Origin of the sequence: Pseudoalteromonas sp. UG3-2 (assembly GCF_037120705.1) — a bacterium.
GTDB lineage: Bacteria > Pseudomonadota > Gammaproteobacteria > Enterobacterales > Alteromonadaceae > Pseudoalteromonas.
Window position 1 is genome coordinate 173,015 of the sequence record NZ_JAWLJU010000001.1, and the last position, 115,343, is coordinate 288,357.

The window sequence follows — 115,343 nt, forward strand, 5'->3', positions numbered from 1 at the left end:
TATTGAGTGACTTGACGAATTAGCCACTTTTGCCACGCTTGTTTGGTGTTTACCTGCTCCAGTCGAGCCTCTATTTCCGACGCTAATAAGCTGTAAAACCTTCCTTCTTTTAACACTTTGGGGCTGCGGGAAAACGCATTCGCCACCGTGCTTTTAGGGTTAATATATAACTCATGCCAAAAAGTTAGGCCAAATAAGCTCAACCACAACGCGTTTTCGCCATGAACAGCCACATCACCTTGACGGCGATAATAATCCACCACCCCTTGCTCAGTATGGCCTTTAAAGGCTTCATCGATAACCAATGCTGGCCGGCTTGCCCGTAACATGTCGGTTAACAGTGAAGTGCGCTTTTTATGAAACTTTCGTTGATAAAAATCGCTGGCAAATAGCATCAAGGATTCATCATCGGGGCCATCTAGAATGTCTTCGAGCTGCTTTTGTACCCATTGATGTTGCCCTGCGCTATAGCGATGACGAATTAATGCTTCCCGTGCTTTGGGGTGCGGGCTTAACGCTAATAAAGCCTCGTAGTGCTCGGGCTCGTCTTTGCTGAGTTTAGCCAGTTTATAACTGTAATCAGCAAACAGTGACTGAGCATAGTGCCCCACAACCTCGGGGAAGTCACCTTTTAATAACTCGCCTTGCCAAGGAGCCAGCTGTGCTGCACTAATTTGTTTCAGCCCCTCGACCCGAGCAGCATAATGGTAGGCACTCTGAGCTTCGTCATACTCTTCAAAGTGAGCGTTTATACTTTGACTGTCGTCACGGGTCGCGAGTAATCCTAAATCGCGCATAGAAAATTGCGATAAGCTCCCGCCCAGTTTGCCAAAGAAAAGAAATAAGAAATAATCAAAGTCGCTTTGATGAGTGGCGCAATAATATCTGCCGGGTAATAGTTCAGGCTGCCATTGCCCTGCTTGTAGCTCTTTTGTCATGGCAGCAACCCATGCAGCCTTTTTAGCCGATAAATTGGGGCGTTCTTGCAGCTGAAAAGCAGTGCTTAATTCAACTAACTGTGTTTTGCTCAAACAATTTAGCAGCAAATCAATATTACTGGGTTTGGCAGGTGTTAATAGGCCCTTTTCTTCAAGCCGCCCTGCTAACGCTGGAATCTCTGCTAGCTCTGAATAGCTGAGCGAGCTAACATCTAAGAATGCCGTTTTACGGGAATAAAAGCGCACCAATAAACACAGCTCAGGCTCTGGTAATTGGCCATAGCGCTGCAACAATTCACGCTGCGATGGCTGCAACAAAGGCTGGCACACTTGATCAATGTAGCGGATCAATTCATTGAAGTGTTCGAGGTAATACTTTACCGGCAGTTGTTTTTTCAAAACAATCAATACACTGTTTAAATATACAGTTAATTTAACACAATCCGCTACCAATGCCAAACTGGTAAGTTTTGCGTACTTAGTCTACTTCAATATCCTTTTGCTTGTCAGTGACCTGCTGCAACCAAGTAGCCAGCTTTTCACGTAATTGCCCGGCGTTTAGCGGCTTAGCTAAATAGTCGTCCATGCCTGCCGCAAGACACTTTTCTTTATCTCCAGCCATGGCATTGGCGGTCATGGCAATAATAGGAACCTGTACATAAGCGCTTCCTGCCTTTCCAGCGCGTATGCACCGAGTGATTTCATAGCCATCCATTTGTGGCATCTGGCAGTCCATCAACACTAATTGAAAGGCTGGAGCTTGCTGCTGTTGCAAGCACTCTAATGCTTGCTGGCCGTTCTCGACAATGTGCAATTGCTCTAAGCCCATTTTTTTCAGCATACTTTGTGCAACCACTTGATTCACTTTATTGTCTTCTACGAGTAAAATTCGGGCATCTGGGAGGGATTCTTGGCGTTCGTCAGAGTGCCTCACTAGCTTTAAGTAGTGGCTGGTGATCAGGGGTTTGGCTTGTTTTAATATGGCACCGTCTTCAGCTAACACCGCTAAACCATCCAATAAATCTTTGCTGGTAACCGGCTTGGAGAAATAACCTGAAAAGCCCAATTTGGCATAGTAATTACCATCGCCTCTGGCCCCCATCGCCGTCATTAGGATCAATTTCATGGCGGCAAAACGTGGGTCTTGCTTAAGCTGTTTACCAAGCTCTTCACCCGTCATTTTAGGCAATGCCATGTTGATTAAAGCCATATGATATAACGGTTGCGATTGTTCATATCGCTGTTCGCACATAAATAACGCTTCACGGCCTGTGGCAGCCATAGTGACGTTGGCCCCCCATTGGCTTAGTTGCGCTTGCAAGCTAGACAAACTGGTTTGGTTATTATCGACAATCAGAATGTCTATCCCGCAGAGCGTATCATGGGCTACAGTGCCAAGCTCATTGTGGCTGCGCTCTAATTGGATGTGAAACTGAAATTCACTGCCTTTACCCAGCTCACTGTCGACATGAATGGACCCCGACATCAATTCACACAGCTGCCTTACAATGGCCAAGCCAAGGCCTGTACCACCATATTGCCGTGTAGTTGACGCATCAACCTGGGTAAAGCGCCTGAATAACATATCTAGCTTATCGCTGGGAATGCCAATCCCGGTTTCTGACACGCTACAATGCAACTGCACCTTGTCGCCGACGCGAGAAGTCCACGCACGCACTACAATCTCACCTTGTTGGGTAAATTTAACCGCATTACCTAATAAATTCGTTACCACTTGACGAATACGGCTAGGATCACCCACGACCATCGGCTCTTGCAGTGCCGTGCAATCCAGTATCAATTCTAACTTTTTCTCTTGTGCAGCCAACGCAAATGACTCCGTGACTTCTTCGAGTAAATCACGAAGATTAAAATCCAATGCCTCGAGCCGCAGTTTACCAGCCTCAATTTTAGAAAAATCTAAAATGTCGTTGATCAAACTTAGTAACGAATTTGCGCTGCTCATTGCCAAGCCAACCCGATGCTGTTGATGTGTGGTTAAGGCTTCATCTTGAAGTAAATGCAACATCCCTATTACGCCATTCATTGGCGTTCTGATCTCGTGGCTCATGGCAGTGAGAAATTCACTTTTTACTTTCAACGCTTGCTCAGCCTGCAGCTTGGCCTCTTGTAACTCATCTCGCGCAGCAATGGCCGCGGTAATATCTTGTTGGATCCCAACATACGCTTTAATCTGGTTATTTTTATCGAACACAGGGGACACTTGTAAGCTGTTCCAGAATGGTTCGCCTGAGCGCTTATAATTAAGCAGCTCTACTTTTACCGTTTTACACTCTTGAACGGCTGCACGGATTTTTTCCACTGCTGCTTGGTCGGTTTCTTCTCCTTGTAAAAAACGGCAATTGAGGCCAAGCATTTCATTGCCATATCCTGTTATTTTTTTAAAGGTATTGTTAACAAAAATCATCGGCAAGTCCGGTTTTTGCGCATCCGCAATGGTGATCCCAACGTTGGCACACTCAATCGCTTGCCCTAATAAGTCACTTTGTTCGATCGACTTTACTAAAGCTTCTTGCCGCAGTTTTTGCTCAGTAATATCTGACAATGAGCCCACAATGCGACTGGCCCTGCCTGCGGATAACGCAGCCGCTCCTTTAAGCCAATAATACCGATAACCGCTTTGCCATGTTTTTATTCGGCATTCAACACCAAAGGGTTCATCTTCGCTCATGTGGTAATCTAGAGTGCGCTGCAACGCCGCCATGTCCTCGGGGTGGACTCGCTCAAGTAAACTATTAATGTGAGGAGAAAACGCCTGTTGATTTTGCTGTTCAAAGCCCAACAAGGACTTGAAACGGTCGGAGTAAAACACCGTACCCTGCTGCAAATCCCAATCCCACAAGCCATCATCACTGCCATACATCGCCAATTTGAACCGCTCTTCACTTTGTTGTAACTGGGCTTGAGAAAGTTGTAGTTTTTTAAACGGGTTCAATAATAATTGCCGGCCAAACAGGTACAGCACTGCAAACGATAACAGCAAACCAATGCAAATTGCGCCAATCAAACTCCACACAAATGAAGCCACTTTGTCGTCCAGAAGTTGTTTGTGGACCTGATACTCCAGCGTCAGTCCCAAATCTGCAATCCTCTTTGTGGTCACAACTTGAAACTGCTGCGGATTGCTGACACTGGAGTAAGAAAACCAACGGTTTGCTATAGTTACAGCTTGTTCTGTATCATCAGCAGCTAGGCTTAAAAGGCTCATAAGCGTAGTAGAAAAGCGAGAGATTAGTACCCCTTCGGCAAAGCCATTATAATAAATGGGTACAGCTAAAATAAAGTTTTGGGCCATTTCACTGTTTTGTAAATCAATGGCATAGGGAATTTCCTCAGCTATGATTTTATTAAGCCAAGTAGGTTGGTTTAGCAAGATAGTCTCGTTCTCGAAGCTACTGAACACCACATCGCCCAGCACATTGATCACCAGCAATGGCTCCTCTTTACCAATCAACTTGACGTTTGCTAAGAAGTCTTGCAATTTGGCCGTTGACATTTCAGTACCCATGACGCCATTGACAACCGTTGGGTGCTTAGCCAAATCCACTAACACTTGTTTGTGGTTAACTAAAAACTGCGACAGGTTATTTGCCACTAATTGAGCTTGACCTGCATGGGTTTCGCTTATCAGGCGCTCAGCAGAGCTAGTGGCGCGCATACCCACGAATATGGCACTTAAAGTTAACGAGGCTATCAACGCCAAGAGTAAAAAGCTGTAAAAGGCGCGGCTACTGGATAAAAACGTATTTTTTTTCAAGGCCGCCCCTCAAAGCTAGGAGACAATGCCATACTGCCATCGGCTCGAAAACGCCCCATACACAAGTCGCTTGCCGCCAGTGCCTCGTGCGCAGACTGCTGCTCTGGTGACCAGCGAGTAAACGGAGTTTGATAGGTTTTAATTAACCCTATTATCGGCGTATCGAGTTGCTCAAGTTTGTTTTTCAACGCTTGGCGGATCTCTTTCATCGCTTTTTGTAAATCGACCTGCTGCAATGCGTTAATGAATAGTTTGCCAAGGTCGTATCCATGCACAAACCCAGGCTCAGCGACAATAAAGTTATTAATGGCAAATCGCTCAGGAAACAGCTGCTTGGCACGAGTAAACACCGCCTTTGCGTGCTCAGATAAAGGAGCGCTTTGAAATGAAAAACAACTTTGTACTACCGCCAAAGACACCTTATTGCGCAACAACTCACCAACTTGTTGGTGTAAATTTCCTGCGGTAACCCCCCAATGGCTAATAATAGGTAAACGCTTGTCTTCTGGCAGTGCAGCCATGGCTTTAACAATTTCAGCGCCTTCAATGGCATTGCCGACAAAAATAACGCATTGCGCCGGGCCATTGCTGATACTGTTGACGATTTGACCGGCTTGACTGCCTTTAATTGACCAGTTAAACCAGCTTATTGGCAAAATATTATTGGGCATTTGCTCACTGTAAGCATGATTAAGGGTTTTAAAATTAGACTCTCCCCACGCCGTTTGCTCCAATAACAAGTGTGGATGCTGACAATTATTATTGAGAGCGTAATCAATCAGTACTTTACCCACTTGGGTATCGTCTAGTGATAATCGAAATACCCAGTTATCGACACTGGGATAACGCGTAATGGATCCCCCAGCGGCCCAAGGGACTAACAGCAGAATGTTATTTCCATTAATAAAGTCGCGGTATTTAATATAAGGAGGGGAGTGCACTCCCCCAAGCACTGCCAATGCGGTTGGGTCGTCTAAAAATTGCTTCAGATTTAAGTAGCTGCGGTTGCTGTTGCCACGGTGATCGCGGATCACAAACTCTATTGCCACTTGGTTCACTTGATTATTCACTTCATCTAATGCCGTCAGAAAACCCATTCGCATAGCATGGGCTGACGCGCTTAGCGTTGAATAATCGGCATCGTGATAAATTCGCAATTCAGAGGGAGGTGACTGAGCAGCAAACAAGGGGCTGCAAAAACACAACAACAATAACAATCGTTTCATGCTGACCATACCAAGCAAACTTTTGCTTAACTGTAGTTGATTTATAACGTTTTTGCTTAATTTTTAGCTTCAATGAGCGAAGTGAAAGAGGTGGTCGATAATGCATTGACACAACCACCTCTTAGGCAAGGGTTAACCAGCTGGTGTGTGGTTTAACTGGCTTTGAATGTAATTCGGTAAGCCAATGAGTTTAATAAGATTTAAGTGTTGCTCTAACCAGTAAATGTGGTCCATTTCGGTATCATCTAGCAAGCTCTCTAGCATCTCGCGGGTAACATAATCTTGCTCTTGCTCACACACGGCAATGACTTTCTTCAAATGGTCTTTCACCACAATTTCTGCGGCCAAGTCATTTTCCAGCATTTGTTTTACGTCTTCACCAATGTGGATATCGGCTCGCGAAGCGGTGTCGGGGCTACCTTCTAAAAACAAAATGCGCTCGGTAATGCGCTTAGCATGATCCAGCTCTTCTTCATATTCATGAGAGAGCTTTTGATGGAGTTTTTCAAGCCCCCAGTCTTCATACATTTTTGCATGAGCTAAATACTGATCCATCGACGACAACTCAAGGGTCAGTTGTTTATTCAATAAATCGATAATGGTTTTATTACCTTGCATTCGTTACCCCTCAATTTGCGACTGCAAATAATTTTCTATGCCAGTGTTCTTAATCAAGAAGTGTTGCGTTTCTAACCAATCCACATAGTCTTCTTCGTACTCTAAAATAGACTCAAGTAGATCGCGGCTGACATAGTCTTGTTCGGTTTCACAAAGCGCAATGGCTTGGCGCAGTTGCGGTAGTTGTTCCAACTCGAAGGCCAAATCGCATGCCATCATTTCTTCGGTGTGTTCACCAATGCGCAGTTTTTCAAGGTGTTGTAAATTGGGAAGACCTTCGAGAAATAAGATGCGCTCAATTAAGTCATCGGCTTGCTTCATGTCCTTGATGGATTTTTTATAGGCTTTTTCGTTAAGCTCTTCTAAGCCCCAGTTTTTATACATTCTGGCGTGCAAGAAGAACTGATTAATCGACGTTAGCTCTAGCGTTAGCACTTGGTTCAGTGCTGTGATCACTTGCTTGTTACCCTGCATAGGGCCCCCTAAAGATTTCTAATGACGCTACTTAACCCTAGTTCATTATTGGCACTTCGCAAGAATAAATAAAAATAACAGTTTTCTTAATATACTCTTTTAAAATAAACAACTTATAAGAGTATTAAGAACAATTTTTATTACATTTAGGGTTTCTTATATAAGCCTGAGTCTAACCCGTTACTGTAGCTGCTTTTTTACGTCAATGCCTAAGCGTTTAGCCAGTCTCACTAGGTTTGCCCGATCCATTTGCAACGCTCTTGCTGCAGCAGACCAGTTGCAGTGATGGCTTTGCATAGTTTGGCTAATAAGTTGCTTTTGTAACTGCTCAACGGCAGCTTTCATGGAGCTTTGGGGACTGAGGGCAATACTCTGTGGTTTCTCTCCTGTACTGGCGGTTGCAGCGACAAAGGGTTCAAGGTGTTGCTGCTGAATTTCGATAATGTCCGCTTGCCACTGTTGGTGTTTGGCTTTTAAAGCCGCGCGACTAAGGTAATGCTCTAACTCCCGGACATTGCCCGGCCAATCATGCTGTAACAAATGATTTAACGCCGCTTTTGCCATCACCACCTGATTGACGTTGAGCCGGGTACGCAGGCGCTCTAAAAAATACCCCACCAGCAAGGGCACGTCGTCTAACCGCTGAGATAATGTCGGCAACAACAATGGATAGACACTTAAGCGATGAAATAAATCTGCACGAAACTTCCCCGCAGCAACCGCTCTTTGCAAATCACGATTGGTGGCAGCAACTACTCTGACATCAACCACATCCACCCTATCAGACCCTACAGCTTGCACTTCACCGCCTTGCAGAGCTCGCAATAACTTGCTTTGTAGATTGAGGCTTAACTCACCCACTTCGTCGAGGAATAGGGTGCCGCCGTTTGCCGCCATGAATTTACCTTGGCGGGCTTTATCAGCCCCAGTAAAAGCGCCTTTGGTATGACCAAACAGCTCACTTTCGGCAATGCTGTCGGGTAATGCGGCGCAGTTTACCTGTACAAAAGGAGACTTAGCACGTTGTGACAGTTCATGCACCCGCTTGGCTACCAACTCTTTGCCTGTCCCTGTGTCACCTTGGATCAATACGTTAAACTCTGAGTCAGCCACCATGGCTATTTCATTTTTCAACGCCAACATGACCGCACTCTCGCCAATTAAACGCTGCTGTTTAACGCTATTGTGTGGTCGTTGCGCTGTATTAGAGCGCAATTGCTGCTTCAGTGTAATGATCTGAATAAGCTGCTTACTGGCATGTTCCACAATGTGCTGTAGCGTTTGTAAGAATACCCTTGAGTAGGCAGCGAAATGCTGCGGCTGTAAACTATCAAAGGTCACGGCTAAGATGGAGTTGTCTGCCACCACTCTAAAGCCCATACAAGCATGAACGGGTAATCTATTCGATGCCGCCAACAACAGACCATCATAAGGATCTGGTAATTCACTGTCTGCGGCAAAGTGACACATTCCTTGAGCGTGCGTGATTGCCGCCAAACGCGGTTGTTCTGACAACATAAACTCACGGCCAATGGCATCCGAGCTCAAGCCATGACACGCGACAATCGCCAATGCATGTTCATTACCTTGTAGCACCGCAACAGCATCAGAATCAATACAGTTCGCTAAAGCGTGCAGTAACAACTCAGCAAAGGGCTTTACGTCCTCCCCCTCATAACAATGAAGCTGAGCCGACAAGGTAGTACTGAGCTCTAATAACTTCGATAACTCAACCCCATTCATGTCATTTTGACCTAATTATTAATTATAAACCTGAATAAGGTAGGTCATATTGACACAAAACTCAATATCAAATACTTAACCAATTGATTATTATAGATATAAAAACTGGCCTATTCTCTGCAATGTCTCGTTATCTATTCCTTTGAGTACATTGCCATGAGTCGTCTAAAACAACTACTGCAATACAGCAATATCACCTTAGTTTTATCGCTATTGCTGTTTATTGTTACTATACATATCAGTTACTTTAGTGCCGAGCACTATAACCTTGAAGTACAAATAACTGCTCATATCGCGACCATTGTCATCGCCGCGGTAGTGAAATTAGCTTACGTTAGTCGCTGTGTTTGCCTCTATCAACTTGGTATGGAGGTGCGCTAAGTGAGCTTGCTGCAATTACAAGAACCAAGCCGGCGCGTTTTTCAGTGGCGTTCTATTTCTACTTGGCCCCTCTTTATGCTGGCTTTTCGGCCGCTATTCTTATTGGCAGCTAGCCTCAGTGTAGTCAGTATTAGCGTATGGGCACTAATACTGACAGGTAACATCAGCTGGCGTGCCCCTTACCCTGCCACCTTTTGGCATGTCCATGAGATGTTGTTTGGGGTAGTCGCCGCCGTAGTCGCTGGCTTTTTACTGACCGCAGCCAAAAACTGGACACAACAACAGACTCTAAATGGCAAAGCATTGCTGTTGCTATGTTGCGTCTGGCTTGCTGCTCGCTTGAGTTTTTTTATCAATGATCTAGGGCTTACCTTCACCTTAGGCTTACAAATGCTGTTTTGGCTGCTGGTGATCATCAACTTAAGCCACGTCATTATTACCGCCCAGTCGCGCCATAATCGGGTGTTTATTTTTATTACCGCCCTAATTTGCAGCTGTAATGCCCTGTTTCTAATCTTATTGCGCAGCCAAGACTACCAATTAGTCAGTGATATCGCGCAATCGAGTTTAATGGCTTACCTATTGTTAATTGGCGTGGTTGGCGGCCGGGTTATTCCTTTCTTTATTGCTCGGGGGACGAATACACCACAAGCCCCTCGCTCACTGCGCCTTGACCGCAGTATTTTTATCGTCGCCCTAGCGGCTCTAGTAAGTTACCTCTGGCAAATGACAGGCGCTTCCCATTTTATTCTCAGTACTGTGTTAGCCATTTTAGCGCTGCTACACCTGAAAAGAGCCTGTGATTGGTTTAACCGCAAACTCATCAAGGTACCGTTATTATGGTCGTTGTATTTATCTTACCTGACTGTCGCTCTGGGTTTATTACTTCTTGCGTATAGCAACAGCTGGGCCAGCGAGCACGTAAAAAGTCACCTTCACCTTGTTGCCATTACAGGCATGGGATTGATGATTTTGGCGATGATGTCACGGGTTACTCTCGGCCACACCGGCCGCGCCCTAGAGACGGGCTTTGTCACTACTGTCGTTTATGGCTGTATTGCTACATCGGGCTTGCTTCGAGCCTTACTTGGGCATTTTATCAGCCCTCACCTTAGCTGGCTTTTAAGCGCCCTAGTTTGGGTTCTTGGTTTTGCCTTATTTCTTTATACCTACGCCCCAATGCTGCTGCAAAAACGCATTGATGGCCATGTCGGTTAAGTTAACTTATCTATTATTATCTGGAGAGATAGATGCTTTCAAATAACACCATTGCTTTGGTAAAACAAAGTGCCCCTCTGCTTGCCCAAGTGGGCCCTGAGATCACACAGCAGTTTTATCGCCGCCTGTTTTTCCATCACCCCGATCTCAAAGGAATTTTTAACCAATCTCATCAACAATCGGGCAAACAACCCTTGGCTTTATTTTCCGCGCTGGCGGCGTATGCACATTATATTGATGAGCCCGAGACACTAAAAACCGCGATCACTCGGATCAATCACAAACATGTCAGTTTGGGGATCGCACCTGAACACTACCCCATTGTTGGTCATCATTTAATCGCTACGCTTAAAGCTGAGTTTGGCGAACAATTTAGTCATGACATCGAGCAAGCGTGGCAAGCGGCTTACCAATACTTGGCGGACCTTTTCATTAGCGCGGAACACGGCCTATCAGAAACTGTTGCGCAGCAAACAGGGGGCTGGCAAGGTCAACGTGAATTTACCCTGATGGAGGTGGTTAACCACACCCCATCGGTAAAAAGCTTTTATCTCAAACCCAGCAACGAGGGTGCTTTGCCCAATTTCGCACCAGGTCAGTTTGTCTCTGTGTTTGTGCCTAAAGAGATCGCCGGCTTGCAGCAAATTCGTCAGTACTCTTTATCTGCAGCCGCGCAGCATGACTATCTACGTATTTCGGTAAAGCGCGATGGTCAAGTTTCGCAATACCTTCACACCCTAGAACCTGGTGCTCGTCTCTCCCTGTCAGCGCCAGCGGGCGATTTTACCCTCAACCTTAACAGTAAAGCTAAAGTGTATATTAGTGCTGGCGTTGGGATCACGCCGATGCTGAGTATGCTGGCCACACATAAAACACAACTCACCGATATACCAGCGGTGTTTCTTCACGCTAACCGTACTGCTGAAGAACTGGGTTTTGCTGATGAAATCCTTGCCGCTGGGCAGCAAATTAGCCAGTTTCAATACCAATATTGGCTGGACTCTGGTGGCGCAAATGCCATCCAAGGCACAATGGCATTAAGCTCAATGCGGCATCGTTTACCACTGCAACATGGTGAGTTTTACCTATGTGGTCCGGTTGGCTTTATGGCTGAAATTAAGGCACAACTTCTGGCCCTTGGCGTCAACCCAAGCCACATTTTTTATGAAGTATTCGGCCCCCACGAAAACCTGCCAAACTAGGCTAGTGCTCTATCGGCGGCAACCATTGCCGCCGCTTATTTTGTCGCGCAATAAAAATGGTTACTATAGTGGCCGTTACACTATTTATTTGGAAACCACAGTATGAGTCAGATTAATGCGATTTTAGTGGTGTGCATGGGCAATATATGCCGCTCACCGACCATGGAAGCGATTTTAAAAAAACGCCTTGCTGAAGCCGGTTTAGACGTTCGCGTTGAGTCGGCTGGCACCATTAGTTATCACCAAGGCAATCCACCTGACCCTCGCAGTGTGGCGGCAGGTACAGCTCGCGGTTACGATTTTAGCGCCATGCAAGCGCAACCTGTGAAGCCCAGCGACTTTGCTGAATTTGATTTGGTGCTGTGTGCCGATAACGCCAATTATCAAGACTTAGTAGCGCAATGCCCAGCGCACTATCAACACAAAATTCAGATGTTTTTAGATTATGGTGAAGCAGCTCAAGCTGAAGTGCCAGATCCCTACTATGGCGGTGAAAATGGCTTTGAACTGGTACTCGATTTAATCGAAGACGCCTGTGACGTTATCATCGACAAGATCCGCTTATCGACAAGGTAAAATTAACTTGTTGGATTATAAAGGGGTATCACTGTAAAAGAGTCTCAACCAAAATAGAGGCTCACTACATTGCTAAATTTAGACATCGAATTCCCCTTTGAACAGCTGGCGCAAGACATTCAGCGCGACGGGATCAGTATCCAAACCAACTTGGTCCCAGCCCATATCCTGTCTAAATTAAGTCAAAGGATCACCAACTTAAGCCAAGAAGATTTGAAGCAAGCGGGCATAGGTCGACTTCAAGAGCATGAAACCAATGCTAAAATCCGCCGTGATAAAATTCACTGGCTGGACAGCAATCATGAATTAGAGGCGGCTTGGCTGAATTACATGGATGAACTCAAAATCTTTCTGAATCGCCGCTTGTTTATGGGATTATTTAGCTATGAGAGCCACTTCGCCGTTTATCCTCCAGGCGCTTTTTATAAAAAGCACTTAGATGCCTTTAAAGGTAAAGCGAATCGCATTCTCACCATTGTACTGTATTTAAATCAAGATTGGTCGGCTGACAATGGCGGCGAATTGGTGGTGTATCAGCCACAAGACCAGCAACAGGTTTACACTAAAGTAGTGCCTAATTATGGCACTTTGGTGACCTTCCTCAGTGATGAGTTTCCCCATGAAGTGCTGGTTGCCAATCAAAAACGTTACTCGATTGCCGGTTGGTTTCGACTCAACACCAGCATTAATCATGCAATTGATCCACCTAAGTAGCTCGCGCAAGACTGCTGAAGTTTGTTTTGTAATACCTTAAGCGCTTACATTGTGAGGTGCATTACTATGGTTGGGTAACCGCACCTCAACACACAAGCCCTTACCTTTGCGATTAAACAAACTAATTTGACCATGATGAGCTTCCACTATCTCACGACACAGCGCCAAGCCTAAACCCGTGCCGCTGGACTTGGTGGAATAAAATGGGATCAGTGCATTGGCCATCACCGCATCGCTCATCCCTTCGCCGCGGTCCAGCACATGAATGATCACTTGGTTCCCTTGTTGCTTTGTCTTAAGCGCTATATCTTGGGCTGCAGAGCCTGATTCAACGGCATTTTTAATCAAGTTAATCAGCAATTGCTCAATTTGGGTTTCATCAGCCAAAAGTTGCTGCTGCTGTAATTCACAGCGAAACGACCACTGCTGCTGCAAATCATTGCAAAGCTTATGAAAATTGACGGCCTGTAACTTCGGCGATGGCAGCTTGGCAAACTTGCCATAGCCTTGAACGAATTCACTGAGATGTTTAATACGTTCTTCAATGGTGGCAAAAACTCGGCTTAATTTCGGCTCGGCCAAGCGCTCAGAGAGAATTTGGCCACTGTGCAACATGGATGAAATAGGACCTAAAGAGTTATTCAGTTCATGACTAATGATACGGATGACTTTTTTCCACACCTGCACTTCTTGGCGGCTCAATTCTCGTGTGAATTGTTTGAAAATATATAAGTGATGGTAGTGATTATTGAGTAGCAATTCACCATTGGCCAAATGCCACATGTGTGACTCGCCGCCCGCTGTTACCATGGAAGACAAGCCGTCAAGTCGTTTACTAGCCGCTTGTTTTAGCTCGCTCGACAGTGCATTAAGCAGTACCGAAAAACGCTCTCCTTCTAGACGATGCGGGTGATTAAAAAACGTTTTTGCACTGCTATTGGCAAATATCACGCGATCATTAGAATCGACTAACACCAGCACTTGAGGTGACGTTTCTAGCACCTTATCTAGCATTAGTTCACGTTGATATAACCACTGTTTTTCTTGCCTTAACTGCGCGGCAGTATCATTAAATAGCTGACAAAGCTGGCCCAGCTCATTGTCAGCTTGATAATGGATAGCGGTAGTAAATTCCCCGTCTTTAAAATTTAGTAAGCCAACTTCTAGAGCTTGCCATGCAGCTCTGCGTGAGCGTAACAGCAGCATTTGCATTACCAAAGCACAGACAAAGACAATCACGGCTGTCACTGCCACCCACATGGGTTCTGGTAATAAAAACCAAGCTGGAATAAAAGCGCTGAACACACTTAGCGCGAGCATGGATGCATTTTGTTTAAATGACAACATGGCTCACCTTAATACTCTATGCCAAATTTTTGCAGCCGCCGATACAAGGCTTGACGACTCATATTAAACTGCCTGGCAACCTTAGCAATAACGCCCATGTGGGTGCGCAGTGCGGCCTCAATTTCCGTCTTGCTGGGCTCTACACTGACTGCAGTATTGGTCTTCACCGACAGGCGTTCGCTGGTGTCTATGCCAAAATCGTGACTACTAAGCTCACCATTTGGATTTAGTACCGCGGCCCGTTTACAGGCATTTTCAAGTTCTCTGACATTGCCAGGCCAAGTGTACTCTAGCAACATCTTGCGGGCCTCGGCGCTGATGGTATGTTGTGGCAAAAAGTACTGAACTAAAGGCAGGATATCATCGCGACGCTGCGACAAAGGGGGCACCGCTAATTCAATCACATTTAAGCGATAGTATAGGTCTTCACGAAAGCGCCCTGCCGCAATGTCAGACGCTAAGTCGGCATTGGTCGCCGAGATCATTCTGACTTTCACCCGTTGTGTTTGCACGGAACCTAAGCGTTCAAATTCGCCACTTTGTAAAACACGCAATAACTTGGTTTGGCCAGACAAAGGTAAATTACCAATTTCATCTAAAAACAAGGTGCCATTATCTGCGGCTTCAAAGCGACCAATGCGCTGTTTGTTAGCTCCTGTGTAAGCCCCACTTTCGGCACCAAACAACTCGGCTTCTAACAGCTCACTAGGCAATGCGCCGGCATTAACCTTAACAAAAGCCTGCTCAGCAAGCGCAGAGTTGGCTTGCACGATTTCTGCGATTTTTTCCTTACCGCTGCCGTTCGGCCCGGTGATCAACACCGACACATCCGACTTGGCCACTTGCAGTGCCATATCAATGAGTCGCTGCATCGCAGCACTTTCATAGACCACGCCACATAACTGAGCTCCTTGGCTAAATGCCTTACGTTCTTGTTCTTTTTGCTGCAAAGTGGCAAGCCGTTGCTGTGCTTTCCCAAGCGCCACTAAGTTAGTCACACTGGTGATGAGCTTGGTATCATCCCATGGTTTTGCCAAATAATCGGCCGCCCCGGCTTTGACTAACTCAACCGCGGTTTCCAGCTCCGTCCACGCAGTGAGCAAGATGATCGGTAAATCGCCATTAATGGCTTTGAGTTGATGAAATAAACCAATGCCTTCTTCCCCCGACGTAGTATCAGCAGAAAAGTTCATGTCTTGGATCACCAAAGCAATGTCTTGATAAGACACTACTTTGATGGCCTCAAGGGGCGAGGCCGCCGTCACCACCTGAAAATCATGTAACTCCAACAGCAGTGATAATGAATCGAGCACCGCAGGGTTATCATCAACCAGTAAAATTTTATCCATCATTATTTATTTTTATATCCATTGCTGTGCAATAGTAGGATTCTAGCACAGCAATATACACCAATTAGACACTTCGGGTCGCAATACTGGGCGAAATATCCGCCGCTTTTCTTGCCGGGAAGTACGCCGCCAACAAGGTCAACAATATCAACCCCACCGCGGTGACCAAGACATAGCCAACCTCTAACGCCGGAACGGAATATAAGCGCATCAATTGCTGCCCTAAATAAAAAGTCGCCACACTACCAATCACTAGACCCACCAAGCACACCATGGTGTTTTCAACAATAAAATACCGCACAATAGCTGACTTTCTGGCCCCAAGCGCACGGCGAGTGCCAATTTGCTTGGTCCTTTTGCTAATATTAAATTGCGTCAAGCCAAAGATCCCAAGCGCCGTCACCACCACCAATGCGGTGATAAGCACAATTAACATTCTAAGCATCAGCAGGTCCTTAGCATTGTAGCGGGCTTTTTTCTCATCCAGCCCTTTTGTATCGGTTACCACGCGATTGGGATTTTCGCGTAATAATGCGGCCTCTACTTGCTTCATCACCTCTGCGCGCAGATGTGGCTCTGTTCTCACTAAAAATTGCTGTAGCTTCTCTGACTTAACCATGGGGAAGATAATAAAACGATCGGCATTACTGCTGCGCGGCCAAGAGTTGGTCATACGTTCAACAATCCCCACCACTTTTAGCGCCCCACCGCCATGGTAAATGGTCTCACCAAGCCCTTTATCAACACCAAACATTTCATCGGTAAAGGCTTTACTGGCTATCACCACATCGGGTTGCTTAGCGTATTCATCGGTGATCAACACGTCATTGGCAGTAAAATCGCGACCTGCAATAAGCTTAACACCTAGAGTATTAAGTGCCTGTTGATTACTACGCATATAGCCTGAGTTTACTGTTTTATTGTCTTCCTCTGGGGTTAAATTAAACCCTGAATTCCAACCGCCGCCAGACAAGGGAACGGAACTGACAACAACGGCATCAATAACGCCAGGTATACTTTTTAAAGTCTGTTCATCAGCGATTACCTGCTGGTTGGCATCATTACCTTGTGCAAACGATAAGGTGTTAAGCTTAAAAATGGCCTCTTCTGGATAACCGGTCGGCTTATTTAAATAGCTTACCCGCTCACTGACTATCGACAGCGAATTGCTGACAATCGCCAGGGTCAAGGCCAGTTGCAAAATCGCCAATATGGCACCTACTTTAGCGCGCAACAAAGCATTAAAAATCGGTTTTAGTTCCAACATCATTCACTCCTTATTGCACTTTTAAATAACTGGCAGGGGATGTTCTGCACACCACATAAGCCGGGTATAGGCCCGCTATGATGCAGGTTGTAATGGCAATCATGGGCGCTGCTAACAGCATACTCAGATCCATTGTGGCAATGCTTTGGTACAGGTGATTGGTAGCACGGATCCCCCAAAGCCCCAATTGTGCCAGCGCTATACCAACCACACCGCCAATTAAACCAAGTACGGCCACTTCGACAAGGTGCTGATAAAATACTTGCACTTTACTGGCGCCAAGGGCACGGCGTACCCCAACATCTGGCGCTCTTTTCAAGAATTTTGCTAGCAATAAGCCGAGAATATTGGCTAAACACACGGCCAAAAACATAAAGCTCAACCCTATCATCACCTTGTTGTCTTCACTGACCACGGCATTGTAGCTTAACCACTCATTGACGTTACGCAGGACCGCTTTCGGGGCATCGCTGTTAAAGCGCCCCAATGCTTGTTGCATTTCAATGTAGTTATTTAACTGGGTTTGTACTGCTTGTTTTTCGTTGTCACTGTTCAGCTCTACCCAAAATTGCGTCCACAGCAGTTCAGAATTCATCTTATCCTTGTAATTTTGAATATCTTCACGTTTCCAGCCATTGGTGTTGCCCCAAGTATCAATTTCATAAGCGCCGGCATGACTAAATGGAATAAAAATCCGCTCAGCATAGTCAAAAGCACCATTATTGAGGTCGTACATTTTTACTGTGGGCTGCCACTCTTTTGTCACTCCCACCACTTGATAACGCTGCTGAGCTAGGTAAATGTTCTCACCAACAACGTCGGTACGCGCAAACAGCTTTTGGGCAATGGTTTCATCTATCACCACCACTGGGGCGATGTTTTCAGCTTGCTCTTGACTCCAAGCATCACCGTGTAAAAACTGCAAAGCAAACATATTAAAAAACTCTCTGGTGGTGAGTCGCGTTTCTTGCAATAAAGGCGTCACTTTAGGGTCATTGATATGAACAGCAAAGCCCGACTTGAACATAGCGACTTTGTTCTCAACCTCTAAATTTTGATACAGGTTGCTGGCATCCTGAAAGGTCAGCTGGTAGGGAATATCATCGGAGGTGTGATAAGTATTGCCCTCATCCATGGTCTGTAATTGTACTGCATGTAATTGACTGCTCTTACTGGGAATGGGATCCGCAGACATCATATGATAAACCGATAAGCTCACCATAGTGACGCCAATGCCAATGGCAATCGCCAGCGTCATTAGCGCGGTCGCCAAAGGCGTTGCTTTGAGACTGCGCCAAGCTAAATCGAGATAATGGCGAAACATGATTTAGGCTCCTATTGGTGCTGTTTTATCGCTGTTAGGACTCCCTTGGTACAAGGTAAAGTCCGCTACTTGGCCATCCACAATCTGAATATTTCGTGGTGTTCGACGAGCAAGCTCGGGGTCGTGCGTCACCATCACAATGGTGGCGCCATCGCGATTAATTTGTTCAAGCAATTCCATCACTTGCCGTACCATGAGGCTGTCGAGATTACCGGTGGGCTCATCCGCAAGTAAAAAGCGCGGTTCGCCAGCCAATGCTCGAGCAATGGCCACACGCTGTTGTTGGCCTCCTGAAAGTTGCTGCGGCAGGTGTTTAGCACGGCCGGCCAATCCCACTTGTTCAAGACAGCGTTCAATGCGGCGCTTACGCTCCGCAGCCTTAATACCACGATATCGCAATGGCACTTCTACGTTCTCGTATAAGTTTAAATCAGGAATAAGGTTAAAACCTTGAAAGATAAAGCCAATTTTTTGATTTCTTAGGTCTGCACGTTGATTGTCATTGAGTTTACCAACATCAATGCCATCAAGCATGTAACGGCCACTGCTGTAGTTTTCCAACATGCCGGCAATGTTCAGAAACGTGGTTTTGCCAGAGCCAGATGGCCCAGTTACGGCAATAAACTCGCCTTCATTTACCTGTAAATTAAAGCCTTTTAAAGCATGGGTTTGCACCATTTCTGTTTGATAAACTTTGCCCACATTATTCATTTCTAACATATTGTTCTCACTTATTTTTATCTTAATAAAATACGAGGAGCACGCTCAAAGTCATCGTAGTTACTGATAATAATTTGATCGCCAGGCTGTAGCCCCGCAATGATTTCTACTTCACTGATACTGCTGGCTCCAGTGGTGATTTCTACCCGTTTTGCTACTTCACCCTCGAGCTTATAAGCAACGTGCCCACCAGCATTCATAAAGGCCCCTCGCCTGACTTTCAGGGTGTTGTCTTTGTGCTCTAATAAAATTCGTGCCGATAACCGCTGGTTTTGTCGTATCCCTGAAACCTGCTGATCTGAAAACCGAACTCGGGTAGTGACTTCGCGATTATTCACTTCCGGTGAAATGGCCGATAAACGTCCAGCAATGGTGTCGTTGCCTATTTTCAGTTCAACCGTCATGCCCAACCCTAATTCTTGGGCGTAACTTTCAGGTACCTGTAGCTCTGCCTCATAAGCACTTAAATCCACCAGCTTCATCAAACCTTCGTTAGCCGAAACCGAGGCTTTATGCTCAACCAATAAATTGCCCACAATCGCCGACACCGGTGCCACCACATTTAAGCTGGCAACCTTGCGTTGTAATTCCGCGACAATAAGCTGTTGCCGCTCAAGCTGGTTCGCCACTGATTTAAGCTCAAAAGCCAAGGTGTCTTTACCCAGAGCCACTTCTTGCTCGGCATGGGCATAATTCAACTTTGCCCGAGCTAAATCGTCCTGTGCTTCCTCTAAATCGATTTGACTGATGAGGTTTTTGGCAATGGAAAGCTGTGCTCGGCGGTCTTCTCGCTGTGCTGCTAACAGCTCTACTTTTGCCAGGTCTAAAGTACGATTGAGGGTCAGGTTTTGCCTTCTGACATCCAGCTTTTTCCCCTCCAATACCCCTTTTAAGCGCTCGAGTTCCGCTTGCTCTTGTTGTAAACGATTAGTCAGTGCGGGACTATCAACCGTCGCCAACACTTGGCCTTTAGTGACGCTGTCACCCGCTTTCACTTTAAGGGAAACATAGCCACTCTCGGGGCTGTATATTTGTGGTGCATTGGCAGCAACAATAATACCGGTTGCGGCGATGTCTCTTGTAAAGCTGCCACTGGCTACCTCTGCAATTTGTATACGCTCCTTAGCTACCGAATTTGTCGCTCCATGTTCATTTAACCACACATAAGCGAGTAACAATGCCGCACTCACGCTGATAATGAGCCAGACTAAAATGCGTCGCTTGCCTGTGTGCTGTGCTACTGGAGTATCTTGCGAACTGGTATCTTTTATCACAGTGTTTTACCTCCGCTGTAAAAGGCAAACAGCTCAAATACCGCGGCCACCATAAGGACCACACTTGGGGAAAGGAAAAAAATCAGTGTCAGCATGTTAGTATCCTGCAATTCGTTCATCTGGGATAAACAGATACCAGCTTGATGCCAACTTTTAACTTTATGATTTACTTGGTTTTTTGCAATTTAAGGTAAGAGATAAAGTGTCCGCGGACAGTTTTTCTGTCCGCTGCGTACAGTTTGATAGCAGTCGTTAACTTATTGGTATTTCAAGCACCGCTGTGGTGCCTTCACCTAAGCTTGAGCGAATATGCAAATCACCACCGTGTGCTTTAACAATATTAGTGGCCACAGTTAACCCTAAGCCAGCATGATTCCCTGCGGCTTTGGTGGTAAAGAAGGGGTCAAAGATACGGTGGATATCATCACTGGCAATCCCCGCACCACGGTCTCTAATGGTGATCTGTAAGTTATTGTTAGTGACCGCAGTGTGCAGCTCTACGGCTTGACGGTGGCGACCAAAGCTCTCTAGGGCATTTTGTAGTAAACAAAAAATGGCGTGCTCTAACAGTGCTGGAGCACACGTGAGCTCGACCGGCTGAATCTCATTACGCTTGATAAGCGTAGGGTCCACTCCGGCAAGCTGTAAGTTCATCAGTACCGCATCCAACACTTGACTGGCAAAATCCACCTGTTGAAATTGCGTTTGGTTGGTCTCAAAAAACACGCTCAACTCTTTAACAATGGCTTGGATCCGGTCTAGGCCAGTGTGCATTTCCGCCATTACGTCGTCGCTTTCACTGAGCGCCCAGTTTAATTGGTAACTTTGCTCTAACTGCGCCAACGCAGTAGCGCACTCTGGCGTTAAGCTTGGCTCATTGGCCATTTGTTGCCATGCCTTAGACAACTTAACCAAAGTGCCTTGGACAAATTCTAAATTGCCTTTTAAGTAGCCCAACGGATTGTTTATTTCGTGGGCCACTCCTGCCGCCAGTTGACCCACTGAAGCGAGCTTTTCTGACTGGATTAAGGCTTGTTGCTGTTGTTCTATACGTTGATAGGCGTCGCGCAAGGCTTGGTTGGAAGACTCTAGCTCTTGCGTACGTTGCTGTACCTTTTGTTCCAGACCATCGTTCAGTGCGCTGAGTTCTTGGCTCAGTGACTGCAGCCGCAAGATATCTTTATACGATCGCAAAGAACTGGTTAAGGTGGTGAACAAGCGCGACTTGGTGAGATCGGTTTTATGTTTATAATCATTGATGTCATAGCGTAGCATCAGTTCATGCTCTGGAATACTGCCAGGCTGACCCGTTCTCAGCACAATGCGGACTTTGCTGTTGCCGAGCTGCTCTCTAATGTATTGCACGCACTCAAGGCCCGCCTCTTCGGTTTCCATAATGACGTCGAGCAATATTAGAGCAATGTCCTCGCGTGCCGACATCATCTCAATGGCCTCAGCTTTACTGTATGCATGCAAAAGCTGCAATGGCCGCAACTCAAATCGGTAGCCGGCGAGCACCAATTTAGTGACCCCATGAATTTCAGGGTCGTCATCGACCACTAACACAACCCATGGCGGCACATTGGATTTTGGCTCGGCCTCTTGAGGCTCGCTTGGGCGCAGAAAAGACAGCGGTTGATTCATAGCAATGAGGCTCCTATCAATACTGCTCTAAGCATGGTACATAAGCATGGATTTACCAAACTTAGTAAGGCAATTATTGTAGGTTTTGCACGCTAACCTAAGACTTTTTCATGCGCCAAAAGAAATTATTGTGTTAATGCTGCTTTGTAATGTTTGCGGCATAAAGAGACGTACTTATCATTGCCTCCGATAACCACTTGATCGCCACTGGCAATCGCATTACCACGCTCATCGGTTCGCAGTACTCGGTTCGCTTTACGGCCACAATGACAAACGGTTTTTAATTCAATGAGTTTATCGGCCCAAGCCAACAAGTATTGTGATCCTTCGAACAGTTCACCGCGAAAGTCCGTGCGCAGTCCATAGCACAGTACTGGTATTTTAAGTTCATCAACGATGTCCGTTAATTGTTCCACTTGTGCCTTAGTTAAAAACTGACATTCATCCACTAACACGCAATCAAGCTTACTTTGCGTATGCTGAGCGGCCAGCATAGCTTTGACATCCGTTTGTGCATCAAACACATGGGCCTCTGCTTCAAGACCAATCCGTGAGGCCACTTTGCCCACTCCGGCGCGGTTATCTATCGCTGCGGTAATAATAAAGGGCTGCATACCGCGCTCTCTGTAATTGAAGGCGGACTGTAATAAAGTGGTTGATTTTCCAGCGTTCATTGCTGAGTAGTAAAAGTAGAGCTGAGCCATAGTGATTCATTGCGTAAAAAATTTCGCGCCAGTTTACTGGCAATCCAGTAAAAGGTCTACGGCGAAGATTGCTGCAATAAATAGGCTTGATACATTTGATCTAAATCGATTTGCTGGCTGGCTTGCCAAATCAGCCTGCTTGCGTCCTGATATTGACCATAAAACTGCCGCGAAAAGCTAACAAAACCATAGCTCACCTCTAATGGCGGATAAACCGCTTTGAGCTGTGCAAACGCTGGCGCAAGCTCAATAGCCATGTTACCTATTTGACATAAACCAACCGTAGCATCCAATAAACCTTGTTCCACTAACCGTATTGCTTGGGGTAATGAATCAGTATCTAATATAGAATAATTGCTAGGTAACAAGCCCTTGATTGCATAGCCACGAGGAATGGCTAGGCGCAACCTCTTATTGACGTTAAGTGGCGCATCAATTTGCTTGTGTTGCAATAAACAACTGCCGATGCGATTAACTGCGTATTGCTCTGCCAAACTGCCGTCGCTATTTTTTGGGTAAGCCATAAATGACTCCCGCTCTTGGCGATAGCTGGCCAAAACCGCATCCACCCGGCCTTGTTGTAACTCATGCAGGCAACGATTCCATGGCTTGCGGACATACTCAAACTTAACTTCGGGTACCAGAGCATCGATGGTTTGTATCAACTCAATACTGAGACCTGGGTTGCTTGCGGGGACCTTTAGTCCTGCACCATGAATAAAAGGCGGTGCGTCTTTGTCTTCATAACAAAAGCGAACCAGGGTGCCGGCCTGAACAGGGACGCAAACAGCTAACCATAATGTGACCAACAAATAGCGCACGCAACCTCCTAAGTTAGGTTATAGTCAGTATAACCTATTCACACCAACTTGCCCCCTCGTGCTGTAATAACCACTGTTTAGCGGCTAATCCACCAGCATATCCGGTTAATTTACCATTGGCCCCAATCACGCGATGACAAGGTACCACGATACTGAGCGGATTTTTACCATTAGCCGCTCCCACCGCTCGCACGGCTTTTGGTTTTCCCAGCTGTTGGGCTATCCAGCCGTAGCTTTGGGTCTCGCCAAAGGGAATGCAAGCAAGCAAGCGCCACACTTGCTGCTGAAATGGGGTGCCACTAACATCCAAGGATAAGTCAAATTGACGACGAGCGCCGCTAAAGTACTCACTTAATTGCTGCTGAGCGGCCAGTAAATGCATATTTTCCCCTTTAGGGTAGCGCTGTTTGGGATAAAAGCCCACATAACTTACCCCCAGCTCGGAAGCCTGAATAATCCACTGACCTGTGGGTGAGTCTAACGACGTTTCGAGATTCATAGTTGTTGCCATAATTGAAAGGTTAAGTACGAGCGAAATGGCGCACAGGCGTCAATATCAATTCCCTCAGGGGATTGCGCCATGGCCTTTTTCACCCCCAAATCACCACCTAGGTAAATATCAGGGTGGCTAAGACCACGCATTTTGGCGTAGTCAACGGTCCAAGGCCCTACGCCTTTGATTTGCAACCAAGTATCCAGCGGTTGATGCTCAACGCCTAGGTAGTAGCTGGCCAAGGCCCTCAGGGTATCTTTGCGTCGCTGTGGCATTTTAAAAAAGGCCAGATCACTGGCGGCAATGGTAGCAGGGCTTGGGAAATAGTAATTACCCCGACCGTCTTGCTCGCCGAGCTCATGAATAAGCGTTGTGAGCAAATTTTTTGCGGCAATGACACTGATCTGCTGCCCTAAAATAGCCCGTATTCCGGCTTCAAACTCATGCCATATTCCCGGCAGTCTAAGACCTTGTTGTAACGGCAGCGATGGCGCAGCACGGTGCAGATGAGACTCAATAAACTCGGTATCGGCACTGACATCCAGCACTCGGCGGATCTGTGCCAATAGACGATATAATTGACTGACGTCGGCGATTTCTACCGCTACTTTGAAGCGGTGCTGGCTTGGCTCTATCGTCGCAGTAAATCGGCCTTTGCTGCCCCCGAGCGTCACAGTGCGACCATAGCTGTTATCGCTTAGCCACTCCAATCCGGCAATAATCCGGCTACTTAAAAAACGCTGCATACTTTGCAAATTATAGGGCGGACGATAATACACGTAGACGGTAATGCTAGTTTGCGCCGTAGTGTTTTTGCGCAGTTGACTTGGGCTCAGTTGATAGGCTTTTAAAAACGCATCATTAAAGCGCCGCACCGAGTTAAAGCCGGCGGCAAATGCCACCGTGGTGATGTCTAAATTACTTTGTTGCAGCAACTGCTTGGCCAAATCGCACTGTTGGTATAAGGCGTATTGTTTTGGGCTGGTGCCAAGGTATTGGGCAAATACCTTATTTAAGTACCGAGTTGAGATCCCTAAGCGTGCTGCTAAATCGGCAGTAGAGTCCGTTAGTAAGGTACCTTCATCAATAAGCTTTTGCGCCCTTACCGCGGTCGTTTCGTTACCTAACCATGCATAACTGCCAGGGGCACTGTCTGGACGACAGCGAATACAAGGGCGGAAACCCGCTTGCGCCGCATTATGGGCATAACGGTAATATTCGACGTTTTGCTCTTTGGCCGCCGGAGCTGGACAAATAGGACGACAGTAGATCCCTGTGCTTTTGACTGCGACAAAAAATAGGCCATCGAACCTAGCATCACGGCTATGCCTGGCTTGTGAGCAGGTTTTAGCTGAATACATCATTCTTACTCTCAGTTGCTGTTGCCGTAAGCTTAAACAGCATCAGTAATACATACTAGCCACTTTTGGCACTGAATAGTACTTCTTTGTCAAAGCTATTAATGGTTAATTCACGCTGACACAGTTATCAGGCTCGCTTAGGGTTTGTGATAACTCAATGGTGGTGTGGGTTAAATCAAACTGCTGCTCTAGCCCCAACTTAATCGCATTCAATGTTACTTGCGATGGCGCGTCTATCACCTTAACCTGTGCCTCTAAAATAAGCTCATGCTCATTGAGCTGCCAGGCATGAATATGATGCACCGCTTTTACCTTTTCTTGTTGTTCAATAAACGCTTTTACGGCTTTAATATCAATGCTTTCAGGCGTGGCCTGCATCAGGATGGCAATGCTGCTTTTGCTCAGCGCCAGACCATGGTAAATGACGTATCCAGATATAATCACAGTGGCAATTAAGTCAACAACATACCATTGATATAAGATGATCAGAGTACCGGCAATGATCACCCCAACCGACGCCGCAGCATCCGATACGTTATGAATAAAGGCGGCGCGGATATTGAGACTGGTTTTAGCGCCGGCGGCATAGGTAATAAGCGCGGTGATGACATCGACTACCAGTGCTAAGCCCGCTAGCCACACAACAATCCAGCCATTAATGGGCTCAGGATTGATAAAACGAGCAACGGCTTCGCTGAGCAAATAAAAACCGATAATAATTAACGAAGCACTGTTAAGCAAAGCTCCTATTATTTCAGCGCGCTGATAGCCGTAAGTTAATTGCATTGAGGCTGGCTTTTTAGCAATTTTTTGCGCCACCAAAGCGATAACCAATGCCCCGGCATCACTTAAGTTATGCAAGGCATCTGCCACCAAAGACAAACTGCCAGAAAGTACGCCACCAATTACTTGCGCCACACTGAGTAAAACATTAACCAATACAGCCCAGCCCAAGTGATTACCATGATGGTGATGGTGTGAATGTGTCATTACCACTCCCGCGTTCATTAAAAAAACGTCTGCTTACTTTGTTAAGGCCCGCACGCCAAGTGTCACTGCCTTTAATTTGGCAACTTAGCGTGCGTTTGTCCACTAAGATGAGGTACTGTATTTAGGGCATAAATGATACAACGCCGGCAGCACAAATAACGTCAGCAACGTGGATGTCGCTAAGCCACCGATGATCACACTCGCCAATGGCTTTTGGATCTCTGCCCCCACTCCAGTGGCCATTAGCATTGGCAGCAGACCCAGGGCCGATGTCAGTGCCGTCATTAACACTGGCCGCAAACGCGATGTTGCCCCTGCGATAATGGCATCGTTGACAGTGCTTGTTTGCTGCAGCTGTTGGTTTATGCTTGCTACCAACACCACGCCATTGAGCACAGCGACACCAAATAAAGTAATAAAGCCAACCGAGCCCGGTACCGACAAATATTGCCCTGACCAATACAATGAAAACACACCACCCACCATTGCCAAGGGCACGTTCACTAATATCAATAACGCTTGCTTAAATGAGGCAAAGGCAAAGTAGAGTAACATAGCAATTAGCCCCAACGATGCTGGAACCACCAACAACAGGCGCTGCTGTGCCCGTTGCTGATTTTCATATTGACCGCCGATTTCTATGTTATAGCCTGGAGGTAAATCGGCTTTAGTGGCGATCAGGTTGCGAATATCGCTGACCACACTGCCCATGTCGCGATCACTGACATTGGCTTGTACCACCACACGACGCTGAACATCATCGCGTCTGATCTGCGGAGGCCCAGACTGATACTCCACTTCCGCCACGTCCTCTAAGCGCAGCCATGCCCCCGTCTTAGATTGCAAACGAATGGCCTTAATTGCCGCTTGGCTATTACGTTGCTGCTTGGCCAGCCTAACTACAATATCATAGCGCTCATTACCATTGATGATTTGCCCTGCCGTGGCACCGCCAATGCCCTGCTGAACAATCGCCATAATGTCATTGACCGCAAGACCATACCGTGACAAAGCTTGGCGCTTTGGCGTGATCACCAGCTGTGCTTCACCAGCGATTTGCTCCAGCTGTACCGCTGCGGTGCCCTCAACTTGTGACACCAGAGCCTCTATCTCACGCCCTTTATTGGCCAGTACTTTCAAGTCTGGGCCAAACAATTTTATTGCCAACTGTGCTTTTACGCCTGATAACAGTTCATCCACTCGGGTGGCGATGGGTTGAGAAAAATTGAACAACAGACCTGGAAATTGCGCCAGTTTGTCTTGCATTAGGTGCTGTAATGCTTCCCGGTTACTGGCGGATTGCCACTGTGAAGACGGCTTTAAACCAATATAAATTTCAATGTTGTTCACCGGCTCAGGATCGCCACCGACTTCGGCTCGTCCGATGCGACTCAGGGCGTATGTCACTTCAGGAAAACTCAGCAAAGTCTGTTCTAGCTTGGGGGCCAAGCTTAGCGCTGTGTCTAAACTTGCAGATGGAGCTAACGTTACCCGTAAGTTCAGCGTTCCTTCTTCCAGTTCTGGCACAAATTCAGTCCCCAGCTTATTAAAAACCCAACCTGAGGCCAGTACCACACTCAATACCGCTAGGTACAATAGCTTACGCTGTTGCAACACCCAGGGTAATGCGACGCGATAACCGCGCTCAATGCTGCTCACCACCGCGCTTGGCTTGAGGTTACTGCCATGGCGAAACATGATGCAGGCCAGCGCAGGTACCACCACAAGGGCGACTATCACTGCGGCCACCAAGGCCAACATAATACTGATCGCCATGGGTTGAAATAATTTCGCTTCCACACCAACAAAGCTAAACAAGGGCGTAAACACCAACAGAATAATAGCGGTTGCAAAAAATATCGGTTTCGCCACCTGTTTGGCCGCAGAGCGCACCACGGCTATTACCGAGTGTTGCTGCTGCGAACTTGTTTCTATGCGCTTACAAATATTTTCTACCATCACCACAGAGCCATCGACTAGCATACCAATGGCCACGGCAATGCCCCCCAATGACATCAAGTTGGCTGATATTCCCAGCCAAGTCATCATCATCAGCGCCATCGCGATGGCAATAGGAATAGAAATAAGCACTAAAAAGGTGGCGCTTAAATTCATAAGAAACAGTGCCAATATCACCACAATAAACACAAACGCCAAGCCCAGCGCCTCTGCGACCGTCATCACAGCTTGGTTGACTAAATCAGATTGATCATAAAATGGCTCGAAACTCACGCCAGGTGGTAATGCTTGATTTATCAGGCCGATGCGCTGCTGTAGGCTGTCAATCGTGGCTTTGGTATTGGCTCCCATGCGCTTCAATACAATGCCAGTAACCACTTCCCCCAAGGCGTTAACCTCGCCGCTGTCCAGTCGCTTGGTCATGGTCACCGCCCCTTGACGAATTTCCTGACCTAACTTGACCTTGCCAAGCTGAGATACGGTGATAACTGTGCCATCGACCGTTTTTACCGCCACGTTGGCAATTGCTTTTAACCCTTGCTCACCACTTGGAAACCATCCTGCGGCGCGGATCACTAATTGCTCTTGACCACGTTGTAAATACCAGCCGCCGACGTTTTGGTTATTGCGCTCAATTGCAGCCATCACTTGTTGCTGCGTCAAGCCATAAGCCAGTAGCTTATTACTATCGAGTAGCACTTGGTATTGGCGCACCGCGCCACCAAATGACAGCACTTCCGTGACGCCTTCTATGGGCATAATAAGTAACTTAACCACCCAGTCATTAAGGCTACGCAGCGTCATGGCATCATAGTTGGAGCCAGGTTCCGCTTTAAGCAAATACTGAAACACCTGACCTAAACCCGACGTATTGGGTCCCATCGTTGGCGTGCCAACATCTGGCGGAATTAACTCCTTGGCCGCTTGCAGGCGTTCAAACACCAACTGCCTAGCAAAATAGATATCGGTCCCTTCTGCGAACACTACCGTCACCCCAGACAACCCTGTTTTCGAAATAGAGCGAACCTGCTTTACACTTGGCAAGGCGTACATCACGGCCTCTATAGGATAGGTGATAAGTTGTTCTACTTCTTGCGCGGCTAGACCTGGCGCTTCGGTATTCACAGCCACTTGCACATTGGTGACATCTGGAAACGCATCTAGGTTGAGCTTTGGTATGGTGAATGCTGCCGCAGTCATCACCATGGCCAGTAGTATGAGCACTAGGTAGCGCTGTGAAATAGCAAAGTCAATGAGTCGTTGCAACATAGCTCCCCCTAATGATTGTGCGGATCAAAGCCGGACTTAGCTTGCTCAGAAGCGACGAAAAAGGCACCCGATGTCGCCACTTTTTCTCCGTCTTTAAGTCCTGAAACCGCCACCAGCTCGCCATAGGTTTGACCGAGCTCCACGGCTTTTGCCATAAACTCGCCGGGTTTATTTTCAACATAGACTTGCCATGTGCCATTATGCCCTTGCATTAAGGCGCTTTGGGGCAGCGCGATAACCGGCTTCTCGCTGGGCAGCAAAAACTGCACCGCCACAAACATACCGGCATGCAGCTGATCCTCGGGATTATCAACAATTAACCTTACCCGCCGCGTGCGCGTTACCGGGTCAATAGTGTGAGCAGCTTGCAGTACTTTTGCCTGGTAATGACCTTGGTTACTTTTTACTAGTGCTTCGGTGTCGGCACCCAATGCCAGCTGCGAGTCTGGTGGTAATTGCGCTTCAACCCAGAGTGTACTTTCATCGGTAATCGCCAATAACGTTTGGCCGGCTTTAATATGTTGCCCTTGAGAAAAGTCGTCCATGGTCACAATGCCGCTACGCTCAGCCACTAAGGTGTACTCGCCTAACTCATTCGCCGCTTTGCTGGTTATGGCGCTGATCTCTGTTTTGCTAACCCCTAACGCTCGCAATGTTGAATACGCGGCACTAAACCGCGCTCGAGCATGCGTTTTCGCCTCTTCACTTAAGGTCTCGGCACGCATTGCCTGCGCGCGTTGCCATTCGCTGGTAGCGATCAGGTAGTCTGCTTGAGCCTGTGCCATGGACTCTGAATAGAGTGTCACCAATGGCGTACCGACACTGACGTTTTCCCCCAGCGCAGTATGGCGTCTTACAACCACAGCGTCATTTCGCGGCGAAACTAGGTAGCTGGTAAACTCATTGGCTTTAAGTTCACCTGGTGCATAAATTTTACGCTTATGTGTTTGCGCCCGCACGCTTTTGACGGTGATGTTCGCCATGGCTATTTGGCTTGGGCTTAAATGGATAGTGGCTTTTTCATCGTGCTCTTGATGTTCAGAATGGTTTTCTGAGGCTAAGGCCAAATGACCAAAGCATAATGTTGTCAGTACAACACTTAAATAAATACGTTTCATCATCATTAATTCTTTTGCTTAACGACCAATAAGGGAGTTAGCGCACACAGAGGTTCCTTGCCATTCAAACATTGCAAGGGATTTACTTTGTGTCTAACCGATTGATTTAGCCACTGTCGTTATTACAGTGGCCATTTGTTCTAGCCTGTTACGGCTATGGCTTGGTTAAGCAATAGGAGGACGGTATTGCTGCTCAATATAATCAAGCAGTTGTTGCTCATCAGCGGGGTAACTCGGGGCGAGAGGTAAATAAGGCAATGCTGGACCTTGAGCTAACAAAATAAGGTTAAGGTGGCTGCCTGAGCAATGCCCACAGTGGTGACAATCTTGACTCGGGTGGTCATCGAATTGTGCCGTATTATCATTGGTATGATCGTGGCTTTGCTGTAAGTGACTCACATCAATTTGGTGAAAATCCGCGGCACTGGCGACCGTAGCAACAGTCTGGATAGACAAAAGCACAATCAGCATAAGTGTAAGTAACTTAGTCAACGCCATCCCCAGTGTATCTAAAAGTGAGCCATGCCAATTTAACAGTTTTATTGCTGCTGTCAACCGCCCTTATAGTACCGCCGACTGCAACCGTACAACAAGTCTTGATGGTAGCAAAATACAATAGCAACAATTGCTATTCTCCGTTCCTAAACACAACTTAAATGCGAATTATAATCAATCGGTAACAACTTGTTTTACTTAGATTTTTTCATTGACTCTAAAAATAAACGGGTTAGACTGTCGGCAGTTTTAACGTTTGAGGTAATACGCATGCAAGGTAAACAAAGAGTCATAGATGCATTCAATACATTGTTAGCCAACGAACTGGCGGCGGTCGATCAATACTTTATTCATTCACGCATGTATGAGGACTGGGGCCTAGACAAGCTATACCAACGCTTAGAGCACGAACGTGAAGAGGAAACCACACACGCAGATTGGCTGATAAAACGCATTCTATTTCTAGAAGGTGTGCCAAACATGACTAAGCGTCGTGACTTATTAATTGGCACAGACGTTAAATCAATGATGGAAAACGATCTTAAGTTAGAACTTGAGGTCGTTGAGTGTGTGAAAGAAGCCATTAGCATTTGCGAGCAAGAGCAAGATTATCAATCTCGCGCGGTGCTAGAAAAGTTGCTATTCGATACCGAAGAAGACCACGTTTATTGGCTTGAGCAGCAAATTCGTTTAATCGATTTAATTGGCGCACCAAACTACATTCAATCACAGCTATAAACCGAGAGAGTAAGTAATGAAAGGAAACCCAGAAGTTATCACCGCACTCAACTTGGTGCTAGCAAACGAATTAGTAGCAATCAATCAGTACTTTTTACATGCTCGCATGTTTAAAGATTTTGGCTTCAGCCAACTTGATAAAGCCGATTACAAAGTCTCAATTCAAAAAATGAAAAACGCCGATAGATTGATCGAGCGGATTTTGTTCCTTGAGGGTTTGCCGAATTTACAAGATCTTGGACGACTTCGTATTGGTGAAGATTGTGCTGAAATGATCGATTGCAATATGGCTCTAGAGCAAACATCGTTAACGCAGTTACAAGATGCCATTGCCCTGTGCGAACAGAAGCAGGACTACATCAGTCGTGAAGCGTTGAAAAATATCCAAGACATGCAAGAAGAACAAATTGACTGGCTGGAGACACAGCAGCATCTGATCACAACAATGGGATTAGAGAATTATTTACAGTCGCAGCTGTAGTATTAATGAAGCAGGTTGTGAAGTGGCTTAGGTGATTAAGCAACCTGCTCTGTTACATCGACGATATCAATCAGCTTATCGTTAAGGATTTTTTTCGCACAGTTACAACACTTACCGCATTGCTTACCAACAGACAAGCTCTGGCTGATTTCACGCATAGAACGCGCACCCTCATCCACTTTCGCTTCAATTTGCTTGTCGGTTACACCGTGACAAATACAGACATACATAAATGAAAACCAATCTCAATTTCACTAACGCAATCAAGTCTAATCTAAACGATAACAATTATCAACTCTAAACAGAAAATAAATGCGAATTATTATTCTTTAGTACTCGCAGTATACCACTTCGCCTTACAGCATTTACTCAGAATATCATTAACATTGCAGCAAAAAATGGTATAGCTGCTAGACTCATAAATAAGTAAAACGGCTTGCTAAAGAGGACTATTTGCAAGCGCGCAATGCTGGTAATTTTAAAACACAAAGTTGTATACAAAATGTTAAATTTAAGCAGTAATCTTATATTTATCATTGCTTTTACAACAGGAAGTCGGATAAACTCCTGCGACTAGACAAGCAAATAACATCAATGCCGACAGTCTTGTTTAGAGTAAGTGATATTAAAGGACTAGTTTTGATTCGATTTATTTAAGGTCTTTTAATGAAGCAAACGCTATTATGTTGTCTATTCTTCTTTGTTGCTTGCACCATAGTAGCGCCCAGTTACGGGCATACCCCTTCGCAACACATCAGCCGCTTCTCCGTCGAAGAGGGCCTTTCTCAAGCGTCCATCACCAGCATTACTCAAGATAAACATGGCTTTATTTGGATTGGTACGTTACTCGGTTTAAACCGCTACGATGGCAATCAAATGACTGCCGTCTCGGCTGGGGTCAACCTCAGCGAGTATGAAATAGTGGGTATTTTTAATATTGGCCAAGACGAGTTATTGGTTTCAACGTTTCTTAATGGCGCTTACTTAGTTAATGTTGACACCTATCAAGCACAAAAAATATACGACGGTAAACAGGGTAACAATAATACCGGCATTGCAGCGGTAACTACTGCTATAGCGTACAAAGACAACATACTGCTGAGCATCGAAAATACTCTTTATACACTCGACCGCAAAACACTTAAAACGGAACTACTAGTCCACTTCGAAAGCAACCAAGTGATCCGGGCACTGCATCGTATCGACAACAGTATTCTCATAGGTACCACCCAAGGCTTATACCAATATAGAATGCCAGCGGGTAAACCTAAACGGCTGAGTTTTACTGATACCACCTCAGAATATAACCAAGACGTAAAGCTATTGAAACAAGACCCAGCACTGGGCTTATTAATTGGTACTGTCGAGGGCTTATATGTAATGCCCATCATCGATAAAAAACTGCTTGCCAATAAGAGCTATACCCTAGTGCCAGAGAAGAACATTTGGGGTCATCAAATCACCCCATATGGCGAGTTTATCGCAACAGAAACGGGCCTCTATAAGGTCTCGCGGCGTAACAAATCCATCAACAAAATACTGTCACTTGCAGAGAGTCGGTATTTACTAACCAACCCAAGCATCATCAGCTTATATGCCGATAAAAATCATAACCTTTGGATGGGCACGTACAATGATGGCACCTATATGTGGCCATCCAGTGCATTGCGCTTCGATACCCTCGCCAGTCATAAGGACAGATACGCTAATAACAATGTTTGGTCTATTTTAGAAACCCAGCAAGGCGAGATTTTGATTGGTACCGACAATGGCATCAATGCCTTCGACAGCACCAGCAAACGCTATAAAACCACGTATTTACAAAACCGTGAGTCAAAAGCGCTCTACGGCGCTGATGCGATATATTCAATATTTACGGCACCCGCCTTAGGTGAAAATACCTTTGTGGTACAAACCTCGGAGTCCGTTGCACTGTTCGACCGCCAACAGAACACTAAAAAAAGGATCCCCTACCCTGGGCATAGCAGCGATAATCAGTACAGCTGGGGAGTAAGTCAATATCCGCAGCAGCGCTTCCCGTTTATTACCGATAAAGGCTTTTACGAATACCACGCCCTAAACAACAAAGTTAACGCGTTAACAGGCCTTAATAATAAGCTTACCAGTACAGAGGCATTTTTATTCTTACCGGCGCTCAGTGCTGATGATGATGCCTATTATATTAGTACTGCAAAGGGGCTGGCTCAATATGACAGCCAAACTGACACCCTGACATGGCTGTATCAAAAGCCAGATAACCTGATGGTATCGGCAGTAAACGATTGGACACTAGGTACTGACGGCAAGTTATGGCTTGCAACTAGCACCGAAGGCATAATTTCACTCGATAGCAGCAGTTATGAAGTCAAACACCGTATCGATAAGTCTGTTGGCTTGGCAAGCAACGTTATATATGGTTTAAAGCGTGACCGTAATGGCGTGTTATGGGCCAGCTCACAGCGTGGCTTAATTCGTTATGATCACCAAAATAAAGGCTTGCAAACGTTTAACACCACCCATGGTTTACCCACATTAGAATTCAATGGCGGGGCTGTAAGTCGCTTAAGTAATGAGCATCTCGCGTTTGGCACTATTAACGGCACGGTGTTGTTTAACCCAGCCGATTTCACTACCAGCGATAAAGTAACCCACTCAGTGCAATTGACGCAACTGGATGTTCTTAACCAAAATACTCGCTTTATCGCACCACAACGTATTGCTGAGGCACTTGATTTCAACTTCGATGACATAGGCATTGAAATACAGTTTTCCGATTTTGACTTTACCAACAATGACTCCACGCGATTTAACGTTGCCCTTTCGGGTCCCAGCGCAGTGCAATACAGTGGCCTCAATCGCAATAAAGTATTCTTTAACCAGCTTTCACCGGGACACTATGAACTCAATATTTCAGAGCATTCTCTGGTGGATGACCATGTTGTTAATAGCCTAACAACACGCTTTAAGGTGGCCCACTCCCCTTGGCTATCGCCCTACGCTATCGCCCTTTATATTATCAGTGGCTTGGCAATTACCGGCCTCATCATTGCTCGTCACAAAACAAAGCAAGCACAGCTCACCACGGCGTTAAAAGCAGTAACACACGCTAGCCAGCAAACCAAGTTGGCACTGCGCTCAACCAAAAGTGGTGTATGGTCGGCCAATTTGGACAGTCGCCTTATTACCCAGCAACGGGCACATGATCTTGGCTTTAGTGACACCACCATCACTTTACAAGAGCACTACAACGCCATTCATCCTGACGACCGAGAGATGGTAGAGCAAAGCTGGAAAAAGTTTATTTCTAACCCCACCAAAGCCCAGTTATCACTTTCTTATCGGCTAAAATGCCAAGACGACAACTGGCACTGGTTTCATGATTTCGGCCAAGTGGCGGAGTTTAATGACCAGGGTGAAGCCACTGAGCTGCATGGTATTTATACCAATATCACCACCCAGAAAGCCAACCAAATGCAGGCCAGTATGCTTGGAGAGGCGTTTTCTCAGGTCAATGACTGGATACTCATTTTAGACCCGTCGCTGCAGCCCATTGCTGTGAACGCCAGCTTCTGCAACGCGTTCCAGCTAGATGAAGAGCAAGCGCTGAATGAGTTAACAACCCAACGTTTTGTTGATGCCATTGGCCAGCGTAAGTTCCATAGCCTCATTGCCAACCTCAAGTCTCTTGGACCAAACCAGTATTTACGCCAAGAAGTACAAGTGAACGATGGTCAGGATAAAGTGCATCCTGTGCAGTTAAGTATTAGCGCCATCTCTAAAGATCAACGCACACTTGAGTATTTTGTGGTGGTTGTCACAGACTTAACGGAGCAAAAGAAAGCCGAAAATGAGTTACGCTACCTCGCTAACTTCGATGCACTCACACAGTTACCGAATCGCAACCTGATGCTGCAGCACATTGAATTTGCACTATTTAATGCCAACAATCAGCAACACAACTGTGCTTTACTATTCATTGACCTTGATAAGTTTAAACCCATCAACGATGCTTATGGTCATCATATTGGTGATAAGCTGTTAATCGCCATTGCCAAGCGCATTCAATCGCAAATGGATAATAACTGCATCCTTGCTCGTCAAAGTGGCGATGAATTTTTATTGTTAATGAAAACCCTGCCCTCAGTTGAATACGTCAGTGGCATGGTGTCTAAGTTAGTGAAACATATTCCTGAACGCATAGAGATTGAAGGGATCACCGTCAGTGTATCAGCAAGTGTGGGTATTGCCGTTTACCCCTTTGATGGTGATGAACCTGAAGAATTGATCCGTAATGCCGACGTGGCCATGATCCACGCCAAGCAATCTGGACGCAATGCTTATAAATTTTTTACCGATGCCATGAACCAAGAGATCCGCAAAAAACTGCGTTTAGAAACCATTATGAAGACGGCAGTTCGCGGCAATGAGTTTTTAAATCATTATCAGCCAATTATCAATACTACCACCGGTGGTATTGCTGGAGTAGAGTTGCTAATGCGTTGGCACCATCAGGGAGAACTCATTCCACCAAACGACTTTATCCCTATTGCCGAAGAAAATGGCTTAATAGAAGTGATGACTGAGCAGGCGCTAATTCGTGCCTTAACCGAATTGCGCCCTTTATTTAATCAGCAGTCTGACTTTTATGTATCACTTAATCTCAGTGCCGTGCATATTTTGCGTTCTGATATTGCCAGTCAATTTAGCGAGATACTCAGTGCTCACGGCTTAAGAAACCATAACCTCCGCCTTGAGATCACTGAGTCCATTTTTATGTCCGATCTAGCTAAGGCCAGAGCAACCATTAATGAAATGAAACGAGCAGAGTTTGTATTACTGCTCGACGACTTTGGCACAGGCTTTTCTTCATTAACGTATTTGAATGAATTCCCTCTGGATATTATTAAAATCGACCAAGGCTTCGTGCGTAATATGACAGCCAAACCCGCCAATAAATCAATTATAAGAACCATCTACTTATTGGCCCAGAGCTTGAATATGAAATGCATTGCAGAAGGGGTAGAAACCGAAAAGCAGCTTAGTTACTTACGTGAGGTCGGTTGTGAATACATGCAGGGGTATTTGTTTGCTAAGCCATTACCGGCAGAAGAGCTTATTGCGTTATTTGAACAAAAATACTTATCTCACGCTTAAGCTTTAACCCAATCTGATAGTTTTTGATAAACGCTATTAACGTCTATTGGCTTAGCAATAAAGTCATTCATGCCGGCATCCAAACAGCGCTGCTTATCTTCTTGGTAAGCATTAGCGGTGATGGCGATAATATAGGGCTGGCCATAAAGTGACTCATCCGTCCGAATGGCTTTGGCGCAGGCGAAACCATCCATGTTGGGCATTTGACAGTCCATTAAAATCAACTCACAAGGTTGTTTTTGCAACACCTCTAAGGCAATGACGCCATCGTCTGCTGTGTGCAAATGGCACTCCGTTGGCTCTAATAATTTTGCGACCACCATTTGGTTTATTTTATTATCCTCAACCAGTAACACATTTACCCCTGATAGATTCGGCGTTTTAACCAGTTCTTCTTGTGCCGGATCCGACTTGCTGGCAATGGCCGGTATAGTGACAAAAAAATGACTACCTACGCCAAGCTCACTTTCTAGGGTTAACTCTCCAGACATCAGCTCTACTAACTTTTTGCTAATGGCCAAGCCTAAGCCTGTACCACCGAACTTACGAGTAATCGTTACATCTGCCTGAGTGAACTCCTCAAACAGCTGCTCTTGCTGAGCTTTTGAGATACCAATTCCTGAATCTGCAACACCAAAATGGAGTTGCTGGTGTTCATAATCCACTGTTAGCTTGATATGACCTTGCTCGGTGAATTTTCCAGCGTTACTCAGCAGATTATTAATCACTTGCGATACACGTAATTCATCTAACTCGGCGTATTGCGGTACTCTATCACTGCAGTGGTATTGAAACTCTACGCCATACTTACCATACGACGCCTTAAACATAGCCACTAAGCTTGCCATTAACTCTGGTAAGTTGACCACCGACTTATCTACTTTCAACGCGCCGGCTTCAATCTTTGAATAATCTAAAATGTCATTCAATATCAACATAAGATTTTTCGCCGACTGCTTAATGACGCTGATCTGATCCGATACTTTTATATCTAGCCTTGGCGTTCGCAGCAAATTATCAGACAAGCCAATGATGCCATTTAACGGCGTGCGTATTTCATGGCTCATGTTAGCTAAAAAACGGCTCTTCGATTGATTGGCAGAATTGGCAGCTTCAACAGCTTTAGTTAGCTCGGTGGTTTTTTCAGCAACCTGGTGCTCTAGCTCACGGTTAAAGCTGGTTAGCTTTTGGTTAAGCATAGCGTTTTCTTCACTGGCTTGCGTTTGCTTTGAAAAACTAAGGGTAAGCTTATAGGCCAGCTGATTAAATTGTTGCTGCAGCTCGACAATTTCCAAAAAACTAGTTTGTTCGGTGGCGGAGTTGTTAATTACCTTGGTGGGTTCGTAGGCGTGAATATCCTGACTTAATGAGACAATAGGTTGAACCAGCAGCCTGGTTAAATAGCGTACAAAAACTGAGCTCAAAGCAATAATGAACAACGCCAACAGCAGCGCATCAAGCCAAGCTGCGGCAGCCAAATAGTTAAGGTACTTACGCTCAAACAAAGTGACAACCGACCATTGATAGGTACTTGACTGCGCTGTTTGTTTATACAAAATTTGCTCGGTGGAATCTTCAAAGGTATCGGTTGTCTCATCAAACAGCGCCTGTAAAACAGCATAATTGGGCATATCGAGGGTTTTAAACTCGGTTTTTAATGAGCTAAACACCACTTGTTTGTTTTTATCTAAAATAATCAGATGACTTGGTTTTGACAGTATCTCAGGAATAAAACGCTCAAATGAGCCAAAAATTAACGAGCCTTCTACTATGCCACTAAACTCGCCCCCCTTTAATATCGGCGCCGAAATCGCCACAATGGCGGCTTCATCAAAGCCTCTGCCCTGAAAAATCCCCGACACATAGCCTTTCGGGTGAGTGGGTGCTAATTGAAAATAGTCTCTATCATCGACGTAATGTTGTTGCTTGGCCATTTCTTTGGCAAAAGCAAGCGGCGCAAAGTGTGTGATCTTAGCCTCTTTATCGGCCACGATTGCGGTTCTGAAGTTCGGGTAAGTGGTAATAAAGCGGGTTAATACATCTTGCTCATTTAACCCTAATGCGACTTGCTCAGCGGCGGTGACAGTGGCATCTCGGTAGCTGGATAAGTAATCATCCATGCGCGCCACTACGGTGTTCGACGCTTTTTTTAATTGATTACTCACTTCAGATTCAAGGCGCAGATAGTAATTGTTGGTCAGTACAATAGTGATCATCAACACCACCAGCACAATCACTAAACTCACCGTTGAATTGAGGATTTGATGAAGTGCAAGGCCTTGCCACTTACCTCGAGCAAAAAAGAAACTGAGTAAGTCCACCACCGCAAGACAAATGGCAGCATTAATAAAGTACTTACCAAGAGCGGTAATAATGACCAGCAGCGGCAACTGCAAAGCAAAGTAACCGAATATAAACAGCGCAGGCAAGCCCAGTAACAGCCAAAAGACTAAACCACGAACAAAGAAAAGCTTATTGGTTCTTACCGCAACAAAGTGCAGCCAAATCACCTCAACTAAAAACACTAATGACGGCCAACAATGGCCCCAGCGATAGAATATAAACGCGGCACCAATTGCCACCGCAATGACAGCATACTGCCAGCCAAATAGCAGTAACACAAATAACACAAATAACTGGCCTAACAAGAATTCGGAGCTATCCAAAAACTAAATAGGCAGCAAGTTGGCAGCGCCGCCAAGCATGCCAAGAAGCACAGTTAAAAGAAATATATGTTTTTGATTCAAGTGCAATTTAATCTGCTTATCTTAAGCTGGGAATCTATTACTATAACAGTAAAAGAGAAACGGCGCTTTGCCAAGCACAGATTAATTAATGCTCAGGGCAATCATGACTTTCTATTTGCAGCACACAGCTAGCCACCCCAAAGCGTTGCCTTAGTTGCATTTCAACCTCGGAGCGACACGCCGAGTCGTGAGACTCTATAGTACAGTGGTGTTTTAAGACGATGTGTGCACCAACCACGAGTTTACCGTCCATTTCACTTACCGTGATGTTATGAGTGCTTTCAACGTGCTCAGTAGCCAAAATAGCGGACTCTACCGCACTGGGTTTAGGTAAGGCCTCAGCAGGTGTCATAAGCCCTTTCACGCAAGCCAACACCACTTTTACACCGGTAAACAAAACAAACAGCGAGATCAGCATACTGGATAAAATATCAATGACTTCCCAGCCCGTTAAATAGATAACTACCCCGGCCACAAAGGTAGAGACTGTCGATAGCAAGTCAAAAAAGGAGTGTAAAAATACCGCGTACACATTGATGCTGTCTTTTCTGCCTTTATACAAGATCCAAGCTGAAGCACCATGAAATAAAAATCCGATGGCCGCAATCACCGACATCAAATAGCTATTCACTCCTAAGCCATGACCCTCACCGTGGTGACTTAATCGCTCTCCCCCTTCAAATAAAATGATGATCGCAATAGAAAGGTACAAGATGCCATTTATTAAGCCACCAGTGTACTCGGCGCGCTTATAGCCATCGTTATAAGTTTTCGCTAGGTAAACTGCCACACTCGAGGCGATCAGAGCAATAAACAATGAACTGTTATGGACAAATAAGTGACCAGCATCGGCAAGCACAGCTAATGAGTTGGCATAGTAGGCACCCACGACTTGAATGACCATAAAGGTGCAAGTAATAGTCAACGCTATCAACAATCGTCGTCGAGAGGCTTGGTGCGTGGTGATGTCTGTCATGAAATGAACGTGTACCTAGTAGTGGAATTTGATAGCTTATCTGCGTTGGTATATCTGGCTATTACCATTTTGAGTTTTGCATTTCAGGCCAGTTTGCAACTGAGTCGGTGGCACACTGAGACGCTCACCAATAGCAATGATATACAGTCGCAATTGTACGCTTAAATCGCTCTGATTGCACGAATAAAAGCATCAACCAAATCGCACCTGAACAAACTTTAACCATCACAACATCTTGGCGTAGAACAAGGTAATACAAAGCGAATATAAATCTTTGATAGCTAAACCAAACTATTTCTTCAAAACCAGCTCTAAGATTCATTGCAAAATTAGCTATCTCATAAATACTTAAGCAAAAGCGTGTAGCCCATTACTAATTCAAGCTCAGTAAGCTTAAGCTCGTTATGAGGTAAATTTTAATAAGGATAATTTGGCAATGACAAAGAAAACCGTCGAGCATGCGCAGCGTCACCCTAAGGTCATCATTATTTGCGATGACCCCAATGAGCTCACTGGTGTGGCCGATATTATTGCCTCTCAAGTTAAAGAATACCGAGTTTTTACCAGCCACAAAGAAGTGGCGGAACTACTCTCAGAAGCGCCACCCGATGTCATTGTTATTGCCCGTAAAACGGTGGCGAAAAGCGTTGAAGTCTACAGTTTATTGGCCAAACATGGGTTACTCAATTACCCTCATGAAAACATCCTGTTGTGTGAAAACAAAGAGTCTGGTGTGGCTTTTCGCTGTTGTATGAAAGGCATCTTTACCGACTACTTTGTTTATAAACCCATGTATGAAAACTATCGTTTTCGGATGATATTACACAATGCCTTAATTCGCACCGAAGGGGTCTCTGAAGTTGCGCAAATTCGTGAGGAGCACTTTGGTCGCATTGACGATAAACTCAAACAATTAATTGACGACGCTGCGGTTTATCATGGCCGGGCCGATCAAACCTTAAAAGATGCCAGAGCAAGCCTTGACTCACAAAAAGGAGTCAATCAGGTTCAAGATGATTTGCTTAATGAACTCAAAGCAAAACACCTTACTCCCTTGCTCGATCAACTGGAAAGCCAGCTTGCTGAAAGCGTCCATGAACTCACCCAGCGGCTAAAAGACAAACAACTCTCCATTGCTGAGTTAACCGCGGTACTCGCTGAAAAGGATCAGGCCAACAGTGCGCAACTGGCACAGCAAGTAATGCCGATGGAAAGCGATGGCCAAGTTGAAATCAAACCACAAAAGCCGGTAAAAAGCGATGAACCTTTCAAAGTAATGGTCGTGGAAGACAACGAAATCTACCGTGAAATGATAGCAAAAATCCTCCGTGATGAAGGACATAAAGTAGAAAGCGTCGGCAGTGGCTTGGATGCCATAAAAAAACTCCGCAAGCAGCGATTTTCTATGGTATTTATGGACTTATTTATGCCTGAGCTCGATGGTTACAACACCACCAAAAATGTGCGTAATATTCCCCATTGCAAAAAGCTGCCTATCGTTGCACTCACAAGCAATAAAAACAAAGGCATTATTCGCAAGTGGGCATCGCTTGGCCTCACGGGTTACATTACCAAACCTTCGACCAAAAGTGCCATATTAAAAGCCGTCGAAAAAGCTAAACTTGAGCTCAGTCAAGAGTAGCACACCGTTTTGCTATGACATCGAATTTTTAACTGTAGGTGATAAATAAAGAGATAGGAAAAGCCCTGCCATCCTTGGCCGGGCTTGTCATTGCTCGTTAGAACCGCACTTCCATACCAGCGGCTACTTCACCGATACGGTTGGCGCTTAGACGGTAATGGCTGTAGCTCAGTGTCAGCGCGGTGCTGTCGCTCAGCTGATAGCCTACTGCGCCACCAAAGTAAGCACTGGTGCCTTTTTGTTCGTACTGAACAAAGTGACGACCATTCAAGGTACTATTAACTTGGTAGTCCCAATTGTACGCACCCAAGAACAGCTCAGCATGCACTTTGCCAAATCGCACCACTTCCAAACCGGTTTGCAGTGCAAAACCTTCCGGCAACACCGGAGCAACGCGCGAAACGCTTTGGTGCCAGCTGTCTGGTTTCAGCGTGCTGCCGCTCAGCGTCACCCGACCCTGGCCCAGGTCAATATAGCGCAAACCAGCATACCATTTAGGCATCAGCTGATAAAAAGCACCAGCCGACCAGGACTGACTGCTTTCGTCCACGTTCGAGACCTGAGTCCCCGCTGGCAGTGCACTAAACTGACTATTTGCTTTGGCCTGTCCCAAAGTGGCCTGTATACGCCAAGCATCTGCCAGTGCCGGAGCACTGACTAGGCAGCTAGCCGATACAACCGCGTAAGCAGGTAACGCAGATTTACGACGACGCAGTATAAGCGTCGATACCATTATCAGTAACAAGCCACCTAAACTACCGGATGATTGGTTCTCTGCCGTGGCAACCTGGTGGGCTGTTACCTTAATTTTCGCAACCCCCTTACTGGTCGCACCTTTTGCGTCTTTGACCTCATAAGTCACGATATCTTCTCCGTTAAAGCCCAGTTTAGGCTCATAGCGTAGAGTGCCATCAAAATTAACCTCCGCCTTGCCGTGCGTAGCGATTGCGCTGATAAGCGTTAAGGCATCTCCATCAGGGTCCGTATCATTGGCCAATACATCAAGGGTGACAGTGGCCTTGTCATTAGTGCTGGCAGTATCGAGCTGAGTAAGCGGCGCGGCATTGACTACCAATTCAACCGTAACTATGGCGCTAGACGTCCCGCCCTGACCATCGGCAATGCTGTAAGTGATGGTTGCCGTACCAACATAATCCACCGGCGGTGTATAACGTAACTGATTATCCAGAATCTCAACATCACCAAAATCAGCGCTTGCACCTGTGATAGTCAGCGCATCTCCATCAGCATCACTGTCGTTTTCTAGTACATTGATAAACACAGGCAAACCGACATTTACAACCAAGTTATCACCCTGTGCCTCTGGCTGCGTGTTATCGCTCATCAGAACAGCAATACCACCAGGGTCAACGATGCTTCGGTTAGCAATGCCATCGTCGTCATTCGGACCACCATCAACAATTTTCAGTTGAACACACCAGTCGCCTTCATTCAGGCCATCTCGCCATTCGTTGCTGCCCGGAGGCGGGCAGTAACCCGGCTCACCAGTTGCCGATAGGATTGCATTGCCACCTGTGGTCACAAAGTTAACCCATTCACCGTCGCGGAACTTACGATAAATCGCGTTAACCGGAATAGGTTTACGCTGTGGGATCACGATGCCGTATACATCCCCCGCTTTTGGCAATCCGGTTGCGATAAAGTCGAATACACCGCCAATATTAGTGGCTTCACTATCTCCTGGCAGTTCATCTTCAATCAACTGCGCACCACCTGTCGAGTTTTGGGCTACGGTTACCCCTTTTCGCAGACAAACACCTGGCTCACCTTCCACCAGATACTGGCTCGCATCCTTCAGCTGGCCTGGGATCACATTACAGTCTCCGTTGCCATCCAGGTAGTCCGGAATACCATCATTATCCGAATCCGCAAAGCCTTCCAGCTCATCCGGGATCATGTCGCCGTCACTGTCTTCACTGCCAAGCTGTGGCAAACTATCAACAACCTCCAGATAGATATCCTGAGTTGAAGATAATGAAGGTGTGCCATCATCCGTTGCTGTCACACTGAGTTTATAGATCCCCGCAGCCAGTACACTTGGGTCAAATTCAAAGCGTTCGGCAGCAAAGCTTAGGTTCTTCATTTGTGCCTCTGCCGCTTCCCAGCTCAGCGTGACGCTGTCTTGCGGATTGGCATCGCTGGGCGAAGCACTCACAACAACAGGCTCGCCATTTTGCAATATCAGCGTTCGCGACTCACCGCTTTGGCTGGCATCCACACTTATCGACGGCGCGACGTTTTCTTCCACTATGGTTACTGTGGAGCTGGACTTGGCACTCTTATTTAGCGTATCTGCCAGAGTGATCACAATACTTTCGTTACCTTCGACCTTGCCGTCGGCAAAGACGTTAAAGGTAATGCTGGCCTCAGTGCCTGATTCAATCACCACTTCACCGTCAAGCAAATCATGGTCGTTACCATCGGCCGAGCCACTGACGGTGTAAGGCACAGTGACCGGATAACTTGGTGCCGGACCATTCAGGAAGACTTCCACCGTGTGGCTTTGCTCTTCCGCAATTTGGCTGTCTTTACTCAAAGACACCAACGGATTCACGGCAATGCTCTGCTTTTTCGCCGTAGATTGGTCATTGTTGTCGGTCGCTTTCCAGTATACTTCATGCAGTCCCGGCGCAAAGACGGTCATGCCATCCACCAGCGAGACCGCCAGCGGGTTTCCATTACCATCAAAGGCCGAAGCGGTACCTAAATCTACTTTAGTAAACAGACCGGTTGCATCCACGTTCAAGTCTTCAGGCACATTCAGAGTCGGCGCGTCGATCACATTAGATGCAGTGATCTCTACCGTCGCCGTCGCTTGCGCACGTGCTCCTGCAGCGTCTGATAGCACATAAGTGACCACGGCGATGTCTTGCGAGCTTGCCTGTGGTTGATACACCAGTTGACCATCGCTGATTGAAACAGTACCTATGGTTGCGCTTGCACCAATCAGATTCAAGGTATCACCCGCATCCACATCGCTATCATTTTCTAGTACGTCCAGTCTGTAACTACTCGCAACTTCGCTGAAGCTGAATGCGTCGCTTTGTGCCAACGGCTTATCGTTTACGGCATTCACCTTGATGCTGACTTGCGCCTCATCCGAGTTCATTTCGCCGTCGTTAACGACATAGCTAAAACTATCTAAACCATTGAAGTTGTTGCTTGGAATATAGCTGAACAAGGTGCCCTGCACGCTTAGTAAACCGTGAGCAGGCTGCTGAGTAATCGTGATGCTCAGGCTGTCCTGATCTGGGTCCGAAACGGGTGCACTAAAGCTAGTAGAGGCATCTTCATCGACAAATACCTGCATAGCCTGTGCAACCGGCTTGGCATTGACATAGCCGACTTCGATGGCAAATGCAGGTAGTGATGTCGTTAATTCGCCGTCTGAAACGCTAATCACTATATTAGTGTACTGGCCCACATCATCCCGACTCGGTGTGCCAGATAAAGTACCGCTTTGCGCATCAAAACTTGCCCAAGCAGGCTGGTTTTTAATGCTGAAAGTGAGTGAGTCATCATCTAAGTCACTGGCATCTGGTGTGAAGCGATAAGCATTGTCCTGATCCACACTGGTTGCTGGTGTACCTATGAGCACTGGTGCATCATTTACCGCAATCACATTCAGTGTAACCTGCGCAGCAGTTGATTCTTCCTGACCGTCAAATGCCACAAATTGTAAGCTGTCTTTACCGTTGAAGTCAGTATCTGGCGTATATAGCCAGCTGTTATCACTTTGTTGTGTTAACGTGCCGGAGTTGACGCCTTGGACGATTTGATACGTCAGCGCGTCCGCATCGATATCCGAGGCCGTGAGAGTTATCAACACACTACCATCTTCATCGACGTTTAGCACCTGAGCTTCAGCCACTGGCGCATCGTTCACTGGCATGACAGTCATAGTAACAAGTGCTTCGTTAGAAACCGCACCTGCAGTGTCTTTCACTGTATAAGTGAAGGTATCCAAACCGTTGAAATTAGCATTCGGTACATAGACAATCGCACCGCTTGGGCTCACTGTGACTTGACCACTTTGTGGCTGAGCGACCACAGTCACGCTAGCTGGATCTAACTGGTCATTGCCATCGACATCGTAGTCATCACCTAGAACGTTGACTTCATACGAGCCTTCTTCCTCTAGCTGTGCGGTGTTATCGACTGCTACTGGCGCGTCATTCACTGCCGTGATAGCAACGCTAACGGTTGCAGGCTCAGAGCTCAGCCCTTCGCTGTCCATTAAGGTATAAGTAAAGCTAAAGCTACCGTTCACATCCGCTTTGGGTGTGATCTCAAGCTGACCCTCGGCCAGCACTGTGACATCCGCCAACTCGTAGGCACCTGCGCCATTGCCCTGATCTTCGAGCATCACGTTGGCCCCATTGAAGCCCTGATCTTCCACATCTGTGTCATTGTTCAGGATATTAAGTGTGCCAGTTTCGTCTTCGTTGAGGGTGACGCTGTCGCCATCCGCTACCGGACGGTCGTTAATTGCGCCAATGTTGACAATCACTTCAACCGGCTCAGACACTAGGCCTTCGCTGTCCGCAATGGTATAGCTGAATGCATCACTGCCCGTGGCGTTGGCGTTTGGTGTATACACCAGCTTGCCTGACTCCTGGTTCACAGTGACAACCCCTTTGGTCGGCAATCCGCTCAGTGCAACCTCACCTTGTGGGTGGGTGTCTTCGATGTCACTCGATAAGGTTCGTACATCCAGCTCGTCACTCGGCGTGTCTTCCTCTACCGTTAATGTCGCGCCTTTGGCCACTGGCTGATCGTTCACCGCCGCAATGCTGATGGTCAGCGTGGCCGCTTTTGAGGTATTACCCGCCGCATCTTTTACCGTATAAGTCAGCGTATCTTCGCCCGTGGCATTCTCGTTTGGTGTATAAGTCAGCTTACCATTGGTGATGGTGTAACTACCCAGCTGAGGCTCAGTCACTACCGCCGTAGAGGCTGCCACCATATCGTTTTCTGCATCAGAATCATTCTCCAGCAGATCTATGGTGTTCGGCATGTCTTCTGTTAGTGCTAGGGTGTCGTCCAATGTCACTGGTGCATCGGCCTGCGGGTCAATCGTCAGCGCCACGGTGCGCGTCTGAGACAGTTCACCTGCGGCATCTTTCACCTGATAAGTGAAGCTGTCGCTGTGATTTTCGCTGCCATCATGGCTATAAGTGAAGCTGCCGTCAGCGCTCAGTAGCAAAGTACCAAACTGCGGTTCACCCACCACCACGGCGCTCAGGCTGTCTTCGCTGTCTAAGTCGTCATCCGTTGCAGTGCTCAGCAGGCCCTGCTGAGATGCAATGACCAGCTGCTCGGCTTCATCCAGTATAAAGCTAAAGTCCTGCGCCATAGGTGCATCATTGGTGTTGACCACTTCAATGTTGAATGCAGGCAGTGCGTGCTCGGCTTTACCATCATTGACGGTGATGACTATCTGCTCGTAGTTGCCAACGTACTCATCGCTCGGCGTACCGCTCAGTTTACCGGTTTGCTCATCAAAGCTTGCCCAGTCTGGTTTATTGCTGATCACAAAGGTATGAGTGTCATCGCTGTCCGGGTCGGTCAGCTCAGGCTCAAACACATACTCGGCATCTTCGTTCACTGTTCTCAGTGGGGCGCCCGACAGCACAGGGGCTACGTTGTACTTTTTGGTCACTGAAGCCGTTATAGGCTCACCCGCGTTGTTCGCTTCGTCAAACACCACAACAGTCAGGATCAAGCGTCCCTCTGCCAATGCAGAGACATCAATTCCGGTGACACTTTGCGTGGCTGCGGTGATGCTGATAGGCGACTGACTGCCCACCGAGGTAGTGCCATCACTCACCTGATAAGTCAGCATGCCTTTACCTTCAAGCCCATTTAGGATGAAGCTCATGGCCGTTTCGTTATCACGGTTGATCAAGGCCTGGTCGATACTGACCGACTGGCCACTTGGGGCTGTCGTATCCAGACTCAACACCAGCGGCTGTGCTGCCGTATTGGCATTGCCTGCAACGTCATTGAATACACCCGCTGCAATGCTGATGGTCACTTCACCTTGTGCATTCTCATCCGGCGTAAAGGTCGCCTGATAAGTGGTCGCATTCAGTGCTTTTAACTCGTTCAGGTTGCCGCTGCTTGCACTGATATCTTCCAGTATAAAATCTTCACTTGGCTCACTCAGTACAATAGTGATCAGCGCCTGCTCACCGACTTTCAGTGCCAGGTCGTTAGACGTCAGGCTCACCACTTGTGGCGCGGCAGTGTCGAGTATTGCAGTTGCTGAAGCCACTTCAGAGACATTGCCTGCCGGATCAGTCAGGGTCACTGTAGCATTCAGCTGTCCGTCGTTCAGATTGCCCAGGTTGATGCCACTAATAGTCTGGTTCGACTCAGTGACGTCACCTTGTGCAGACACCGGCAGGCCGCCTTGCGCGCTGCTGATCACATAGTGATAACGACTGCCCACTTCGGCATCGCCCAGCGTGATGCTGGCCGCATTGGCATTGGTGCCGTGGTAATAAGGTGCGCCAAACGCCACACTGTGATTGCCCGGCGCCTGGGTATCTATGTTCAGGGTCAGGGTATCGGAAGCCAGATTCGGGTTGCCCGCTGCATCGTTAAACTTGCCAGCGGCAATGGCAATGGTGCCTGCTACTTGCGAGTTCTCACTCGGCGTAAACGCGGTACGATAGCTGGTGTCGCTGATCTGCTCCAGCTCAGACACAGTACCGCCCGCCACGTTCAGTAATGCCTTATTAAAGTCGCTAACGGCTTCACTCAGACCAATGGTGATCACGCTGGTCTCGCCCGCTTTAAGGGCGGTCTGTGACGCACTCAAAGTGGTAATGGTCGGTGCAGTTGCATCCAGCGTGGCTTGTTTAACCAGCGCCTGAGCCGCATTGCCTGCGCTGTCGGTAAGTACCACCGACAAGCTCAGCGTGCCGTCTTTAAGCTGGCTTAGGTTCGCAATATTAACTTGCTGGTTTGCCGATGTGATGGTCTCAGTGCTGGTTAGTTCACCGCCGCCCGTGCTGGTCAGCGTGTAAGCATATGTCGCGCCCACTTCGGCGCCACTAAAGCTAAAGCTGGCCGCATCGCGATTGGCCAGATTGTAGGTTTGCTGATCCAAGGTGACGTCGTGACCATTTGGCGCCATGGTATCCAGAGTGGCCGTATCCGTTGCCGCCACACCGGCATTGCCAGCCTTATCGGTCAGCGTCACTGACAGGCTCAGCGGTCCGTCGTTAAGATTTTCGATATCCGTAATAACAATCTGCTGCTGCGCGCTGTCAAGCGTACCCGTGCCACTTATGCTGTGGCCGTCGCTGCTCATTGTATAAGCATAGGTTGCACCGGCTTCGCCGCCGCTCAAATCAAAGCGAATAGTGCTCGCAGAGCTGTTATAAACGTCTTTATCCAGCGTTACCGCATAACCAGTTGGTGCCTGGGTATCAATGTTAAGGTCAACCGATTTCGCCGCTGTATTAGCATTACCCGCTGTGTCGTTGAAGGTGTTGGCCTTAACGGTGACAGTGCCAGTCGCTTCAGTGCCTGCTGTTGGAGTGAAGCTGACCTGGTAATCTGTCGCGCTGCCGTTAAGGGCTGCAAAGCCAGACAGCTCACCACCCGATACCGACAACGATGCCATACTGAAATCGCCGCTTGCCTCGCTCAGGGTGATGGTGATCACGCTGGTTTCGCTAGCATTTATCGCGGTTTTTGATGACGTGATAGCTTGTACTTGTGGTGCAATGGTATCCAGTTTAGCGCTGTCCACAACTGCAGATGCCACGTTACCCGCAGTATCGGTGACAACTACATTCAGGCTCAGCGCGCCATCTTTGAGGTTATGCATATCCACAATGTTGACAGTATCCGTTGCACTGTTAATGGTGCCAGAGCCTGAAATTCTGCCACCACCGCTGCTGGTCAGGGTATAGGTATAGTTTGCACCGACTTCTGCATTAGCAAAGCTAAAGTTGGCGCTCCCCACTGTCTGGCCATGGTACTGAGACATGTTCATTGCCACGCTATGACCTGCTGGCGCTAACGTATCCACCTCAAATTGTTGATCAGTAGCGGCAACCTTGTTACCTGCTTTATCCTTGAATGCGCCGTCTGCAACGCTCACAGTGACTGCGCCGCTCGCTTGTGATGCAGCGACATATTTCGCGCTGTAGCGGTTGTTGCCCAGAGCCTGGAAATTCTGAAAGCTACCCGCACTTGATTGAAGATCGCTTTGCTCAAAGCCCGTGACTTCCTCACTTACGACAAATTCAAGCGACACAGGTTCTTTGCCAGATACCCCTTCTGGTGCAATGATCTGTAAGGTTGGCTTAACATTCTCGTACACAATATCCTGAGTGAACGGCAGCGATTCATTGCCATAGTCGTCAACCACAGTGACCGACAGCGATAAAGTACCATCGTTCATATTTTGGATGCCATGGCTGTCTGAGTCAAAACGAATAACTTGATCAGCGGTATTAATCGCACCACGACCACTGAGCGACTGCATCGTCCACTCATACGTTGCACCTTGCTCTGCACCCAGCAGTCTAAACAAACCGTCTTTAATGGTAACTGCATTAAACGCCGCGCCACTGACAACCACATTGGGTTGGTTTGGTGCCTGAGTATCAATGCCAAAGTTAAGCACAGGCGCTGCGGTGTTGGTATTCCCTGCGGCATCTGTAAACGCACCAGCTTTAATTTTAAGTGAACCAGCAGTACTAGAATTAACTGCTGGCACATAGGTTACCTGATAGACGGTAGGGCTCAACTTTGTAAAACCAGTCAGTGTGCCGCCTGCGGCCTCAAGGTCACTGATATCAAAGTCATCACTTGGCTCAGCCAGAACAATATCAACCACCGCAGTGCCGTCTTTATTTAGCTTGGCAAGAGAGGCTCTAAACGTAGCAATGCCGGGTGCACCTGAGTCCAAACGGGCAAAACTGGTTTGTGCTGCTGAGGTGTTACCCGCAACATCAGTTAAAGTAACCGACAGGATCAGTTCACCATCATTCAGACCACGAAGGTCAACAGGTGAAATGGTTTGCGTCGCACTCTCGATGGTACCGGAGCCGGTAACCGCGGTCCCACCGTTTCGACTGGTAATGGTATAGCTGTACTTAGAGCCAACCTCAGCGTTACTGATATTAAAACTTGCCAGTGCAGCGCTGGTAGCATGATAGGATGAAGCGGCAAATGCCGAATTGAAACCAGCTGGCGCAAGGGTATCTATAGATAACACCAAGGCATTATAGTTTTCTGAGTTGCCCGCGTTATCAAATACCACAGCATCTATCAAGTACTCCCCGTGAGGTATATTTTCGGTCACACTCAGTAACCAGTTGCCCTGTTCATCTACATTGGCCGTACCCAGTTCGCGGATAACTTGCCCATCACGTGATTTCAGCGTCAGTTTGACATAATCAGCGCCGGGCACTTTGCCTTCAAACGTAGGTCGTTGCGAGTTTCCGATCGCACTTCCACTACCAGAGTGACCAGCCAGCTTAACTGTCGCCTGCGAACCAATGTTCGGAGCGCTGGTGTCAATCACCACAACCAGAGGACTGGAGGGCGTGCCACTGACCTGACCATTCATTACACTGGCGGTAATGGTATGAGTGCCCGAATTCAGATCATTCGCTGGTGTTATTGACCAGTAGCCTTGGCTATCCGCAACAGCTGTGCCTATCACACCTGCTAAATCACTGCTGAGTTGTATCATCGCTCCCGGTGACGCCGTGCCAGTAAACTGCGGCCTGGTGACACTGGTAATATTGTCGCTGTTGCTTACTCCCTTATCTGATCCAGAAGACAAGCTGGGCTTTTCTGGGGCAACCTCAGGTAAGTTATTAATCACATTCAGCGTAACAATCTTACGGAAGCTAGACTGGCTGCCAGTGGCCTCAACACAGATCTGATTTAGTCCTGGAGCTAACACTGAAGACGAGCTCAGGTTATAACCATCCGCAGTCAAGCCAGCAAATACCGTGTCGTTGCACAGGCCATCACTCACCGAGAAAAACTTAAATGTGTGACTGGCACTGTCTGCATCGGTTACTGCGATGGTAGCAAAGACATTGTTATACAGCATTGCCGACTGATTAACCTCAGTGAGACTCAAGCGTATGTCTGTTGCCGGATCATCCTTACCAGTGACCGCAAATGGCACCGTGATATTAGATATTGGCGACACACCATCTTCAAGGCCATCTTCAAGTGTTAAAATCAGGTTGTCTGAGCTTTGTTCCGCACCAAGGTGCGTATAACTAAGCAACTGATTATCGATATCAGCTTGAGTAAACTGGCTACCAGCTGCCAACTTTTCATTGCTTTCTAGAACATCGTTTTGATTGGCATCTAGATACAACTCCCCAAACTCGGGTAATGATTGCACTGTGTAAGTCAGTTCAGACGCACTATCGTCAGTGTCTGTAAACTCGAGCTGAGAGTTCAATATCGTAACGCTTTCACCCTCGCCAACGGCAATAGTTTCGTTTTTCACACGCTGAGGCGCGCTGTTGGCATCAACAATAGTGCCGGAAATATTCACTACATTGTGCGTATTCCCATTGTTGCTCAGGTCTACTTTAATGGCAGCTTGCCCGACATATCCAGCCACAGGCATAAATGCAATTTTATTGATGATCTGGTTGATATCCGCGATAGAGCCCGTTATTTGTAAACTCCCATTGCTGTCATCTCGCGTGATTCCCAGGCCAAAATCGGCAATGTTTTCTGGTAACTTAAAAGCACCAGCATTGGCTGGAGACACCTCTAAGCTTAGAGAAACTTCAGTGTCATCGGGATCTTCAATGGTGTAATTTGGAAGTAATAGTGATGCACTGCCAGATTGTTTTATCTGTTTTTGCTGTGCAGTACCACGGTCAAATGACACAATCTCAAGATGCTGCTGTGGGAAAAGCGAACTATCTTGACCTCGTAAGTAAATGCTTAAGTCATCTTTGCTATTGACCGACAACTCTGGATGCGCATTGACTTCAAAAGGTACTTCGAACTCATACAGAGTTTGAAATTGCTCATCAACAACTGATGAGACAATAATACGAGAATTACCCTGGTTGCCCGACGCAACCTCAACGCTGTATTGAGAATAACTGCCTAAAATCGTTGCGCTGAAAGTACTTGTTACAGTCTGACCAAGTTGCAGAAGTACACTCTTATCAGCAGCATAGTGTCGATGCATTATATTCAATTTGTCTGGAGAACTGACACGCCTAGAAAAGTAACTGTAATGGAAGTCCTGAACGTCAGGATTAACTTTAATATCAAACTCATATTGTCCAGTCGTAGAGTTTGATGAGCTGCCACCTCTGCCGGATAGGCTAACCAACTCACCATCTACAATTTTATGTGAGCGATAGGCGTAATAGCTCATAGCATTCTCAGTCCCTTGGTAACCAGCTGAGCCATAAGCTAGTACCTCTCCGACCTTCGCCAGATTGAGCTTAAAGTAACCGTCCATAGGCTTGTCGCCGCTCCAGCCAGAAGAACCAGTTGAAAAAGGAGCGGTAAACAGGAACTCATCCTGCCAGCCTGCGAGGTCCGAATACTTAACTATACGGCCATGGGTTGTTTGTCTGGAATGGAAAAGCAAGTAAATATCGTCTTGCTTGTCTATGGTAAACCCAAATGTTTTACCCAGACTGGTATGAACATTGTAGGCGTTGGCCGAGTCGAGCTCAGGGCCCAACTTAAGTAGCTGTGTTTGTGTCACATCAAATTTGTACACGTCGACGACAGCATCACCATTACTGTGCATACTCAAAAAGGCAAACACGGGAGAGTTGTCACTGCTAAACAGCAACTGGGCATCATGCACCGAGCCACCATTTACATCATGACTACCTATGGGCGACCAGCGGCTACCGTCAAACTTATAAAAATGCACTTTATCATTCAAAAAATAAGAAGCATATGTATTACCAAGAATATCCGGCTTGATAACCAATTCACTTCCCTTGAGCATGTCAGAAGTTAGCGCGATACTCTGCGCATATACTTTTGAACTAAGCGCGGGAGCATCATCAGTAGCGTTAACAGTGATAGGGATGCGTATCTTTTCTCTCGTTGGGTAGGTATCTCTAAGCGGTTCCCCCCAATACACAGAGGCGTAAAAAGAGAGCTCTGCACTATTCACCTCAGCGCCATCATGCAGATAGTAGTACCTGCCCGAAGTTAAATTTGCATAAGTGTACTCACCAAAGGAACTACTACTTACGCGTTCACTCCTTTGAAGAATACCATCCTCATTCCTATCGTAGTACAGATGGCCTCCCTGCATCTTGGTATCTGGATAAAATCGGATTTGCTCCGACAGGCCTTCCGCAGCTGCACCGAAATCAATCAGTCCCTCAACTAGTTGCACTACTCCGCCTTCAGCCACAGATTGAGGGGGCATAGTTAATAAAGGTTCAAACTCTTGCGCATCCGTCACTGTTAGAGTGAACGATTTATCCGTCGATTGACCTGAGATTTTGTGCTTAGCAGTAACAGTGAACTGGTACTGGTTATTATTATCGCTGTCAGATGGTGACTCAAAATCAGGGCTCTCTATAAAATAGATAGATCCTGAACTGACTCTGAATAAATGAGCATCAACTCCTGACAAACTGTATTCAATGTCTTTATAGTCGTCATCATATTGATCTGGTGTGGTCGCCCTTGCATTAACAGAATTCGATGAATTCTCTGTTTGCTCTTGCTCTGAAGAAACACTATCGCTAAACACAGGCTTTGTTGGCGATACATCTGCCAGAACCATGGGGCTTTGCAGCGCCACCCCACCCAATAAAGCGGCCTGGATATGCCGGGCTAATTTACTTTTTTTACTTATGCTTTTATCACTAACAGACATCAAACTACCTACTTAAACTTAATTTTAAAATACCTTGCCCGGCCAAATATCCACCTGACCTAACTGCTGTATGACTATGGGTGAGCATCGCACAGCCTAAAATTGGGAATGTTATTGGGAATGTTATATTGAACCACTGCAGTTCTGGTGCACACATTTTTTATCTGCTCAGAGTTAACTGGAAGCCAATTTGGTGAACCAACTATTTACCTAACTCCACAACCAGAAACACGGCGCTTGTATCACCCGACTAAAGGTAACCTGGACGCTCAGGATTCTTATACTTTTCTTTGCTTTAAAATTATTGCGATTATATACTTAAAAAGAAAAGGTAAGAACTGTTTTTTATATATATCAGCTACTAAGAAAAACCAATCACACTTACTACTGATATTTTCACACAATAAAAAAATAAAAAATGTACTTTTAACTTTCCTCACACTGTAATTGTATAAAAAATTGTTAAATCAAAACCATTACACGAGATTACACGCAAATAAAATTCAACTAGTACTGCGTTTGTGGCTCGCCAAATGTGCAATATTTAGGGTATAAGAATAAGGAATATCGGTGGCTGGATTGCAAGCTTAATCTATCACTGGAGTAACGCATCTCGGAGGCCTACGGGGAAAAGGTTTGATCGCTGAAGCCACCAAATGCTAGTTTGGAGCACCCTCAGCTTGCATTTGGTAAGGTAAACATATCAGTTTGCCTATCGCTTTTAAGCGGCTAGTGGCGCCTTACAACACCACTAGCCATTGCCATCATTAGAATTGGTAATTAAAACTCAACTTAGCGTTGCGCTCATTACCAGGCAGCCCACCTAGGAACATGGCTTTACTGTAATAACGTTCATCACCTAGGTTTTCAATATTCAGCTGAATATTATACTGCTCGGTGGCAAACTTCACCGCGGCATCCCAGCGCGCATAACCATCGATGGTGGCCGTTGGTAAACCAAATGCTTTTGAGTTGATGGAGCGCTCACTTTCGTAATTTAAGCCAACACTGTATTCAATGGTGCCTGCAAGCGCGTCTACGGGTTGCATGTAACGCACCCAAGTGCTGGCAAACTTTTGCGGCACGCCTTTCTTTTGACCCGAGCGAGTGTTGCTCCGAATTTCAATGGCATCTTGATAAGTGGCGTTGATATTTACACTAAAGCGCTCGCTTAATGCCATGTTTAAGTCAAGTTCCACCCCTTTTGATTCGTCTTCGTCATCAAAAAAGAAGCGTGGCACACTGACGTTATACTCAGGTCCTGGTTTATCACTGTATTCAGGGTTGGCATACATTAAGTTGGTGCGCTTGGTTTCAAACCAAACAATTGAACCTAGCAAGTCTTCATCAAACGCCGTAAAACGCACACCAATGTCTAGTGTTTCAGACTCTGAGTCTGGGCGGTTTTTGCGGTTGCTGTCTGACTCATCAACCAAACTTCCTAAAATACCATAGGCGGTACGCCCTTTTGCAACGTTCACAAATGCCGCTAGGTTAGGTACCAACTGGTAGTTTAAACCGAGATTGTAAGTAAAGCCGGCATCATCAGTGTCCAGAGCTTTACCCTCTTCAGGTGCACGGTCAGAACCTAAGTGCTGATACGTTTGTTCCACCGTTGAGTAAGCAGCACCGACTCGAGCGGTCAATGCGTCGCTAAGATAAACCACCTCTTGCGCACTGATACCATAGGCGGTTAAGTTTTTATCGTAGTTGCTTCGTAAAGATGGGTCATAATCCATAAACTCAGCCGTTGGCCAATTCGGTTCACGAATATCAAGGATATACGGGATTTCACCATTGCCGTCACCGTCGTAGGCCGACCAACTCTTTAAGCGCATATCGCGGTTTTCGTAATTAACACTAACTAAGTGCTCACCATGAACAGTATCTAGATCCCAAGTAAGTTGTAGATCGGCAAAGTACTGCCAGCTTGACTCACTGGCCACCTGGCGACGATACTCCTGACGACGTGCAGCGAATGGATACAAGGTATCGTCGACAACTAAAGGCGCTCTTGGGTCGGCATTGATCACACCACGGCGCTCCCAGTAGACATAATTGTAAGCACCGGTTTGACGCACAAAGTCTGAGTCATAGCTGCGCCATAATAGCTGCTGAGTTAGCTTCGAGTTCCTATCAATATACCAATCATGACGCAGTTTAATCCGCGCTTCTTGCCCTTCATTAGGGCGAGAAAGTGGAGAGATAAGGCTGCCATCGCCTAAATCGAACGGCTTTAGACCATCACTGGCAGTAATGGATGCTGCTAATTGCGCCCGTTGCTCAGCCGTTAGTTGCACACCAAGAAAGCGCTGACTTTCCTCATCGAATTGGGGGTCATTGGGTAATAAGTCAGCCGTCACAGCCCCTGGCTCACTGGCAATACTGTCCCAGTTTAAGATCCGTACCGGATCCCCCACTGAGTCTATTTGCTGAGCATCATCAATGTAGGCTGAAGAAAGCAATAGCGTGTGGTCGTTATTAACATCAAAATGCAAACTGGCGTAAATTTCATCACGCTCTGACGCTAAATCACGGTAACCATCACTGCGCTCATGATTGGCAACCAGTCGATATGCGAGTTTATCGTTTAGAGCATCAGTAACATCTACACTGACACCATAAGTATTCCATGCACCGATTTTACCACTGAGCTCTACCGCACGTTCAAACTGTGGCTTTTTCTCAACTAGGTTCACCACACCACCTGCAGCCCCGATACCATATAAGCCGGTGGCTGGGCCTTTAAGTACTTCGATGCTCGCAATGTTGGTTAGTGAACGAGTTGGATTAAAGCTGTTGCCTAAGTCCGCACCACCATACATACCATCGTAAGTGTAGTTCACCCCTAAACCACGTAAGATCAGGGTATCGCCTACGCCATAGTTATTCCCTGCTTGCGATAAGCCACTAATATTCCGTAAAGCAGATTGCAATGTGGCCGCACTTTGAGAAGCCAATAGCTCCTTATCCACTACTACCACCGCGGCAGGGGTTTGCATCAAGTCCATATTTGACTTGGTGGCCGTTCCCGACTGTAGGATAATTTCATTGTGTTTTCCGTAAACGCTAATGCGTTCAATTTGATCATCATTAGCGTAACTGACAGCGCTACTGCCGAGCAGGGCCAATTTTACTGCAACACTGGCAGCAGATAGGATAGAAGCGCGAGAGAATTGCATGTTTTAACTCCAAACTGCAAACAGGACCTTCATGCCAGAAAGCCCATATAATAAGTTGTTTTCGAGGATGCGGAGTCTAGCAATAAAACTGTAATGATAACAACTCTCATTTGCATTTATTATTTGTAACCAGTATTGCTACAGCAAAAACAATGTAAACAGCGACCAATGCATGTTTCTATATTGTGCACACTTATAAAAAGCAAAGTTAATATCAATCACCTAAATAACTTCACTTAGCTACTATAAAACCCTAACCACTTTAGCTTTCTGCTCCATTTTAGTGAACCTCATAACCAGGACACCCACCTTAGTTAAAACAAATGGCCATGCCTATTTGCAAGACACCCACTTTTAATGAGACTTCCTTTACCAGAACCTAATTAACAAGACACCCACTTTATTAATGCAAATCAACTTTGTTTTCATGAAAGACACCCATTTTTTCAAAGCGCATGACTTGGCAAGATGATTTTTAACAAGACACCCACTTTATCCATGCCAGTCAACTTCGCTTTCATGAGGGACACCCATTTTTCAAAGCGCATGACTTGGCAAGATGACTTTTAGCAAGACACCCATGTTTAATGAGGCTTCCTTCTCCATAACCTAATTAACAAGACACCCACTATTTCATCTGGCTTCCTCCACCAGCAAAAGAATTTGATGTGAAGCCGTTACCGCGTTTACTTGAAAAAACGACTGTCGATTTCAGTTAACACCAAGCATGAAACATTACGAGAGGGCAGTAACTAAGCTTGAAACATACCAGTAACTCGATTAATATAACTATAAATAATTACTTATTCCATAAAGTTATATTGGTAATTTTGTTTATTCCTGAGGCACAGTCATGACAGAACAACACGCTTTATCGCAAGTCTATTTAGATGCTAATGCGACCACTCCTGTTTTAGATAAAGCGGCTGCAGCCGCCTTAGTGACCATGGAAACACAATTTGGTAACCCCAGCAGCAGCCACATCACCGGCCTACAAGCAAAACAGCTGATGGAGCGCACTCGAGAAAAAGCGCAGCAAGTGTTGGGTTCTGGGCAAGGTAAGGTGATCTTCACCAGTGGCGCCACTGAAGGCATACAAACCGGCATTTTATCGGCGCTGTGTGCAGCTAAAAAACGTCATAGCAATACCAATAAAACAACCATTCTTTATGGAGCAACCGAGCACAAGGCGGTACCTGAGTCGCTACATCACTGGAATCAAGTATTAGAAATAAACGCTGAGATTAAGGCTATACCGGTAGATAATAAGGGCAACCTTGACAGAGATTTTATTGCCAAGCACGTACCTAGTGCACTGATGATCTGTACTATGGCAGTAAATAACGAGACCGGTGTTTATCAGGATTTAAACGCTTTAGAGCAGATTATTAGAAAAAACAACCCTAGTGTATTTTGGCTAGTTGACTGCGTTCAAGCATTAGGAAAGCGGCAACTTAACCTGTCCGCGACGACCATTGATTATGCCCCTTTTAGCGGCCATAAACTTTATGCGCCAAAAGGCATTGGTTTTGTCTACATTCGTGACAATGCCCCATTTACCCCTTTTATTGCAGGCGGGGGGCAAGAAAACGGTTTACGCTCTGGTACCGAAAACCTGCCAGGTCTTGCAGCATTGGAAGTGATTTTTGATCAGTTACTTGATGACACTGACAGTTGTTTTGTCGATGCCGAAACGCTTACCCACTATCGCGAACAATTAGCGACTGCCTTAAGGGATGCTTTTCCTACTATTGTTTTCAACAACTCCTTTGAAAACAGCGTTCCTACTACCCTAAACTTTGCCATTCCTGGGTTTACGTCAAAAGAAATCATGGACCTATTTGATGCTGCTAATATTCGTGTAAGCTCTGGCTCGGCGTGTAGTTCAGCCGTAACTCGAAGCTTTGTGTTAGATGCCATGGGATTGCCCGTATGGCAAAGTGAAGCCGCTATTCGCATGTCATTTGGACCGGCGACCACGGCCAAGGAAATCGCTACTGCCTGCGAGCGCATAGCCTATTGCGCCAAAGCATTAGGCCACAGTTGTTTACTGCAAAATGACCATGAAATAAGTGAAAAAACCGTATTAGATGGTTTAATGCAGTTTAAAGTAGGCGGCGCATGCTGTTGGCTATTTGCAGACAGCATCAGCAAAACGGCTGTGGTTATTGACCCTTTGCCTGAGCTCGTTGAGCGCATCAATACTCTATTAAAGTGTCAGCAATATACTCTTGTAGCTGCACTAGACACCCATGGTCATGCCGATCACCAATCCAGCGCCTGCAAACTAAACAGCAAACAACAAGCGTGCGATCATTTAGGCAGGCCTGTTACAACCGATACCATAAAACATCAAGGGCATACCTTGCCAACCATTCAGATTGGCGACTACACCTTGGCAAAAGTAGCCACACCAGGTCATACCGATGACAGCGTTAGTTTCTTATTGCTGGACAACCAATCAGAGCCAGCAACGATAAAGTTTGCTTTTTGCGGCGACTTAATCTTAATGGCTGCATTGGGCCGCACTAACTTCGCCACTAGCTCATCCTCAGACATGTACCATAGTTTACAGCTATTAGGTGAGCTGATTGCAACTGACACCCTGCTTTGCCCAAGCCATGATTATAACAATGAGTTTGTAACCACCATCGCAGCAGAATGCCAGCGCAATGTTATTTTAAATGAGGTTATGACAGGCACGATCACCAACGCTGAATTTTGCGATAAAAAAGTGCTTATAGATAAGCAATTAAATGACCATCAAGGCAGTGAAATAATATGTGGTGCCACACTTTGCGGCCAAGAGCAATTTGTTCTCAAAGAATACAATGCCGCCAGTTTAGTCAAACAAGCCGCTCAGGACGATAACTTAATGCTTATTGACATTCGCGAGCCCCATGAGTATGCCCTTAATCATGCGCAGGAGTTTGACCAAAATGTGCCACTAACCCGGTTGGTAGATTTTATTGCCAAACAAAACCATGACAAGGATCAGACCATGGTACTTGCCTGTCGCAGCGGAAGTCGTTCGAAGCTTGCTGCACAAGCGTTAGCAAGGTTGGGCTTTCACAATATCGGACATTTAAAAGGAGGTTATGCATTAGCAAACCTATCCTAAATGACTCTTAACAGTTCCTTTCTTAAAGCACTTTGACTGCTAGCCAGTCAGGTGCTTTTTTATTTCCAGCTCATTTGCCTTCACCACGATTAGCAGGTTTGTGCTTATAAGTTATGAGCTTTAGGCCATTGATCACTCTCTATCTGCTCCACGTACTGATCATTAATAAAAAAGACACCCACATTAACAGAATTTACCCAGCACTATGGCCCATAAAAAACTTCACCTACCTTCTAAAATATGTCCCGTCTGCATGCGACCCTTTGTGTGGCGGAAAAAATGGCGCAATACATGGCAAGAAGTAAAATACTGCTCAAAACGGTGTGCTAGCAATGCCAAACAAACGGAAAAATAACTGACACCCATCTAAATAAGCTAACAGACATCCACTCTTCGATTTCAAAAGGGTGCCAGAAAGCACAACCGACAAAATAGCAGAAACCCACCTCAATAAGTTAGCAGACACTCACTCTACGAATTAAAAGGATGGCAGCGGAAAAATAACAGACACCCACTCTTGGACTTCAAAAAAGTGCCAGGAAGCACAACCGGCAAAATAGCAGACACACCTAAATAAGTTCGCAAACACTCACTCTACGAATTCAAAAGGATGACAGTAAGTACAACGAGTCTACGATACAATGACCTCTATGAATGAGCACAAATCGCCAAGCCAGTTTTCCTAGCGCTGACCTCCTTTAGTTAATAAGAACACAATAATAAATTAATTTACTGTAAAATCAGCATTGAACAACACAAACAATATTGATAACCAATATCATTTAGAATATCATCCCGAGAAATTAAGATATCAAAGGATGTATCATGCGCTCATTTAACTATAAAAACCCTGCTTTATTAGCCAGCTTGGCGCTCGCATTTTCAGCTTCAACACATGCTCAAAGTGACCAAGCCAATTCGGCTATTGATGAAGACATCGAAATCATTGAGGTAAGCCCTCGAGGACTTATCTCTTACGTCAGTGCTACCGCATCAAAAACGGCAGTGCCGATTGTAAAAACACCTGTCTCAGTATCAGTATTAACATCGCAACGTATTTCGGATCTTGGTGCCGAGACACTGCAAGATGCAATTGGTTATGTAGCCGGTGTTTATAATGGCCCATATGGGGTCGACACTCGAGGTGACTGGTCGAAGGTTCGGGGGGTAGATCCACTGCAATACGTAGATGGATTGCAAAAACAATTTGGTAATTACAATAACACTCGCACCAATCCTTATGCTTTAGAAAGTGTTGAAATTTTAAAAGGTCCATCTTCTGTTCTTTATGGCCAAGGCTCTACTGGCGGTATTATTAATGCGGTCTCAAAGCGACCTAAAGCAGAAACGGAAGGCGAAATTTGGGCTCAAATTGGTAACTACGATCGCCGCCAACTGGCTTTTGACTATAACAGCGCATTTGGTGCTCAACAGCAATATCAAGCCCGTGCCGTAGCCATGTATAGAGACAGTGGCACTCAAACCGACTTCGTTGATGACAACACCTTGCTACTTGCACCAAGCTTAAGCTGGTTGATTAGTGAAGATACTGAGGTAACCGTACTGGCAAACCTACAAAAAAATGAGTCGGGCTCGTCTACGCAATTTTTCCCTCACGAAGGCACAATTCTACCAGCAGAATATGGTCAGATCCCAAGTGAGCGCTTTATCAGTGAGCCGGGTTGGGACAAATACGATACCGAGCAACAAGCAATTACTGCCATTGTTGAGCACAGCATCGATTTAGACACACAGGTAAAATTTTCAGGTCGTTACAGTGATAGCAGCTCTGAGTATCGTACCATTTACTCCTGGCCACCTAAATTTGAGGCTGACAAACGCACGGTTAACCGCATAGCCAGCCTTACCGATGGCAGCGCTCGCAGCCTAACGATGGACTTGCAATTACATAAATACGCTGAACTTAATTCAGTAAAATTGACCATGGTGTCAGGTGTTGATTATCAAGATGCTGATACAGATGCCGATCGTGCTCGCGGGTTAGCCGCACCATTGGACCTGTACGATCCGGTTTATGGCCAAAGCGATGCTCTGCTGCCAACCGAGGTCAATGATAACCCAAACAACACGCTGAATAACGAACAATTAGGCGCCTATGCCCAAGTCACGGCTGAAGTTGATAGTTGGGTTATCAATGCCGCCCTTCGCTACGATGATGTGTCTAATCAACTGCAAACGGCAAATGCTGTGAAAAACAGTCAGTCTGCTACCACAGGACGAGTGGGTGTCCTTTATCAATTTGATAATGGTATTGCCCCGTATGCCAGCTACTCAGAATCCTTTAAGGCTGTATTTGGCCAAAAAGCGCAAGGTGGAGCTTACAAACCACTTGAAGGTGAGCAAGTCGAACTGGGTATGAAGTACCAACCCACGGGCACAGAACACTTAATCACAGCATCGGTGTTTGAGATCAAAGACAAAAACCAAGTACGCAAAGTAACGCCTGAATTTGAAGTTCAAGATGGTGAAGTCGCCATTAAAGGCTTCGAATTAGAAGCACAACTTGAGTGGCAATCGGTAGACGTTTACGCCGCTTATTCATACCTTGACACCGAGCAAGATCTCACGCCTTTGACTCCTACTGAATTATTTGTGAACCAAGATCAAGTCACTCTTATTACCGATGACGCGCCCTTATCTGCCACGCCTAAGCATTTAGCGTCTATCTGGGCAACCTATCGAGCTGATGAGTACGTGTCGGGGTTAAAATTTGGCATGGGTGTCCGTCATGTTGGTAAAACGTTCGATGGTAGTCGCACCGTTGAACTGAATGGCCAAGTATTGCACCAGCAATTGGTTACCGATAACTTTACTCTGGTTGATATGATGGTGGGCTACGATCTCGAGGAGTATGAGTTTAGCTTGCAGGTTGACAACATCGCAGACAAAACCGTGATCACCAGCTGCTTGTATCGCGGCGATTGTTTCTACGGTCAGCGTCGTACCATAAGCGCTAACGTTAAATATAAATTTTAATATTCACTAAATTTATTGCCGGCGGCAGTATACCAATATTGCCGCCATTTTATTGCTAAAATTGCCCCCTCACTCAACAACACTTTAAGATGGGTGTCTTGTCCAACTTGTTGTCAAACTTGCTTTAAGATAGGTGTCTTTTCAACGCTGCAATTAAGGTGTCTATGGCGCTTTTATCAATCCCCAAATGGGTCACTAAGCGCATGCCTTGATAGCCCGGCGTTATAATAATCCCTTGTGCACGTAAATCAGCGGCAATGGTTTGAATATCAATGCCCGCATCTACATCAACGAAGACAATATTGGTTTGCGGTGGCTGTCTGCTGGTATCAAAACCAGGTAATGTATTTAATTGCGCTGCCAAATACTGGGCGTTTTGATGATCCTCAGCAAGGCGCTCTACATGGTTCTCCAACGCATACATTCCGGCCGCGGCGAGCATGCCTGCTTGACGCATACCGCCACCAAGCATCTTGCGAATGCGGCGCGCGGTATTGATAAAGTCTTGGCTGCCAACTAACAGAGAACCAACAGGCGCGCCTAACCCTTTAGATAAACAAATGGTAAACGAATCAAAGTACTTTACTATCTCGGTGATATCGACGTTTGCTGCCACGGCGGCGTTGTATACCCTCGCGCCATCAAGGTGGAGCTGAAGATGATGCTGTTGGCAAAATTGCTGTGCTTGCTTTAAATAGGCTAAATCCAGTACTTTGCCACCAATGGTGTTTTCTAGGCTCAGTAATTTTGTTCTGGCAAAGTGCGCATCATCGGGCTTAATTGCCTGCTTCACTTTGTCTAAGCACAAGCTGCCATCCGCTTCATTGTCGATGGGCTGTGGCTGAATAGAGCCAAGCACCGCGGCTCCCCCGGCTTCGTATTTATAATTATGTGCCTGTTGCCCACAAATGTATTCATCACCGCGCTGGCAATGACTCATTAATGCTAATAGATTCGCTTGGGTGCCTGAGCTGGTAAATAATGCCGCTTCAAAGCCATGCCGTGAGGCTGCGTATTGCTCAAGAGCGTTAACACTAGGGTCATCACCATAGACATCATCGCCAAGCTCTGCGTTAAGCATGTGCTCACGCATCGCCGGAGTAGGAAGGGTCACTGTGTCTGATCGAAAATCCATGAGTTGCCTGTCTTTCATTGTCGTTGTAATGCCGCTTAGTGTAACAACTGAGCGACATAAAGTGACTAATTTGAGGTGAGTTTAACTATTCGCGGTTAACTTCGCACTTAGCTGCTCTAAGCTTTGGCCTTTGGTTTCTTTAACAAACAGAAATACCAATAATAACGCGAGCATAGAGCACGCACTATAAAGTAAAAAGGTGGTGCTGGCACCAAAGGTTTCAAGCTCCCATGGAAAAATGAGCTGCACAGTAAAGCTGGCGGCATTATTTACCACCCCAACCACGGAGATAGCCACAGCTCGAATCGAGTTGGGGAAGATTTCGGAAAACATCACCCACATCACAGGGCCTAAAGACATGGCAAATGCAGCCACAAAAATCGAAATACCAGCCAACACTAAGGTCGCTGGCATAGTAATACTGTTGGCGATAATTTGCGCTTTGTATTTGCGATACTCTTGAGTGGTTAATCGTGACTTTAACGCGCCATTAAAGCTGACATCCGAATCAAAACGCTGAGCGGTAAGTGGCATCAACTTAGTGGTTGCCAAGTCTGGATGGGCTTGTTGTATTTGCGCTATCGCCTGTGGCGTCAGTTGATAGGTGGCCTGCTTAAAGCCCCAACTGCATAAGGCCATACTGAAACTAATGCCGATTAGGCCAATAATGAGTAACGGCCGGCGACCCAATTTATCAATACTGAGCATGGCCACCACAGTGAAAATAACGTTAATCAAGCCTATCCAAATGGCCTGGACAAAAGCGGCGTTGGTACCTACGCCACTTTGCTCAAATATGGTTGGCGCATAGAAAAACACCACATTTATTCCTGATACCTGCTGTGCTATGCCTAAGAGTAAGCCGATACCTAATGCTAACCTTAGCTTCTTACTGAACAGCAACTTTAGTTTAGCCAGTACTGAACCACTGCGATTGTAATCGCTGTTTAAGTCATTATTAATATTTTGCTGTTGCGATAGCGCCTGTGCTGGCGAGTATAGCTGCTGCAAAGTTTGTTGTGCCGCTGAATCTTGTTTTTTCATCAATAACCAGCGCGGACTCTTAGGCAGTGCTAGCAACATCAACATCCACAGTAACGCTGGAATTGCTTCTATTCCTAGCATCCAGCGCCACGTATTGCTGTCTAATTGCAGCCAGTTCACCCAAGGCAGCTGCGACTGGCTTAGCTGCAATAAAAAATAATTACTAAAATAGGAGATAAATAAACCAATCACGATATTTAATTGGTTTACTGAGACCAGCCTGCCACGTTGTTCCGGCAAGCTTATTTCAGCTATGTACATGGGTGCGACCATCAGCGCACAAAATGCCATACCACCAATAAAGCGCGCCAACACCAAAGTCTCAAAGGTGTTCGCAAAGGCCGATAATAATGCCGAAATAAAGTACAAGAATGCGGTGATCAACAAGGTTTGTTTTCGGCCAATGGCATCCGCCACTGGCCCTGCCAGCATGGTGGCTATCAAGCCCCCTAAAGTGGGCGCACTAACAACTAAACCTTGTTGCCAAGCACTGAGATTAAACTCTTCAGTGATAAAGCCAATGGCCCCCGATATCACTGAGGCATCAAAACCAAAAATAAAACCACCTAGCGATACAATTAGGGTATATTTCATTGCGTTAGATATCGACAGTGGTTTCATTTTTTTACCTTTTTAGCGCAGACACGGAGTCACGAGTAATTAATGTCGGTGGGAAGAGGTTGTCTACCTCAGGTTGTTTTTTATCTTTGTATACATGTTTTAATACCCAGCGAGCCGCGGCTTCTCCCATTTTTCGAATGGGGTTGTCGATGGTGGTCAGCTTAGGGTAAAGGTATTTAGCAAACAGCACGTCATCAAAGCCCACTATAGAGAGCTCTGAGGGCACTTTGATCCCCGCTTCTCTGGCAGCTGTCATGGCTCCGGAGGCCATTTCATCATTGGCGCACACCAAGGCAGTAAAATCGACCCCAGAGGCAATAATGTGATTTAGCGCGGCACTACCATCGGTCTCATGGTAACCGCCCTCGAAAAATAAACTCGGATTAAAGTCGATCCCCTGTTCTGCCAAGGCCTTTTTATGTCCAGCGAAACGTTGCTTGGCATCTAATTTAAATAGCGGACCACTAATATAGGCCACCTGCCTGTGCCCAGCGTTCAATGCCGCTTTAGTCGCCAAATAGCCACCGAGTTCGTTATCGGTATAAAAGCAACGCTCTGCGAGCTCTGGAATATGACGGTTCACAATCACCAGCTCAATATCCCGCTTTGATAATTCAATAAGATAGTCATCGCTTACGGCCTCGGCATGCACAATTAAGGCATCACAGCGTCTATCAAGTAAAAACTCTATGGCTTGTTGTTCTTTTTCAGCATCACTGTGACCGGCCGCAATAATGGCGTGTTTACCTGCATTGCGTAAGGTTGTTTCAATGGTACTCATCATGTCCCCAAAGAAAGAGCCATGCAGTTCAGAGACCAGTAAGCCAACACTGTTACTGCGGTTAGACGCCAACGATTGAGCAATTGCATTAGGCTTATAGCCCAGTTCAGCCATGGCGCTTAACACTTTGTCACGAGTCTTATCACTCACCTTAGTGTTGCCATTCATTACTCGCGACACCGTAGCTAAAGACACGCCAGCCGCTTTTGAAACCTCATAAATTGTTGCCATTTTTGTTTTTAACTCATCCGTTGTCGATGTAATGCATTCATTTTAAACCATTTACAAAACAAACGCCTCGCAATATCCATAACCAACAGAACATAATTTAACCCTGTTAACAAGACACCCACCCCAAAACCAATCAAACTGCATTTTAAATTTACCAGACACACACCTTAAATTTTAAATTAGCCAGACACCCATCTTTACTTAAAAGGTATCGATTAAGGCCTTTGTTTTCGCATCCGCGATTTACATAGAAGAAGACGCTTAATGCAAATGATTTAAAGGACAGTCACTCAAATAGTTTGGTTACAACTTGATATGGGTGTCTTTTATTTCTCACCTTTACTTATCACACCTAGATGGCTGTCTACCAAACGACCAAAGGTGGGTGTCTTTCAAGTTATCTGCTACCTAATTATCCTGAAGTGGGTGTCTGCTAAATTACCTCATAAGTGAAGTTATTCAGCTTATTTTCTTGAGGTAATCAAATCTCGGTATGCAAGGGCGCTCAATTTAGGAGTGCGCTTTTGCGTTTTGTAATCTACATACACAATACCAAAGCGTTGGGTGTACCCTTCAGCCCACTCAAAGTTATCCATAAGACTCCAAGCAAAATAACCACGGATATCTACGCCAGCATTTATTGCCTCATGCACAGCATTTAAATGGCCATTAAAGTAATCAACACGAACTTCATCCATTACACAGTCATTGTTTATGTCATCAGCAAATGCCGCACCATTTTCTGTAATGTATAAAGGAGGCAAGTGATATTGGGTGTTCAGCTGCGTTAATAAATCTCGAAAAGAGTCAGGCACCACCTCCCACCCCATGGTCGTTAGGTGTTCACACGTGGGTTCGACCGATTCATACCAACCTTTGCCATCGGCTCTGTAACGGTTATGGGTGTAGTAATTTACGCCAAGATAATCCAATGGCGCAGAGATGATGTCTAAGTCTTCAGGTTGTAGTTGGGGTTGTACTTCAGGGTCAAGTTGCTGCAATAATGTGGGGTAACAGCCATCGATTAGTGGCTTTAAATACCAGTGATTACAATAGTCATCCGCTATTTTAGCTGCATCAATATCTGCTTGAGTGTTTGTCGCTGGGATAGCATTGGCAAAGTTCAGCACAATACCGTGCAAACTATTAGGACAGTTTTGTCTTAACCTTGGCATGGCTAAACCATGAGCAAGAAGTAAATGATGCGCAGCTTGTCGCCCTGCCTGTTGTGATTTAATGCCTGGCGCATGGATGCCAACTTCATAGCCTAGGTGAGCACTGCAAAAAGGCTCATTTAAAGTGGTATAAGCATAAACCGCGTCACCTAACTCTCGACTTACTACATCGGCATAGTCGGCGAACGCATATGCCGTATCGCGATTCAACCAGCCGCCTTTTTCCTCTAGTGACTGAGGTAAGTCCCAGTGATAAAGCGTAACAAACACCTTTATCTGTTTAGCTACCAAAGCAGAGACGAGTTGTTTGTAAAAATCAATCCCTTGGCGATTAAGTTGACCGTCATCTAACATCACTCTTGGCCAAGACACAGATAAACGGTAAGCATCCACCCCTAGCGATTCAATTAGCTCAATATCTTGCTGCCAACGCGCAACATGTTCGCACGCTTGCTCGCCGTTACTGTTATCGATTATGGTACCGGGCTGCTCGCAAAACCTATCCCAAATAGACTCACACCGCTGTGCTTTGGCCCCTTCAATCTGAAAAGACGAAGTCGCAACGCCAAAAATAAAGTTCGACTGCATCATTTTCGAATCTTCTGGCAAAGTTAACTTTTTCATTATATTTAGCCTCAGTCAGCATCAAAGCCCAATCAGTACGGTTTCCGCGATAAAAAATCTGATTAGTTTGGCATTTTTATTTGAATTAACGCGCGCTTTCTGCAATTATCAACACAAATGTAAGCGCTTTCATCATGTAAATGTAAGCGCTTTACCAAAAAAAATCAACTAGGAGTTTCACGTGAGCGCACCGTCTCAACTTGATGCAACACCCACTACAGAGCCGCAACAGCCGGGTCAATACCGCTTTGCGCTAGGTGCATTAACCTCGCTGTTTTTTATGTGGGGTTTTATTACCTGTTTAAATGACATCTTGATCCCCTATCTCAAGGGAGCATTTGAGTTAAATTACACTCAAGCTATGCTGATCCAATTTTGTTTTTTCAGTGCCTATTTTGTGGTTTCTATTCCTGCAGGTCGCCTAGTAAGTAGGATCGGTTATCAGAAAGGGATTGTTTCAGGTTTACTAATCGCAGGACTTGGCTGCATTTTGTTCTATCCTGCAGCTGAAAGCGGCATTTACAGTGTGTTTCTGTTTGCGTTGTTTGTGCTTGCCGCTGGGATCACCATTTTGCAAGTTGCAGCGAATCCCTTTGTCAGCGTGTTAGGCTCCCCTGAAACGGCGCCTGCAAGGTTGACCATGACCCAAGCGTTTAACTCACTTGGCACCACAGTAGCACCATTTTTCGGAGCCATTTTAATATTCAGTGAAGGCAGTGTGGTTGAGGTCGGCGATGCCAGCGCAACGCAAATGCCATACCTGATGTTGGCCGCTATGCTGGCAGCCCTGGCCATTATTTTTGCTTTTTTGAAATTACCACAGCTCAAGGGCACCACAGAGCAAAACCAGCTTGGTGACTCAAAAGCATGGCACCATAAACACTTAGTGCTCGGCGCAATCGGTATTTTTGTTTACGTTGGTGCAGAAGTGGCCATAGGCTCAACACTGGTTAGCTTTTTACATCAGCCTGACATTGGTGACATGACTGAAGCGCAAGCTGCGAAATTGATTGCCTACTATTGGGGCGGTGCCATGGTTGGACGCTTTATTGGCGCCTTAGTGATGCAAAAGGTATCTGGCCGTATTGTACTAACATTCAACGCGTTATGCGCGTTTGCCTTAGTCATTATCGCGGTGCTGAGTGATGGCAAACTGGCTATGTGGAGCATCTTAGCCGTTGGACTGTGTAACTCAGTTATGTTCCCAACTATTTTCAGCTTGGCGCTCAACGGTCTTGGTAAGCAAACCGCTGAAGGCTCGGGTATCTTATGTTTGGCCATTGTTGGGGGTGCATTTATTCCGCTGCTGCAAGGCGTGCTTGCAGATGGCATCAATTTACAAATTTCATTTTTATTACCAGCTCTGTGTTATATCTATATTGCCTACTTTGGCTTTAAAGGGGCTGAACCTCAGCGTTTCAAGGGTAAAAGCTAATGAACAAAAAGAATACTTTACTCACTATTATTGCCGCAGCATTAGCACTTTCTGGCTGTGACAGTAAAGAAGTAGCAAGTACTAGTGACGACAAAAGCGTAAAAAACTGGCCGGTCATTGAATCAGCCGTAAAGTCAGACTCGGATATTGAAGCCAAAGTAGCTGAACTACTTAAGGACATGACTCTAGAGCAAAAAGTTGCACAAATGATCCAACCTGAGATCCGCAACATGACGGTGGAAGACATGCGCCAGTATGGCTTTGGTTCTTACCTAAACGGGGGGGGTGCGTTTCCTTACAACAACAAACACGCAACACCACAAGACTGGGTGAAGCTAGCAGAGTCTCTTTATCAGGCATCGATTGACGATAGCTTAGATGGTAGCCGCATTCCGACTATGTGGGGAACAGATGCAGTTCATGGTCATAATAACGTCGTAGGAGCCACTTTATTCCCACACAACATCGGCTTAGGTGCGGCCAACAATCCTGAGTTGATTGAAAAAATAGCGCAAATTACAGCCAAAGAGGTTCTTGCAACTGGCATCGATTGGATTTTTGCGCCAACCGTTGCCGTCGTTCGTGATGACCGCTGGGGACGAACCTATGAAGGCTACTCCGAGCATCCAGACATCGTGAGAAGTTATTCAAGAGCCATCGTAACGGGTTTACAAGGCTCACCTGAGCAGGACTTTTTAGGTGACACCCATGTAATTAGTACCGTAAAACATTTCGTGGGTGATGGCGGTACTGTGGATGGCGATGACCAAGGTGATAATATCGCCAGCGAAAAAGAAATGATTGCACTGCATGCACAAGGGTACGTTGGAGGCCTTGAAGCAGGTGCGCAGTCTGTGATGGCGTCATTCAACAGCTGGCACGGTGAGAAAGTACATGGCAGTCATTACTTGCTCACTCAAGTTCTGAAAGAACGCATGAACTTCGACGGTTTTGTTGTTAGTGACTGGAATGGCCATGGCCAAATTCCTGGTTGCACTAATGACAGCTGCGCCCAGGCAATTAATGCTGGTATTGACATTGTCATGGCACCGAACGACTGGAAGTCATTGTATTATAATACCGTTGAGCAAGTACAAAACGGTGAAATTGCGCAGACACGCATCGATGATGCAGTCACTCGCATACTAAGAGTTAAACTTCGAGCAGGCTTGTTTGACAGACCAAGCCCAGCCAATCGAGATTTCGCAGGCAAAACCGATATCATCGGTTCTGATGAGCATCGTGAAGTGGCTCGTCAAGCCGTGAGAGAGTCATTGGTGCTATTAAAAAACAAAGCCCAACTTCTGCCTCTTAATCCAAACCAAGACATTCTTATGGCAGGTGATGGCGCAGACAATATCGGCAAGCAATCTGGCGGCTGGAGCATTACTTGGCAAGGGACCAATAATACAAATGCCGACTTCCCCGGTGGTACCTCTATTTACGATGGCATAAAAGCACAGGTTGAAGCCGCAGGCGGCACAGTCACCTTGAGTGAGTCAGGCAATTACGACAACAAGCCGGATGTCGCTATTGTTGTATTTGGTGAAGATCCATACGCTGAAGGTCACGGAGATAGAGCCACGCTTGAGTATAAGCCACAAGATAAATCTGATCTGGAGCTATTAAAGCGCTTGCAATCTCAAGGTATTCCAACCGTCTCTATTTTTATTAGTGGACGCCCAATGTGGGTTAACCCTGAATTGAATGCCTCAGATGCTTTCGTTGCTGCATGGCTACCAGGCTCTGAAGGGGTTGGCGTCGCAGACGTGATCCTTAGCGATAAAGATGGAAAAGCAAAATATGACTTTACCGGCAAGCTTAGCTATTCATGGCCTAGCTCCCCCACTCAGATAGTTAACTTTGGCGACCAAGAGTACAACCCGCTGCTTGCTTATGGCTTTGGCTTAAGCTATCAAGATGACAATGTATTACCAGATACACTGCAAGAGGAGTTTGCCTCTGACTATGGCAGCCAACAAGGCGTTGAACTGCTGGTAAGGTCAATTAATAAACCTTGGCAAGGGCATTTATTCAATACTGAAGAGTCTTTACATATCAATGCAAATACTGCAGAGATCGGTGGCTTGAAATATCGTACAACTGACCGAGAAGTTCAAGAAGATGCTGTTATGTTAGCATTTGATGGCAGCACCAACAGCGGCTTCCGGTTAGCCAGTGAAAGCTATTTTAGGGAAGATTTGAGCCCGAATATACCTGACCAAGCAGCTTTAAGTTTTATGGCCCTTGTTGCAAGCAAGCCATCAGCGCCTGTGATGTTGACAATGAGCTGTGAAGGCGAAGCAGATACAGCAGGCTCCTGCACTGCTCAACTTGATATTAGTGAACAACTGCAATCAATGCCTGAAAACACATGGCAGACAGTTACTATAGGCCTAGATTGCTTCACTAGCCAAGGCTTTAATACCGCTAAAACGGTTGTGCCATTAGAGCTTGCGACCAAAGGTAAACTGGAACTTGGTTTGTCTGAAATAAAAATCGTGGCAGAAGAATCACCTACCATTCAATGCCAATAAGTGGAATTAATAGCTAAGCGGCTCAACTGCTTTACATACATTCGCTAGATTTGTTTTGTTTAGTAGACACCCACTGTTCAGTAGACACCCACCGAAATTAAGGTGGGTGTCTTTTTAAGAAAAGCACTGAAACTACTTTTTCCTCAAACTCTTTGTAATCCCCCTCACAAAAAATCAAAGGCCATGTTGGCTTTTTGCAAATTAGTATCTAACCTTTAAATTGCATTCAAAGGATTGAAGGTGAATTAATGGCAACCGCTAGAAGCAGACAAGTCTGTCTTAAAGAAACCCCATATTATCATTGTATTTCTCGCTGCGTTAGAAGAGCTTTTTTGTGTGGCTCAGACAGCCATACGGGAAAAAACTATGACCATCGTCGTCGCTGGGTTGAAAATAGACTACTGATATTACAAAAGGTTTTTTGTATTAATATTTGTGCATACGCAGTTATGAGTAACCATACGCATGTCGTATTACACGTCGACCTCGACAAAGCAAAAGAGCTCACTGATCATCAAGTTTTGCAGCGGTGGAGCTACTGTTACCAAAGCTGTGAAACCGTTAATAAGTTATTGTCTGGTCAGAGACTGCTCGAACACGAACAATTTAAAATCAAAACAAAGGCCAAAGAAATAAGAAGCCGACTAACTGACATTAGCTGGTTTATGCGTTCGCTAAATGAATACATCGCCAGAAAAGCCAATATTGAAGATCAGTGTACAGGCCGGTTCTGGGAGGGAAGGTTTAAGTCTCAGGCCTTACTAGACGAAGCAGCACTACTCGCATGCATGGCTTATGTCGATCTAAACCCAGTTCGGGCGAAAGAAGCTAAAACATTAGAAGGTTCTAATTTCACCAGCATTAAAAAGCGTCTTTTTCATGCCGATCCTGATGATCAACCACAGGGTTTATTGCCTTTTGCCACTGACCAAGAACATAGGTCTTTGCAGCAACAATTCTTGCCCATCAGCTTAGAAGCCTATATCGACTTAGTCAAAGTCACAGGGCAATGTATTCGCAGTGACAAACCTGGCCTCTTGCCAAAAGATTCTACCCTATTGAAGCGTTTAAAAATAAAGGCCATAGCCTGGATGAAAATGACAAAAGGGTTTGAGCATATCTTCCACGGTGCTGTAGGAAGGTCAAACTCTAAACGACGATTTTGCAGGGCTCTATGCTTCAAACGCCTCTCAGGTATCACCAGTTGCGCTCTATTACTTGGCTAGCAAGTTTTCATATTAACCATGTACTTATACAGTTAATGCGGCTGGCTTATTCATAGATTCCTCTACTGACTGCAAATGACCAATAAGGCTTATCTAAAGTAAACGATTCCCTAGCAATGACTATTGAATTAGCGTAGATCTAAAGAGTTTTCAATCCATAGAAACCTCCCACTCAATATATAAACCTTAAGGTGGCTGTCTACTAATTACATTGGGTGTCAGCTTAGTTCCTAGCCGGATCGACTACTTAGTCTCACTGTAAATTTGTCACCGAAAAGACAAGTTGTCACAACAAAAGTACCAACAATTTGAATGGGTGTCTTGTATAGACCTCTTGTATAGACCTTGTATAAACCTTGGCTACCTCGGACTTTTCTGTGCTTATCTCCATAGTTAAATTGCATGGCTGTCTACGTTTTATCGCACACCATAAATAAAAAAGCCGCTCAAAGAGCGGCTTGCTTATAAAGTATAATTAATTACCCATGCTGTATCTAAAACCAATGGAGTATCTTGGTCCATATTGTGCAGCGCTTAAGAATTGACTTTCAAAGCGGCTGAATGAACGCTCAGTCTCATTGGTTAAGTTAACCCCTTCAAAAAACACGGTTGTGCGTTCATTGATGTCATAGTTAACACTCAAATCCCATTGCAAGTATTCTTCCGCGTATTGTGGTGGCGCACTTGCACCCGAATCAGGAAGCCCTTGAGCAATTAGGTATTGGTCACGCCACGCCCCTGTTACTTTTACAGACAGCCCATCTTTCTCGTAAAAGACCTGTACGTTTGCCGAGTCACTCAGTCCGGCCAACACAGCTTGTGAAGCTAAGACATAGTTATCGTACTCAACATCGCCATCCACCATAGTGGCGTTGAAACCAGCACCAAAGCCAGAATCACCAAACAGATGTTGCACCGCAACTTCAACACCATTTACTTTACGAGAGCCGACGTTTTCCGGTGAGTTAATGGTCCATTCGATCAGCGGATCGGTGGCAGGATCGGGAAGAATACGGTTGTTCTCTCCAATTCCTACGCCATTGGCCACTATCTCATTGTAAATAGCGGCATCGGTTGCTTGCTCACCACGTGCTTCAATAGCAGCAACCGCGTCGTTCCAACGTTGTCCTTGGTAAACATCGTGCAAGCCATCAAACGTCGTTTTCACTTGGCTGTTATCAATCCAGTTATCAACGTCTTTCCAGAAAAGACCTACCGAGGCATAACTTCCCTCTTCATAGTAGTACTCTAAGCTAAGGTCGAAGTTAGTCGACTTAAACGGCTCCAAGTTTGGATTGCCTCGACTACCACTGCGCGAGTTCAACTTAGGTGATGGTGTCAGGCTTAAGTTGCCAAGCATATCGCCCAAAGTAGGTCGTGTTATGCTTTGGCCCCACGAAGCTCGGGTAACGAGATCTTCAGTAAGGTCCACTTTAATATCAACCATTGGCAACAAGAGGTCGTAATTACCTTCGTACTCAACCTCCACTAATTCACCGCCACTGGCAAATTGAGTCAGCCATTCAGAACCACCAGCCCAGTATACTTGCTCAGCTACACGGCTTTTTGCAGGGCTGACCACATCGGTTTCTTCGTAGCGCAAGCCAAGATTTACATAGACTTCATAGTCGCTCACCTCAAACATCCAGTTGCTAGAAAGGTAAACACTAATAGTTTCTTCTTCTACCTTATTAACCGGAAATCCATCAAAGCTACCAATCTCATATACATCACTGCCAATAACGTCTTCTGTGAGATACGCCTCTTGGCGAGCAAAGGCTTCATCAAGATCGAAAATATAAGTATAGCCCGGAGCCACGCCATTTTGACCGAACGCGAATTCATCTAAAAAGTTATTTAGATCAACACGTTCAAACATCGCATCTGGGAATATTTCAGCAAAGGTACCATTGTTAAAACCAGGCGCGTTGGCATTATTTGAGCCACCCCAGCCACTTAAGGTTTGCTTTGTATAGGCCGCACCAAATTTCACCGTTTCCAAGCCAATGTCAGTGTAAGTAAATAACTGACCATCCAGTTGTACTTGTGACACCTCAGACTCGCCTGGGGTTCTGGTAAAGATGCTGAAGTTTGAGCCAATTTCAGCTGGCTGAACTTCATTTGTGCCGTTATCCCAGTTAATATTGTAGCCAGGAACGTCACCTTCTCTAAAGAAGTATTCTTTCGTTGTCAACGCAGCAGAGCCAAGGATCACCCTAGCATTAGCATTTAACCCAGAGTCCATACCATTATCTGTGGTGGTTTTTGAGTTATGCGCATCTAGAGTAAAGCTAAGGTTCTCGCTCGCCTGCCAATCAATATTAAGGCCAGTGGCTTTTGAGTCTACTTCAGTGGTTTCACGAAATGCGGTAAACGAAGCATCATCGCCTGCCGAGTTATAGTAAATGGCAGTACCGTTCTCATCGAGCTCATAAGCGTTACCATTGCCACCAAAGGAGCCATTCCAAATACCCCAAGAGAAAGAGTTATTGCCCGTGACCGCATTTGAAATGGTGTGATCTAGAGTGATCACTAAGTCATCGGTGGGTGCATATTGCAATGTCGCCTGAGCGTTTAGGCGCTCACGTTTGACATCGTCTTTAGAAAAGCTCACTTCTTGCGGGAAAAATGCCGCAGACACATACTCGCCATTCTCTCCAGCGCTGGGATCAAAGAACTGCTTAGCAGGCATGCCATCCTCGTCCATAGGGCGGTTATCAACAATATTTTCTGCATCCACAGATAGGGTTGGGTTGACCAACCACGATCTCACATTCGCAGCTTGACGTTGAAAATCACGACGGTGGTAGGAGAAGTTAGCCGAAACCCCAAAGGTATCATCCGCAAACGTATTACTGTATATACCGGCAATCTCAGGAGTTACCTCATCACCCTCTTCCACTGAAGAGTCGTGAATGCCTTTGGCCATAAAAGAATAACGCTCACCAGAACTTTGTAATGGCTTGGCCGTCACAATATTAACGGTTGAACCCAATCCACCTGTAGGCGACTCTGCGCGCGCGGTCTTCATTATCTCAAGAGCACTCACGCCCTCAGAGGAAAGGTTTTCAAAGTTAAAAGAGCGGGTAAAACCTGTACCGGCCATTTGCCGGCCATTAAGTGTAACCAGGTTAAAAGAAGGCCCAAAACCACGAACTGTAATTTGGCTACCTTCACCATTTGAGCGACTTACCGACACCCCGGTAATACGCTGCAATGATTCCGCTAAGTTGGTGTCTGGGAACTTACCCATTTCCTCAGCAGAAATGGCATCCATTACACCTGGTGATGAACGTTTCAGGTCCATTGAGCGGATCAAACTACCTCGGATCCCTTTAACTTCAATGACCTCAACTTTCTCTGCTGATTCTTGTTGCTCTGTTTCTTCTGCTTGCGCCACTGCAATTAAACCGGCATTGGCGGCCATGGCTAATGACAGTTGGATAGCAAGCTTGCTTTTATTGAATTTTTTAGTATTCATGATTGCCCTGCGACTCTATTCTTGCTGCACGCTACCGAGCTTAAGGCTCGGTAGCAGCCGGTTAATTACTGGTTATCTATTTCAACATTATCTAAGCGGTAAACTGCGCCTTCTCCTAAGCCCCAGCTTGGGAATACCATCACCACGTCAATCGCGCTAATATCTAAACCAGCGTCATACAGTGCTTGTAATGAGAAGGTATAGGTTTGCCACTCACCAGCTTTTGGAGCTTGACCTTCAATGCTATCGGCCAAGGCGAGTTCAACCGCAGCGCTTGCATCGTTCGATTCGATTTTAAATAACCACTGCGCATCGGGGTTAGATGGCGCAGAAGTGATTTTCATATCAAACCTGACAACTCCAGACTCTAATAAATGTGAAGCATCGTAATAAACACCATCGTCAGCCAAGAAGCCCATTACAGTAGGTGTAGAGCCAATCACAAATTGTGCAACTTTACCGTGTGCAGCATCTTCATCCGTTTCGACTGTTGGCGTTGAGCCACCACAGCAATCCCAAATTTGCCACTGCTCAGCCGCTTCTTCTTTGAATAAGCTCAAGCCGCTGGCCGATTTGTTCGCCTCAGGATGGTAGATTTTAGCATTATCAACTCGATACACCGCACCGTTGCCCGTTCCCCACGCTGGGAAAATCATCACTACGTCGATGGCACTTGGGTCTAAGCCTGCTTGTGCCAAAGTGTTTAAGTTGAATGTGTACGTTTGCCACTCACCTGCTTGAGGTGTGTGTCCTTCATTGGCTGTTGAAAGATCCACTTCTACAGCACTCGCTGCGTTGTCGGATTCTACTTTCAGTTTCCAAGTTGCAGCAGGGTCGTTTGGCATGCTGACGACTTTCATTTCAAACTGCAGCACGCCACCGTCTAACAGAGCACTGGCATCGAAAGGTTTACCTGCGCCGCCAACATCTGTACGAGTAGAGAAACCCATAACGGTTGGTGCTTCGCCAATAGCAAACTCAGCAACAATGCCATGCTCGGCATCATCCGACACCTCTACTGGCGTTGATCCACCACAGCAGTCCCATAGTGGCCAATCTGCATTCACTGAATCTTGGAATAAGGTTAGCTCTGGAAGCGACGTATCTTGCGCAATTTCAACGTCATCAACAAGATAAACCGCGCCATTACCCATGCCCCAAGCAGGGAAAATCATCAGCACATCAATGGCTGAAATATCTAAGCCTGCGTCGGCCAGTTGTTGTAAAGTAAATGTATAGGTTTGCCATTCACCTGCAACCGGTGCAGCACCTTCACTGCTTGCCGTTAAATCAAGTTCAACAGCCGTCGCTGCGCCCTCACTTTCAATCTTAAATTTCCATGGTGCAGATGGGTCAGAAGGGAGCGAGGTCACTTTCATGTCAAAGCGAACATACCCAGACTCTAACATGCCAGAAGCATCAAATGGGCTTGGCTGTGCTTGAGGATCGGTTAAGAACTCTGCACGGCTAATAAAACCATTAACCGTAGGCGCTTCACCCACTAAAAACTCCATTACGTTGCCACGCTCAGGGTCTTCGACTAGTCCAGGAGTTGAACCACCGCAGCAATCCCAAGCCGCCCAATTTACATTGAGCTCATTGTCGAAAATGGTTAAATTTTTAGCAGCACCTGATGATGGTGGCGCCGGTACTGGCGCTTCGCCTTCAACGAGAGCATCGTCTAAATCATCATAGCCAGGACGCACTGTTTCACAACCGCGACCAGTGTCTGGGTTAGACGCACATTCATACACTCTAACGTAATCCACTACAAAAGATTGACCTGCAGCAAAAGCACCTGCGTCAATACCAGTATTGTTTACGTTTTCAGGCCAGTCACCACCAACAGCTAAATTCAGGATTAAATGAAACTGTTGATCAAATGGCGCAGTATCCCAATGGGTAACCAGTTCACCCGAGCCTTGCTCGAAATATTCGGCAAACCAACCTCGGTGTTTAAGGCCAACGGCCTCATCTTTGGAGTTGTAGCGAACCTCAGACTGACGCTGCGTTGCATACAGGTAACCATCCATATACCAACGGATCTCTCCTTCTTGCCATTCAATGGCATAGGTGTGGAAATCATCAGCTGGGTTTACACCATCCGGTAGTGCGTAAGCTTTACCTGAGCTGACGTTGTTAGGCCAGTCTCGGCCGTAATGAAGTGTGCCATGAATATTGGATTCAACACTGCCGTCTTCATTTGCTACTTTTAAGTTGACGGCCTCCACAATATCGATTTCACCCGACTTAGGCCAGCCACCGTAAACCTCATCGGTCGGTAGCATCCAAAATGCAGGCCAACTGCCTTGACCGCTTGGTAATTTAGCTCGCATTTCTATGCGACCATATTTAAAGTCAGCTTTGTATTTTGTATTCAGTCTAGCTGAGGTATATGGCTTTTCAGCGCCCTCTGCGGCAGGCAAAGCAACGATGTTTAACATGCCGTCTGAGATAAAGGCATTTTCATCGCTGTCGGTATAACATTGCTTTTCGTTATTACCGCCTCCAGCACAATTGACCTCTTTGGTCCAATTGCTTGAATCAATGTTGTCAGCATCAAACTCGTCGCTCCAAACTAGCTGCCAGTCTGCCACTGGCGCTGTGGTGTCAACAGATTGATGATTTGTTTCGGTCTCGGCGCTGCCGCCACAACCAGCTAGTAGTGCTACTGACATAGCACTCACTAGTTTACTGAAATTTATTGCTGCACTCTTCATCAGTTACCCCGATGCAATACTTTGTTGTCAAATAATTGATAGCTAAGAACTTTATTTTTATCAAGCCGCTCAAGATTTACTTGCTTAAAGCGTCCCCTTAGCAACATGTAAGCGCTTACAAAAACATTCAAAAAAACACGCGTTTTATGTAAGCGCTTTCACAAAAGTAAACTATGTAAGCATCTTCGTCAATAAATATACTTAAAACGGTAATAATTAATTACCAAAAAGTTGCACCTTAATTAGACACAACGCACTTTTTACGCCTTACGCCCTGAGGCTTTGAAATGACTAATAAGCAGACACAAAAATAACAGACACCCACCCTATTTTTTATTTCTTCACTCACTAAGAAAAATAACAGACACCCATCTATTGTTACCCTCACTGCTTCTCATCTATACACCTCAAGCTTGATAATCACCCCAATATTAATGAACAAGACACCCACCTTATTTTTGGTTTTTTCACTCACTCAGTAATTAACAAGACACCCACCCTACTTTTGATTTCTTCATTCACTCAGTGTCTATTGTAGTGGCATAGTTAATTTGGCCACCCATTAAGAAAGAAATGTTATGCTAATAAGCATACAAATTTGGGTGAAAAAATGACGAAATTAAAACGTGCAACGTATTCTGCGGCAATCAAATTAGAAACAGCCCAGCTTGTAGTTGACCAAGGCTACACACAAGAAGATGCAGCTAAGGCGATGGGGGTTGGTAAATCAACAGTAAGTAAGTGGGTCACTCAATTAAAGCAAGAACGGAATGGCCAGACACCCACAGCGTCACCAATGACACCCGAACAAATTGAAATTCGTGAGCTTAAAAAGCAAATTCAACGCATTGAATTAGAAAAGGATATATTAAAAAAGGCTACCGCTCTCTTGATGTCCGACTCCCTGAACAATTCTCGTTAATTGAGAAGTTAAATCAACGAGAGCGTTACCCAATTAGCGTGCTGTGTAGCGTATTCAATGTGCATCGCAGCAGCTATAAATATTGGGCCATACGGGATACAACGCCTACACCAGAGCAAATAAGACTAGAAGCGGAAGTTAAAGCCATACATGCAATGAGCGGCGGTTCAGCTGGGGCACGGACAATCGCGGCAATCGCAACGAATAACGGCTTTGAATTAAGCCGTTATCGGGCCGCTAAGCTGATGGTTAAACTGAAACTAGAGAGCTGCCAAGTACCAGAACATCAATATAAACGGGGTGGTAATGAGCATCTTGAAATCCCAAATTTGTTAGATAGGCAGTTTGATGTTGTTGAGCCGAATACGGTGTGGTGCGGTGATGTGACGTATATTTGGACAGGCAATCGCTGGGCCTATTTAGCGGTCGTTGTTGATTTATTTGCACGTAAGGTTGTTGGTTGGGCAATGTCGTTGTCGCCAGATACTAACTTAACGCTAAAAGCGCTTGAACTCGCGTATGAGAGCAGAGGCAGGCCAAGCGGATTGATGTTTCACTCAGACCAAGGAAGCCATTATACAAGCTTGAAGTACCGCCAACGTTTATGGCGCTATAAAATCACACAAAGTATGAGTCGGCGCGGGAATTGTTGGGATATAGATAATAAACTTAGTCATACTGACAGTGAATATCTGACCCGTGCTGGGATTGATAAAATATCTTTGTGTTGACCTGTCGATATTCATTAGTCAGTCATTTCATGATATTCAGTATCAGTGACCTAATAGGAGCATTGTATTGCAACATCTGTGTCCAGTCCTGTTACTGAGACTGTGAGGGCTGAGAATATGAATCGCAATGACATTTCTAACAATTTAACATTAGGTGTCGATACTCATTTAGATAACCATGTTGCTGTACTCGTTAATGATATTGGTCAAGTTGTCGACACCCAAGAGTTTACTGTAAATTCAACCGGCTATAGCCAACTGTACAAATGGTGCAAATCATTTGGAAAGGTGACCCAAGCAGGATTAGAAGGAACAGGCACCTATGGTGCTGGCTTATGTAAGTTCTTACAAGAGAAAAAGATTAGTGTTTTTGAAGTTAACCGCCCTAACCGCGCAGTAAGAAGGTTAAGAGGTAAATCGGATCCAACGGATGCTGAAAATGCGGCTCGTTCTGTATTAGCCAAAGAGTCTACGGCAATCCCTAAATCTCATGATGGCATAGTTGAAGCAATGAGGTTTTTAGTGGTCGCACGGAAAAGCTCTGTAAAATCTAAGACACAAGCAATAAATCAAATTCGAGCTTTACTTGTGACAGCACCAGAGCATATTCGTCAACAGTGTTATGTTCCTTCAAGTTACCGCTGCATTGTTGCTTGTAAAGCATTAGAAATGAATTCCGAAAACATACTTGAAGAAACATTAATATCAATGTTAAAGCTGCTAGCAGAGCAATGGGTAATGCTGTCACAAGAGCTAAAAACAATTGATAAGAAACTTAAAGCATTAACCAACTCAGCAGCTTCAACGTTACTAGAACAGTATGGCATTGGAAGCTATGTCGCAGCTACACTACTTGTGGCTGCTGGTGACAACCCTGAGCGACTCAAGAAGGAATCATCATTTGCAGCCTTATGTGGAGTTAGCCCCTTAGATGCATCCTCCGGTAAAAAGCAACGTCATAGGTTAAACAGAGGCGGTGCAAGAGATGCAAATAATGCACTTTGGACTGTAGCTTTAATTCGAATGCGTAATGATTTCAGAACTAGGAAATATGTAGAGAAGCGTTCATCAGAAGGGAAATCAAATAAGGAGATCCAGCGCTGTTTAAAACGTTACATTGCAAGAGAGTTATACCCAATTATAGTTTCTGATTTATCAAAGCTAACGTGACCTTGACATAGGAGCGTCAATGCGCCAATGGAGCGATTTTTTAGAAGCTTTAAAACGGAGTGGATGGCAAAGGTTGGATACGAAAGCTTTAAAGAAGCTAAATATAGTGTGAGTGATTATATCAACGGATATTACAACAACGTTAGGCCACATCATTATAATGCTGGTTTAGCACCAAATGAATCAGAGATTAGATACCAAGATTCTAAAACTGTGGCCAAAATTAGTTGACCACTACACTATAAAGTTCACTGTCGTGAATCTCTATCACCCCTGGCCATCGTGTTAAAGAGAAAAAGATACAAGACACCCATCCTATTCTTCATTTCTTCATTTCTTCATTTCTTCATTTCTTCATTCACTCAGTGTCCATAAAGTTCACTGTGGTGAATCACAATTACCCTTGGTCATATACTCTATAAAATGCTTAAGAAATGATATTAGTAAGACACCCAGCCATTGTTACCACCACAACTTCACGGCGATACATCTTAAGCTTTGGTAATCGAATAGCAGACAGCCATATTATTGAACCCTGCTACACAAGAGGTAACAGATAGCTAATTACTGATCACTAAAGCTACTCAGCTTTGTGCAATTTTGTACAAGACTTTCATCGGTAGTAGCGATACTCTGATAAAGATTGGAAGGAGGGATTATGCAACAAGCAAAGTTTACTGTTCACCGTGACTTAGGGGATCTTGAGGTATTGCATACTATTGATAAGCAAAATGATTTTGGCAAGCATAACCATAGTGGTTACACACTTGCTTTGGTTGATAATGGCGCTCAGCGCTTTTATCGCTCTGGAGCACAGCATTTTGCCCCAACTGGCAGTGTTATTTTAATTAATGCAGAGCAAATACATGATTGCAGAAAAGCCTGCGATGGGGTAGCGTCTTATCGCTCACTTTACCCAACACCCGAGCTTTACAATAACATCATGGGCTCACAGCAATCCCTGTCACCTTTTTTTAAGCAAGCAGTCATTAACGATAAAACAATAGCTCAATCAATGCATAGCACTTTTACCGCTTTAGAGCAGTCGGAATCGTTACTGCTAAAACAATCGATGCTGATCGAGCTATTTTCTCACCTTTGCCAAAGGTCAGGAAATGTAAGCTTTAAAAGCAATGAGTTAAGTGCTAAAACACGAATTTCTTCAGCTACAAACTGGTTGCTTGAAAACCTGTACAAAGATATGTCGGTGTCGGAGCTTGCAGCTAAAGCGAATATGAGCTCTTTTCAGTTTATTAGACAATTTAAGCAGCACGTGGGCCTTACTCCACATGCCTTTCAAATACAGCATCGACTTAATAACGCTAAGGCACTAATCAGAAAAGGACTATCAATAACCGAGGTGGCAACAGTCGTGGGCTTTTATGATCAAAGCCACTTTAATCGACATTTCAAGCGCAATATGGGGATCACCCCTAACCAATATAAGCGGGCCTGCTAATGATCAAAGTTGCTTTTTCAAAAGGCTTTTGGGACATGCTGCCACTGAATTTAGCGGTACTACCATGGGGTATCTTGTGCGGCTCTCTCGCTATTCAAAATGGCTTTACACCACTGGAAACTCAGCTTATGTCCCTGCTCGTTTTTGCAGGCTCGGCGCAATTAGTGGCTATTGAGCTAATTGCAAAAGACACCTCACTGATTACTTTACTCGTCACCACATTTATCATCAGTGCCAGACACCTCCTTTATGGTTTGGCAATTCGTAATAAAGTCATCGAGCAACCTTTGCGATGGCGCGGACCGATTGCCTTTTTGTTGACTGACGAACTGTTTGCTTTTTCTCATCATCCTAGAGCCTATCGCAGCAAATTGCGCCTCTATTATGCACTTTTTGCCGGTGGTAGCTTTTACGTTGCCTGGAATCTGTGGACGTTTATTGGGATCAGTGCAGGTCAGTTCTTACCGGATCTAAGCAACCTTGGACTGGACTTTGCCATAGCCGCAATTTTTATCGCACTGGTTATTCCAAACATAACCAACCTCGCTGTTTTACTAGCTTGTGTAACCACTGCAACAAGCATGATTTTCTTTAAAATCATAGAATTCGAATTCGGCCTTATCGCCGCCGCATTGCTTGGAATGTTTGTTGGCTATTATATTCAAGGTTTTAAGGAGCGCGCATGATTATAACCATACTCGCCATGGCATGCGTGACTTTTGCCACTCGCTATGTTTTTTTAGCAAGAAAGCTCCCCTTTACCATTGGCGCAAAGATGCAACGCTTACTTAGTTATAGTGCTCCCTGCGTGTTAACAGCCATTTGGGTGCCTATCGTTTTTCTTAAAGAGGAACGTTTGGCAATCAATACCGAAAACCCTTATTTAATTGCTGCGACGGTTGCTGTTTTATTGGCATATAAGTTTAAAAATTTATACATTACAACGCTTGGCAGTTTAGCCGTATTCTACGTTTTCTTCTGAACCCGCACAGGCTGATATAGTGACCGATAACGGTAATAACCAGGCATACGGTTTATGAGGCTCAATCGACCATGCTTGGAGTTGCTGTGTAAGACCACTAGCAGAGACTTTATCTGCTGTATTTTTCAGTAAGCCAGTAACATACGCTTTTCTGCCGATGGCATTCACGGGAAATACCATATTACCTACGTCGGTATACACCAACAGCTCTAAATCACTTGAAACAACAAGCTTCATCCAACAGCCCAGCTTTCGACACACATCCACTATCTCGCCACTGATGGTGATATTATCGTGATTTATTGCCAAAAGGCTCTTTTCGATTTCGCTTGGTGTTAACAAACTAGACATGTCTGCGCCCCCCGCGAATTTTAGGGGTTGGGTGAAGTTGTGCTTTGAGAACAGAGCCATCGAAAGCGCTGTTAACATTGTAGAATCCTGCATCATTTAAGCTCCCTGCCACACTTCAATAACAAAAATATAACAATAAAAAAATTGAAAACACAACTAAAAAGCAGTAAACAGTTAAAAAACAGTAAATTATTATGAGATCTATCTCTCGCTTCAGCGCCTTAACAAAAAATCAAAACGCGAATTATTGAAAACGCTTAACTAATAGCAATTGCACACACTCTTCAGCCAGTTTATGTGGCTGGATACCCCGTTCGCTACATTGAAAGTTCCGTAATTAAAGCAACCATCTAGCGAAATTTTTACCATCTTTGCATAAATAAATGAAAGTAGCCTAGGCTAAGGCTTACTTCGAAAACGATGTAAAGCCATACCCCAGTGCAAAACAGACATCTTGCTCAATAACACTGGCATAGTGAATTTTGTACCTAAAGCGATCGTATTTTTTTACTTCTGCGTTTATTACTTTATACCATTTACAACGCCAGAGATATTTATGATAATGATTTTTATTTATGTTCAAGAGGTAATAAAATGCGCAATCTAATCACGTCAGTCTTAACCATCGTTGGCCTCAGCCTTTTTAGTGGTAACGCCAAAGCTAATGAGTGTGAACTCACCATTGAAGCAAACGATATGATGCAATTTTCAACTAAAACTTTATCTGCCCCTAAAAGTTGTGAAGAAGTGACAGTCACTCTTAAGCACACTGGCAAACTCGCGGCGACAACCATGGGACATAACTGGGTACTAACGAAAAGCGAAGATGTGAAAGCCGTTGCCACAGATGGCATGTCAGCCGGTGCGCAAAATAGCTATGTAAAACCAAATGACAATCGCGTCATTGCGTTTTCAGAAGTCATTGGTGGTGGCGAGCAAACCAGTGTGACTTTCAGCACCAAAGGAATGAGCGATTCACAGTCATACAGCTTCTTTTGCTCCTTCCCTGGACACTTTTCAATAATGCAAGGAACATTTAGCCTTAAGTAACCAACCTACGACTGCTGAAGTTACCGGCTTCGGCAGTCGCTCCCCCTGAATTTAAAACAGACACCCATTAAAAGATTTAAAGCAGACACCCACCTAAAAAGCAATTAAACAGACACCCACTTTAAAAACCAAATAACACTTCAAAGCATCAAAGCAACAAACCACCAGAGCTTGCATGGCCATCACTTCAGCGGTTATACAGTGGTCGCAGCCATTCAGTCGCTAAAAGGCATAAAATCACCACATTTTACAGCAAAATACCGCTACTGTCTGACTAGCGATGTAGAAGCCCTTGAATAAAATCCCTAAAATGATTACAATTTTTGTAAATAATAATGATTATCACCCTCATGAGCTTCTTTGTACTTATTCCTGTTTGGTTTGCAGTTACCGCCTTATACGCTAGTAGCCCAAAACAAATCATACTGCAGCAACCACTCTCTAAAAGCGTTTCGTATTCATTAACCTTGCCACTTACTGTGCTGGCAGTGGTGCTTTTATCTTTTGAATTTGATTGGGTGTCTGCTGTTTTAGCTATCTTAGTCATGACCATGGCGTTTGGGGTGGCTGTCACCCTTATTTGTGGCTACTCCAAAAAACGTTATACCGTGGCATCATCGCTACTAATTACATCAGCTTTGCTGATAGGAGGGCTGCAGCATGTGGTCTAAAACATGGCTAGGCTTTTTTGTTGGCTTATTATTGTCCATTTCTGTCGTATTAAACTTAAATCTACTGCTGCCCTTCTCTGAAGCGAGCTTGCTGATGCTTGGACTTATTTTGGCATTTCCCATTTGGGCCGCCGTGTTGCTTTGGAGTTATAGCCACAACAGCGTTAAAACCGCCTGCAAACCCATACTGGCGGTACTGTTGCCGTCTGTTGCGTTAAATATCACGTTAGTATTAATGGCCTAGGGAGAGACCATGAAAAACCAAACCATAAAGTCGTTAACAGAAGCCCATGCGTGGATTGGCGTTATCATTTCCACGGTGTTATTTGTTGTTTTTATTGCCGGCTCGTTCAGTTTATTCAGAGATAATATCAGTAGTTGGGAGCGTGCAGAGCTGGCTAAACAAGTGGGGGAATTTAGCGGCGCCATATCTTACGACAAAGCCATTGCAACCATTGCACACCAATATGATGTCGACACCGATCACGGCTTTTTTATGCTTGAGCCAAGCGCGCACAACCCCTTTATCGAAGTCTATTTTGCCACGCATTTAGAGGCCCCCGATCCTATAAGCGGTGAAGACCATCAAGATCAACACTTATTGCTCTCCCCCACCAGCGGCAAAATCTTAGCCGATGCCAACCGCTTTGAATTTGCTACTTTTTTGTACGAGCTTCATTATGATCTTGGCTTAGGTAAGTTCGGGCTCTACTTTGTGGGTGTCATCACCTTGTTCTTTTTTGTCGCCATTTTAAGCGGCATTTGCATCCATTGGCGTAAGCTAGCAAAAAACTTTTTTCAATACCGAGCCCATAGCAGCAAAGACAGCAAGCTCGATGCTCACAATCTGATTGGCACCATGGGACTCCCCATACACCTAATGTATGCGTTTACTGGGCTGGTGTTTAATCTAGTGATTATTTATCAAATATCCTACGCAGTGTTGCTTTATGGCGGCGATCAAACCGCACTCCTGCAAGCCGCAGGATTCAATGAGCCCAAAGTCACCGCCGCGCAACAACCTATGGCAATGACCGGGGTAGATGCGTTGCGCACCCGCGCTGTAAATACCTTTGAAAACGCAGAAATAAACGTGGTAGAAATCACCCACTTTGGCGACAAAAACGCCGTGGTCAGTTTCACAGCAAAAAGTAACGACACCTTCTCAAACCTCAACGAAGTGCAGTACAGCCTGTTTAATCAAGCACAAATTTATCTCACCCAAGATAACTACGACAACGCGGTGCGAGCCGGGCTTGCAACCATTGCCAGTCTGCATTTTGGCGATTTTGCAGGCTACGGCATGCGCATTGCATTTTTGCTGCTGGCATTGGCAACCGCTTACGTGATTGTCACCGGCAACTTAATGTGGATTGCTAAACGCAGCAAACAGCGCCATTACATTGCCGGCAAAGTGCGCTTTGTAAAACACCTCAGTGCCGGAGCCTTTACGGGTGTGTTGTTAGCTATCGCCAACGGCTTTTTGGCCACGGCCCTAATAGAAAGTAGTTACAGCGAAAAGCTAACGCTAATAAAGTATTGTGTCTTTGCCAGTTTTGCTTTTGCGCTAATCAGCACTCAGCTGGTAACCAAGTTATTCTCCTACACTAAAACTCTACTTGGGCTCACCGCCTTGAGCTTTATAAGTAGCATTGTCATTATTTTGGTAGCCCTTGTTTGCCAGTTCAATCAACTGCCTTGGCAAACTCGCCTTGATCATTGCATAGTCATCGCACTACTGGCCTTATTTGCGTTTATTTGTAGCCAAGCAATTAAACAGCTCAACCAAGCAGAGCACGTCAGCCAGGCTAAAACTGTCTCAGAGTATCAATTAACTAGCCAAACACAATAATACTGTCTCTTAGGCCCAAATGGATAATAATTGGGCCTTTCTCCTGCGCTTATCAAAAGTGGCAGAGGCCACCTTTAGCAGCTACTTTTACTTATCAGTAGGCTTTAACTCACGCAAAGCAGCTCACCCACCCCGGTTGAAATTTGCAATGGTCGCACAGAGGTCATTGTTATACACATTTCACTGTTAAGGTGAGTTTTTATTATTACTGTCATCAGAAAAAGGAAAGATCATGGCTAGCAAGCAGCAATCTCCGTCAGTATGTCCATTTGCACATGGGGCAAATACCTCTTCAGAGCACAGTGATCACCAATGGTGGCCACACACGCTCAATCTCGACATTTTGCACCAGCACGATAACAAAACCGATCCAATGGACGCTGACTTCAATTACCGAGAAGAGTTTCAAAAGCTGGATTATCATGCCTTAAAGCAAGATCTTCATGACCTAATGACCGACTCACAACCCTGGTGGCCAGCTGATTGGGGCCATTATGGTGGACTGATGATCAGAATGGCTTGGCACGCCGCGGGAAGCTACCGAGTAGCCGATGGCCGTGGTGGTGCCAATACTGGCAATCAACGCTTTGCGCCACTGAATAGCTGGCCCGACAACGGTAACCTCGATAAAGCAAGGCGCTTGCTGTGGCCAATCAAAAAGAAATACGGCAATCGCATTTCATGGGCCGATCTTATGGTGCTGGCAGGCAACGTTGCATACGAGTCCATGGGCTTTAAAACCTTTGGCTTTGCCGGCGGCCGCGAAGACATTTGGCATCCAGAAAAAGACACCTACTGGGGCAGTGAAAAAGAATGGCTTGCCCCTTCTGACAATGAAAATAGCCGCTACAGCGGTGAACGTGAACTTGAAAACCCGCTCGCAGCCGTGATGATGGGCCTTATTTACGTAAACCCCGAAGGCGTTGATGGCAACCCAGATCCGCTTAAGACCGCAGCCGACATGCGAGAAACCTTTGCCCGCATGGCCATGAACGATGAAGAAACTGTTGCCCTAACCGCCGGAGGTCACACGGTAGGTAAAGCCCATGGTAACGGCAAAGAAGAGAACCTTGGTCCAGCTCCAGAGGGCGCCGAGCTGCATGAACAAGGGTTTGGCTGGATGAACCACAAAACGCGGGGCATTGGCCGTGATGCCGTCACCAGTGGTATTGAAGGCGCTTGGACCACTAATCCAACGCAATGGGATAATGGCTACTTTTACCTGTTATTCACCTATGAATGGGAGCAAACCAAAAGTCCGGCTGGGGCTTGGCAATGGCAACCGGTGAACATTAAAGAAGAAGACAAACCCGTTGACGTCGAAGATCCCACTAAGCGTTGTATGCCCATGATGACCGACGCCGATATGGCGCTAAAAATGGATCCAGAATATCGCAAAATTTCAGAAAAGTTTTATGCCGACCCAGCAGCGTTTGAAGACGCGTTTGCCCGCGCTTGGTTTAAATTAACCCACCGCGATTTAGGTCCGAAAAGCCGTTATTTAGGCCCAGAAGTGCCCAATGAAGACTTACTTTGGCAAGATCCCATCCCCAGCACCAATTACACCTTAAACGACAGCGAAATAGAGGCACTGAAAACCCAAATAATGGCCACCAACCTCACCGCATCGGAGCTCATATGCACCGCTTGGGATAGCGCCCGCACCTTTAGGCAGTCTGACTTTAGAGGTGGAGCCAATGGCGCGAGGATCCGTTTAGCACCGCAAAAAGACTGGCATGCTAACGAACCAGAGCGCTTAAATAAAGTACTAAACACCCTCGAAACCGTGCAACAAAACTGCGGGGTCACCATTAGCATGGCCGATCTCATAGTACTGGGTGGCTGCGCGGCTGTGGAACATGCGGCGGCGGCAGCAGGAGTCACCGTTAAAGTACCATTCACTCCCGGCCGAGGGGACGCCAAACCCGAGCAAACCGACATTGAATCGTTTGAAGTACTGGAGCCCGTACACGACGGTTTTCGCAACTACCTCAAGCAAGACTATGCGGTAAAACCAGAGGAAATGTTGCTCGACAGAGCACAGCTAATGGGCCTCACCGCAAAAGAAATGACCGTGCTAATCGGTGGTATGCGAGTATTAGGCACCAATCATGGTGGCACTGAGCATGGTGTGTTTACCGATAAGGTCGGCACCTTAAGCAACGACTTTTTCGTCAATCTCACCGACATGGCATACAGCTGGGCACCCAATGGCGACAACCGCTACGACATTATAGAACGCGCCAGTGGCAACAAAAAGTGGACCGCAACCCGAGTTGACCTGGTGTTTGGTTCCAACTCGATTTTACGAGCTTACGCCGAAGTGTATGCCCAAGACGATAACCAACAGAAGTTTGTTCATGATTTTGTTGCAGCTTGGAGTAAAGTCATGCACGCCGACCGCTTCGATCTTGCCTAACCAGCACTAAGCAATACTCTAGGCCTACTGTTTCTTATTAACAGTAGGCCTTTTTTATCAATCAGTTAGAAAGTGCTTGATTACTGCTCATTTATCCCTAACCTAGAAATGTCATCACCACTCGAGCTGAGCTCATAAGTGGTTTTTATAATTATCAATGATGACAAACAGGTACCTAGGGTGTTAAAGCTTGGGTCAGGCTGATGTGAAATACGCCGCTCATGTTTGAAATATCTGGGTTTACAATAATAACAAAGGGAAAGGATTTATGTTAAAACACACCCTAATTGCATGTGGGCTAATAGCCACTTTAAGCGCATGCAGCCAATATCAGGGGCAAACATCAACCAGCACGCAACAACAAGTCGCTGATTTTGAAACCTACTCAGCTCAAGACTTTTATGACACCACCAGTATTTCTGGTTCAGCATTTAGCCCCGATGGCAGCAAAATATTAGTCACTTCTGACGAGTCTGGCATTTTTAACCTCTATGCCATCGATGTGGCTAGCGGCAACAAAACACAGCTTACCAAGGCCACAGACTCTACTTACCCTGTGCGTTACTTTCCAAACGACGAGCGCATACTTTTCACCCGCGACAGTGGCGGTAATGAGCGCTTTCATTTGTATGTTCGGCTCGAAAATGGTGAAGTAAAAGATTTAACGCCTGGAGACAACACCCGCGCCAGCTTTGCCGGATTTAGCCAAGATGAAAAGAGCTTTTACATTCTCAGCAATCAGCGCGACGAACGTTTTATGGATCTATATAAAGTTGACGCGCAAAGCTATGAGTCAACGCTTTTCTACAAAAACGACAACAACCTAAACGTACAGCAGGTAAGTAATACCGATCGTTACGTGGCGCTGATCCGCGCTCAAGGCAACAAAGACAGCGACCTGTTTTTACTTGATTTAACCGCACCCGAACAACCACTGATAGAAATATCAAACGTTGAGCATGCGGCTAACTTTTCCGCGTCTGCATTTTCAAAAGACGATAACTACCTCTATTACGGCACCGATGCCCATGGCGAGTTTTACCAAAATTGGCGCTACAACATAAACACGGGTGAGCATACCCCCTACGTTAAAAAGTCTTGGGATGTGCGCTTTTTATACTTTTCAGAGTCAGACCGCTACCGTGTTGTTGGTGTCAATGAAGATGCCAGCATTAAAGTCACCGTTACCGACTTAAAAACCCAACAAACGCTTGAACTGCCAGCGCTGCCTGAAGGCAGTATCAAAGGGGTCAACTTTTCCAAAGATGAAAGCCAAATGGCGTTTTATCTAAACTCCGACACCTCACCAAACAACCTCTATGTTTGGCAAGTAGGTAGCGATAAGGTAAAGCAACTCACTGAAACATTAAACGATGAAATCAACCCCAAACACTTGGTTGAAAGCAGCATCGTACGCTTTAATAGCTTCGACGGCCTCGAAATACCGGGTGTACTTTATAAGCCAAAACAAGCCAGCAGCAACAACCCCGTTCCTGCCATTGTGTATGTTCATGGCGGGCCTGGAGGCCAGAGCATGACCGGTTACAGCCCAAGAGTGCAGCATTTAGTGAACCATGGCTATGCCATTTTTGCTGTCAACAACCGCGGTAGCTCCGGCTATGGTAAAACCTTCTTCCATCTGGATGATAAGCGCCACGGTGAAGACGACTTGCAAGACATAGTCTGGGGTAAAAAGCACTTACAAACTCTAGACTGGGTAGACCCTGAACGCATTGGCATTATGGGTGGCAGCTATGGCGGCTACATGACAGCCGCCGCTTTAGCGTTCCAACCAGACGAGTTTGAGGTTGGGATCAATGTCTTTGGTGTCACGAACTGGGTAAGAACCTTGGAGTCTATTCCACCTTGGTGGGAAGCCTACCGCCAATCACTGTATGACGAGTTAGGCGATCCCGCTACCGACAAAGAACGTTTGACCCGTATTTCGCCTCTGTTTCATGTCAGCAACATTAAAAAGCCGTTAATGGTGGTGCAAGGGGCCAATGATCCGCGTGTACTGCAAGTGGAAAGCGATGAGCTAGTAGAAGCCGTTCGTGCCAACGGTGTACCCGTAGAATATGTGCTATTTGAGGATGAAGGCCATGGTTTTAGCAAAAAAGAGAACCGTATTGAAGCCTCACAAGCCTATTTAGAGTTCTTAAATACGTACTTATAAACCCCAAATAAGCCGCGATAGTCCGTTATCGCGGTTTTTTTATTTAGGCCACCGCTGGCGCGGCATGTTGGCGACGCTGCCAAAAAGCAGAATGCGGCCAACGTTTTTCTTTGCCATAAAACAGCTGCTTTAACGCACTGTATTGCTGATACTGTTGCGCAATATCCTGTTGATAGCTCAGCTGAGTTGCAGCACTTAATCCGCTATCCGCCTCATTAGCAATGAGCCTAGCCGCTTGGCAGCCCGAGGTCATGGCAAAGCCGAGCCCCATCGAAGAAATGGGATCAAACGCACAGGCGGCATCGCCAACCGGCAGATAGTTTGCCACTTGAGCAAATTGCGTCGACTGACTGTGCGCAGGACGCAGCCACAGCTTATTGCCAATCATGCTAAGCCCGGCTAAGCGCTTTGCCATCACCTGAGTATGACTTAACTGTTGCTGCCATTGCGACACTCGGTTTAAACGCATCTCAGACAACTGCTCGGCATCACTGAAATAAGTGGCAACGAGCGTGGTGTTATTAAGCGCGGCGCTATACCACCAGCCGTTTTCATCGCTTTCTAACAGCTGCAATTGCTCCAACTCCGTATGCTGTGGCGAATGAAAAAACGCACCAACCCCCATCAGCTGATCGAATTGCGTTACCTGAGCGCCAACCAGGTTCGCAATGGTGCCGCTGCGACCCGAGGCATCGATAATAAAACGTGCAAGCAGGGTTCGTTCACCGAACTCTGGATGATATGCCGTCACTTGCCACTGTTTATCACTGCGCTGCTTTACTTGTTTACACTTGCAGCGCGGAAGTATGCTGCCACCGCGATTATCCACCGCCTCAAGTAGAGTTAAATCAAACACCTCGCGGTCAACTTGGAAGGTGGCTCGGTCGGGAGCAAAAATAGCATGGCGATTGGCCGCGGTGTCGCTGCCCCAATAGGCGCTGCTGCCTTGCGTTGCGCTAAAGCACTCTGGCGCAAAGCTTTGCCGTGGCAACTGCAGGTAATCCAGTGTTGCAAACAGGCTGCTTGATACGCTCTCTCCTACGCGCATTTTCTGCAGATCAGACTGTTCCAATACAGTGACCGATAAATTGCTGTGATTAAGCAAGGTAAGTGCGGCGCTGGCCCCGCCGGGGCCGGCACCGATAACCAGCACATCACATTGATGAGCCGCAGTCATAACGCTACCTTCTAGTTCGAGTACCACTGCGTGGCACTTTTTTCGCTGCAGGTTTGGCCTTAATTGGCGCCGCCATTTTTTGCTCTAACCCTTTGAGCAACATTTTTGCTTTATCGCAGCCCGACGATAAATGGCTTTTAACGTCGTCTGGAATATAAAACACCGGAATATCGGTGCCATCGTCCGCCTGATTGCCAGTAATGTCCGACACTGGAACATCTTTATAAGCAAACAGTTGATGATTGCGCTCGGTTTCCGTAAAAAATGGAAAGGCAGGAGCATCGACATTTTGGTTACGAATAAACGCCAATGCCGACCAATGCTCAACCATTTGCACAAAGCTATTGATCCCTCGCGCATAATTCACTTGTTGCCCGGCAGGCAGATGGGTCGCTGCCTGATCGTCAATTTGGTTGGTTAACACATCCCATGGACTTTGTGGCGGCCACCAGTAGCTATAGTAGCTCGGTGGAGCGGGCACCATGTGTGGATCGGTGCTGCTTCCTTGGTTGATTTTATTAACGGTGGGATCGGTAAAGTTAACGTTTTGAATGGTGCAGTTAAAAAAGTCCGCTTGCCACGGGCAGGCCATGCGCTTAGTTAGGTCTCCCGGTTGGCAACCACCGCCCTCACATTCATCGCGGTCTGGGTCTAACCCACATGGAAATCCTTGGCCATGACTTTGGTCTTTAATCATATAAGGCGCGGCATAAACCACTGGGTTTTGCATGCTCCACGTCACCTCAATCCCCGGACACATAGGTAAGCCAACACAATTACCGACACTGGCTTGATCGGCATAATGAATACCAAAAGCATCTTTGCCGCTTGGGTTTAGCGGTGCAGCTTCGGCGCTAAAGTGCCCTGCCGCCCACTGGCTTAATAAAAAGTACTGGGTTTGGGTTAGGGTTAAGAATTTATCGACAATATTATCTTCCGCGTTACTCACAGAATTACTGCCTGAGTTCAGTGGCATTAACGGTAAGTGGCCCTCAGTACCGTGTTCAAATAGTTGCTGATTGGTTTGCTGTTCAGGTGGCGTTTGCTGCACGGTGGCAGGGTCTTCTGGTTGCCTAAAGTAGCTAAAGTAAGCCTCGCGATTCGCCTTGTTGGCTTCAGAATTGTCTTTAAAGTCAAAAATATTAGCAAAAAACGCCGACATCGACTGCACGTTAGCCACCCATTGATAGCCTCTGATCCGTGCAATAATCGGCGCAATATCACGGTCATAATTGGCTACAAAACTGCTTTGAAACTCACCATTGCTATAAAGCTCAGGGCAAAGGTTTTGCTCTCGCACGGCAACATCAAACATGGTATCGCTGAGGTTAGAAATATTGACAATTTCTGGGGCAAAATCTGGCGAGCCCACCACAATCCAAGATGACAAGTTCACTTTGCTGCCGTCGTTGAATTCCACAGTGCAATACACAGTGCCATCGGCAATGTCGTCATGCCAAGTATCGGCACCGCCGTACGACTCCAGCGGTTCATTGCCTCCCGCAGCCCCTTTGCCACCTATAATCACCAAACGGCCTTCATCGTCGGTAAGCATTTCACCAAGGGATGTCACTAACTCACCTTGAAATGGGCAATGTTGGCCAGGGCGGGGATCGTCTTTCGTGGGAAAGCTTACCGGATAGTTTGCCGGCGCACTGGCTTTATCGAATATTGCCTTGGCATTGGCGCCAGAGATGGTGCGCGGGCCCGGGTCGATGATGAGATTTTGACGCTCTTCAGACCAGGCATTGCGCTTGGGGGTTTGACGATTGTGATAGCTATTGTCTTCACCGTACAGCAAGTTTCCTTGCAACTCATTAAATGCATACCACGCTGCTTTTTTGTTGGCCACGTGCGCTGTCCAAGTAATGCTTTTAACGTTATCACTGGCCAAGGTGATTTCTTGGTTGTTTTCATCGAGAATTTTAAACGGCTGGCCTTGCTTACGGATCCGGCCTTGATCATCTTTAAACTGATAAACCGGGTGATCGATTTTATTGCCGCGTGCATCCGCTTCAAATGGCAAGCCACCAATCTTATCGGGGCTTAAATAAAATTGACCGTCACTATTGCCTAAGCGCGCAACACCAACGCTGGGGTGAAGTGTGTAGTTCATGATTGTATCCTTTTGCTTTTAATAACAATGCAACCTTGGTGCTTGAGCTATGCAGAGCCAGTCCAGACTTAAGCCGAGTTGCAGCCTTACATTTAAACGCGCCTTCTAGTTGGTAACGGCTGAATTGCCAGTGCACAGTGAGCAACAGCCAAGCATTGACAACGCAATTACCTCAAAGCCACGATAAATGTAAATAAAAAGTAGAATAAAAGTTTATTTGCTGCAATTACGGCCAATTACAAGCAAGCAAAATTAATAAAGACACCCAAATAAAATACTTGCAACTACCTGTTATTATTGACTATTTAAAACCACAGCGAATCACTTCTAATACACAACGATTACACTCAATCACTGTAACATTCATATTTTCCCATATATTTCAACAGCTTTATTTTTAATTACTATGTTGAAACATTTATTTCACAAACTATAATCTTGCGTTCCTTTTTTAGTGCATTAGCACTAGTCAGTACCTTTAATTTTCTAGGAGTAAACATGAAATTAAAGCATCTATGCCTCGCCATTTCGCTCAGTAGTAGCGCTTCTGTTACAGCCTTTACCCAATGGGGTGGTCAAGGTGTCACTCCCATGGGCCATGAATGGCTTACTCGTACCGCCGCACTGGAAGTGCTTGATGCCGAGCACATTATTAATGCCGATCCCAACGATCCTAGGCTGTCTTGGCAACACGGCTTAGCCAAAGATACTCGCCTCAACACCGCGCTCGAGGAAGTGGCTAAAATTCAAGCGCAAGAAATCGACAACTCGCTCTATGAGCCCAGATATGACAGCATCCACTCAGCCATTATTGGCGAGCGCTGGGTTGATATAGCGGGTTTTAATGTGGCTAAAGCCAGCACCGATCCAAGCGGCCCAGACTGCTTCAGTGCAGTGTCACAGGAGCCAGCCGACATTCAACTAGACCACTTTATGCGCCGTTATGACGACGTTGGCGGCCAGGGCGGTGTCGATGCAGCTTACCGTTCACAACAGCGCTTTATCGATCACTTTGTCACGGCAGCCACCGCATCAGAGAAACGCATGAAAGTATGGGACGGCGGGGGTTATTCAACGCTTACGGAAGTGGATCACAACTACTTTTTATTTGGTCGAGCCGTGCACTTATTCCAAGATTCATTCAGCCCAGAGCACACCGTGCGGTTACCTGAGGACAATTATGAGTCTATTTGGCAGGTAAAAGCATACCTTTGCTCTGAAGGAGCTGAGCAGCACACCCACGATACCAAAGACGTGTTAAGCTTTTCCAGCGGTGATGTGATTTGGCAGCCAGACACGCGGCTTGAATCCGGTTGGTCGTCGTATCAGGTGAGCAGTATGAAACCGGTGGCATTAGTAGCACTGGAGGCCAGTAAAGATCTTTGGGCCGCCTTTATTCGCACCATGGCACTACCACCGTCACAGCGACGCCAAGCTGCCGAGCAAGAAGCACAGCAACTGGTCGACAACTGGTTATCGTTTGATGAGCAAGCCATGTTGCAATGGTACAAAGACGAAAACAAACGTGACCATACCTATGTGTTGGCCCCCAATGACAGCGGCAAAGGTAAAACACTCAGCCAATGCATGGCAGGGCTGAATGTGGGCACCACCAGCCAAAGCGAACGAGTAGCGCAACTGGAAGCAGAGCGTAGACAATGTTTATATAACATTGAAGCCGAGCCCGGCTACGAAGACTTAAACGACCCTCACTTAGATATTCCGTACAACTGGCGCTGGAAATCAGCCACTTGGCAAACTCCACCAAGCGATTGGCAATACCCACAACGCCAAGCCGATACCGGCAAGCACGTAACCATTCAATCGGCAGTAAATAACCAATTCCTAAGCGCCGAGACAATTAACAAAGACACCCACCTTAAAATAGCCAATGTGCCACTGCCGTTAATACAGGTGAGCAATGCCCAAGGGCAGCAGTATTTTCGAGCGCAACAAAATCCCGAGCTATTTGTAGGAGTAAGCACTAGCTTTTCTGGTTATTTGCAACTGCTCGACTCGCCCAAACGTGCCAGCTACACCCTGATTAATAACGGTGGTATTTGGAATATTAAAAATGACTACTGGCAGCAATACGTGTGGTTCAATCAAGATAAGCAGCGCCCAGAAGTAAACCGCCATGGCAAACCAAACACCCTGGCCGCCAAGTGGATTATCACTGAGCAAGAGTAACAGCCACCCTTTTATAGGCGCGGTTTTATATCGCGCTTGTTTTTATGGTTTATATCGCGCTAAAAGATCCCGGCGTAAAGCCGGACCCACATTTCGGTTGTGCACCTAAGCGCGCGGAATCAATCCGCGCCTACAAGGTGAAGGTGTTATTTGAATCGTTTCTGCCAAACACATACCCCCCTTTTATAGGCGCGATTTTACATCGCGCTTGTTTTTATGGTTTATATCGCGCTAACAGATCCCGGCGTAAAGCCGGTCCCACATTTCTGTTTTGCACCTAAGCGCGCGGAATGAATCCGCAGCTACATAAGGTGGGCGGTGTTATTTGAATCGTTTCTGCCAAACACATACCCCCTTTTGTAGGCGCGATTTTATATCGCGCTTGTTTTTATGGTTTATATCGCGCTAACAGATCCCGGCGTAAAGCCGGTCCCATATTTCGGTTTTGCACCTAAGCGCGCGGAATCAATCCGCGCCTACAAGGTGGAGGTGTTTTTACCATTAATTCAGCTTCTTAATGGTGGTAATAACTTCCTCTATTGATTGTTCGAATTTATTCAGCTTAGCTCGTAGTGGAGCAAGAATTTTCTTGCGTTTGCGCTTATTCGTTACGATGTAAATACTTCCTTGAACAGCCCAAATTGCACTCAATAGTGCAAATACAGCCAGAGGAACGTTTTCAATAATCCATGGCACTTGGTACACAGGATCTAATATTGGGTGATACAAGGTGTTTAATAGTCCCGCGTAATCAGGTAGCGTCAGCACAAAGTTACTAACCAATGCAACCACCGCTAGAGTGAACCACACGCCAAGACTTGCAGTAAAGCTATGGTGTATAAAGCTGTTGGTACTACAGTGCTGTTCTTTGCTGATGTTGTAGATATACTCGCGACATAACCTCGAGTCGTGGTTTAGTTGCGGTGTCGCGTAAGCAAACACAACCCAATCACCAATATCACACACACCGATGACATCTTCTGCAAAAGTGAATTCGGCAATTTCATCACCAGCAATTTGCACCATCAGTTGTCCACTGATGTTTGAGTCGCGTTGACGATGCCGCTCCGTTTCGGTTTCATAACTTGAGTGATTAAAATATCCACCGCGATAATGATCAGTTCTGATGGTTGTAGTAGTGAGGGTCTCAACATCTGAAACGTTAGCATCTAGCGGTTTGGCAACGACTCGACCCAAAAACATACGGCAAAGAACATCTCCTTTACTATTGCTATACAGCGCATTACGGTGAACATAAGGCTCATCATACGCCATTGAAAACTGCTCCATCAGCTTCTGCTCTAACTCTTTAGCATTGCCTGCATCTCGGCTGTTCGCTATGGACTCTCCGCAACCTGGGCAAAAACTCAACGTATCGGGTATACGCTTATGGCAAGAGAAACAAAAGATATCAGATTCTGCTACCGACCTGTGCGCCAAATGATAACCAAGCTCATCGCGACTCACTTGTAACATTTGGCTGAGTGAGTCGACTAAAGCGTTATATTTTTCAACGCGCTTTTGATAGCTTTTCTTGCGGCTATTGCTTTCAAATAGATAAACCCCTACGGCGCAAACCGCAGACAGAATGGCGGCAAGTTGAGGCGCCAATAAGCCTGTTCCATAGAGGCAAAAAAACATAATACCAGACAATAATAACCATAAAAACGAAGTGCTTTGAGGTTCAGGCTGGAAAGCACTTTGCAATTGATATTTCTGCATCTCTTCCATGTGATTAATCACAGCGCCCGGAGAAGAGGAGTTATTTACCGTAGTTTGCGCCTGCTTACCAACGACAGGGTAGTTTAAACTATAAGGAGCTGGCTGAACCAAGGTCAATACATCTCCGCGCTTTATATCGCGGAAAAATTCATCCTCGGCGCTAACAGAGGTGTGATATCGCAATCCCTCGCGGTCTTCTAACTCCACCCACCAATAACTATAAGTCAGGTCATTATTGCCATTGGTATACCGCCTTTTATACAAATAAGTAGACAACACAGTGCCAGTTATAGACTGAAAATCAGGATAATAGCCCTTAATATTCTTAATTACTTCTGGAAGCAACTCAGCGACCGAAGTGAGCTTTATCTCCTCCGGTAAAGTTTCTCCGCAGTGGCCACAATAACTCTCGTTAATGTAAATTGGTGCATTACAATGATTCATTGGTTCCCTTTATCGTTTCTTCAGTTCTATGTTTATGCTCTGCTTCCCAGCTAACACGCGGTGCCAGCGGCGGTAAGTTTGATACCCATCTGCGCTTACTTGAATATCATAGTTACCCGGTTTTAGGCGTATGTTGTGATGGTATTTAGGCTTTATATTCATAATCCGGATCGTAGCACCAGATACATTACTGCTAATGTTCAATGTAGCCTGATTATTGAATACCTTATTCACCTGCTGACGAGGATTATCCTCACTTGTATAGGCAGTTAACTGCGTGTCGAACTGCGCCATAAAGTGAGTTAGAGGTTCTAAAGAGCGATAAATGCCACTATGCTGCTCTAGTTTAAGCCCTAAAGGATGCAAAATAGGTTGCACATGTAAGGTCCAGCGTAAAGCAAAGGAAAACATCGGATTACTGGCTTGCTCCACCTTACCGAGAAAATAGTTCACAGGACTTTGCTGATGGTGAGTAAATTGGCTCTTTACCAGTAACACTGGTAATACAATCAGTAGCAAAACCGGCGCAACTTTGGTTGCAAACGTTGCCCACCGAGGTAAATAAGCTGACCAGCTTGGCTTGATCACTTCTACCGCTTTTAGAGGGAGTTTAATCAGCGTTAAACAAATTAAAAATAAACTCAATGACATTGAAATGGGCGGGATCACCACCGATCTAAGTGCTTGCTTGCCCGCCTCTGCATATTTTCCACCTTCTTCGAAATGCACTCTAGCGTTATTGAGCATATTGAGATATTGCTGAGTGCGGCGCTCAATATTGACGTCTAGCACATAGCGTTTAAAGTTTGCCTTGTTCCAATCTGCACGCACATTTTTTACGTACATATCCCCCATCTGTTGCGCGATTTTTTGTTGAATGCTGGGATGCAATTGAAATGATTGCCAGTCTAAATTAATCGGTAAGTCTAAGCCTTTTTGCTGCATGGCAGCCTGCCAGCGTTCATCGGCATCGTGCTTTACCTTGTTAGCGACCGCGCGGGCAAACTGTTGTCGTTGATCAATATGCCACTTAGCAGGCAAGAGCAGCCCTTTATTATGCAGTGTTTGTCTTAACCGCGCTTGGGTACTATCATGACGTCGGAACTCACTCAATTCAGTGATGTTCATAGGGTAGCCGGTTTCTTTCTCAAACTGCTTTTGAAAGTTCGGGTGAGCCAGGATCCGATGTTGATAATGATTTGGGTCATCAGTGTATTTATAGCGCTTATCCTTAATACCACCGTCACCACCAGTGGCAAAACTTAACACTTGCAACGCAGTAGAAACGCCACCGGTTAGCACCCCGGCTAACACTGTATTGGCCGCATTCTCAGCTCCACTGATCTCCTCAACAATCAACCAATAGTCAGGTGGAATATAGCCAAGCCCTGCTTTATCGATTTGCGTTTTGTAGCGGGCATGAAGACGCTCTATGCATTTTGCCTTACGTTCGCGTTCAGAGTATTTGTCGTAGCGCTCTTGGCAACGATTAGTCGCCTTGTGATATTGATAAATTTTGGGCCCATATTCTTGTGCTCGTGCCTCAGCTCGAGCAATATACTTCTTTTGCGCTTGCAAGTAGCGCTGCCAACCCTGATTAACCTCTTGCTCAATTTGTTGCCAATACTCTTGCTCACGAGCAGGAATGTCGGCAAGCGTTTGATTATATTGATTTGATCCCTTAGCGTACTCGCTGTAACTGTTCGATAACCGTGCGTACAAACTAGAAAAGTCTCGATAATGCTGGTCAAAATCTTGATAGGCACGTTTTTGTACAAATTGTTTAATGATCTCGCGCTTATGACTTTCTAAGTTACTGGCCAGTTGATCATCGGCGTATAATAATCCGCCAAACAACGCTAAAAAGGTTAAATTCTCAGAACTTTTGAGCGCATCGGCATCATATTCTAGCCCGGAAACTTCCACTGCATTGATGGCCAACGCATCACGAAACGCCGCGCTTAACACCGCATGCTCTCGCTGCTGTGCCGAAGAAGGCTCAATTAAAAAGCGCTCTACCAGCACTTTTTGACCAAAATACACCGTTGGCCAAACCAAGCTGGTCAGTGTCAGTAAGCTCAGCGCTCCGCGGAACAGGGTTTGATAAAATCTCGCAGGTAGTAGGTCAGCCAACAGTAAGGTAACCCCGATACCAGAAATGGCTCGTCCATAGATTTCCAGTTGCTCAAGGGCTAATTCATCAGGCGTGCCTAAGCCAACTAATGAGACCAACTGCGCATTAAAAATGGCTTCCGGAATAAGATACGCCAAGCTCATAATAAACAATAGAGCTCGCCAAAATACAGGTTTATGATCGCGTTTCACTATTTACCCTTTCTTAATTCAACTTTAATGGCTTGTTGAGTCTTAAGTTCAATGGCGGTTTCCGGTTGTTTTTCTCCTGCCTTGGGGTCTAGCAGCAGCGGGGTATAATTATGGTCAGATAGGCTTCCATGGATAGACTTCAACAGCCCTCCTAAAGCTGGATATAGGCCGTTGCCATAGTAAGTATTGACCTCAGTTAACCTTTCTAAATCTAAATCGTAAGGCAGCTCAGCTAAACGACGAGTAAAATGAGTAGTGCCAGTGTACGGTTTCATTTTTGGCACGCCATACTGACTACAAAACCCATATACGGTGTCGTCAATAATCACAGAAGTGGGCCGCTGTGACACTGGCAAATTAAATAAAGCCTTAGCATGGAAGGCCTGACCATTTATTGAATAGGTAGCTAACGGCAGCTGATAAATACTGGCCCACTTTTTAAAGCGCGATGGGGAGGCTGCAAATTGCCTGATATCAACGGCCCAACCATAGTTATGAATTAGACTCTTTTTTAGTCTCTGCATCGCCTGCTGATTATCATAACGCTTTTCTCGATAACGCTTTGAGGCATACCCTGTTAGGCTATCAATACGACTTTTATTGCGCTTATAGATATTATCTCCGGCGGCTCCTTGCTCCAGCTTAGCTTGAAGCAATCTCACCGAGCGTTTTGCAGGTCTTTGAATAAAAGACAAAAATACATTAGAGTTAATGTCTCTCATCCGTTCCAAATTAGTTAGAGACAGGCTTGAGTAAAAATACCGCCCAGCGCCAATTATCTTAAAGGCCAAATAATCTAACATCTCTAGATCACCCTTTGAGGCGTTGGATTTGATTTCAATATTTAACCGTTGTTGCCCTGTTGCATGCTTAGAAAAGGCACTGGCAAGCTGGCGAAAGTTTGCTGGCATAGAGTCGAGCAACTTGCCAGAGTGTTGGTCCCGAGTACGCAAATACCCCCATTCACGCTGGTAGTTGAGGGACTCAATTTTGCGTCGTTTATTATCTATGGTACCGCTTTCTCTACCTGTGTATTTATCGTGATGTATCACCCACACATCATCAGAGGTTACGCGGACATCCACCTCAACCACATCAAAGTCATTGTCTAAGGAATCGATCACTGCAGCCACAGAGTTTTCAGGATACTTAATAGAGCCACGATGGCTTTGTAGCTGATAATTGCTACATTGGCGCGAGTTTAAGTAATTAATATTACCTAAAGCGCTACGATAAAAGCCACGAGCAGCAAAAGCCTGACTAAGCGCCTCCTGCTCCACCGTCTGTTGATTTTGCTTTAAATTTGCCGTGGAGTCCGGTGAGCTTTTACAGCCGGATAATGCCACCAAGACACACGTTAAAAAGAGCAGAAAACCCCGAAAAGACATCCGTATAATCCCTTAACATCAAGTTACACAGCTCAAATTAGAATTGAATTATCCTTTCAAGTCAACAAGATAGTAAAAATCTTGACCGCCGATGGTTTTTTCAACCAAAAGCTTACAGCCCAATTACAATGATTCAACAAAAAAGCTTAGAGATTCAAACTAGTATGCTCGCAAGATTTATCTCAGTATAAAACCGCTTTCCCTTATTGAGTTTGGTTTTGCTACTCCAAGACACACCAGCGCTACCGTCATTTTGTATCAACGTATGCGTAAATAATATTGTAACCGGAATTTTATATCGCGATGGTTTTACGGCGGCACAACTTCATCTATTGGGTCACGGAATGAATCCGCCGCTATGGGATTGGCGTGGTGCTTAAGAGCAGCCACCCTTTTGTAGGCGCGATTTTATATCGCGATAAAAGATCCCGGCATAAAGCCGGTCCCACATTTCGGTTTTGCACCTAGGTCGCGGAATCAATCCGCGCCTGCAAAAGGTGGGCGGTGTTATTTGAATCGTGTCTTCCAAACACACGACCCTTTTGTAGGCGCGATTTTACATCGCGGTTGTTTTTATGGTTTATATCGCGACAAAAGATCCCGGCGGAAAACCGCTCCCACATTTCGGTTTTGCACCTAGGTCGCGGAATCAATCCGCGCCTACAGAATTTGTGTTATTTGAATCTGTGACTCCAAAAAAGCACGCCACTTTCGTAGCAACGATTTTACATCGCGATGTTTTTAAGACGATAACATTTCGTATCTGCTGTAGGCGCGATTTTACATCGCGCTTGTTTTTATGGTTTATATCGCGACAAAAGATCCCGGCGGAAAACCGCTCCCACATTTCGGTTTTGCACCTAGGTCGCGGAATCAATCCGCGCCTACAGAATTTGTGTTATTTGAATCTGTGACTCCAAAAAAGCACGCCACTTTCGTAGCAGCGATTTTACATCGCGATGTTTTTAAGACGGTAACATTTCGTATCTGCTGTAGGCGCGATTTTATTTCGCGGTGGTGTTATTTCTTATCGAAGCTGGCTAGTAATTACTCCTTTTTACGCAACCAAAACAAACTTCCCTCAACACTAAGCCAGGCTTTTTTACCGCCGTTAGTAATATACATGATCACTTCTTCTTTAGAGCCTCGAGAATACATGTACACAGGCCCTTCTTTGTACTTTTCTTGGCCTGTCAGTATTCTAATAAAATGCTTGTTACTTTGCTTTAATTCACTTTTGAGCGCTTTTAACTCTTCACTGGATCTTTGCTGGGCATAAAACATCAAGGCTTTTGCACCAAGCATAGACAAACTCGGCTCATCAAACTCTTCTAATAACGCTTCTAGTTTTTGCCACTGCTGCAAAATAACCAAACAGTTCGCATACATATAACGGCAACCCTGGTTATCGCTGGGGTTTAATCGCAATAATTCTTCAAGTTCCTTGCTGGCCATTTCTATTTTATCGGCATTAAAATAAATCATGGCTTTGTGATGCCGTACCAGCATGTATGGCCGAGTTTCGTGCATCAACCAAAATACTCCCTCGTTCTCCCTTTTAAAAGCAGGGGTGACAATATTTTGTTCTTCCTCGGCAATAAACGCATCTAACCTTGGGATTGACGCTACTCCTTCAAGCATCAGCAGCTCATCAACCAGCTCTTCTCTTTGTGCCTGCTCAAACTCACTTAGACCGTCAACGTAATCATTAGCAAGTAGCTCGGCATCTAGCAGCGCTTCGTCGTCCTCTTCCCCCCAGCTTAACGCGTCTTTCAAAGCAAATAGCTCCACTTTCAAAGAACGCTTTAGTTGCTGCATATGCTGTTCAAAACTATAAACTGGCTCCATGCCTTGGTAGCTTTCGCGCGCAGCAGCCAAGCTAGTAAAACTATGGAATAGATCTCTGACGTTGTTCACATTATGTCTGGTTAAGGTAGGAAGATCAGTGGTATCGGCTATATCAAACGCCGCCACGACCCCCTGGCAAAAGCTCGGTAAGGGTTGCTCTTTCGCTAACACTGGCTCTATTTCTTTTTTCGGTAAAACACACGCTTTGGGTAGCTGATACTCTTCTTCTGTGACTAGGGTATAAGCCTCTTCACACATAAAAAGAAGTGTTTCTAGTTGAATTTTATGAATAGATTGATAATTACCAAACAAGGTTTGCAGCAGATAATCTGCCCGAAGCACGTTTTGAGTGGCAGCTAAGCCCACCAAAAAACCTTCTATTACATATTGATTAGGCTGCTTTTCGGTGGTTTCAGTAAAAGCAATAAGTGCCTTTTTCATTGCAGCAGGTAGCATAAAATTCCTTTTTTCAAATTGGTTACAAGATACAAATTGACATGATACACAGCGAGAGCAAATTACTAGCCCGGCCGTGCTACATATTTTATAAAGATGGCTAGAGAAAACAGGGTAAGTTAGAGCAACTAGGCGATTACTGCGCACGCCATTTATGCCAGGCCGCACACATCCCTAAACTAAAGACCCCGCTGGCATAAGTAATGTACAAAGGCACCGAGCTGCCTTCGTCTTCAGCATACATAAACACACTCGACATAATGCCCGCCGCCACCGCGCCAATAAGTAACCACACCGCGGCGCTAAATAACTTGTAGTTAGGGGCACTGACATAGCCTGCAAACACCACACAGGCCGCCGCCACCGAGCCAATCACTGGCTTTTTCCACCAGCCAATGTAGTCTGCCAACATCCCCGCCGCCGTTGCCGACACCACAAAGGCAACCACCACAATAACAGCCGAAAGCGCAAAACCAAGAACCTGCTGCATAGTAACCTCATCTAAAAAAGCCAAACAAAGCACGACTACTTTTCTGCGCCCCTTTGTATATAAACCCATTTTTAGTTAACTTTACAAGTATTGCTTTACAAATTCATGGTGCAGCTATCCCTTTTGCAATTGAAATCGCCTTTGTCGTCATCGCCTTGCTGATAGCCAGCTCTATTGTGTGGAGCACGATCCGCGTGGGGATCTCCCCTATGCCTAGCTCAAACAAAGCGCGTAATGCCATCATAAAACTCGCCGAAAATACCGGAACCGGCCCTATTTACGACTTAGGCAGCGGTTGGGGAGGCTTAGCCGTGCAACTCGCCAAACAATATCCTCAGCGCCAAATAGTGGGGTATGAAGCTTCATTACTACCTTGGCTGGTGTCGGTGTGGTATAAGAACCTCGCAGGGCTTAACAACCTCACCTTCAAAAAACAAAACTTTCTTGAAGTTGAGTTTGCCAGCGCCGATCTGCTCGTTTGCTATTTACACCCTCAAGGCATGGCTGAAATTGCACAAAAGCTGAGCCACCAAGGCAACTTCGCTGGTTTCTTAATCAGCCATAACTTTGCCCTACCCAGCACATCACCCGAACACACACTCACCGTAGCAGACTTTTATCGCTCACCGGTGTATCGCTATCGGTTAACTATTTAGCTAGAGCAATTACCACGCCCAAGCAAATTACTCTGTTAATGCCATTGCGTTTAATGCAAAGTAATAAAAACCTTAAAAAGGAACAACGCAGATGTATTTAGGCAAAGCTATTCCGCAACTCCCCTCTGGCAACCTTGAGGTGACGGCAGCATTTATGGCTAAACGACTTGGCTTTAACATTGAGTTAATACTGCCAGAGCATGGCCTCTTGATTGTGGTAAGAGACGACGCTGAAATCCACTTTTGGCAAGCCCAAAGCGAAGAACAAGCCAAAACGCTTGGCAGCTGTAGCAGCTGCTATATCAGAGTTAAAAACATCGAAGCTTTATACACACAACTGCAAGCACTAAACGCCCCATTTAGATACGAGCTGACCACACAACCCTGGGGGATGAAAGAAATGCAAATCGACGACCCCTATGGCAACGCCATTCGCTTTGGCCAACCTGTGAGGTAGGAGCATGACTATTAGAAATGTATGGCCAGAAGCTATTAAACTTTTTAGGCTAAGTGAAAGATAAATAAGGTCGGAGCCGCTTTACGCGGCGATCTGTTTCGGTTAAGCACAATTTAGTACTGAAAAGCCATATCCTTAGCCTGCCAAACCAATAGGGAAAAGCATCTCACTAGACGCCAAATCCACTTATGGTTAACCCAGAATACTTTTCAATCGTGCAAACGTCACAAACTCATCACTGGCTTCCATTACTGCATAATCAGGGTTCCTTGCCACAAGCAAGTAAGTGACTTCACCTTGCTCATTAACCTGCTTTTTTACATCTCGTAATAGAAACTGTTCGTCGCCAGCTGTATCAAATTGCTCAATAGCAATAGTCGTATTAGTAATTGAACCGGCATTATTAGCAGTGATCCGCTCAAGCAAAAGCAAATCCCCATCAAGTATTGGGTTCTTTCCACCGTTCATGGAATTGCCACTCGCATGAGCTAAGAAATGCTTTTCCGGGTCAACTTTACCGCAGCCAGATGGAACAGGAACGTACGTCATATCGCTACTGTCACCGGTTTTAAAATGACCACAGGCAACTTTTAGGTTTGGAAAGTATGGGAGCTTCTGAGTTTCTTCGTTTTCTTCGCTGTAAAGAGGAGTAACAGTGTCCTTAGTTTGCTCTTCTTGTCTTGTATTATGCATTTGCGCTTGCACTGATGGCCGCTGGCTGTACTTTGCCAATGCATAATCCACTAATTCCAATACCGCAGAATTTAAGCTTTCAACTTGCTCAGTTGGCACATCAAAATTCGCTTTGAACTTGTCCCCTTCAAGCAAAAACCACTGGCTGCCATCTTTGTTTTTACTACTAAAGTGGCGAATTGGATTTCGACACCAGTAGGCAATCCAAGCTTTTGACTCTGGCTGCAGTGACATCTCTTTTTGCCCAAGGTCGTGCTGTTTTAAATTTGGGTAGCGCGATAGTATTTTTGCACTGAGCACTGCTAAGTCAGTAATTGTCGGCGGCTTTAAAAAACCATCCAATTGCACAAACGCTTGCAATAGAATTGCCTTAAAGCACTTGGTCATCGAAGTCGTTTGCACGCCCTTATTTAAGAAGTCATAAAATGGCCTGAGCTGTTCAGCGGCGTTGTGTTTATCATCATCTAAGTCAGATGTTTGGGCTATTAAATCAAACCAACCATTGTGCTGCTTGTTCACCTTGGTTAACTCACCGTAATGGCGATAGAACTCACTTATAGTGGGCAAGTGCCCTAGCTGCTCGGCAAGCTCAGTCACATCTTCAAGTGCTGTAGTACGCTGAGCTTTTGCGAGTTTTTGCCAAAAATCAGTGACCGCTAAATCGATATTTACATAGCAGCCATCTGGTAGGTTTGGCTTGCGTAACTTTCTTACAACGCCGGTTGCTGAGTTCTCTTGCAATAGCGCAAAAGGCTTGTTTAAAAAGCTATGGTGGTTGCCGATAAAATCCAATACCACAAGGTGATCTTTGCCTTCATGGCGTCGCAGACCACGGCCCAGCTGCTGTAGAAAGAGAATTTTAGACTCACTCGGGCGCAACATTAATATGGTATCTATGCTGGGTAAATCCGTACCTTCATTAAATAAATCAACGGTAAATAATACTTCAACGCGCCGATTGTCGAGCATTCTTAATGCTTCATTTCTTCTTACTTTTGACTGGCTGTGTACAGACAGAGCTTTAACCCCTGCTTTTTCAAAAGCGTTGGCCATGTAATCCGCATGTTTTGTCGACACGCAAAAGGCTAATGTGCGAGATTGCCTGTGTTTGCGCCACTGCGTTAACGCATGAGTGGCTCGTTTATTGGTGGCAAAGGTGTATTCAAGGGCATGTGGATCAAAACGACCATTGCGCCACGGGATCTCTTTATAGTTTACGTTTTCGTCCCAAATCCCGTAATAATGAAACGGCACTAAGGTGTTACTATCAATGCCTTGAGTTAAGTTGCGTTCAAAAACCAAGTTATTATCACAAAGCCCAAGAATGTCCGCTTGATCGGTTCGTTCTGGCGTTGCAGTCAAACCAAGTAGAAACTCGGGTTCAAAGTAATCCAATAACAGCCGATAGCCAGGCGCACTGGCATGATGAAACTCATCCACAATAATATAATCGAAACAATTTTTGCTAAATTGCTGGATGTGTTCAGACCGACCAATTGTTTGAATAGACGCAAATAAACACTCAGCATCGAACTCTTTTTGATTGCCGTTAAAGAACCCTGTTGAGTGGTTAAGTAACCTAGCAAAGGTGCGCTGCGCCTGTAATAGTATTTCTTCGCGGTGAGCAACAAATAGCACACGCTTGGCTTTAAATTGCTTGATATCAAACGCACTTAACCAGGTTTTGCCCATGCCTGTAGCCAACACTACTAAACCACGCTTAAAGCCTGCTTCTCGTGTTTTGTTAAGCGCTTCTAGTGCGTGAATTTGCTCTGGCTGTGGTGACGGAGTTTCAGTTTGCTCATCCGAAAGCTCTGGTGCCACTGCTATAAACTTTTGTTGCTTGCGTCTTTTTATATATTGGGTGATCCAGTCGTGGGTCAGTGTGACTACATTGGGGTGCTTAAACACCTCATGAAACGCCAGTCGAATGTTGTTGAACTCTTTTGCTGCTGGGCTCGTTTCTGGGGCACCATAATCATGCCTAAAGTTCCACTCAAAGCCACTGGTTAAGGCGCTTTTACTGATATTACTAGATCCAACAAAAGCACAACCCGACACCAACTCACCTTGCTTACTGTTCTTTACGAAGATATATGACTTCATATGAAAGCTTTGATTAGACTGAGTTTGATAAATGCGAATATCAGCGCCTCTATCGACCAGTGCCATCAGCTCCCGCAAAGCACTAGGGTGGCTAATATCTAAATAATCAGATGTCAGTAGCTTTAACTGCGCGCCATTTGCCAACGCTTCAGAAAAAGAATCAAACAACAATGCCAAGCCACTCGGCTGAATAAAAGAAACTGTTACTTCAATCTCGTCAGCATGGTTAATTGCATGCAGTAAATGAGGTAATAACGGATCTTCGCCGCCACACGTCAGCTGTTTAGCCTCTAACTGTAATTGCATTTCTTGTTGTTTTGTCGCCATTGGTTACTCTTAACGTCTCTTTAGCAGCGCATTTAACCACAGCTCATGTTCTCTGCCGGGCCGTTGATCGCAAGTTTGCCAAACTTCGAAGACCTCAAGCCATTGCTGCTTAGCCACAAGCTCGGCTAAACCACTCTCATTTAGATCCGTAAAATGCCTACCTTGTGCATTACGCTCCGCGTCACCGTATTTAAAGCTGACATAAAGGGTACCGCCGGACTTTAATGCTGTTGTTAAATTTTGAAAGGCGCTAGGTAATTCCTCTTGTTTTACATGCAACAAACTGGCGCAGCACCATATGCCATCGTATTGCTGATTTTCAGACAACTCTGCAAAGGTTTTAACCTGTACTTTTTCGCCAAGTAAGTTACTGGCAAAAGCAGCCAACTCAGGGCAAGCGTCAAAAGCACTGACCTTAAAGCCCACTTTTTTAAAATGCAGCGCGTCCCGCCCTGAGCCGCAGCCAGCATCTAAAATATGACCACCAGCGGGAATATTGGGGAGAAAGCGCTGATATAAGGGGCTCATGTCAACATTTAAAGTCGACTCAGTAAAAGATTGACTGTTCTTACGATAAAACTCAACAGTTGCGTTTGGCATGCTTTACCTTTTGTTTTTTCGGCAAAATTTAAATCCTTTCTAAGTTAATATTAAACCTGAAAATGAGCTAATTTCATAGTAAACATGCTTAGATACCTCGGTTTACATCAATGAAACAATCACATACATTGGATGTTAGGCATTGACGAAGCGAGGAAGCGCCATGCATTTCAAACATAAAATCACCAATGAACGGCCTTATAACACCGGTGGAAATGAGGCCAGTAGCCTAGAGAGTGATCGGGGTCGTATCATCAACAGTGCGGCGCTTCGGCGGTTGCAGCAAAAAACTCAGGTGTTTCCGCTGGAGCGCAATGCGGCGGTGCGTTCGCGGTTAACCCATTCCCTTGAGGTGCAGCAAAATGGTCGTTTTATTGCCAAGAAAATTGTCGCTGAACTGCAAAAGCAAGGTCGTGGTGAGTTATTAAAGTATCAAGATAAGAACGGCCATGAAGTGGATCTAGGCGAATGCTTGGTAACGCTGTCGGAAATGGCGTGTTTGCTGCACGACATTGGTAATCCGGCCTTTGGCCATTTTGGCGAAGCGGCGATTAATGACTGGTTTAAGCGTTACCTAAGTGCCGAACCTCGTTTTGCCAACAGCACTAAAACGGCGCTT

Annotated in this window: 72 protein-coding genes and 2 pseudogenes (2 of these 74 running past the window's edge); 32 read left to right on the top strand and 42 right to left on the bottom strand. The window is 45.8% G+C overall.

The features are described 5' to 3' along the window. The 6 genes from R3P39_RS00770 to norR all read right to left on the bottom strand — a co-directional run. Positions 1-1,337: the 5' portion of an exonuclease domain-containing protein gene (locus R3P39_RS00770; RefSeq protein ID WP_336565106.1), read on the bottom strand. The gene continues 814 nt to the left of window position 1, outside the view; only the first 1,337 of its 2,151 coding nucleotides appear in the window; it begins with the start codon at positions 1,335-1,337; its stop codon lies off the left edge, out of view. 79 nt (positions 1,338-1,416) lie between these two features. Then, positions 1,417-4,716, bottom strand: a complete 3,300-nt coding sequence (locus R3P39_RS00775) for a response regulator (protein ID WP_336565107.1) — start codon at positions 4,714-4,716, stop codon at positions 1,417-1,419. Continuing rightward, complete coding sequence (locus tag R3P39_RS00780; protein WP_336565108.1) at positions 4,713-5,942, bottom strand: ABC transporter substrate-binding protein; 1,230 nt, start codon at positions 5,940-5,942, stop codon at positions 4,713-4,715. The genes R3P39_RS00775 and R3P39_RS00780 overlap by 4 nt, the downstream gene beginning before the upstream one ends. Positions 5,943-6,074: 132 nt before the next feature. Then, a complete protein-coding gene (gene bfr / locus R3P39_RS00785) occupies positions 6,075-6,560 on the bottom strand; it encodes a bacterioferritin (RefSeq protein ID WP_336565109.1) in 486 nt (161 codons plus the stop codon). Between the two features lie 3 nt (positions 6,561-6,563). Next, positions 6,564-7,034, bottom strand: coding sequence for a bacterioferritin (gene bfr / locus R3P39_RS00790; RefSeq protein WP_336565110.1), 471 nt, complete (start codon positions 7,032-7,034; stop codon positions 6,564-6,566). A gap of 180 nt (positions 7,035-7,214) precedes the next feature. Further along, a complete protein-coding gene (norR, locus tag R3P39_RS00795; RefSeq protein WP_336565111.1) occupies positions 7,215-8,777 on the bottom strand; it encodes a nitric oxide reductase transcriptional regulator NorR in 1,563 nt (520 codons plus the stop codon). A 156-nt stretch (positions 8,778-8,933) separates the two neighbouring features. On the opposite strand from norR, the gene R3P39_RS00800 reads away from it, so the two are divergent. From R3P39_RS00800 to R3P39_RS00820, 5 genes are all read left to right on the top strand, one after another. Beyond that, a complete protein-coding gene (locus tag R3P39_RS00800) occupies positions 8,934-9,158 on the top strand; it encodes a hypothetical protein (RefSeq protein WP_336565112.1) in 225 nt (74 codons plus the stop codon). Further along, a complete protein-coding gene (locus R3P39_RS00805; protein WP_336565113.1) occupies positions 9,159-10,376 on the top strand; it encodes an NnrS family protein in 1,218 nt (405 codons plus the stop codon). 32 nt (positions 10,377-10,408) lie between these two features. Continuing rightward, positions 10,409-11,578, top strand: coding sequence for an NO-inducible flavohemoprotein (gene hmpA, locus R3P39_RS00810; protein ID WP_336565114.1), 1,170 nt, complete (start codon positions 10,409-10,411; stop codon positions 11,576-11,578). Positions 11,579-11,680: 102 nt separating this feature from the next. Beyond that, on the top strand, positions 11,681-12,154 hold the full coding sequence (locus R3P39_RS00815; RefSeq protein WP_336565115.1) for a low molecular weight protein-tyrosine-phosphatase: 474 nt from the start codon (positions 11,681-11,683) through the stop codon (positions 12,152-12,154). A gap of 69 nt (positions 12,155-12,223) precedes the next feature. Continuing rightward, positions 12,224-12,868 carry a 2OG-Fe(II) oxygenase gene (locus R3P39_RS00820; RefSeq protein WP_336565116.1) on the top strand — a complete coding sequence of 215 codons (645 nt, stop codon included), beginning with the start codon at positions 12,224-12,226 and terminating at the stop codon, positions 12,866-12,868. A gap of 36 nt (positions 12,869-12,904) precedes the next feature. On the opposite strand, the gene R3P39_RS00825 is transcribed toward R3P39_RS00820, so the two are convergent. The 15 genes from R3P39_RS00825 to R3P39_RS00895 all read right to left on the bottom strand — a co-directional run bounded on the left by R3P39_RS00825 (position 12,905) and on the right by R3P39_RS00895 (position 31,063). Beyond that, the gene (locus R3P39_RS00825; protein WP_336565117.1) at positions 12,905-14,215 is read right to left on the bottom strand and encodes a sensor histidine kinase; all 1,311 of its coding nucleotides are present in this window, start codon (positions 14,213-14,215) and stop codon (positions 12,905-12,907) included. An 8-nt stretch (positions 14,216-14,223) separates the two neighbouring features. After that, positions 14,224-15,564 carry a sigma-54-dependent transcriptional regulator gene (locus R3P39_RS00830; RefSeq protein ID WP_336565603.1) on the bottom strand — a complete coding sequence of 447 codons (1,341 nt, stop codon included), beginning with the start codon at positions 15,562-15,564 and terminating at the stop codon, positions 14,224-14,226. A gap of 64 nt (positions 15,565-15,628) precedes the next feature. Next, positions 15,629-16,831, bottom strand: a complete 1,203-nt coding sequence (locus R3P39_RS00835) for an ABC transporter permease (RefSeq protein ID WP_336565604.1) — start codon at positions 16,829-16,831, stop codon at positions 15,629-15,631. Between the two features lie 10 nt (positions 16,832-16,841). Next, positions 16,842-18,155 (bottom strand): ABC transporter permease, encoded by a 1,314-nt coding sequence (locus R3P39_RS00840; protein WP_336565118.1) that lies wholly within the window; start codon positions 18,153-18,155, stop codon positions 16,842-16,844. Positions 18,156-18,158: 3 nt separating this feature from the next. Further along, complete coding sequence (locus R3P39_RS00845; protein WP_336565119.1) at positions 18,159-18,875, bottom strand: ABC transporter ATP-binding protein; 717 nt, start codon at positions 18,873-18,875, stop codon at positions 18,159-18,161. A gap of 17 nt (positions 18,876-18,892) precedes the next feature. Then, positions 18,893-20,149 (bottom strand): efflux RND transporter periplasmic adaptor subunit, encoded by a 1,257-nt coding sequence (locus R3P39_RS00850; RefSeq protein WP_336565120.1) that lies wholly within the window; start codon positions 20,147-20,149, stop codon positions 18,893-18,895. Positions 20,150-20,401: 252 nt separating this feature from the next. Beyond that, positions 20,402-21,793 carry an ATP-binding protein gene (locus tag R3P39_RS00855; RefSeq protein ID WP_336565121.1) on the bottom strand — a complete coding sequence of 464 codons (1,392 nt, stop codon included), beginning with the start codon at positions 21,791-21,793 and terminating at the stop codon, positions 20,402-20,404. 125 nt (positions 21,794-21,918) lie between these two features. Further along, on the bottom strand, positions 21,919-22,497 hold the full coding sequence (locus tag R3P39_RS00860) for a thymidine kinase (RefSeq protein ID WP_336565122.1): 579 nt from the start codon (positions 22,495-22,497) through the stop codon (positions 21,919-21,921). Between the two features lie 56 nt (positions 22,498-22,553). Beyond that, on the bottom strand, positions 22,554-23,318 hold the full coding sequence (locus R3P39_RS00865; RefSeq protein ID WP_336565123.1) for a substrate-binding periplasmic protein: 765 nt from the start codon (positions 23,316-23,318) through the stop codon (positions 22,554-22,556). A 34-nt stretch (positions 23,319-23,352) separates the two neighbouring features. Then, complete coding sequence (locus R3P39_RS00870) at positions 23,353-23,817, bottom strand: methylated-DNA--[protein]-cysteine S-methyltransferase (RefSeq protein WP_336565124.1); 465 nt, start codon at positions 23,815-23,817, stop codon at positions 23,353-23,355. Further along, on the bottom strand, positions 23,814-25,172 hold the full coding sequence (locus R3P39_RS00875; protein ID WP_336565605.1) for a DNA-3-methyladenine glycosylase 2 family protein: 1,359 nt from the start codon (positions 25,170-25,172) through the stop codon (positions 23,814-23,816). Before R3P39_RS00875 ends, R3P39_RS00870 begins: the two co-directional genes overlap by 4 nt. 105 nt (positions 25,173-25,277) lie before the next feature. After that, entirely contained in the window at positions 25,278-26,162 is an 885-nt protein-coding gene (locus R3P39_RS00880; RefSeq protein ID WP_336565125.1) for a cation diffusion facilitator family transporter, read from the bottom strand. 102 nt (positions 26,163-26,264) lie between these two features. Then, positions 26,265-29,390, bottom strand: coding sequence for an efflux RND transporter permease subunit (locus R3P39_RS00885; protein WP_336565126.1), 3,126 nt, complete (start codon positions 29,388-29,390; stop codon positions 26,265-26,267). An 8-nt stretch (positions 29,391-29,398) separates the two neighbouring features. Further along, complete coding sequence (locus R3P39_RS00890; RefSeq protein ID WP_336565127.1) at positions 29,399-30,511, bottom strand: efflux RND transporter periplasmic adaptor subunit; 1,113 nt, start codon at positions 30,509-30,511, stop codon at positions 29,399-29,401. A gap of 162 nt (positions 30,512-30,673) precedes the next feature. Further along, on the bottom strand, positions 30,674-31,063 hold the full coding sequence (locus tag R3P39_RS00895; RefSeq protein ID WP_336565128.1) for a hypothetical protein: 390 nt from the start codon (positions 31,061-31,063) through the stop codon (positions 30,674-30,676). Between the two features lie 210 nt (positions 31,064-31,273). Between R3P39_RS00895 and bfr (R3P39_RS00900) the strand changes: the two genes are divergently transcribed. Together bfr (R3P39_RS00900) and bfr (R3P39_RS00905) are read left to right on the top strand one after the other, a co-directional pair. Further along, on the top strand, positions 31,274-31,741 hold the full coding sequence (gene bfr, locus R3P39_RS00900; protein WP_336565129.1) for a bacterioferritin: 468 nt from the start codon (positions 31,274-31,276) through the stop codon (positions 31,739-31,741). Between the two features lie 16 nt (positions 31,742-31,757). Continuing rightward, the gene (gene bfr / locus R3P39_RS00905) at positions 31,758-32,222 is read left to right on the top strand and encodes a bacterioferritin (protein WP_336565130.1); all 465 of its coding nucleotides are present in this window, start codon (positions 31,758-31,760) and stop codon (positions 32,220-32,222) included. Between the two features lie 35 nt (positions 32,223-32,257). Here the strand turns inward: bfr (R3P39_RS00905) and R3P39_RS00910 are convergent, their stop codons facing one another. Next, on the bottom strand, positions 32,258-32,452 hold the full coding sequence (locus R3P39_RS00910; RefSeq protein WP_336565131.1) for a (2Fe-2S)-binding protein: 195 nt from the start codon (positions 32,450-32,452) through the stop codon (positions 32,258-32,260). Between the two features lie 436 nt (positions 32,453-32,888). On the opposite strand from R3P39_RS00910, the gene R3P39_RS00915 reads away from it, so the two are divergent. After that, entirely contained in the window at positions 32,889-37,376 is a 4,488-nt protein-coding gene (locus R3P39_RS00915; RefSeq protein ID WP_336565132.1) for an EAL domain-containing protein, read from the top strand. On the opposite strand, the gene R3P39_RS00920 is transcribed toward R3P39_RS00915, so the two are convergent. Together R3P39_RS00920 and R3P39_RS00925 are read right to left on the bottom strand one after the other, a co-directional pair. Next, positions 37,373-40,024: an ATP-binding protein gene (locus tag R3P39_RS00920; RefSeq protein ID WP_336565133.1), complete on the bottom strand. Its 2,652-nt coding sequence runs from the start codon at positions 40,022-40,024 to the stop codon at positions 37,373-37,375. The two genes, R3P39_RS00915 and R3P39_RS00920, sit on opposite strands and share 4 nt — an antisense overlap. Positions 40,025-40,208: 184 nt before the next feature. Then, positions 40,209-41,099: a cation diffusion facilitator family transporter gene (locus tag R3P39_RS00925; RefSeq protein ID WP_336565134.1), complete on the bottom strand. Its 891-nt coding sequence runs from the start codon at positions 41,097-41,099 to the stop codon at positions 40,209-40,211. Here R3P39_RS00925 and R3P39_RS00930 point away from each other — a divergent pair. Together R3P39_RS00930 and R3P39_RS00935 are read left to right on the top strand one after the other, a co-directional pair. After that, complete coding sequence (locus R3P39_RS00930) at positions 41,016-41,264, top strand: hypothetical protein (RefSeq protein WP_336565615.1); 249 nt, start codon at positions 41,016-41,018, stop codon at positions 41,262-41,264. The genes R3P39_RS00925 and R3P39_RS00930 overlap by 84 nt on opposite strands. Before the next feature lie 271 nt (positions 41,265-41,535). After that, a complete protein-coding gene (locus tag R3P39_RS00935) occupies positions 41,536-42,741 on the top strand; it encodes a response regulator (protein ID WP_336565135.1) in 1,206 nt (401 codons plus the stop codon). A 97-nt stretch (positions 42,742-42,838) separates the two neighbouring features. Here the strand turns inward: R3P39_RS00935 and R3P39_RS00940 are convergent, their stop codons facing one another. Further along, entirely contained in the window at positions 42,839-55,636 is a 12,798-nt protein-coding gene (locus R3P39_RS00940) for an Ig-like domain-containing protein (RefSeq protein WP_336565136.1), read from the bottom strand. Between the two features lie 767 nt (positions 55,637-56,403). Next, the gene (locus R3P39_RS00945; protein ID WP_336565137.1) at positions 56,404-58,818 is read right to left on the bottom strand and encodes a TonB-dependent receptor; all 2,415 of its coding nucleotides are present in this window, start codon (positions 58,816-58,818) and stop codon (positions 56,404-56,406) included. An 853-nt stretch (positions 58,819-59,671) separates the two neighbouring features. On the opposite strand from R3P39_RS00945, the gene R3P39_RS00950 reads away from it, so the two are divergent. From R3P39_RS00950 to R3P39_RS00960, 3 genes are all read left to right on the top strand, one after another. Further along, on the top strand, positions 59,672-61,939 hold the full coding sequence (locus R3P39_RS00950; RefSeq protein ID WP_336565138.1) for an aminotransferase class V-fold PLP-dependent enzyme: 2,268 nt from the start codon (positions 59,672-59,674) through the stop codon (positions 61,937-61,939). Positions 61,940-62,144: 205 nt separating this feature from the next. Further along, positions 62,145-62,294, top strand: coding sequence for a DUF2256 domain-containing protein (locus R3P39_RS00955; protein WP_336565139.1), 150 nt, complete (start codon positions 62,145-62,147; stop codon positions 62,292-62,294). Between the two features lie 470 nt (positions 62,295-62,764). Continuing rightward, on the top strand, positions 62,765-64,936 hold the full coding sequence (locus R3P39_RS00960) for a TonB-dependent siderophore receptor (RefSeq protein WP_336565140.1): 2,172 nt from the start codon (positions 62,765-62,767) through the stop codon (positions 64,934-64,936). A gap of 124 nt (positions 64,937-65,060) precedes the next feature. Here the strand turns inward: R3P39_RS00960 and ltaE are convergent, their stop codons facing one another. The 4 genes from ltaE to R3P39_RS00980 form a co-directional block, all read right to left on the bottom strand. Further along, complete coding sequence (ltaE, locus tag R3P39_RS00965; RefSeq protein WP_336565141.1) at positions 65,061-66,071, bottom strand: low-specificity L-threonine aldolase; 1,011 nt, start codon at positions 66,069-66,071, stop codon at positions 65,061-65,063. 81 nt (positions 66,072-66,152) lie between these two features. After that, entirely contained in the window at positions 66,153-67,736 is a 1,584-nt protein-coding gene (locus R3P39_RS00970; RefSeq protein ID WP_336565142.1) for a sugar porter family MFS transporter, read from the bottom strand. A 4-nt stretch (positions 67,737-67,740) separates the two neighbouring features. Continuing rightward, the gene (locus R3P39_RS00975; protein WP_336565143.1) at positions 67,741-68,748 is read right to left on the bottom strand and encodes a LacI family DNA-binding transcriptional regulator; all 1,008 of its coding nucleotides are present in this window, start codon (positions 68,746-68,748) and stop codon (positions 67,741-67,743) included. A 464-nt stretch (positions 68,749-69,212) separates the two neighbouring features. Continuing rightward, positions 69,213-70,547 carry a GH1 family beta-glucosidase gene (locus R3P39_RS00980; RefSeq protein ID WP_336565144.1) on the bottom strand — a complete coding sequence of 445 codons (1,335 nt, stop codon included), beginning with the start codon at positions 70,545-70,547 and terminating at the stop codon, positions 69,213-69,215. Positions 70,548-70,728: 181 nt separating this feature from the next. Between R3P39_RS00980 and R3P39_RS00985 the strand changes: the two genes are divergently transcribed. From R3P39_RS00985 to R3P39_RS00995, 3 genes are all read left to right on the top strand, one after another. After that, on the top strand, positions 70,729-71,982 hold the full coding sequence (locus tag R3P39_RS00985) for a sugar MFS transporter (protein ID WP_336565145.1): 1,254 nt from the start codon (positions 70,729-70,731) through the stop codon (positions 71,980-71,982). Next, positions 71,982-74,519, top strand: coding sequence for a glycoside hydrolase family 3 protein (locus R3P39_RS00990; RefSeq protein WP_336565146.1), 2,538 nt, complete (start codon positions 71,982-71,984; stop codon positions 74,517-74,519). The genes R3P39_RS00985 and R3P39_RS00990 overlap by 1 nt, the downstream gene beginning before the upstream one ends. A gap of 248 nt (positions 74,520-74,767) precedes the next feature. Next, a complete protein-coding gene (locus R3P39_RS00995; protein WP_336565147.1) occupies positions 74,768-75,745 on the top strand; it encodes a transposase in 978 nt (325 codons plus the stop codon). Positions 75,746-76,220: 475 nt separating this feature from the next. Here the strand turns inward: R3P39_RS00995 and R3P39_RS01000 are convergent, their stop codons facing one another. After that, complete coding sequence (locus R3P39_RS01000) at positions 76,221-79,226, bottom strand: TonB-dependent receptor (RefSeq protein ID WP_336565148.1); 3,006 nt, start codon at positions 79,224-79,226, stop codon at positions 76,221-76,223. 65 nt (positions 79,227-79,291) lie between these two features. Further along, positions 79,292-81,946 (bottom strand): family 16 glycosylhydrolase, encoded by a 2,655-nt coding sequence (locus R3P39_RS01005; RefSeq protein ID WP_336565149.1) that lies wholly within the window; start codon positions 81,944-81,946, stop codon positions 79,292-79,294. A 610-nt stretch (positions 81,947-82,556) separates the two neighbouring features. Between R3P39_RS01005 and R3P39_RS01010 the strand changes: the two are divergent. The 6 genes and pseudogenes from R3P39_RS01010 to R3P39_RS01035 form a co-directional block, all read left to right on the top strand. Then, positions 82,557-83,524 (top strand): annotated as a pseudogene (locus tag R3P39_RS01010) (IS3 family transposase); the annotation flags it as partial. 192 nt (positions 83,525-83,716) lie between these two features. Continuing rightward, entirely contained in the window at positions 83,717-84,769 is a 1,053-nt protein-coding gene (locus tag R3P39_RS01015) for an IS110 family transposase (RefSeq protein WP_336565150.1), read from the top strand. 18 nt (positions 84,770-84,787) lie between these two features. Beyond that, positions 84,788-85,000: pseudogene (locus R3P39_RS01020) on the top strand (IS3 family transposase); the annotation flags it as partial. Positions 85,001-85,427: 427 nt separating this feature from the next. Further along, positions 85,428-86,228: an AraC family transcriptional regulator gene (locus R3P39_RS01025; RefSeq protein WP_336565151.1), complete on the top strand. Its 801-nt coding sequence runs from the start codon at positions 85,428-85,430 to the stop codon at positions 86,226-86,228. Beyond that, on the top strand, positions 86,228-86,914 hold the full coding sequence (locus tag R3P39_RS01030) for an AzlC family ABC transporter permease (protein ID WP_442962076.1): 687 nt from the start codon (positions 86,228-86,230) through the stop codon (positions 86,912-86,914). Before R3P39_RS01025 ends, R3P39_RS01030 begins: the two co-directional genes overlap by 1 nt. Next, the gene (locus tag R3P39_RS01035; protein WP_336565152.1) at positions 86,911-87,210 is read left to right on the top strand and encodes an AzlD domain-containing protein; all 300 of its coding nucleotides are present in this window, start codon (positions 86,911-86,913) and stop codon (positions 87,208-87,210) included. The genes R3P39_RS01030 and R3P39_RS01035 overlap by 4 nt, the downstream gene beginning before the upstream one ends. On the opposite strand, the gene R3P39_RS01040 is transcribed toward R3P39_RS01035, so the two are convergent. Further along, entirely contained in the window at positions 87,184-87,561 is a 378-nt protein-coding gene (locus R3P39_RS01040; RefSeq protein WP_336565153.1) for a DUF4920 domain-containing protein, read from the bottom strand. The two genes, R3P39_RS01035 and R3P39_RS01040, sit on opposite strands and share 27 nt — an antisense overlap. Positions 87,562-88,155: 594 nt before the next feature. Here R3P39_RS01040 and azu point away from each other — a divergent pair. The 6 genes from azu (at position 88,156) to R3P39_RS01070 (ending at position 95,729) form a co-directional block, all read left to right on the top strand. Next, on the top strand, positions 88,156-88,611 hold the full coding sequence (gene azu / locus R3P39_RS01045; protein ID WP_336565154.1) for an azurin: 456 nt from the start codon (positions 88,156-88,158) through the stop codon (positions 88,609-88,611). A gap of 335 nt (positions 88,612-88,946) precedes the next feature. Continuing rightward, positions 88,947-89,282, top strand: coding sequence for a hypothetical protein (locus tag R3P39_RS01050; protein WP_336565155.1), 336 nt, complete (start codon positions 88,947-88,949; stop codon positions 89,280-89,282). Further along, on the top strand, positions 89,272-89,526 hold the full coding sequence (locus tag R3P39_RS01055) for a hypothetical protein (protein WP_336565156.1): 255 nt from the start codon (positions 89,272-89,274) through the stop codon (positions 89,524-89,526). The genes R3P39_RS01050 and R3P39_RS01055 overlap by 11 nt, the downstream gene beginning before the upstream one ends. Positions 89,527-89,535: 9 nt before the next feature. After that, positions 89,536-91,134: a PepSY-associated TM helix domain-containing protein gene (locus tag R3P39_RS01060; RefSeq protein WP_336565157.1), complete on the top strand. Its 1,599-nt coding sequence runs from the start codon at positions 89,536-89,538 to the stop codon at positions 91,132-91,134. Positions 91,135-91,366: 232 nt separating this feature from the next. Further along, positions 91,367-93,553: a catalase/peroxidase HPI gene (katG, locus tag R3P39_RS01065; RefSeq protein WP_336565158.1), complete on the top strand. Its 2,187-nt coding sequence runs from the start codon at positions 91,367-91,369 to the stop codon at positions 93,551-93,553. Between the two features lie 268 nt (positions 93,554-93,821). Next, positions 93,822-95,729, top strand: a complete 1,908-nt coding sequence (locus tag R3P39_RS01070; protein ID WP_336565159.1) for a S9 family peptidase — start codon at positions 93,822-93,824, stop codon at positions 95,727-95,729. 43 nt (positions 95,730-95,772) lie between these two features. Here the strand turns inward: R3P39_RS01070 and lodB are convergent, their stop codons facing one another. Both lodB and lodA read right to left on the bottom strand, forming a co-directional pair. Then, a complete protein-coding gene (lodB, locus tag R3P39_RS01075; protein ID WP_336565160.1) occupies positions 95,773-96,906 on the bottom strand; it encodes a lysine-epsilon-oxidase maturase LodB in 1,134 nt (377 codons plus the stop codon). 4 nt (positions 96,907-96,910) lie between these two features. Beyond that, entirely contained in the window at positions 96,911-99,022 is a 2,112-nt protein-coding gene (gene lodA / locus R3P39_RS01080; RefSeq protein WP_336565161.1) for a CTQ-dependent lysine 6-oxidase LodA, read from the bottom strand. Positions 99,023-99,520: 498 nt separating this feature from the next. Here lodA and R3P39_RS01085 point away from each other — a divergent pair, with 498 nt between their 5' ends. Continuing rightward, positions 99,521-101,212, top strand: coding sequence for a hemolysin D (locus R3P39_RS01085; protein WP_336565162.1), 1,692 nt, complete (start codon positions 99,521-99,523; stop codon positions 101,210-101,212). 501 nt (positions 101,213-101,713) lie between these two features. Here R3P39_RS01085 and R3P39_RS01090 read toward each other — a convergent pair. From R3P39_RS01090 to R3P39_RS01110, 5 genes are all read right to left on the bottom strand, one after another. Further along, a complete protein-coding gene (locus R3P39_RS01090; protein ID WP_336565163.1) occupies positions 101,714-103,378 on the bottom strand; it encodes a hypothetical protein in 1,665 nt (554 codons plus the stop codon). A gap of 9 nt (positions 103,379-103,387) precedes the next feature. Beyond that, entirely contained in the window at positions 103,388-105,703 is a 2,316-nt protein-coding gene (locus tag R3P39_RS01095) for a carboxypeptidase-like regulatory domain-containing protein (RefSeq protein WP_336565164.1), read from the bottom strand. Continuing rightward, a complete protein-coding gene (locus R3P39_RS01100) occupies positions 105,703-107,091 on the bottom strand; it encodes a glycerophosphodiester phosphodiesterase (protein ID WP_336565165.1) in 1,389 nt (462 codons plus the stop codon). Before R3P39_RS01100 ends, R3P39_RS01095 begins: the two co-directional genes overlap by 1 nt. A gap of 1,047 nt (positions 107,092-108,138) precedes the next feature. Continuing rightward, on the bottom strand, positions 108,139-109,395 hold the full coding sequence (locus tag R3P39_RS01105; RefSeq protein WP_336565166.1) for a hypothetical protein: 1,257 nt from the start codon (positions 109,393-109,395) through the stop codon (positions 108,139-108,141). Between the two features lie 136 nt (positions 109,396-109,531). Beyond that, a complete protein-coding gene (locus R3P39_RS01110; RefSeq protein WP_336565167.1) occupies positions 109,532-109,885 on the bottom strand; it encodes a hypothetical protein in 354 nt (117 codons plus the stop codon). Positions 109,886-109,938: 53 nt separating this feature from the next. On the opposite strand from R3P39_RS01110, the gene R3P39_RS01115 reads away from it, so the two are divergent. Further along, positions 109,939-110,541 carry a class I SAM-dependent methyltransferase gene (locus R3P39_RS01115; RefSeq protein WP_336565168.1) on the top strand — a complete coding sequence of 201 codons (603 nt, stop codon included), beginning with the start codon at positions 109,939-109,941 and terminating at the stop codon, positions 110,539-110,541. 91 nt (positions 110,542-110,632) lie between these two features. Then, positions 110,633-110,998 carry a bleomycin resistance protein gene (locus R3P39_RS01120; protein WP_336565169.1) on the top strand — a complete coding sequence of 122 codons (366 nt, stop codon included), beginning with the start codon at positions 110,633-110,635 and terminating at the stop codon, positions 110,996-110,998. Between the two features lie 192 nt (positions 110,999-111,190). Here R3P39_RS01120 and R3P39_RS01125 read toward each other — a convergent pair whose 3' ends face one another. Together R3P39_RS01125 and R3P39_RS01130 are read right to left on the bottom strand one after the other, a co-directional pair. Beyond that, positions 111,191-114,124, bottom strand: coding sequence for a DEAD/DEAH box helicase family protein (locus R3P39_RS01125; RefSeq protein ID WP_336565170.1), 2,934 nt, complete (start codon positions 114,122-114,124; stop codon positions 111,191-111,193). A gap of 9 nt (positions 114,125-114,133) precedes the next feature. After that, complete coding sequence (locus tag R3P39_RS01130) at positions 114,134-114,724, bottom strand: class I SAM-dependent methyltransferase (RefSeq protein WP_336565171.1); 591 nt, start codon at positions 114,722-114,724, stop codon at positions 114,134-114,136. 163 nt (positions 114,725-114,887) lie between these two features. Here R3P39_RS01130 and dgt point away from each other — a divergent pair, with 163 nt between their 5' ends. Then, on the top strand, positions 114,888-115,343 hold the beginning of the coding sequence (gene dgt / locus R3P39_RS01135) for a dGTPase (RefSeq protein ID WP_336565172.1). 1,068 nt of this gene lie beyond the right edge of the window; the window shows 456 of its 1,524 coding nt (coding positions 1-456); the start codon lies at positions 114,888-114,890; its stop codon lies off the right edge, out of view.

Excerpts from the sequence above, each read along its gene's own strand:
- R3P39_RS00780 (WP_336565108.1), bottom strand. The coding sequence starts at position 5,942 with ATGAAACGATTGTTATTGTTGTTGTGTTTTTGCAGCCCCTTGTTTGCT.
- bfr (WP_336565109.1), bottom strand. The coding sequence starts at position 6,560 with ATGCAAGGTAATAAAACCATTATCGATTTATTGAATAAACAACTGACC.
- bfr (WP_336565110.1), bottom strand. The coding sequence starts at position 7,034 with ATGCAGGGTAACAAGCAAGTGATCACAGCACTGAACCAAGTGCTAACG.
- norR (WP_336565111.1), bottom strand. The coding sequence starts at position 8,777 with ATGAATGGGGTTGAGTTATCGAAGTTATTAGAGCTCAGTACTACCTTG.
- R3P39_RS00800 (WP_336565112.1), top strand. The coding sequence starts at position 8,934 with ATGAGTCGTCTAAAACAACTACTGCAATACAGCAATATCACCTTAGTT.
- hmpA (WP_336565114.1), top strand. The coding sequence starts at position 10,409 with ATGCTTTCAAATAACACCATTGCTTTGGTAAAACAAAGTGCCCCTCTG.
- R3P39_RS00815 (WP_336565115.1), top strand. The coding sequence starts at position 11,681 with ATGAGTCAGATTAATGCGATTTTAGTGGTGTGCATGGGCAATATATGC.
- R3P39_RS00825 (WP_336565117.1), bottom strand. The coding sequence starts at position 14,215 with ATGTTGTCATTTAAACAAAATGCATCCATGCTCGCGCTAAGTGTGTTC.
- R3P39_RS00830 (WP_336565603.1), bottom strand. The coding sequence starts at position 15,564 with ATGGATAAAATTTTACTGGTTGATGATAACCCTGCGGTGCTCGATTCA.
- R3P39_RS00835 (WP_336565604.1), bottom strand. The coding sequence starts at position 16,831 with ATGTTGGAACTAAAACCGATTTTTAATGCTTTGTTGCGCGCTAAAGTA.
- R3P39_RS00840 (WP_336565118.1), bottom strand. The coding sequence starts at position 18,155 with ATGTTTCGCCATTATCTCGATTTAGCTTGGCGCAGTCTCAAAGCAACG.
- R3P39_RS00845 (WP_336565119.1), bottom strand. The coding sequence starts at position 18,875 with ATGTTAGAAATGAATAATGTGGGCAAAGTTTATCAAACAGAAATGGTG.
- R3P39_RS00855 (WP_336565121.1), bottom strand. The coding sequence starts at position 21,793 with ATGAATCAACCGCTGTCTTTTCTGCGCCCAAGCGAGCCTCAAGAGGCC.
- R3P39_RS00860 (WP_336565122.1), bottom strand. The coding sequence starts at position 22,497 with ATGGCTCAGCTCTACTTTTACTACTCAGCAATGAACGCTGGAAAATCA.
- R3P39_RS00870 (WP_336565124.1), bottom strand. The coding sequence starts at position 23,817 with ATGAATCTCGAAACGTCGTTAGACTCACCCACAGGTCAGTGGATTATT.
- R3P39_RS00875 (WP_336565605.1), bottom strand. The coding sequence starts at position 25,172 with ATGTATTCAGCTAAAACCTGCTCACAAGCCAGGCATAGCCGTGATGCT.
- R3P39_RS00880 (WP_336565125.1), bottom strand. The coding sequence starts at position 26,162 with ATGACACATTCACACCATCACCATCATGGTAATCACTTGGGCTGGGCT.
- R3P39_RS00885 (WP_336565126.1), bottom strand. The coding sequence starts at position 29,390 with ATGTTGCAACGACTCATTGACTTTGCTATTTCACAGCGCTACCTAGTG.
- R3P39_RS00890 (WP_336565127.1), bottom strand. The coding sequence starts at position 30,511 with ATGATGAAACGTATTTATTTAAGTGTTGTACTGACAACATTATGCTTT.
- bfr (WP_336565129.1), top strand. The coding sequence starts at position 31,274 with ATGCAAGGTAAACAAAGAGTCATAGATGCATTCAATACATTGTTAGCC.
- bfr (WP_336565130.1), top strand. The coding sequence starts at position 31,758 with ATGAAAGGAAACCCAGAAGTTATCACCGCACTCAACTTGGTGCTAGCA.
- R3P39_RS00910 (WP_336565131.1), bottom strand. The coding sequence starts at position 32,452 with ATGTATGTCTGTATTTGTCACGGTGTAACCGACAAGCAAATTGAAGCG.
- R3P39_RS00915 (WP_336565132.1), top strand. The coding sequence starts at position 32,889 with ATGAAGCAAACGCTATTATGTTGTCTATTCTTCTTTGTTGCTTGCACC.
- R3P39_RS00925 (WP_336565134.1), bottom strand. The coding sequence starts at position 41,099 with ATGACAGACATCACCACGCACCAAGCCTCTCGACGACGATTGTTGATA.
- R3P39_RS00935 (WP_336565135.1), top strand. The coding sequence starts at position 41,536 with ATGACAAAGAAAACCGTCGAGCATGCGCAGCGTCACCCTAAGGTCATC.
- R3P39_RS00940 (WP_336565136.1), bottom strand. The coding sequence starts at position 55,636 with ATGTCTGTTAGTGATAAAAGCATAAGTAAAAAAAGTAAATTAGCCCGG.
- R3P39_RS00945 (WP_336565137.1), bottom strand. The coding sequence starts at position 58,818 with ATGCAATTCTCTCGCGCTTCTATCCTATCTGCTGCCAGTGTTGCAGTA.
- R3P39_RS00950 (WP_336565138.1), top strand. The coding sequence starts at position 59,672 with ATGACAGAACAACACGCTTTATCGCAAGTCTATTTAGATGCTAATGCG.
- R3P39_RS00955 (WP_336565139.1), top strand. The coding sequence starts at position 62,145 with ATGGCCCATAAAAAACTTCACCTACCTTCTAAAATATGTCCCGTCTGC.
- R3P39_RS00960 (WP_336565140.1), top strand. The coding sequence starts at position 62,765 with ATGCGCTCATTTAACTATAAAAACCCTGCTTTATTAGCCAGCTTGGCG.
- ltaE (WP_336565141.1), bottom strand. The coding sequence starts at position 66,071 with ATGGATTTTCGATCAGACACAGTGACCCTTCCTACTCCGGCGATGCGT.
- R3P39_RS00970 (WP_336565142.1), bottom strand. The coding sequence starts at position 67,736 with ATGAAACCACTGTCGATATCTAACGCAATGAAATATACCCTAATTGTA.
- R3P39_RS00975 (WP_336565143.1), bottom strand. The coding sequence starts at position 68,748 with ATGGCAACAATTTATGAGGTTTCAAAAGCGGCTGGCGTGTCTTTAGCT.
- R3P39_RS00980 (WP_336565144.1), bottom strand. The coding sequence starts at position 70,547 with ATGAAAAAGTTAACTTTGCCAGAAGATTCGAAAATGATGCAGTCGAAC.
- R3P39_RS00990 (WP_336565146.1), top strand. The coding sequence starts at position 71,982 with ATGAACAAAAAGAATACTTTACTCACTATTATTGCCGCAGCATTAGCA.
- R3P39_RS00995 (WP_336565147.1), top strand. The coding sequence starts at position 74,768 with ATGGCAACCGCTAGAAGCAGACAAGTCTGTCTTAAAGAAACCCCATAT.
- R3P39_RS01000 (WP_336565148.1), bottom strand. The coding sequence starts at position 79,226 with ATGAATACTAAAAAATTCAATAAAAGCAAGCTTGCTATCCAACTGTCA.
- R3P39_RS01005 (WP_336565149.1), bottom strand. The coding sequence starts at position 81,946 with ATGAAGAGTGCAGCAATAAATTTCAGTAAACTAGTGAGTGCTATGTCA.
- R3P39_RS01015 (WP_336565150.1), top strand. The coding sequence starts at position 83,717 with ATGAATCGCAATGACATTTCTAACAATTTAACATTAGGTGTCGATACT.
- R3P39_RS01025 (WP_336565151.1), top strand. The coding sequence starts at position 85,428 with ATGCAACAAGCAAAGTTTACTGTTCACCGTGACTTAGGGGATCTTGAG.
- R3P39_RS01030 (WP_442962076.1), top strand. The coding sequence starts at position 86,228 with ATGATCAAAGTTGCTTTTTCAAAAGGCTTTTGGGACATGCTGCCACTG.
- R3P39_RS01035 (WP_336565152.1), top strand. The coding sequence starts at position 86,911 with ATGATTATAACCATACTCGCCATGGCATGCGTGACTTTTGCCACTCGC.
- R3P39_RS01040 (WP_336565153.1), bottom strand. The coding sequence starts at position 87,561 with ATGTCTAGTTTGTTAACACCAAGCGAAATCGAAAAGAGCCTTTTGGCA.
- azu (WP_336565154.1), top strand. The coding sequence starts at position 88,156 with ATGCGCAATCTAATCACGTCAGTCTTAACCATCGTTGGCCTCAGCCTT.
- R3P39_RS01050 (WP_336565155.1), top strand. The coding sequence starts at position 88,947 with ATGATTATCACCCTCATGAGCTTCTTTGTACTTATTCCTGTTTGGTTT.
- R3P39_RS01055 (WP_336565156.1), top strand. The coding sequence starts at position 89,272 with ATGTGGTCTAAAACATGGCTAGGCTTTTTTGTTGGCTTATTATTGTCC.
- R3P39_RS01060 (WP_336565157.1), top strand. The coding sequence starts at position 89,536 with ATGAAAAACCAAACCATAAAGTCGTTAACAGAAGCCCATGCGTGGATT.
- katG (WP_336565158.1), top strand. The coding sequence starts at position 91,367 with ATGGCTAGCAAGCAGCAATCTCCGTCAGTATGTCCATTTGCACATGGG.
- R3P39_RS01070 (WP_336565159.1), top strand. The coding sequence starts at position 93,822 with ATGTTAAAACACACCCTAATTGCATGTGGGCTAATAGCCACTTTAAGC.
- lodB (WP_336565160.1), bottom strand. The coding sequence starts at position 96,906 with ATGACTGCGGCTCATCAATGTGATGTGCTGGTTATCGGTGCCGGCCCC.
- lodA (WP_336565161.1), bottom strand. The coding sequence starts at position 99,022 with ATGAACTACACACTTCACCCCAGCGTTGGTGTTGCGCGCTTAGGCAAT.
- R3P39_RS01085 (WP_336565162.1), top strand. The coding sequence starts at position 99,521 with ATGAAATTAAAGCATCTATGCCTCGCCATTTCGCTCAGTAGTAGCGCT.
- R3P39_RS01090 (WP_336565163.1), bottom strand. The coding sequence starts at position 103,378 with ATGAATCATTGTAATGCACCAATTTACATTAACGAGAGTTATTGTGGC.
- R3P39_RS01100 (WP_336565165.1), bottom strand. The coding sequence starts at position 107,091 with ATGTCTTTTCGGGGTTTTCTGCTCTTTTTAACGTGTGTCTTGGTGGCA.
- R3P39_RS01105 (WP_336565166.1), bottom strand. The coding sequence starts at position 109,395 with ATGCTACCTGCTGCAATGAAAAAGGCACTTATTGCTTTTACTGAAACC.
- R3P39_RS01110 (WP_336565167.1), bottom strand. The coding sequence starts at position 109,885 with ATGCAGCAGGTTCTTGGTTTTGCGCTTTCGGCTGTTATTGTGGTGGTT.
- R3P39_RS01120 (WP_336565169.1), top strand. The coding sequence starts at position 110,633 with ATGTATTTAGGCAAAGCTATTCCGCAACTCCCCTCTGGCAACCTTGAG.
- R3P39_RS01125 (WP_336565170.1), bottom strand. The coding sequence starts at position 114,124 with ATGGCGACAAAACAACAAGAAATGCAATTACAGTTAGAGGCTAAACAG.
- R3P39_RS01130 (WP_336565171.1), bottom strand. The coding sequence starts at position 114,724 with ATGCCAAACGCAACTGTTGAGTTTTATCGTAAGAACAGTCAATCTTTT.